Genomic DNA, 111,354 nt, shown 5'->3' with positions numbered 1-111,354 from the left:
GCAAGGCGGCAGCGCCACCGGAACTGGGCAGCCTTCCATGCCGCGGTGGCCGGCTGGCTCGATGGATGGCGTATCGCCGAGAAGGAATTGGTCATCGTCGGCCCGAATGCGGGTTATGCGCTGCCGGGCGGCTTCCTGAGCCGTTTCGATGGCGTCGTCGCGCTGGAACCCGATCCCCTCGCCCGCCACCTGCTGGCCCGCCGCCACGACGCGACGGCGCTGCGCTTCGACCGGCTGGACAGCCTGCGCACGCCGGACGGCCTGGCATGGCTGGCCGCACGCTTCCCGCACGCGGCCTTCCTGTTCTCCAACGTGCTCGGCCAGATCAGCGCGCCAGCGGAGGATTGGTCCGCACTGCTCCAGCGCCACCTGGCCGGACGCACCTGGGCGAGCTACCACGATGTGATCTCGACCCTCACCGCACCGAGCTACCGGGACACGCTGACGATCACGGAAACGGAAAGCCTGGAGACAACGCTGGCGCGCTTCTGGCCGGGCCAGGCCCTCACGGTGACGGACCATGCAACCTTCCGCCTCAGCGGCACCGGCCCCTTCGCCTATGCGCCATGGCCGATAACCGGCACCCGCTGGCACCTCGTCGAATGGGTCGCCCACCGGGCCCAGGATCAGGCCCAGGTATTGACGCGGCTACCCGACGACGCGTGCCCGCCGGCGACGCTCCGGTAGAGGGCGCTGGCCGGGTCGTCGTTGCTGCCGCTGCTCGCCGTGCTATGGGTCTTCTGGGCGGATGCATCCGTCAGTTCAATGCGCGCCTCGGTCGCCATCTGCTCGGCCCGCGCGGCGACGCTGCGGTCCTGCGCCGACGGGTCGGCGGGCGCCAGTGCCGATGCGCGGACCTGCTCAGCCTTGCGCAGGGTGTCCTGCGGAGTTCGCCCCGGCGAGACATCGATGCTGACCTCGCCGCCGCTGGCGTAGCGCTTGCCGTCCGGTCCGGTCTCGTAGGTGTAGCTGGCCCCGCTGGTGACGACGCCGGCCCCGGCGGCGATATGGGCCAGCTCGTGGGCGCGCACGGCTCGATCCTGCTGCTGCAGCTTGGCTACAACACGCTGATCCGACTCGCTGAGCTTGCCATTCGTCGTCGCCCCCGCAGCGGTAGAAGAGGACGCACTAGCCCGCGCCTTGGCTTGGGCAGCCAGGACCTGGCCGAGGACCGCAAAAGAGGACGAACCGATGGACGGAACGGACATGGGTGACACGAATGGAACCCCCGTCTCCAAAGACTAGACGGCAAAGCCCTCCACGTCAGCCCCTATCCATCACTCCCCCAGGTAGGCAGCGCGCACCTTGGGATCAGCCAGCAGCTCGGCACCCGAACCGCTGAGGGTAATACGCCCGGACTCCATCACATAAGCCCGCTGGGAAAACTCCAGCGCCAGATTGGCATTCTGCTCGACCAGCAGGATCGTCACCCCCTCGGCGGCCACCGAGCGGATCACCTCGAAGATCTTCTCCACCACCAGCGGCGCAAGCCCCATCGACGGCTCGTCCAGCAACAGCAGCTTGGGCCGCGACAGCAGCGCACGGCCGATGGCCACCATCTGCTGCTCGCCGCCGGACAGGGTGCCGGCCACCTGGGCCAGGCGCTCCTTGACCCGCGGCAGCATGCCGAAGATGCGCTCCATGTCGGCCTCGACGGCGTCCGTGTCGCGCCGGCAGTAGGCGCCCATGCGCAGGTTCTCCTCGACGGTCAGGCGCGTGAAGATGCCACGCCCTTCCGGCACCAGGGCCAATCCCTTGCGCAGGCGTTTATGGGCCGGCAGCTTGTCGATGGCCTCGCCGGCGTAGCGGATCTCCCCGCCGGCGGTGCCGAGGGTGCCGGCGATGGCGTTCAGCGTGGTGGTCTTGCCGGCGCCGTTGGCCCCGATCAGGGACACCAGTTCGCCCTTCGCCAGTTCCAGGCTGATGCCCTTCACCGCCTCGATGGCGCCGTAGGCGACCTTGGTGTCGCGCAGCTGGAGGATCGGCGTGTTTGCGTCGCTCATGCCGCCGCTCCCGTCTTGTGGGTACCGTGCCCGCCGAGGTAGGCGGAAATCACGGCATCGTTCTTCTGCACCTCAGCGGGCACGTCCTCGGCGATCTTCTTGCCGAAGTCGAGCACCGCGAGGCGATCGCACAGGCCCATCACCAGCTTCACGTCGTGCTCGATGAGCAGCACCGTGACGCCGTCATGGCGGATGGTCTGCACCAGTTCGCGCAGCTTGGCGGTCTCGGTGGCGTTCATGCCCGCCGCGGGCTCGTCGAGGGCCAGCAGTTGCGGCTCGGTGGCCAGCGCGCGGGCGATCTCCAGGCGGCGCTGGTCGCCGTAGGAGAGGTTTTTCGACACCGTGTCGGCGAAACGCTCGATCCCCACGTAGCGCAGCAGCTCGTAAGCGCGCTCGGTGATCAGGCGTTCCTCCTCCTTGGCCTGACGGGTTTGCAGCAGGATCGAGAACGGGTTGGCGCGGGAGCGGATGTGATGGCCGGCCATCACGTTCTCCAGCGCAGTCATGTCACGGAACAGGCGGATGTTCTGGAAGGTGCGGGCGATGCCCGCCTCCACCACCTTATGTGGCTTGCCGGTGGGCAGCTCGGTGCCATTGAAGACCAGCTCGCCGCCGTCCGGCACATAGGCGCCGGTCAGCACATTGAAGAAGGTCGTCTTGCCGGCGCCGTTGGGGCCGATCAGGCCGTACACCTCGCCCTTGCGGATGGTCAGGGATACGTCGGACAGGGCCGTCAGGCCACCGAAGCGCTTGGTAATGCCGCGGGCTTCGAGCAGGGTGATCACTTGCCTGCCTCCTTACCGACCACCAGTTCGGGGCGGGAATAGCGGCTGTAGGCGGGGATCAGCCCGGCCGGACGCAGCAGCATCATGAAGATCATCGCCAGCGACAGCAACAGCATGCGCAGCACTTCGGGATCGAGGATGACCTTGTCGAACAGCGCCTGCTGCACCGGAATCGCCACGTAGCGCAGCACCTCCGGCAGCGCGGTGAGGGCCAGCGCGCCGACGATGACGCCGGCCAGGTTGCCCATGCCGCCGAAGACGATCATCGTCAGCACGGCGATGGACTCCATCAGCGAGAAGCTCTCCGGCGACACGAAGCCCTGGAAGGCGGCGAACAGCCCGCCGGACACGCCGCCAAAGGTAGCGCCCAGCGAGAAGGCCAGCAGCTTCATGTTGCGGGTGTTGATGCCGATCGCCTTGGCCGCCAGTTCGTCGTCGCGGATCGCCGCCCACGCCCGGCCGACCCGCGACACCTGCAGGCGCTGGACGAGCACCACCGACAAAGCGACGAAGGCCAGGAAGATGTAGTAGTACTGGAACAGGGAGTTGATCGTGATCTCCTCGCCGATCTTCAGCGGCTTGGAGACATCCCAGCCGAGCAGCACCAGCGGGTCGATCATGTTGATGCCCTGGGGGCCATTGGTGATGTTGATCGGCTGGTTCAGATTGTTCAGGAAGATCCGCACGATCTCCCCGAAGCCCAGCGTGACGATGGCCAGATAGTCACCGCGCAGACGCAGCGTGGGCAGGCCGAGGATGATGCCGGCCAGCGCCGCGCAGCCGGCCCCCAGCGGCAGCACCAGCCAGAACGGCAGATGCAGCTCGAACTGCGGCGAGGCGAGGAAAGCGAAGGTGTAGGCACCGACCGCATAGAACGCGATGTAACCCAGGTCGAGCAGGCCGGCGAAGCCCACCACCAGGTTGAGGCCGATGGCGAGCATCACGTAGAGCATCGCAAAGTCTAGGATGCGCACCCAGGTCTTGCCGAACAGCATAGCGATCAACGGGGCCGCAAAGGCCAGCAGGATCACCACGCCACGGGCCGCCGCCGGGTTGCGTTTGCCGAGCCAGGGGATGGCGAGAGCGAGTTCGTTCATGTACGGAAGACCTCAGGCTCGATCAGCGACCCGCTCACCCAGCAGGCCGGTGGGCCGGAAGATGAGCACGATGCCGAGGATCATGAAGGCGAAGATGTCCTGGTAGCTGGAGTTGAGGAAGCCGAAGCTCATGTCCTCGATGTAGCCGGCGCCGATGGACTCGACGAGACCCAGCACCAGCCCGCCGAGCATCGCCCCGCCCAGGTTGCCGATGCCGCCCAGCACCGCCGCGGTGAAGGCCTTGAGGCCGGGCATGAAGCCCATCGCGTAGTGGGCGATGCCGTAGTTGGACGAGAACATCACGCCGGCCACCGCCGCCAGTGCGGAACCGATGATGAAGGTGGCGGCGATGATCTTGTTGGTGTCCACGCCCATCAGGCTGGCCACCTTGTGGTTCTCGGCGGTGGCGCGCATCGCGCGGCCGAGGCGGGTTTTATTGACGAGCAGCATCAGCGCCACCATCAGCAGGGCCGACACCACCAGAATGGCGATCTGCACCGGCGTGATGAAGACGCCGGCCACCGGCTCCAGCGGCGTGGTGGACACCAGCTGCGGGAAGGTATGGTAGTTGCGGCCCCAGATGATCATCGCGATCGTCTGCAGCAGGAAGGACACGCCGATGGCGGTGATCAGCGGGGCCAGCCGCGGCGCGTTACGCAGGCGGCGGTAGGCGGTCCGCTCGATGGTGTAGCCGAGCACCATGCACACCAGCACGGAGGCGGCCAGGCCGCCGAGCAGCGTCGGCACCAGGCCGAGCTCGGGCGCGTAGGTCTGGATCAGGCGGATCGCCTCGAGGGCGACCAGCGCGCCGACCATCAGCACGTCGCCGTGGGCGAAATTGATCAGCCCGAGAATGCCATAGACCATCGTGTAGCCGAGAGCGACCAGCGCATACACGCTGCCCACGACGAGGCCATTCACGGTTTGTTGAAGGAGGGTTTCCATTAATTGCGATACACCGCAGAGTGAAGAGAGGGAAAGACCCCGGTTGGGGCGAACTCGATCGCCCCCGGAGATACAACAATGGGCGCCGGTCGCCTGAAAGTCGACTCCGCGCCCATTCGAGCCCCTGAGGGCTGGATGCCTGATTACTGCACGGCCTCCCACTTGCCGGCCTTGAACTGGTAGACGGTGACCGCACCGTCCTTGATGTCACCCTTGGCGTCGAAGGCCACGGTGCCGATCACGCCGGGGAAATGCACCTTCGAGATGAAGGGGCCGTACTTGGCCGGATCGGAACTGTTGGCAGCCTTCATCGCCTCGATGATCGCCGCGGTGGCGTCGTAGGAATACGGCGCGTAGATCTGCACGTCGGTGTTGAAGCGCTTCTTGAAGCGGGCGTTGAAGTCCTTGCCGCCCGGCATCTTGTCCAGCGGCAGGCCAGGCTGGGTGCAGAAGGCGTTGGCGCCGATCGCATCGCCGGCCAGCTTGGCGATCTCGCCGGTGCAACCGCCGTCGCCGGTGATGAACTTGGCGGTAATGCCGAGCTGCTTGATCTGCTTGAGCATCGGACCACCCTGGGTGTCCATGCCGCTATAGACGATCACGTCCGGGTTCTGGGCCTTGATACGGGTCAGGATGGCCAGGAAGTCAGTGGCCTTGTCGCTGGTGAATTCACGCCCGGTCAGCGTGCCGCCGGCGGCCTTGACGGCCTTGTCCACCTCGTCGGCGAGACCCTGGCCGTAGGCCGTGCGGTCATCGATCAGGGCGACCCGTTTGCCCAGCTTGGTGGCGGCGTAGCGGCCGATGGCCTGGCCCTGCTGCACGTCGTTGGCGATGGTACGGAAAGCACCCTTGAAGCCCTGCTGGGTCAGCTTGGGGTTGGTGGAGGCCGGCGACACCTGCGGCAGGCCGGCTTCGTTGTAGATCCGCGAGGCGGGGATGGAGGCGCCGGAATTGAGGTGGCCGATGACGCCCTTCACACCGCTGTCGGCCAGGCGCTGGGCCACCGTGGTGGCGGTCTTCGGATCGGCCTGGTCGTCCTCGGCCTGCACCTCGAATTTCACCTTCTTGCCGCCGAGGGTCACGCCCTTGGCGTTGTACTCCTCGATGGCCAGACGCACGCCGTTCTCGATGTCCTTGCCCAGGTGGGCCTGGGTGCCGGTCAACGGCGCGGCGGTGCCGAGCTTGACGACTTCCTGGGCGTAGGCGCCGGATGCACCAAGACCGAGCACGGCGAGGGCGACAAGGGTGTGTTTCATGCGGTTTTCTCCTCGGATTTGTAAGGTGTGAAGCAGGCAAGCAACTTCGGGGCCGTTCAGTTGCGGGGCTCCCACTGGCCGGCCTTGAACTGGTACAGGGACACGCCGCCTTCGCGGCTGTCGCCGTTGGCATCGAAGGCGATGTTGCCGGTGATGCCCTTGAACGCGACTTTCTGCAGGAAAGGTAGATAACGGGCAGGCTCGGCCGAATTAGCGAGCTTCATGGCTTCAATCAACGCGGTAGTGGCATCGTAACTGTAGGGCGCATAAAGCTGCACCGGCACCTTGAAACGCGCCTTGAAGCGCTCGTTGAACTGCTTGCCGCCAGGCATCTTGTCCATCGGGATACCTGCCTTGGTGCAATACACGTCCTCGCTCATCGACGTACCGGCGATCTTGATCATCTCGGTGGTGCACGCCCCGTCGCCGCCCAGGTACTTGGCGCCGATGCCGAGCTGCTTCATCTGCTTGAGGAGCGGTGCGCCCTGGGCATCCATGCCACCGTAGAAGATCGCATCCGGCTGGGCGGCCTTCAGCTTTGTCAGGATGGACGCAAAATCTGTGGCCTTGTCGGACGTGAACTCCCGCCCGACCGGCGCCAGGCCGCGGCGCTTGAGGCTGTCCACCACGGCATCGGCCAGCCCCTGGCCGTAGGCCGTGCGGTCGTCGATGACGGCGATGCGCTTCGCTTTCAGCACGTCGGCGGCGAAGCCGACCATCGCCGCGCCCTGCTGGGTGTCGTTGGCAATGACGCGGTAGGTCGTACGGTAGCGCTGCTGGGTCAGCTTGGGGCTGGTGGACGATGGGGTGATCGCCGGGATTCCGGCCTGCTCGTAGATGCGCGAGGCGGGAATCGATGCACCGGAAGTGACGTGCCCGACCACCCCCTTCACGCCCGCGTCGGCGAGGCGCTGGGCCACCGTGGTGGCGGTGCGCGGGTCGCTCTGGTCGTCCTCGGAAAGCAGCTCGAAACGCACCTTCTGCCCGCCGAGCAGCACGCCCTTCGCGTTGGCGTCGTCGAGGGCCAGCTGGGCGCCGTACTGCTCGTCCTTGCCCACGTGGGCGATCGGGCCGGTCAGCGGCCCGGCGAAGCCGATCTTCACGACCGTGTCGGCCCGTGCCGCAGCACTACCGAACATCACCAGGCCCGCCAGGGCCAGCCCTCTCATGCCGTGTTTCACTGTCCGTCCTCCGCCAACTGGGTTCGTGCCAGAATCGACCGTGAAAGCCCCGGTCCTGCCGGGGTTGGATTGTAACCAAGCCCGGCCGCTTTGACCGGAAACGGGTAGCTATGGAGCCCCTGATGCGCCAACTGATCGCCCTTTTTCTCGGCGCCCTCGCCGCCCTCGGCCTGGCCGGCTGCGACGCAGCCAACATGAAAGACCTCAAGCCCGGCGTGTCCACCGGCTACGACGTACGCGCCAAACTCGGCCAGCCCGGCATCGAATGGCGCAACGAGGACGGCAGCGTGACCTGGGAATACACCCGCCAACCCGAAGGCACCGAGTGCTTCATGGCCACCATCGGCCCCGACAACATCCTGCGCAGCCTGGAAAACGTGCTGACCCCGGAGAACTTCGCCCGCGTCCAGCCCGGCTGGACCCGCGACCAAGTCCGCCGCCTGCTCGGCAAACCGCGCAGCATCCAGCAATTCGCGCTGAAAAAGGAAGAAGTCTGGGACTGGCGCCTGCCCCCCGAATTCAACGCGGCCCTGTTCTTCAATATTCATTTCGACCAACACGGCGTCGTCACGGGTACCAGTCGCAGCACCGAAATACGCGGATAACGACAAATACATAAAAAACAATGGCGTTGTGGAAAAAATCCGTCCGCATGTTGCGAATAGCCCTTCAGCATTGAGGGTTTAATCCGTTATAAACGCGCACCGACCCTGCCCCGGAGCCCCCCGTGCGCAACAACCAGCCTGTCAGCCAGAACGAATACGTCATTCCCGATGGCGCGGCCATCATCAGCCGCACCGACCGGGACGGGAAGATCACCGACTGCAACAGCGAATTCATCGCCGCCAGCGGCTTCACCCACGATGAACTCATCGGTCAGCCCCACAATATCGTCCGCCACCCCGACATGCCGTCGGAAGCCTACCGGGACATGTGGGACACCCTGTCTCGTGGCCGTCCGTGGAGCGGAACCGTCAAGAACCGCCGCAAGAACGGCGACTTCTACTGGGTAAGAGCCACCGCCACCCCTCTCCCCGACGGTTCCGGCTACATGTCCGTACGCATCAAGGCCTCGCGCAGCGAGATAAGCGGCGCCGAAGCCCTCTATGCACAGATGCAGCGTGATCCGAGCATCCTGTTGCAGGAAGGGCGCCTCGCCCCCCGGGGCATCGCGGCGCTGGCGCAACGGATCGTTCCGGCCCTCAGCATCGGCACCCGCATCTACCTGCTCACGGCCTTCACGACAGTCATCGGAGTCGGCTTCGGCATCGTTGGGCTCAAGGATGCCGCACAAGCCCGCGATGCCCTGAAGCAACACCAGGGCGCACAGGTGGAGATCACGCAACAGTTCACGTCCCTGAGCGCCCAATTGCGGGCCAGCGGTAGTCCCGACGCGAGCGGACTGGACCAACTTGGCGAGACGCTGCGCCGTCAGGGCGATGCGGCCCAGGCCGAATACACCCGCGCCGAAGCCCGCTACCAGGACCTCCTGCAGCTCTTCATCGGGCTCGGCGCTGTCGGCCTGCTGGCGGCCGCACTGGGTGCGGTCGCACTGACCCACCGCCTGCGTCAGTCCGTCGACGCCGGCAAGGGGGTTGCCGAGGCCATCGCCAGCGGCAACCTGCTGCAACCACTGCCCCAGGCCGGAAACGATGAACTGGGTGCGCTGATCATCCACCTGGCGGTCATGCGCAACAACCTGCACGAGCTGATTGCATCGATCCGCAACCAGGTCAATACCCTGCTCACCAACGCCCGCCAGCTCAGCCAGACCGCCGGCGACACCCATCGGCTCGCCGAAGAACAATCCGAATCGGCGTCGGCGATGGCCGCGGCCGTGGAGCAACTGTCGGTCTCCATCGACCACATCGGCGACCACGCCCGTGAATCACGGGAACTCTCGGAAGGCTCGGGCAGCCAGGCCAGCAGCGGTGCCAGCGTCATTACCGCGGCGGCCGGCGAGATGCGCGCCATCGCCGAATCGGTAAACGAATCGGCCAACTCCGTACGCGATCTCGAAAGCCTGTCCGGTGACATCTCGATGATCGTCGCCGTGATCCGAGACATCGCCGACCAGACCAACCTGCTCGCCCTCAACGCCGCCATCGAGGCAGCCCGCGCAGGCGAATCGGGACGTGGCTTTGCCGTCGTCGCCGATGAAGTGCGCAAACTGGCAGAGCGAACCACCAACTCTACCGCCGAGATCACCACGATGATCGAACGCATCCAGAGTGCGACCCGCGGCGCGGCCGACGACATGGAGGCCGGCGTCACGCGGGTGGCCCGCGGCGTCTCGCTGGCCGCCGAGGCCGGCGCCACGGTCGGCAGCATCCAGGACAGTACCCAGCGGGTGCTCGCTTCGGTGGCCGGCATTACGCTGGGTCTCGAGGAACAATCGACCGCCGCCCGGGACATCGCGCAGCGGGTCGAACGCATTGCCGGCACCTCCGAATCCAACGCCGCCAGCGCCGCCACGCTGACCCGCGCGGCCGGAGAACTGGCCGAGCTGTCCCGCCAGCTGGAAGTCGTATCCGGACGCTTCCGGATCGCCTGATGCAACGCCAGGTGCTCCATCGTGCACTTCGCATGGAGCACCTGTATCAAAAATGAACACCCCCTCCACCCACCCATTGCGCTGCACAAAAATTAGACAAGCCTGCCAAGCCACTGATAAACAAGACATTTGAGTCCATAACCAGACCTGATCCCGTACTGGCATGCCCCCTGCTGAATAAGGTTCAGCGCTGTACGAAGCGTTTTCGAACCGACACCAGGAGGAGATACTCATGCTGTACGCATTGCCCGGCACTGCCGACGCCAAAGTCCAATACAAGTCCAAGTACGACAACTTCATCGGCGGCAAGTGGGTCGCTCCTGTCAAGGGCGAGTACTTCGACGTCATCACCCCGATCACCGGCAAGGCCTACACCCAGGCTGCCCGCTCCGGCGCAGAAGACGTCGAACTGGCCCTCGACGCCGCCCACGCCGCCGCCGACAAGTTCGGCCGTACCCCGGCTGCAGAGCGTGCCAACCTGCTGCTGAAGATCGCCGACCGCCTCGAAGCCAACATCGAGAAGCTGGCTTACGCCGAAACCGTTGATAACGGCAAGGCCATCCGCGAAACCTTGAACGCTGACATCCCGCTGGCGGTCGACCACTTCCGCTACTTCGCCGGTTGCCTGCGCGCCCAGGAAGGCGGCATCTCCGAGATCGACGAAAACACCGTCGCCTACCACTTCCATGAGCCCCTGGGCGTCGTCGGCCAGATCATCCCTTGGAACTTCCCGATCCTGATGGCTGCCTGGAAGCTGGCCCCCGCTATCGGCGCCGGCAACTGCGTGGTCCTGAAGCCCGCTGAGTCAACCCCGATCTCCATCCTGATCCTGACCGAACTGATCGCCGACCTGCTGCCGCCGGGCGTGCTGAACATCGTCAATGGCTACGGCCGCGAAGCCGGCATGCCGCTAGCCACCAGCCGCCGCATCGCCAAGATTGCCTTCACCGGCTCTACCGCCACCGGTCGCGTGATCGCCCAGGCCGCCGCTACCAGCCTGATCCCTGCCACCCTGGAACTGGGCGGCAAGTCCCCCAACATCTTCTTCGAAGACATCATGGCGGCCGACGATGCCTTCCTCGACAAAGCGGTCGAAGGCATGGTGCTGTTCGCGTTCAACCAAGGCGAAGTGTGTACCTGCCCGTCCCGCGCGCTGATCCAGGAGTCGATCTACGACCGCTTCATGGAAAAGGTGCTGGCACGCGTCAAGGCTATCAAGCAGCTCAGCCCGCTGGATACCGACAGCATGATGGGTGCTCAGGCCTCCCAGGATCAGCTGAACAAGATCATGTCCTACATGGAAATCGGTCGTCAGGAAGGCGCTGAGTGCCTGGTCGGTGGCGATCGCACCCATATGAACGGCGACCTGGCCGGCGGCTACTACATCCAGCCGACCCTCTTCAAGGGCCACAACAAGATGCGCGTGTTCCAGGAAGAGATCTTCGGACCGGTGCTCGCCGTGACCACCTTCAAGGACGAAGCCGAAGCCCTCGAAATCGCCAACGACACCCCCTACGGCCTCGGTGCCGGCGTGTGGAGCCGTGACGGCAGCCGTGCCTACCGCATGGGCCGCAACATCAAGGCCGGCCGCGTGTGGACCAACTGCTACCACGCCTACCCGGCCCACGCCACCTTCGGCGGCTACAAGGAATCCGGCATCGGCCGCGAAACCCACAAGATGATGCTTGACCACTATCAGCAGACCAAGAACCTGCTGGTCAGCTACAGCCCGAACGCGCTGGGCTTCTTCTGATCCAAGAGCTTTACGAGTAAGGCAAGGTGTTACGGGGCGGGTCTCTCGCCCCGTTTTTTTTCGCCCTCAGGAAAGCACGCACATGACCGAACGCATCGTGGCCACCGAAGCGGCCAATCAGTACATCGACGAACTGCGCGCCGATCACGGCCCGCTGATGTTCCTGCTGTCCGGCGGCTGCTGCGACGGCAGCGTGCCCAACTGCTACAAGGTCGGCGAGGTGCTCCCCGGCCAGACCATGCTCAAGCTGGGCGCGGTCAATGGCGCAGACTTCTATCTGGGGCACCAGGAATTCCAGTACTACGAGAACAGCCAGCTGACCCTCGACGTGAAGCCGGGCAACGGTGGCGACTTCTCCCTCGACTGCGGCCGCGGCAAGGCCTTCTTCACCCACTCCCGCCCGTTCACCGACGACGAGCTGCCCAGCGTGCGCCCCGTCGGCGCCGACTGAAACCGGGACCAAAAAAAGCGCCCCCGCCAGCGGGAGCGCGCAGATCCGCAGATCATTCCGGAACGTAGACCAGCGAGCCGTCCGGCATCCGGTAGGCAATGCCGGCCTTGACGCCCTGGCCGGCCGACGCTGCCGCGGCGCCGTCGCCGCGGAAACGCTCGATCTTCTTCCCGTTCTTGACGACGATCTCCATGTCCGGCGTACCGGCATCGCGGATCACCGTCACCTGCCCGGCATCGAAGACGTTCACCGGGCTGCGGGCCACCGCCAACAGCAGCGCAGCGATCAGCACCAGGAAGACATCCACCAGGTTGACCACCGACAGCAGCGGATCGTCGTCCTCGCCGGCATCGTGCAGACGCCATTTCATCGCGCCACCTCCACGACCGCCGGGCCATTTGCGGGCAGGCCCTTTTCGACGGCCAGCAGATCCGTCGCATACCAGCGCCGCCGTACGCTGTGCGCCCAGAAGGTGAGCGCCGCCGCAATGAGGGCCAGGATCACCGCCGAGAAAGCCACCATCAGGCTGTGCGATACATCGGCCAGCTGCCCGTCGCCAAGCGCCTTGAGGGCCGGCCCCATGGGGATCATCGTCGCCACCAGGCCGAGCATCGGCGCCACCCGCGTGGCGATGCGGGAGACTTCCAGACGCTGGCTGGCCACCGCCTCCAACTCGGCGATATCGAGCGCAGGATTGGCGCGGTGCATTTCGACCAGTTCGAAGCCCGCATCCACGCCCAGCCGCCGCTGCCAGGCCTGCCACAGGAAGGCCCCGCAGGCATGGAAGGCATACAGAAACAGTGCCGCAATGGCGAGCAGCACCGGCGCCAGGAAGAGCTGGCTGGCGTCGTACATCAGGATTTCAAGATTGGCATTCATCGTTTCAGGCCCGGGAAAGGGAAAGTGAGCGACGCGCCATCGGCGCACGCAGAGACTGGCGCAAGGCGCCCGACAGCAGCAGCACGCCGCACAGCGCGGCCAGCCCGCCCGACGCGGAACCCACGGGTTGCACCACCGGTTCGGCCAGCTTCGCCAGATGCTGCCCGGCGACCGGAGCGGATACGGAAGCGTCGGCGGGCGGAGGCGGACTGACGAACGGCGTGCTCGGCGGCGCATCCAACAGGCGCCGTGCGCTGCTCCCACGCACCTCCTGGGCAGGCCGAGCAGCCATCTTTGGTTGCGCCGCCTCGAACAGTTCCCCCGGCAAAGGCGGCGTCGGGCCCGCCAGTACCGGGGGCGGCGGCGTACCCGTACCCCGCGCCTGCCCGTCCCGGTCGCCCACGTGATAACCGGTGCGCAGGAATTCGATGGCGTCCGGATTACCGTCGCGCGCGGCAGCCTCGAACCACTTGCGCGCCTCCACCTCGTCCTTCGGCACGCCGCGTCCCTCCTGCAGGGCGCTCGCATAATGGAGCTTGCCCAAGGTCGCATACGGGGAATCGCCGGCCAGCGCCGCCCGGTGCATCAACTCGGCGGCGGCCGGCAGGTCCGGCGGCACACCGCCCGCCCCGTCCTGCAGCATCAGGGCCTTCCAGATCATCGCGCCGATGTAGCCGGCGGCGATGCACTTGTCGAAGACCTTGCGGGCGTTGTCGTGGTCGCCGCACTTCTCCAGCAGATAACCCTTGCTGCACACCATCAGGCTGGCAGGCTGATCCACGATGTATTCGAGGGTCTGGTCGCCGACCACGTGGGCCAGGTCGGTGGGCTCCCCGGTCTGCGGCACCGGCCCGCCGCAGAAGCGGTTGTCCGCCGTCGCCACCGCGGTGGTGAAAAACAGGGCCAGCATGGCGGCCCCGGTCGATCTACGCATCGGCATCCCCATCGAGTCATGGCGGGAACCCGTGCCCCGCCTCACTCCGACTCTAGGCCTGCGGACACGCCGGGACATCGGCATCCTGCCCGGATGCCGGTGGGCAAATTGCCCGACCGTCAGACGTCATATGCATCGGGAAGATTGCCCGCCGTTTTCCGGGCAGGCTGACCTCACGGCAGCAGGGTCTGCCAGGGTCTACTGGCAGCGGCCATCCGGCCTAGACAATCAGGAGACAAACCCATGCCCCACCACTTCGACGAACGCCTCATCCGCTGGCAGCCCTTCGGCGACTTTCCCCATTTCGTCTATGCGATCCTGCAGGTGGACATGCAGCAGCGCATCGCCGACGTGCTGTTCAAGTTCGCCGCCGGTCAGCAGATCGTCCTGCACCGCCACAAGGCCCTCAACCACACCTTCGTCGTGCAGGGCGAGCATCGCCTCTACGAACTGGACGGCCGCCTGCGGGAAGTGCGCCCGACCGGCAGCTTCACGGTGTCGCCGCCCAGCGAGACACCGCACCGGGAAGGCGGCGGCGCCGAAGACTGCATCGTGCTGTTCAGCATGCGCCCGCAGCCCGGCGAGCTGCTGTACGAGATCCTAGACGACGCCGGCGAGACGATCGCCGAACTGAGCCTGGAAACCCTGCAGGCTCTCTTCGAGGCCGCTGCCGCCGAAGCAGAGGCGGAAACGGCCTGAAGCTCAGATCAGCCCGAGGCGCAGCGCCAGCCGGGTCAGCTCGATGTCACTGCGCACGCCGAGCTTGCTCTTGATCTGGTAGTGGCAGTTCTGCACCGTTTTCGAGGAGATCGACAGCCGCTCGCCGATCTCCTCGGCGCTGCAGCCGTCGAGCAGCAGGCGCAGGATCTCGAACTCCCGCGGCGCCAGCTCGGCGAGCGGCTCCCGCGGGCGGTCGACGAGGGCCAGGGCCAGCTCCGGCGCGATGTCGGGGCTGATCACCTGGCGCCGCGCCGCCACCGTGTAAACCGCCTCCACCAGCACCGCCGGTGGGCTGCTCTTGGTCACGTAGCCGAGGGCGCCGGCACGCAGCGCCTGGGTCGCGAACAACGGCTCCCGGTGCATCGTGAATACCAGGATGCGCACGCGGTCGTCGCGCTGCACGAGGCGGCGGATCAGCTCCACGCCGCCCATGTCGGGCAGCCCGAGGTCGAGGACCAGCACGTCAGGCTCCAGCAAGCGGAATTGCTCCAGCGCATCGCGGGCCGTGCCGGCCTCGCCGACGATACGCAGGTCAGGCCGCATCTCAAGCAGGCGGCGGTAGCCTTCGCGGACGATGGCGTGATCGTCCACCAGCAGCAGGCGAGTGGTGTCAGACATGGGCCGCGCCCTCCTCGTGGCAGGCATCGGGCGGGAAGATCGCGCTCACCCGCATACCCCGCGGCGTAACCGGCTCCAGTGCAAAACGCCCGCCGAGCGCCTCGACCCGCTCGTGCATGCCCAGCACGCCGAGGCCGCTGCCAGCCGTATCTCCGTGGCGCGGCGCACCGTCGTCCTCCACCCACAGGCGGCAGCCGGCCGCGTCCCGCTGCAGGCGCACCGCCACCGTTTCCGGCTCGCCGTGGCGCAACGCATTGGTGAGGCTCTCCTGCACGATGCGATACAAGCTGACCGTCAGGCCGTCGGGCAGGTCGTCCACCATGCCGGCGATGTCCAGCGTGAAGGCGCAATCCGGGCGCCGCCGGCGCCCCCCCGCCAGCAACTGCTCCAACGCTGCCTGCAGGCCGAACTCCTCCAGTCCGATGGGTCGCAGCTGGTGCAGGATGCCCTGCAGGCTCTCCATCATGTGACCGGTGACCGACGCGATAGCCTGGGCGGCCGGCAGCAGATCGGGGCGGGAGTTCTCCGCCGCCGCGCTGACATAGGCGGCCTCGGCGCCGATGGAAGCCAGACACTGGCCGAACTCATCGTGAAGCTCCCGCGCCAGGTGGCGGCGCTCCTCCTCCCGCACCGTCAGCAGGCGCAGGGCCAGCTGGCGCTGGCCGGCCAGCGTTTGCTGCAGGCGCGCCACCAGGTGATCGAAGCCGCTGGCGATGAGGCGCAGCTCCACCAGCCGCGGGCGTGGCATGCGCGCCGCCAGATCGCCGGCCTGCAGGCGCCCGAGCACCGCCAGGATCTCCTGCGCCGGGCCCAGTGCACGGCGCACCGGCAGATAGACCAGCAGGTTCAGCACCAGGATGCCGACCGTCATGCCCAGCACGGTGCGGATCTGGTCCCACACCGCGTTGGCCTCGCTGTCCAGGTTGGGGGTGACAACGAACTCGCCGACCTTCACGCCCGGATACTGGCCGATCACCCCGCGGAACGTGATGTCCGGCCCGGTCAAGGCCGCCAGCAGGCCGCGCAGCAAGGTCGGCGCCTCCGCCCCGTCGCCGAAGCAGCGGTGCACCACCGGCCGTTTGTAGATGTCCTCCACCGCCACGCAGATACCCAGCAGCGGCCCGATGCCGTCGAGAGACGACAGCTCCAGGCCGTCCAGGCTGCGGCGGAACACGTCGCGCGGCTGTGCGGCCTCACTGGCCAGCAGGCGCTCCACGGCGCCACCGGCCCGTTCGATATGGGCCCGCATGCGCGCCTCGGCCCGCTGCAGCACCACCGCGCTGGCCGCGAGCCCGATCGCCACCGCGAACAGACTGACCCACAGCAACAGCGTGCGCTTGAGGTCCACGCTGTGTTCATGCCCCTCGTCCATCGCCCCGGCCGGACGGCTCATGTGCGTCTCCATCCTTCCCCTCAGGCCTGCGCAGCCATACCATAGTGAAACAGTCGGATTTTATAAAACACGCGGCCCGAGCCGCGGTCCCGCAGATTACCCGAACCCCCGTGGGCAAATTGCCCGAACAGAGACCATGCACACCCTCGAAACCCTGCCCTTCGACAACGCCTTCGCGCGGCTGCCCGCAGCCTTCTACACACGCCTGCCGCCGCAGCCGCTGCCCGATCCTTACCTGGTCGCCGCCAGCCCGTCCGCGGCCGCGCTGATCGGCTTGCCTGCGGCCGAACTGGCGCGCCCCGAGTTCGCCGACTTCTTTGCCGGCAACCGCCTGCTGCCCGGCAGTGAGCCCCTCGCCGCGGTGTATTCCGGCCACCAGTTCGGCGTGTGGGCCGGCCAGCTCGGCGACGGCCGTGCCCACCTGCTCGGCGAGGTGGCGATCGGCCTCGACGACCCGGCCACGGGCTGGGAGATCCAGCTCAAGGGCGCCGGCCAGACGCCCTACTCGCGCTTCGCCGACGGGCGCGCGGTGCTGCGTTCGAGCATCCGCGAATTCCTGTGCTCCGAAGCCATGGCCGGCCTCGGTATTCCCACCACCCGCGCGCTGGCGGTGGTCGGCTCGAACGCGCCGGTGCGCCGGGAAAGCATCGAAACCGCCGCCGTGGTGACCCGGTTGGCCCCCAGCTTCATCCGCTTCGGCTCCTTCGAGCACTGGGCCGCCAACCGCAAGCTGGACGAGCTGCGCCAGCTCGCCGACTACGTGATCGACCGCTTCCGCCCCGAATGCCGGGACGCCGCCAATCCCTACGAGGCCCTGCTGCGCGACGTCGGCCGGCGCACCGGCGAGTTGATCGCCCGCTGGCAGGCGGTGGGCTTCATGCACGGGGTCATGAACACCGACAACATGTCCATCCTCGGCCTGACTCTCGACTACGGCCCCTTCGGCTTCATGGACGCCTTCGACGCCAATCACATCTGCAACCATTCCGACGACCACGGCCGCTACAGCTACAAGGCCCAGCCGCAGATCGGCCACTGGAACCTGTACGCCCTCGGCCGCGCGCTGGCCCCGCTGATCGGCGAAGCCGCCGCGGTGCAGGCCGCCATCGAGGAGAGCTATGCGCCGGTCTTCGAGCAGCAGTTCTTCGCGCTGTTCGGCGCCAAGCTCGGCTTTGCCGAAGTCCGCCCGGACGACGAAGACTTCATCGGCGACACCTTCCAGCTGCTCCAGCAGCAGCACCCGGACTTCACGCTGTTCTTCCGCAATCTCGGCCGCCTGCCGGCGCAGGTGGACGAAGCCGGCCGGGCCGCCGCCGACGCGCCGCTGCGCGACCTGCTGATCGACCGGGACGCGGGGGATGCGTGGATCGCCCGCTGGCGTGCCCGCATCGCCGCCGACGGGCGCCCCGACACGGAACGCCAGGCCGCCATGGACGCCGTCAATCCGAAATATGTGCTGCGCAACTGGATCGCCGAAGCCGCGATCCGCGCCGCCCAAGGTGGAGACTTCAGCGAGGTGCGAGCTGTGCTGGCCTGCCTGTCGCGGCCCTTCGACGCCCAACCGGAATACGAACGCTTTGCCGCGCCGCCGCCGGACTGGGCTGAGGGGCTGGCAGTGAGCTGCTCGAGCTGAGCCCGGTCAGGTCGGGAAGACCCAGCCGCCGTGGCTGCCCGCCACGGCGCCGAGCACCACGATCAGGCTCACGCTCAGCAGCACCACATGCACGCGCTGGATGCGTGCCATCGTGCCCAGCGGGTCGCGCCGGGCGCTGGCCTGGAAGGCCTTGTGCAGCACGAAGGGTTCGAGGATGAAGAGCATCGCCGCGAACAGGGTCCACACGATCACCATGCCGTGCATCCACCACCAGCTGGCCGGGTCGGCGAAACGCGAACCGACGCCCAGCCGCCACACCAGCCAGGCCCCCGACGCACCGGCCAGCAGCACGCTCCAGCGGGCGATCCCGGCGAAACGGTGCTCCAGCCGCTCGAACAGTTCAAGCTGGGCCTGCGGCTCGGCCAGCGCCCGGCAGGCCGGCAGCAGCACCAGCGTCACGAAGGCCACGCCGCCGATCCACAGCAGTACCGCCAGCACGTGCAGCGCACGGGCGATGGCGAAATCGTTGAAACCACTCACTGAGTCTTCCTTTCCGGTTTCGGCGCGCTGAAGGCCGCCTCGTTATGCCGTGCCGCCTCGCCGCTGACCCATTGCAGCAAGGGGCCGCGGGGATTGTCCCGCTGGGTCGTCTCGCAGGCGCTGACACACTGGGCACACTGGGTGCAGGTGAACATCGCGCGCTTGATGTTGCGCGGCTTCAGGCGCATCGGGCAGACATGGTCGCAGGCACTGTAGCAGCTCGCACAGTCGGCGGCCCGCTCGCGCTCGAAGCCGACCACCATCGCCGCCCGGTTGCCCATCCAGGCCAGGCTCTGGAACAGGCCCACCGCACAGGCATAGCGGCAGAACAGATGGCGCGCGAACAGGAACTCCGCCGACAGCACCAGCGTGCCGGCGGTGATGAAGATGAATTCGTTGCGGGTCGGCGCCAGCCCCAGCAGGTGCCCATACACCTGGAAGGGCGGCAGCAGGTAGGTGAGCAGCACCACCGCCCACACGAAGGCGAAGCCCACCGCCAGCGGCACGGTGACGAGCCACCACAGGCGGTCGTAGCGCACCGGCGTGCCGTCCGGCTCCCACGGCGGCAGCTCGCGGGCTTCCCATATGCTGGGGCGGCCGATGGCGCGGCGCATGAAGCCGTTGATGGTTTCCACCACTGAAAAGTGCGGGCACAGCCAGCCGCAGTACAACCGCCCCCAGCGCCAGGCCACGCCGATCAGCACGGCGCCGGCCGCGAGGATCGGCAGCAGCACCCGCCCGATGACCCGCAGCACCGCGCCCAGCGCATCGATGTGGCCGGCGGAGAAATCCTCCAGGCCGGCGTGCCACTCGAAACCGAGCAGCCACGCATGGCCCGCCACCAAGTCGTAGCGCAGCAAATTGAACACCGGCGCCAGCACGAACAGCACGAAGAAGCCGCCCTGGGCCCAGCGCCGCAGACGCTGGCGGCCACCGTCGGGCCGCGCCGTGGTGACCGGGCGGATCGGGATCACACGGGGTGTTGCCATCAGCGGGGTCCGATCAAGGGATAACGGAAGGGTTTGCCGGCCAGCGCCTTGGCCAGGCCGATGGCACCGCAGAAGATCAGCGTGGAATGGCAGGTCGTGAAGTAGAGGATCACGATCACCCACGTATATGGCGAAGCGTAGCCGCCAGTGAAGATGATCGCCGCGTTGGCGACCACCAACAGCACGCCAGCCCACAGGCTGGCGGCGACGGTCTGACGCAGGTGCCCACGGGCCAGTTCGGGCGCCCGCCGGTGCTTGCGGAACCACAGCACCAGCAGCGCGATGAAGGCGATGCCCGGCACGATCATCAGATTGGCCAGGTACAGGGCCTCCGCCGCTACGGCGATCTCGCGGCCGGGGATGTTGAAATCGAGCTCGGAACTGGCCATGGCATCCTCAGCTTAGCCATCCCCTGCTGCCGCGTACTTGATGCGGCGCAAGTACGCGATATCGCCTCAGATCACCTCGAGCAGCAACCGGCGCAGCTGTTCGGCCTCCCGCCGGCCGTCGCGGGAGCTGACGATGGCGTAATACCACTCGTCGAACAGCTCGCGCAGCGCCGCCGGACTGGGCGCCGCATCGATGCGGTTCTGCAACGAACTGGTCCCTACCGCCCCGATGAAGGTGTTGAGGGTATTGACCATGAAATTGCGGGCCTTCCTGAAGCGCTGTGGATCATCCCCCGGCGGATGCAGGCGAAAGGCCGTCAGCGGGGGTTGCTGTGGTGGCGGGGCCTGGCGCACACCGTCCGGCCCGGTGGCCTCCACCATACCGATGTAGCCCTCTTCCTCGAGCATGCCGAGGGTGTGCTCCAGATCGTCCGACTGCAATAGGCCGCGCAGGTCCTCGACCGTACGCTTGCCGTCCACAAAGATCAGCACGCGACGCACCCGTGGACTGAAGCCGGCAGCCCGGCGCTCGATCTCCTCGTACCCCTTCAGGGTCTTGGCAAAAATGACGCTCATCCCTATCTCCTCCACATGGCCCGCGTATCCCGGGCCTACATGTCCGATCCGCGCAGCATTGTAACGACATTGGAATGAGCCGGGCAGCCGGCTCTCGGCGGGGACTTCCGCCGAGAGCCCGAACATGCCGGACATACGCCGGGAATACGCGGCTAAGTTCCCACGATGACCTGGACGGCCAGCCGGCGAGCCTGCTCGAGCAGCTCGGTCCCGTTCTCCAGGCCGTCGATGAAGCGCTGGGGAATCCCCGACAAGCCACTCTGAGCGCCGGCCAGTGCTCCGGTGAGGATAGCCCGGGCCTGGTTCTGGCCGCCGCCGTTCACCGCGTGCAGCACCGCCGATTCGAAATCGTCCGGAAAACGGGCCGCCAGGTAGTAGGCGGCGGGAAACTGGTGATACACCGCGCAGGGCAACCCATAGACCAGCGACACCTTCCACGCCGGCTCGATGCGAATGGACGGGTCGCGCGCCGCGCGGGCAGTGTCGGACGGCCCGAGCAGCGCATCCGGCGACGGGAAGCGCCCGGCTACCGGGGCCTCCTCGGCATCCGGATGGGGCGCCTGCAGCGCACCGCGGGTCACCGAGTGGAAGGGCAGCAGCCCGTTCTTCACACGGGCCATCAAGCGGCCCGACAACTGCTCATCCAGCGCATAGCCTTCGACGAGCATGCCGAGCACCGCCCCGAAAGCCACGGTCATCGCCACCACGGTGCCGTCGGTCTGCGTCAGCACGGTGTTACGCGTCACCGCCGAGGCCAGTTCGGCGGGCCGCAGGGCGTAACGCACGGCGATCGCCAGCGTCCGCTCGGCGGCCTCGGTAGTATCCGCGTTGCCGCCGCAATGCCCCCACGCCAGCCCCTGCCCGACGCGCCGGCGCCAGGTCTCGCGGATCGACTGGCTGGTATAGCCGCCGGGGCCGTGCATCGGTGTCCCGTCGATCAGCGGGAAAAAATCCTCGTCCATGCGCCGGCAGAAATCGGCTTCGTCATACCCGCCCCGCTCTACCAGCGAATCCAGCGTCAGCGCCAGCAACACCCCGGCCTGGGATGGCTGGCCGGCCGCGAGCCCGGCGTGATAGCGGCCAGGGCGCGGCGTCGTATAGGTGTCGATCCAGTCACCGTAGTCGGCGCGCAGGGCATCAAGGTCGTAGTACCAGTGGGGGCCGAGAGCCAGTGCATCGCCGATGAAGGCCCCCATCAGGGCTCCAACGGCACGATCCTGCAGGGATTGGGCGGACATGCAAACCTCCGAAAGGATTGACGCAGATCATTCGGGCGCCGGGAAAAACGAACCGCGTGCAATTCGGCGATGGCCGGCGCGCAATGGAGTGATTATGCTAGCGGCAGCGCATGACACAAGGCCCGCCCGATGACTTCGCTGCATCCCCTGCCACCGGATGTTCTCTACACCGCCTGCATTCCGGCCGATCTCCCCTTCGAAACCAGTGCCGAGCTGCCCGACCTGGATGCCGCGCAGATCCACGGCCGGGCCATCGAAGCGATCCATCTCGGACTGGACATCCGTCACGACGGCTACAACCTGTTCCTCCTCGGCGAGACCGGTAGTGGCCGCCACGCCATCATCCGCCAGCTTCTGGAAGCCGAGAGCCACAGTGGCGATACACCGGCCGATTGGTGTTACGTCTTCAACTTCGGTGACGCGGACAGGCCGCGCCTGCTGCGTCTGCCCTGCGGCCGCGGCGCCCGCTTGCGGGACGATATGCAGCACTTTGTCGAGGAACTGATTCCAGCCATCAATGCCGCCTTCCAGAGCGACGACTACCGGGGCCGCCTGGAAGCCATGCAGGAGGAAGAGAAGCTGCGCGAGGAAACCGCGCTACAGACCCTCGGCCGCGATGCGGGGGAACTGGGTGTGGCCCTTTTGCGCACGCCCCATGGCTTTGCCTTCGTGCCAATGAAGAATGGCGAGGCCACGCTGACGCCGGAAGAATTCGCCGAACTGCCGGAAGCCCGCCAGCACGAACTGGAGGAGCACATCAAGGGCTTGCGTGAGCGCCTGCACAAACTGACGAACGACTTCCCGCGCTGGCGCCGAGAACTCCAGAACCGGATCAGGCAGGCCGGCAGCGAAGCTCTGCAACTCACCGTGACCCACCTGGTGGACGATCTCAAACCGGGCTATGCCGACCTGCCGGATGTCGTCGCCCACCTGGACGAGCTTCTGCGCGACATCACGGAGAGCGGCGAATCCCTGCGCGAATCCACGCGCAGCGACGACGACAGCGAAACCACCACCTACTCCGGCATGATCGCCGTGCAGCGCTATCTGGTGAACCTGCTGGTGGAGAACCCCTCCGGCGGCCAGCGGCCGGTGGTGTACGAGGATCATCCAACCCTGCAGAACCTCGTCGGGCGCATCGAACACATGGTCCACATGGGCACGCTGATGAGCAATTTCACGCTGATCCGCGCCGGCGCACTACAACGGGCCAATGGCGGTTTTCTGGTCCTAGACGCACTGCGCGTGCTGAACCAGCCCTATGCCTGGGAAGGCCTCAAGCGCTGCCTGAAGGCCGGTGTGGTACGTATCGAGTCCCTGTCCGACCTGATCGGTCTGGGCAGCACGGTCCAACTGGAACCGGAGCCAATGCCGCTGGACCTGAAAGTGGTACTGGTCGGCGAGCGGCTGGTGTATTACCTGCTGTCCCAGTACGACCCTGAGTTTCCGGCCCTGTTCAAGATCAATGCCGACATGGAAAGCGAGATCGGCCGCACGCCGGAGAACACCGCAACCTATGCCCGCCTGATCGCCACGCTGGCCCGCCAGGCCAAGCTGCGCCCACTGTCCGCCCCAGCTGTGGCGCGCATCATCGAACATGCAGCGCGACTGGCCGGCGATGCCGAACGGCTGAGCACCCACACCCAGCCCATCGACGACCTTCTTCGCCAAGCCGACCATTTCGCAGCCAGAGCGGAGGCCGACACCATCGGCCGCGACCAGGTCGAAGCCGCCCTAGCTGCCCAGAAGTACCGCAACGAGCGCCTGCGCCTGCGCTACCGTGACGAAATGCTGCGCAACCAGCTGCTGATCGCCACCGCCGGTCAGCACACCGGCCAGATCAATGGCCTCGCGGTGATCCAGCTGGGGGAAAGCACGTTCGCGCACCCGGCCCGAATCACTGCAACGGTACGGGTCGGCGACGGAGAGGTCATCGACATCGAACGGGAAGTGAAGCTCGGCGGGCCGATCCACTCAAAAGGCGTACTGATCCTGTCGTCCTTCGTCGGCGCCCGCTTCGGCCTCGGCACGCCACTGTCGCTGAAAGCCAGCCTGGTCTTCGAACAGTCTTACGGCGGCGTGGAGGGCGACAGCGCGTCGCTGGCCGAACTGTGTGCGTTGCTGTCTGCCATCGCCCAACTGCCTCTGCACCAATCGCTGGCCGTCAGTGGGTCGGTGAACCAGTTCGGTATCGTGCAGCCGGTCGGCGGCATCAACGAAAAGATCGAAGGCTTTTTCGAGCTCTGCGCGGCCCGCGGCCTGACCGGCGAACAAGGCGTATTGATCCCGAGCGCCAATGTGTGCCACCTGATGCTCGCCAGCGAGGTGGTCGATGCCGTCCGTAGCGGACGCTTCCACATCTGGGCGATCAATAGCGTAGACGAGGCGCTGGCACTGCTCACCGGACTGCCAGCCGGCCAGGCCGACACCGACGGCAATTGGCTGGATGGTTCGGTCAATTGCCGCATCGCAGCGGGCCTGCAGGAGCTGGCCCGCCTGCGCCAGGCCTTCATCCATCCGAAAAAGGACGACAAGACCCACGACGCGTAAACGACGAAAGGGCCCCGAAGGGCCCTTTCGCAGGACGCTATGAACGCGCGGCGCGAGCCGCGGACGATCAGGCGACCTTCAGAGCGGAAGCGGCAGCCTTGGTGCCCTTGTCGACGCTCTCGACGGCAACCAGAGTGGCCTTCTCGACGCTGGCCTGGGCGGCTGCGGCAACTTGCTTGGCAGCCTTGGTGGCGCCTTCGTAAGCGCTGCTGGCGTTGGCCAGGGCGGTCTTCACGGCCTTGATGGCGGGCTCGGAGCCGGCCGGGGCGTTCTTGAAGAGGCCGTCCAGCGCGACGTCGATGTTCTTGGACAGAACAGCGGCTTCGGCTTCGACCAGCTTGGTCAGCTCTTCCTGGGTGTCGCCGCCGATGTCGGACAGGCTGCGGCCGTAGGCCACGGACTTCTCGACGGCCGGGGTGATGGCGCCCAGTTGCAGGGCAGCCAGGGCTTGCGGATCCTTGGCGGCGAGCACTGCCTTGGAGAAGGCCAGGCTGTCGTCAAAAGCACTGCGGGCGGTGGCCAGATTGAGGCTGGCAACGCGCTCGACGGCGGTGAAGAGGGTGGTGACGAAGCTGGTGGCGGTCTTCAGACCGGCTTCGACGTTGGCCTTGGAAGTGGCCACGAACTGTTCGGGGCTGACGGACATGGTGTTCTCCTCGAATTGGGTTGCGGTCACCGAAAGGATTTCGGTATGGCGTCATGTTGCGCCGCACAAAGAGAGAATGCAAGAGATTTTGTGCAATGCAACAAAAATTTCTGTTTCACGCCCTGGATACCCTGGAAAACTGCCCATGTCATCCCGTCGTGGAAACCTCGAAGACCTCGCCCGTAGCGAAGAACTGCCCACCGGAAACGTAATGGATGGAGCGTCGCTCGTCCGCCGAAAAATGCCAGCGCCCATCGGAGAACTCGGCCGGATCGGCCCACGCGGCCAACACCTCGCCGAGGAACAGATCGTAGGTATGCTGGATCCCCGGCTCGTCGATGACCCGGCACTCGAGCCAGGCGATACAGCCCACCGGAAGCGGCGCCGCCACGCGGCTGGCCGGAAAGGTCTCGAATTCGAGAGCCGCGAACTTGTCGCCGTCGCGGCCGCTCGACCGCCCTGCCGCCAGGGTCTGCTCGGCGATGGCGCGACATGGTACGGCCAGCACGAACTCACCGGACGCATCGACCAGCTCACGGGTCAGCGTTGCCCGGTCGAGCACCACGGCGACCTTTGGCGGATCGAAATCGAGCGGCATGCTCCAGGACGCGGCCATGATGTTACGGCGCGTCCCATGGGCGGAAGACACCAGGACCGTGGGACCGTGGTTGAGCAGTCGATAGGCCTGGGCCAGGGGAACGGACTGGGGAACGGACAAGGCATTCATGATGCGGGACGGTGACACACTCGGCATGCCCCGAGTTTAGCCGCTGCCGTACAGCGCGCCCGTGACCGAATAGCGACTTGGCACCAGATGACAACGGATGGCCCCCAATCCGCACCGGCGACGGTACCGGTCAACGCACGAGCACATTCAGACCCGCTTTGACATCGCCCTTCATGTCGGCCTCATCCACGTATCCGACGGCACCGGGCGTGGCCCCGACTCGCCGGATCATCTCCGCCGTCGTCGGCACCTGGGATGGCGGCACCCCCTTGCCCACATAACGGCGGACGGTCCAGTAGGCTGAATAACGCTCCTCGTCCCGGTCCAGCCAGCGGGCCAGGAAGCGCCCCCGCAGGGGATGGCCCGCTACAAGATCGAGCGGCGTGACGCGCACGCCCCCAACTTCGACGATCTTTCCGGTGTAGATACGCTCGACCATCACGCTGTCCAGACGGGGCACGGAAGGATGGGCGATCACCACCACGTCGCCTGCAAACGCATGGCCGCTCACCATGTTCCCGCATAGGAACAGGATCAGGCCGGCGCGACGGATTCCCATGACGCGCCTCAAAAGGTGAAGTTGTACGACATGGACAGGACATCCACCGCGCGATGCCCGCTGTTCTCCCCGGCCGGTGCATCCAGGAAGTCCGATGCGCTGCCGGTACGGGTGTGCAACCATTCGACCTTCAGCTTCTGCTGGGGAGTCAACGTGTAGGATGTCCCCACTGCGATGGAGCGCTGGTCAACGACGTTGAGGGAATCGACACCCGCTCGCTGGGTGGGATTGATGATCTCCGCTCCGGTGAGCGACGCGGGCAGCAGATTTCCGTTGACTTCGGCATAGAGCCGCCGCGCGGCCGACGACGACAGGATTCTTGCGACATACACATAGGGCGTCCACGACCCAATCCGCCGTTGCAGTGCCGCATAGGCCGCCCATGAGTCGGTACCGAGCGTGGCACGCGTCACCCGCCGACGCACTGCCTCGCTGGTGAAGATGAAATCGTGGGGCAGTGCAAACTCGGCACTGGCGGTGAACGTATAGTTGAGCACCCGGTCGACGGTCGGCACGCCCGGACCCGGCAGGGCATCGGTGACCTGATAGTAGCCGCCGCTCGCCACCGGCACGAAGGGATAGGTCGCCGGAATCGGGCCATCGGAGCGCTTCACATCGCCGCGATGAACGCTCAGGCGCAGCCGGTTATCCCCATCCCGCACTGTCAGCAGCGCGCCGGTCAGCCACATGTCGATATGTTCGAACCATGCCCCGCGTGGGCGGGATCCAGGCACCGCATCACGACGGAAGAAGCGCCAGTAGGAGTCTGCAGAGCCCACGTAGCCCTCCAGGCTCACCTCCCTGTCCTCATCCAGCCAGTTACGCGCCACCGCCAGGCCGGTCACGTCGGCGGTGGGGGCCAGCGAATAGACCTCGACCGGCAGACGGGCGAAATTGAAGGTCGTCCCCACGTCCAGGGTTTCGGAGAAACGCAGCAGCGGCAAGCGCAGCTTGCCGGCCCGCAGCAACCAGTCGTTGTCCGGCCTCCAAGAGACAAAGGCCCAGGGCAGGGTCAGATCCCATTGCCGGTCGCAGTCCGGCGCGGGCGCCAGCGCTGCCTGCACGGTGGCGCTCCACTCCGGCGTCAGGCTGGCGTCGAGTTGTACGCCGAGGCGCGAATCCCGCTGCAAGGTCCCGCCGCTGTCGATGAACCGCTGGTAGCGATAGGAACGGTTGGACTGGGCATACCCCAGCGTACCGAAGCCCGACAGGCTGATCTCCTGAGTCGCAGCCAGCGACGGCGCCAGGAGAGCTGTGCATCCGGCGAGAATCGGCAACAGGTGTTTCATTGAACCAGCTCCGGAGGATTTGCGCCGGCGGCTGACGACGCGGGCGGGGTTTCGTTACTCGTTTCCAGCATGGGCAGGATCTGACCCAGCCCCTTGACGATCGGGCGCAACTGATCTTCCAGCGCCCGGAGCGCCGCCCGCGCGCGTCCGCTGTCACGGGCCCGCGCGGCGGCTTCCAGACGTCCGGCGATGGCAGAAATTTCGATCATGCCCAGCAGCCCGGCCCGGCCCCGGAGGGTATGGGCGAAAGGCACCACCCGCTCCCAGGCCCGGTTTTCCACATCGATGCGCAGGCGTTGCGGACCATCGGCGAACTGATCGTGGAACTTGGCCAGCAAGCGGGGATACAGGGTCGGGCTGACGCCGGTGTCGTTGATCGCACAGCGGGGATCGATACCCGGAATGCCGGCCAGCCCCGTCACTGCCTCCAGACCAGACTGGAGCAGCGGCGTCGGCTCGGGCTGCACCGGCCCGTGATAGTGCTTGCGCAGCACCGCATAGAGCTCTCCGGGCTCATAGGGCTTGGCGAGGCAGCCATTCATGCCAACCGCCAGACAACGCGTCAGCGCGCTGCGCCCGCCATGGGCCGACAAGGCATAGATCGGCAGGCTGTCGAAAGCAGACTGCACACGGATGCGACGCACCGCCTCGTAGCCATCCATCATCGGCATCTGCAGATCCATGAATACCAGGTCGTAGCAGTCGGGAGGCTGGGCAGCGAGCTGGGCCAAGGCATCCCGGCCGTCGGCGGCACTGTCCGTCTCCACCCCCCAGCGCCCCATCAGGGCCACGGCCACGTCGCGGCTGGTGGAGTTGTCCTCGACCAGCAAAACACGCATGCCATCCAGCGCCCCCGCCTCAGGGCTCCGCCCTCCGCGCTCCACCTCCCGGCGACCGAAGATCACGTCACCGAGACGCTTCAATGCGGCGGGCAGCAGGGGCTTCTCACAGACGTGCAGGCCACCGGGAAGAATCTCGTGGATACGCGCATCCAGCGCGCGCGGCGTGGACATCAGCGCGATGTGCCGTGGCACCAGCTCCGTCCGGCTGCGCAGACACTCCAGCAGCGCACCGCCGTCCCGGTCCGGGAGCGTCCAGTCGAGGAACAGCAGATCGTAGGGCAGACAGTCCCGCTGGGCCGCCTGCAGGCATTCGAGCACCTCGGCCGCGCTGGTCGCCGCATCCACCGCCTCGACGCCCTGCTGGTTGAGCAGGTCGATCAAGGACAGCCGCGCCTCCGGATAATCGTCGGCCACCAGCACCCGCAGCCCCTCCCACGGAAGCGGCGCAGCGAGCAGCGCGTCATGGTCATCGCCAAGGACCAGCGGCAGACGTACCTGGAACACGGTACCGCGCCGGGACTCGCTGCTGACCCGCACTTCGCCTTCCATCGCCTCCACCAGGCGCCGCACGATGGCCAGTCCCAGGCCCGTGCCGCCGTACTGGCGAGTGGTGGCACCATCGGCCTGCACGAAGTCCTCGAAGATGTGTTCGATCTGCGCTGCACGCATGCCGATACCGGTGTCCTCGACACTGAAGCTGACCGGCAGAACCCCGGCGCCGGCCGGCCCGGCCCCGACACGCAGGGCAACATGCCCGGCGGAGGTGAACTTGACTGCGTTGGAGAGCAGATTGCCGAGCACTTGGCCAATGCGCAGCGGGTCGCCGAGGAGCGGCGCTTCGAGCGCCTGCGTGCAACCCGGTCCAACCTCGAAGATCAGTTCGATCCCCTTCTCGCGGGCCGCCCCTTCGACCATCTGCAACGCATTGGCCACCACCTGCTCGAGGCGGAACGGAATGTCCTCGAGCTCCAGGCGGCCGGCTTCGATCTTGGAGAAATCCAGAATGTCGTTGAGCATGTCGAGCAGCGACCGGCCGGCACTGCGGATTTTCTCCGCATACTCGCGCTGGCGCGGCAGCAGGCGGCTGTGCAGGATCAGCTCCGCCATGCCGATCACCGCATTGAGCGGCGTGCGGATCTCGTGGCTCATGTTGGCCAGGAACATCGACTTCGCCTGCGTGGCCTGTTCCGCCCTGGCGCGAGCCTGCTGCAGTTCCCGACCGATCGCCTCACGCTCGCGGATGTCGGTCTCGATGGCCCGGGCCATCGAATTGAGGGTCGTGCTCAGCGCCTGCACTTCCTCCACCCCGTCCGCGCAACCCAGCCGCACGTCGTACTGGCCCCGGGCCAGCTGACCGGTCACCGCGCACATGTCGGCGAGCGGCTGCAACACCTTCCGGTGGGTGGTGCGGAAGGCCAGCAGGACCAGCAGGGCCGTAATGCCCATGCCGGCCACCGACGCGACGATCCATGCCCCCAGCCGCTCGCGGGCCTCGGTGACCTCGGTACCGGTACGCTGGTCCACCCGCTGCATCAGCTCGGTGACCGCGGTTGCCACGCGGAGCCGCTGGCGGTCGTAGTCCGGCCCGAAAACCAGCTTCACGGCCACGTCGGGCCGCGGCACGCCCTCCGAAACGATCGTGCGGGTATGGGGGTCGTACAGCCCCTGGGTAGCCGCGAAAGCCACCTGCTCGATGGCCTTCAGCCCTTCCGTCTCCGCCAGCACCCGTTCCAGCGTCGCCAGCTCCGGCCCCTCGAAACCCAGCGCCACCATGCGGGAGCGCATCGATACGCGCGGCCCGGCTCCGCCGGGCACATAGCGGGCCTGCCCGGCGATCACCCGCTCCCAGAAAGTGGCGTCGTCATTGTCCTGGATGGCGGATGCCTCGCCCTCCCGGATGGCCAGAATCGCGTAGTAATAGGTGAGGTAGCGGGTTTCGCCGGTCGCCGCATACGCCCGTACAAGGCGCGACAGGGTATCCGTCTCGCGGCGCAGCTCCTCGACCACCCGGAGGGCGTCCACGCGATGATCCTGGACGGCCTGGACCTTGTCGAAGGCGCGCAGCACAAGCATCGAGATCGAGCCATTGATACCGACGATCAACAGCAGCGCAGCCGAAAACAGGAGGGAAAGCTTGCTGAGCTTCATGCACGGGCGAAAACGGATGACGATCCGGATTATGCCGTACGCAACCGCCGGCGGGAGTATGCGGCGTCACTGAGAAGATCGAGAACGCAATAGAAGGCACCCGCAGCCAGCGGCGGGTTGGCCACCGGCCAGCCCAGGCCTGGAGCAAAGGCCTGCCAGCTCCAGCAGCCCAGCCAGGTTCCCCACAGCTCCATCAGCAAGGACAGGAGGAACATCGTCACGTACAAGTCCGGCGCTGGCCCGCGTCGTACGCACAACAGGAACAGCAGCACCAGCGGCGGCCCCAGCCAGTCGAGGCCGGCCAACGCCAGCGCCGAGACGGCCGCCACGGCCAATCGCGGCCCCCATACCAGCAGCCAGGCCGGCAGCCGTGCCGCCAGGAAAAGGCCCAACCAGTACAGCAGCACATGGCCGGGCGGCACGAACAGCGGCAGGTTGCCGAGGCGGTAGTCGTACAACCCCCACCACAGGGACAGCACCAGCTCCCCGGCCGTGGCAATGCCGAGACAGGCGAGCAGGCGCGGCCGCAGTTCCTGCTCGCGCCATAGCAGCCAGCCGAACAGCCCCCAAACCCACAGACTGACCAGCGGCTGGCCCCAGGCGCCGGCCCGGCTGTCGGCCAGCAGGCCGCCGACGATGGTGACAACGATCAGCCAGGCCAGGCGCGGTGCGGACAACATTCCGGAAACCCCGCACCTGACCGACGACATAGGCTTACTCGATACCCTGGCTGGCCAGGTATTCCTCGTAGGTGCCGCGGTAATCGATGATTTCACCCGGCCCACGGATCTCGAGGATACGGGTGGCGATGGACGACACGAAGGCCCGGTCGTGGGACACGAAGAACAACGTGCCGCCGAAATCCGCGATGCCCGAGTTGAGGGACTCGATGGACTCCATGTCCATGTGGTTGGTCGGCTCGTCGAGGAGCAGCACGTTCTTGCGCTGCAGCATCAGCTTGCCGAACAACATGCGGCCCTGCTCGCCGCCGGAGATCACCTTGACCGACTTCTTCACGTCGTCACCCTTGAACAGCAGACGACCCAGCGTGCCGCGGATCAGGGTCTCGGCATCGTCGCCCTCGTAGCCGCCCTCGCGCACGTAGCCGCTGATCCAGTCGGTGAGGTTCTCGCCGCTGGCAAAGTCATCGGCGTGGTCCTGGGCGTAGTAACCGAGCTTGGCCTTCTCGGCCCACTTGATGGTGCCGAACTGGGGCGTCAGACCGTGCAGCTCGGGGCCGACCAGCAGCTTCAGCAGCGTCGTCTTGCCGATGCCGTTCTCGCCGATGATGGCGATGCGGTCGTTGGCGTCGGCGGTGAAGGTGAAGTTCTTGATGATCGGCTTGGCCGGATCGTAGCCGAAGGTGAGGTTCTCGATCTCGACGGCCTGGCGATGCAGCTTCTCCTTCTCGTCGTAGTCGAAGCGGATCCACGGATACTGGCGGCTGGACGGCTTGAATTCGTCGATCTTGATCTTCTCGATCTGCTTGGCGCGGCTGGTCGCCTGGCGGGCCTTGGACTTGTTGGCCGAGAAGCGGCGCACGAACTCCTGCAGCTCCTGGACCTTCTCCTTGGCCTTCTGGTTGGCCGCCGACTGGCGCTCGCGGGCCTGCGTGGAGGCCTCGATGTAGTCGTCCCACGTGCCGGGCCAGACCTGGATGCGGCCGTAGTCGAGGTCGGCCATGTGCGTACATACCTGGTTCAGGAAGTGCCGGTCGTGGGAGATGATGATCATCGTGGAGTTGCGCTCGTTGAGCACGTTCTCCAGCCAGCGGATGGTGTTGATGTCGAGGTTGTTGGTCGGTTCGTCGAGCAGCAGGATATCCGGGTTGGCGAACAGGGCCTGGGCCAGCAGCACCCGCAGCTTCCAGCCGGGGGCGACTTCGCGCATCGGGCCGTTGTGCTGCTCGGTGGGGATGCCGACGCCGTGCAGCAGTTCGCCGGCACGGGCCTCGGCGGTGTAGCCGTCGTACTCGGCGAAGTGGCCCTCCAGCTCGGCCGCCTTCATGTAGTCCTCTTCGGTGGCTTCCGGGTTGGCGTAGATCGCGTCCTTCTCCTGCATGCAGGCCCACATCTCGGCATGGCCCATCATCACCACGTCGATCACCCGCACATCTTCGTAGGCGAACTGGTCCTGCTTCAGGAAGGCCATGCGTTCACCGCTGTCGATGGCGACGTTGCCGGCGGTCGGCTCGAGCACGCCGGCAAGGATCTTCATGAAGGTGGACTTGCCGGCCCCGTTGGCGCCGATCAGGCCGTAGCGGTTGCCGTCACCGAACTTGACGGAGACGTTCTCGAACAGGGGCTTGGCCCCGAATTGCATCGTGATGTTATTGGCAATGAGCACGGCAGGTATTCCTTGGGTCCGCCGAGGGAGCGGCGCGACAGCAAAACGGAAAAGGAAAACGCCGGCCAGCGGCCGGCGAAGCTGTTGCAAATTTTACCGATGTTTCAAGCACCTGGGCAAATATCTCGCCCCAGCGCTCAGACCAACGAGGGACCGGCTACGATGGCCGCGGCCTCCTGCTCGGAAATACGCACAGAAGCGGAGGCGATCACGTGCACGGTCAGCCAGTCATGCAGCCGCAGGGCGCCATCCTCCTCGAAAGACGTGAAACGGCAGCCCAGTTGCCCACCCTCCGGGCCGGCGAGGAAATTCATCGTCGCAGCCTCTCCGCGGATCTGATCGGGGATGCCATCCAGATGCAGCACGAATGGAAAGCTGCGTGGCTCCGCCGGCGGCGCACTTGCCGGCACACCGAAGCCTTCCAGGGACAGGTCGTTCAGCGGCAGCCGGAGCCCATCGATCGACACCCAGAAACAGGTGCTGCCCCAGCGCCGCGCTACGAAACGCTGGCGCTTACGGCGCTCCGCATGTTGCCCTGCGTCCAATCCATCCTCCGCCATCGCCTCAACCTTTCAATTCTTGCCATCCAGATCTCGATTCTATCCCCATCCCATAGCTTCATCCCATTGCCGTTTGAAAGCGGCATAGCCACGGCCAACCACGGCCCGGGCCCGGCTGCGCCGGCCCGTCCGGTGCGGATGGACAGGCGCAGCTGGCTCGCGTAGCATCGCGGCCGTCATTGGGGAGTAGCCTCCTTTCTCTCGAAAGGGCCTGCGTCAACATACTTGGCTTCGCGGCCATGGCGCAGGCGGTCCCGAACTTGGCAAGACCTTTGACCACCCGCCTCCGGATTTGGCCGGAGAGGCGCGCGTGGTCATTCGTCTGTATCCGGCCAAGGGATTTCACATGGAAGCTTTCCTCGTCTCCACGGGCATCGTCGCCCTCGCCGAAATCGGCGACAAGACCCAGTTGCTGGCCTTCATCCTGGCCGCCAAATTCCGCAAGCCGGTGCCGATCATCATCGGCATCCTCATCGCCACGCTGGTCAATCACGGCTTCGCCGGTGCCGTCGGCACCTGGGTCACGACCCTGCTCGGCCCGACCATGCTGCGCTGGGTGCTCGGTGTGTCCTTCATAGCGATGGCGATCTGGACCCTGATCCCCGACAAGTTCGACGAGGACGACGCCAAGCTGGCCCACTTCGGCGTTTTCGGCACCACGCTGGTAGCCTTCTTCCTCGCCGAGATGGGCGACAAGACCCAGGTGGCAACCATCGCGCTGGCCGCCCAATACCAGAACCTGGCCGTCGTCGTCGCCGGCACCACCCTCGGCATGATGATCGCCAACGTACCGGCAGTATTGCTGGGCGACCGCATCGCCCATGCGATCCCGGTGCGCCTGGTGCATGGCATCGCCGCGGCGATCTTCGCCGTGCTCGGCGTCGCCACTCTGCTCGGTGCCGGCGAGAGCCTGGGTTTCTGAACCCGGCTGCCGGCGTAACACGGCGCCCCTACCCTTCTCCCCCGGCGGGCCGCAACCCGCCGGCCCTTTGGAGATGAGCACATGACCCTGCAAGCGATCGAGAACATCAACCTCGTATCCCTCCTCGACACCCTGCTGAGCCTGGTGACGGCCTTCGTGCTCGGCGGCCTGATCGGTTACGAGCGCCAGTACCGACAGCGTACCGCCGGGCTGCGTACCAATGTGCTGGTGGCGGTGGGGGCGGCGATCTTCGTGGACATGGCCAACCACCTGGGCGGCCACGAAGGCGCCGAACACGTGGTGGCCTACGTGGTGTCGGGCATCGGCTTTCTCGGCGCCGGGGTGATCATGCGCGAGGAGGGCAACGTGCGCGGCCTCAACACCGCCGCAACGCTGTGGGGCTCGGCCGCGGTCGGCGCCTGCGCCGGCGCCGACCTGCTGCCCGAGGCCGCCCTCGGGGCGCTGTTCGTACTGGCCACCAACACGCTGCTGCGGCCGGTGGTGGACCGCATAAACCGCGAACCGATCGACACCCTGGCGGTGGAGGTCACCAACACCGTCTACGTGATCGCCCCGCGCGAACGCCAGAAGGAAGCCCTGCGCCTGCTCGAAGCGGCGCTGGAGGCCGCCGAGCACACGGCCCGCGACCTGGTCGTACATGCCTTCGGCGACGATGCGGTGGAGATCGAGGCGGTGCTGATGGCCACCGCCGTAGACGGCGACGAACTGGACCGGCTGACCCGCCGGCTCGCCGAACAACCCGGCATCAGCCAGGCCTTCTGGAGCCCCAGCACCACCGAATAGGCGCCACGACCTGCCCTTCCCTTACTCCCGCTCCTGCCGTCGCCGCATCTCGTCGAGCATCGCCGAGAACTGCTCGGCGGTTTCGTGGCGGACCAGCGCCGGACCGATCATTGGTGGAAACCAGAAGCCCGGCAGGGCTTCCGCGTGGTAGTTGAGGCGAGTTCCGCCATCCTCCGGCTCGAGCCGCATCAGGCTCTCCATGCGCTGTAGGTTGCCGCCCAGGCCATGGGCGTGGATCTCGCTGTAGGGCATCAGGCGGATTTCCCGCAGGGACTCGAAGTTCGCCGAGAACAAACCGTAGCGCGCCACACCCTGCTGATGCACCTTCAGCACGCCCTCGCTGCGCTCGAGGACGCGACTGCTCTTCAGGTTGGACACAAAGGACGCCATGTGTTCGAAGTCGGTCAGCACCGCCCATGCCTGGGCCGGCCGCACCGGTGTGTGCATCACCACGTCCACCACGAAACCGCCGTAGGCACGCTCCACATGCACATCCTGGTCGCGCACAGCCGGCTCCGCGGCCTGGCCGCCGCAAGGCAAGGCCAGCAATCCGAGGCTGCACAGGGCAAGAAGACGATCGGCGACACGCGGCATGGCATGAACGGTTTGCAGCAACGGACATCAGTCTGCCACACCAGGCTGTCGTGGGGCTTGCCGAACGCATACCCACCGTGCGTACCCTTCAGCGCCCCCGCCCGTAGCGCTCCCACGGTGGCTCGGGGCTCAGCCAGGCCTGAAATTCGCCCAGGAAGGCCCGCACCGCCGGCAGGCGCCCGCGGCTGGGCAGATAACAGGCATACAGATTGCGGCCGAAATCCACCTGTGGCTCGTAGGCGTCGAGCAGTGTCTCCAGTTCGCCGCGCGCCAGCGCGTCACCGCACAGGTAGGTGGGCAGGATCGCGATACCCTGCCCGGCGCGCACCGCATCCAGCGTACTGCCGATGTCGTTGAAGCGCAGGCGGCTGTGGATCGGCACGCTGATCTCGCTGCCCCCGCCATCCCGCAAGCGCCACATCCCACCGTCGCTGAGCAGGTGGCTGAAGCACTGGTGTACCGTCAGATCGGCCGGCAACCGGGGCCTGCCGTGGGCTGCCAGATAGGTCGGTGACGCGCAGATCACGCGCCGCAGCACCAGCAGCAGGCGCGACACCACGTCCTCCGGCGGGGACTTGGTCATGCGCAGCGCCAGATCGATGCTCGCGTCGGCGAAGTCCACCCGCTCGTCGCTGAGGATCAGCTCGCACTCCAGCTCCGGATAGCGCGCCAGCAGGCGCGGCACGAAAGGCGCCACGCATTGGCGCCCGAACACCGCCGAAGCGCCGATGCGCAGCACGCCGCGCGGCACCTCGTCCACGTTGCGCACCGCCAGTTCGGCACCATCCACCGCCTCGAGGGCCTGCAGCGCGTGGCGGTGGAAGATCTCGCCGGACGGCGTCAGCACCAGCTTGCGGGTGGAGCGCTCGAACAGGCGCACGCCGAAGGCCTGCTCCAGTTCGCCGACCTGCTTGCTGACCTGGGCCCGCGTGCAGTCCAGGCGCCGGGCTGCGGCAGCCATGCTGCCTTCCTCGACGACGCGAACGAAACTTTCCCAACTGGCCAGCCAGCGCATTTGTCAATAATCCGTTGACGTATTGGTGACGATTATCATCTTTTTCAGAGCGTATGCGAAACCTATAGTCGATCCATCCCCTGCTCACCCGGATCGGCATCATGTTCCATACCTTGCGCAAACCCGACGTCCTGCTCACCACGCTGGCGGCCGCCGGCATCCTGCTGGTCACCATGGGCGCCCGCCAGTCCATCGGGCTGTTCATCAGCCCCTTGAACACCTCCACCGGCCTGGGTATCGCCACCATCAGCCTGGCGCTGGCCATCGGCCAGTTCAGCTGGGGCGCCATCCAGCCGATCGCCGGCGCCATCGCCGACCGCTACGGGCCGCGCCCGGTACTGATCGGCGGAGTGCTGCTGCTGGCCGTCGGCAGCGCGCTGACGCCCTTCATGGACTCCGCCTTCGGCCTGGTACTGACCCTCGGCCTGTTGTCGGCGATGGGCTCCGGTGCCGGCAGTTTCTCGGTACTGATCGGTGCCGCCGCGCGGCGCATGCCGGCAGAGGCCCGCGGCGCGGCGTCCGGCGTCATCAACGCCGGCGGCTCCTTCGGCCAGTTCGTCTTCGCGCCGGTGCTGCAGGGCCTGATCCAGGCCCTCGGCTGGATGGGCGCGATGTGGTCGCTGGCGGTGATGACCCTCGGTGCGCTGCCACTGGTGAACAAGCTCACCGACCGCCCACTCGCGCCAGTCCATCCCACGGACACGGATGCCGGCAGCGGCGGCGGCCTGCGCCAGGCCATCGCTACGGCCCTGCGCAACCGGGACTACCTGCTGCTACATGCCGGCTTCTTCACCTGCGGCTTCCACATCGCCTTCCTGGTCACCCACCTGCCCGGCGAGGTGAACCTGTGCGGCCTGCCCGCGTCGGTGGCGGGCTGGTCGCTGGCGATCATCGGCCTGTCCAACGTGGTCGGCAGCCTGTACGCCGGTGCCTGCATCTCGCGCTATCGCAGCAAGCACATTCTGGCGGTGATGTACGCATCGCGTGCTTTACTTATCGGCTGGTACCTGCTGGCGCCGCACACCGAGCTGACCTTCTACCTGTTCGCTGCCGGGCTCGGCGTCACTTGGCTGGCCACCGTGCCGCCGACCGCCGGCATCGTCGGCAAGCTGTTCGGCATCCGCTACCTGGCCACGCTGTTCGGGCTGACCCTGCTGTCCCACCAGGTCGGCGGCTTCCTCGGCGCCTGGCTGGGCGGCCTGGCCCTGGCCCGCTTCGGCGACTACAGTTGGATGTGGTATGCCGACATGGCGCTGGCCGTGTTCGCCGCGCTGGTCAACCTGCCGATCCGCGAAGCGCCGGTGGCCCGCAAGCTGGCCACCGCCTGACGGCCGGTTTCAGGGCAGGCGAAAACGGGCGATGTCCTGCTCCAGATGAGCGGCCAGCGCCTTCAACTGGTGGGCCGTCTGCTCCGTCTCGCTGGAATTGAGGCTGTTCCGCTCGGCCATCTGCGCAATGCCCTCGACGCGACGGGCAATCTCGGTACTGGCGGCGCTCTGCTCACGCAGAGCGTCGCTGATCTCGTTGATGGCCTGCACGGTCCGCCCCGAACCGTCACGGATCTCGGCAATCGCACCGCCGGCCTGGCCGGCCCGCTCGACGCCCTCGCCGACCCGGCCGACGCCTTCCTCCATGGCCTGCACCGCGTCCTGCGTGCTGTCCTGGATCGCCTTGACCATCGCGGCGATCTCCTGCGTGGACTGACCGGTGCGCTCCGCCAGCTTGCGCACTTCATCGGCCACCACCGCAAAACCACGCCCCTGCTCGCCGGCACGGGCCGCCTCGATGGCCGCGTTGAGGGCCAGCAGGTTGGTCTGGTCGGCAATCTCCTTGATCGTGCCGACGATCGCCGAGATCTGCGTCGAGCGTTCGCCGAGACCGCCGACGATACCGGCCGTACGCTGCACCACCTCGGAAATCCGGTTGATGTCGTCGATGGTCCGCCGCACCACGTCGCCGCCCTCCACCGCCAGCCTGCCGGCGTGGGTCGCTTCGCCCTGGGCATCCTGGGCATTGGAGGAAATGTGGTTGATACCCACCGTCATCTGCTCGACTGCCGCCGCCATCGCCGATGCCGCGTCGCTCTGGCCGGACGAGCTCTGCGCCACTTCGCCGGAAGCCGCCACCAGACGATCGGCCGCCGTAGACAGATCGTCGGCGGTCTGGCTCGCCCCGCGCAGCAGCGTGGCGATCGACCCGCTCATCCGATTGAAGGCCTGGGCTACCCGCTGCAACTCGTCCCGACAGACCAGATCGACCTTCACCGTGAGGTCGCCGTCGGCGACCCGCTCGGCACTGGCCGCCAGGCTCGCCACCGCCCCGCCGATCGCCGATGACACTGCGGCCAGCAGGTAGACGATCAGCAGCGACACGCCGACAGCAACGGTCACGGTGATCGCAAAAGTCTCCAGCAGACGACTTTCGCGGGTCGCCAGCAGACCTTCCAGTTCCGGCACGAATTGCGTGAAAACATGTCCATACAAGGCGTCGATGGTAGCCGTCGTACGCTGCACCCAATCGGCAGCAGGCGTCTCGTAGCGGCCGGCCAGAATATCGCGCCGGACCACGTCAGTGAGCGCCTTCAACTGCGGGCCGGCCTCGCCCTCCAGGCGTGCCACCGCAGCGGCCAGCCCCGGCCGCTCCACACTGGCCTTCTTCAGTTCCTTGACGACACTTTGATAACGCGCATCGCTGACCGCCAGCAACGTGGCCAGGTCTTCGCGATCCGTATCAGTGGCGCTCTTCTGGGTCAGCAATTGATTACCCATCGCGCGCATCTTGCCGATCCGCTCCATCACGTCGGGCAGACGGACCAGTACGGCATCGACGAGATAGAAACCATCCGCCTCCCGGTCGAGCAGCAGGCCCGACACCGTCACCACATCGTCAAGGTAATCCAGCAGGTGTTCGATCAGCTCGCGGTGCGCCATGCGATTGGCGGTAGCGTCCATGCTGCCGCCAGTGGCGACCAGCCGCGCCCACTCTTCCCGTACGGCCTGCCACTTCGGCTGGGTCGATTGCAGCACCGGTGCCGCTTTCAGCACTTCGTCCACCTGCCCCATCCAGCGCCCAACCTGGGCGGCGGTCTCGTCGGCGCGCCCTTTTGCGTCAGCCTGGCCGGACAGCACGCTGATCATCGCGGCCCTGTGCTTCTGCGCGTCCTGCAAGGCATGCAGGACCGGAGTCAGCAGCCGCACGCCGGCCTGCTCGGCACGGGTCGCCTGCACCTCGCCCCACAGATTGAAGCCCAGCAGGCTCCCGAGGCCCGCCAGAGCGCACACCACGCAGGCGCTGATCACCGCGAACTTGCCGCGAAAACCCAGACGATTAAGGAAGGCCACGGCCGGGGCGAGAAAGACGTTCATGGTGACACCTGCATTCAATGCGTTGACTTCCTGCCCATCATCACTGGCTGGCCTCCCCCTATCATTGATGGGCAACAAGAAACGCTAACGATTGTCAAGCCCTCCGCATGCTGTCCCACGGCGGCCATGTGCAACGAAATGCAGTGAAAAACATAAAAAACTTGCCAACCTCGAAATCGGTTGATACTATGCGCCCGCTTTTTGCAGTTGCTGAAACATTCGCAACCCACCAGATTTCGCAAAGAGTCCAATCGTCCGGTTGGGCTCTTTGTTTTCAGGTAGTACGCGGCAGTAGCTCAGTTGGTAGAGCGCAACCTTGCCAAGGTTGAGGTCGAGAGTTCGAGACTCTTCTGCCGCTCCAGTCAAAAGCGCAGCGCCAGTCACACGGCGTTTCGTTGTCACCGGGCCTTTCTGGCCTGCGACATGCCGGTTCCGGCTCATGTAGCTCAGTGGCAGAGCACTCCCTTGGTAAGGGAGAGGTCGGCAGTTCAATCCTGCCCATGAGCACCAGCACTTGCCACAAAGGCCGACCTCCGGGTCGGCCTTTGTGCTTTCCAGCCCTCCCCCGCGCATCTCCCACCCGCCGCCCCCGTGATCGGGCACGGGTCTTCGTCCGTTAATCCGGCTGACGCGTCAGAGAACTATCCTGTGACCTGAACAGCGACACACCACAACGGCGATTGGCCTTTGATGCATCGCAACAAGAACGCTATTCTGTCTCTATCCTTTCATCCGGCTCCACTCTTTCAAGCGAGACACAGCGTGAGCGACATCGATCTGAAACGGTTTTTCCTGGAACAGGTACGCCTGTTCGAGCATTTCCCGGCCGACAAGGTCGAGGAGATCGTAGCCAGCGGCCGGTTGGCCACTTACGAAGGCAACGAGGCCATCCTGGAAACTGGCGACGAGGGGCAGTACCTCGGCGTGCTGATCACCGGCCACGCGGAGATCTCGGTCACCGACAACACCGGCACCCGCACGGTGCTGACGCAGCTCGGCCCGGGCGACGTGTTCGGCGTGATGTCCACCCTCACCGGCGACCGCGTGACCGCCGACGTGATCGCCGGCAACCGCTGCTACGTGCTGCTGATTCCGCTGGAAACCTTCAACACCCACATCCTCACCAACCCGAAGGCCATCGGCTACCTGTCGCGGATGCTCCTCGAACGCATGCGCAGCATGTCGCTGGACATCGTGTCGGCCAAGTCCTCCGCTGCGTCGGTGCTGTCACTACACTCCGCCCGCGCCGGCAAGGTAATCGCCCTCAACGTGGGCCTCAGCCAGATCCACTTCGGCATCTACGACACCCGCGACCTCGGTTCCGACGTCCACGGCATCATCGACAACACCGACGAGTACGTGTCGCGCATCAGCGTGATGGTCGGCCCGCAGGTCAGAACCATCACCCGTGACCCCTTCCCGCTGTCCGAGCTGTTCCCGGTCATGCAGGACGCCGCCCGCCAGCTCGGCGACGCCTTCGCCTTCGAGCTCGATGAAATCTGCGCCGTCGGCCACCGGGTCGTCCATGGCGGCAACCGCTTCGCCGCTGCGGCCGTCATCACGCCGACCGTCATCACCGACATCGAGGCGCTGTCGGTCTTTGCCCCACTGCACAACCCGGTGAACGTGGCCGGCATCCGCGAAGCCCTCAAGCAGCTGCCCGACGTACCTCACGTGGCGGTCTTCGACACCGCCTTCCACCAGACCCTGCCGCCCTACGCCTACCTGTACGGCCTGCCCTACGACCTCTACAAGCAGGACGGCATCCGCCGCTACGGCTTCCACGGTACCTCCCACCGCTACGTGTCGCTGAAGTCGGCCGAGGTTCTCAAGCGCCCCCTCGGCGAGCTGGAGATCGTCTCCTGCCACCTGGGCATCGGCGCCTCCGTGTGCGCCATCGACCACGGCCGCTCGGTAGACACCTCGATGGGCATGACGCCCACCGACGGGCTGATCATGCCCAGCCGCTCCGGCAGCATCGACCCGGCCGTCATGGTGCACCTGATGGAGCGCCAGCAGATGTCGCCGGAAGCCCTGTCCACGCTGATCAACACCGAGAGCGGCCTGAAGGGCATCTCCGGCATCTCCAGCAACATCCACGACATCGAGACTGCCGCCGGCAACGGCCACCACCGCGCACTACTGGCCCACAAGGCCTTCTGTTACCAGGTGCGCAAGAACATCGGCGCCTACGTGGCGGCAATGGGCGGCATCGACGTAGTAGCCTTCACCGGCGACATCGGCGAGACCAGCGCCGCGGTGCGCAGCCTGGCCTGCCAGGGCCTGGCCTACATGGGCATCAAGCTCGACGAGGAGAAGAACCGCAACCTCGGCAAGGTGGACGACTTCGCGATCATCTCCACCGACGACTCGCCGGTGACCATCCTCGTCATCAACAACGACGACGAGCGCCTGGTAGCCTGGGAAACCCTGCGCGCCATCGAAAGGGACGAACTGATCCGCGAGGCCAAGGCCGAGGAAAAGGCGCCGATGCCGATCCCCGTCGAGATCTCGGCCCACCACGTGCACCTCTCCCAGGCCGATGTGGAAAAGCTGTTCGGCCCCGGCCACCAGCTCACGCCGGAACACGAGCTGTCCCAGCCCGGCCAGTTCGCCTGTGCCGAGAAGGTGCACCTGGTCGGCCCCAAGGGGCGCATCGCCAACGTGCGCGTGCTCGGCCCGACCCGCAAGGAAACGCAAGTCGAGATCGCCATGACCGAGCAGTTCAAGGTCGGTCTGCAGCCGCCGATCCGCGAATCCGGCGACCTCGCCAACACGCCGGGTATCACCCTCGAAGGCCCGGCCGGCAGCACCACCATCGAACGCGGCGTGATCTGCGCCCAGCGCCACATCCACATGACGCCCGAAGACGCGCGCCGCCTGCGGGTGCGCGACAAGTACGTGGTGCGTGTGCGGGTCGAGGGCGAGCGCGAGCTGATCTTCGGCGACGTGATCGTGCGGGTCAGCCCGAGCTACCGGCTGGCGATGCACATCGACACCGACGAAGGCAACGCCGCCAACATCCGCACCGGCATGCTCGGCTACATCGAGGAAATCCAGAGCCGCCATTGAGCACCCCAGGGCCGGGCGCCCAGCCCGGCCCCGAGGAAGCAGGAAAACCTGGGACAAGCCGGCGTTTCCTTGCTTCCCCGCACGCGATGACGCGCTAGTCGTTGCGTTCGAGGAAGCGCCGCGTCGCCAGGCGCAGGAAATCCATCTGCTGGCGGAAGGCCCGGCAGCCGCCGCAGAACAGCAGATGCACCCGCAGGCGCATCCGCTCGCCACGGCCCAGCGGGCGGTCCAGCGCCTCGGACATCAAGTGGGTCGCGTCCTTGCATTTCATCATGATGCCCGGCCCTCCGCGCCGAACCAGCCGTTTGTCAGGCACTGCCGCAGCGCCGCACGGGCCCGGTGCAGGATCACGTTGCAATTGGTGGTGGTGAGCACCAGCGTCGCGCAGATCTCATCGGTCTCGAAACCGAGAAACTCGCGCATCATGAAGACCCGCGCCGTGCGCGCCGGCAGCACCTCCAGGCAGGTCTCAAAGACCTGCCAGAACTGGCGCTGAGCCAACGCCTCTTCCGGATCGCCCCAGGCCTGCGGCCGCCCCTGCGGGCTCCAGTGCTCGTTGTCCTTGAAGAGCCGGTCGAAGGCCTCGTCGAGTTCCTCCTCGTCGCGCTCGAAGCTGGATATCTGCACCGTGCGGCCACGCTCGCGCAGCGTATCGATGATCTTGTGGCGCAGGATCGTGAAGATCCAGGTCTTCAAGGCCGAGCGCCCGGCAAAGCGGTCGATGCCCAGCAGCGCCGACTCGATGGCTTCCTGCACGGCGTCGTCCGCAGCGGCCTCGTCCTGCAGTTGCAGGCGGGCAAACTTCAGCATCTGCGGGCGGAAGCCCGAAATGAGGTCGGCACTGCCGGAGTCGATCATGGCTGGCGAACAATCTACGGGGCGGCGCTCCCATGCGGATCGGCAAGCAGCCGCCGACGGATCCACGCATCCATGCTCAGCCGCCCCGGCCCGAGCAGGATCAGTGGCATCAGCATAGCAAGGAAGAGCAGGGGCAACTTGAAATTGCCATGGCCAGCGTCGGTGATCGCATACCCCTGCCAGAGCTCGCCGAGCCCCATCCAGTCCGCGGGCCAATGCACGGCGGCGATCGCCACCGCCGTCAGCACCGCCAGCGCCACGCCGAAGAAGCGCGTCGCCAACCCGAGCAGCAGGGCTGCGCCGCCGATCAACTCGATCCACGTGGCGAGCTGCCAGCTGACCTCCGGCGGCACCAGGTCGAACGGAAATGGAAACTGGTCCTGAATGTCGGCAAACCAGTTGGGGCCGAACAGCTTCTCCCGCCCCGACTCGAAGAACTCCCAGGCCAGCAGTGTCCGCAGGCCGAGCAGCGCAATCCATTGCCCAAGGCTCTCCAGCTGTCCCAGGCCCGTATCGAACCAGGCCGAAGCCTGGATGCGCAGAGTCGTCATGTCCGTTCTCCCAGTAATACGCCGTGCTGGCACAACTCGGCCAGGCTGTGCCGGCCAAAATCGATGAATGCCGTATCTGCCGGCCGCCCCAGTTCCATGGCCAGCGCTTCGAGGGCTTGCCGCCCGCTGCGCTCGCCGTCGAGCAGCGCCAGCAGACGCGCGCTTGCCGGGCTCAGCGCCATGAAGCGCACCGCGTCGTCCGTATCCCGATACACCACCAGATGGACCGCCTCGGGCTGGCGCGGCCGGAAGTCCGGCCCGATGCACTGCGCCGGCCACGCGAAGGACAGCGACAGCCGCGCCGGGTTGGCCAGCGGCACGCCGTCGAGCAGATCGCCGTCGGGCCGGTGCGGCGGCAGCGCCACATCCATCACGTCCACCGCCAGCTCCGCCCATTCGTAGCGCGCCAGCTCACCGAACCAGCGCGGCAGCGGCTGGCGGCAGGCGCCGCTGTCCAGGTAGGCCAGGAACTCCTGCGGAATCTCGCGGAACCACGGCGTCGCACAGCGCCAGTCGCGCAGGAAGGCGCGGCACAGACGGGTCCACCGGGCCTCGCCGAGCGTCGCCCGGGCCACCGGAAAACAGCGGTCGAGAAAGCCGCGCAGACGCTGGAACACCAGCCCCTCGTACACCGCCATGCGCCGGGCCGGCGCGCCCACCGGACAGGCAACCCGGCGGCCATGGCGCAGGCGCTCGCCAAAGGCGCTCTGCCAGGCCTGCAGCCCGGCGGCAGCCACGTCATCAGGCGCGCTCACGCCGTCACCTCGATGGCCCGCCGTGCCCGGGCCTGGCGGGCGGCGATCTGCGCAACCTCGGCCCCCAGCGCGGCCAGCGGCGGAAAGTTGAAGTCCCGCTCCAGGCAGGTCGGCAGCGGCCCCGTGCGCGCGTAAGCGGCATCGAGCAGCGCCCATACCGGGTCGATCACGTCGGCGCCGTGGGTATCGAGGCGCAATCCGTCCGCCTCCACATCGTGTCCCGCCACGTGGATGTAGCAGCAGCGCTCCAGCGGCAGCGCGTACAGGAATTCGTAAGGGTCGAAACCGAAGTTGGCGGCATTGACCAGGATGTTGTTCACGTCCAGGTGCAGCCGGCAGCCGGCCTCCTCCACCACCGCGCGGATGAAGTCCGCCTCGCCCATCTCGGCGCCGGGCGGCGCCACGTAGTAGGAGGCGTTCTCGATGCCGATGGCCATGCCGAGCACGTCCTGGGCCTGGCGGATGCGCGCGGCAACCCAGCGCACCGCCTCGCCGGTACACGGCAGCGGCAACAGATCGTAGAGCTGGCCGGCATCGCCGCACCAGGACAGGTGTTCGGTGTACAGGCCGATGCCATGCCCGGCCATGAAGGCGCGGATGCGCGCCAGCAGTTCCGTGTCGAGGGGCTGCGGCCCGCCCAGATTCAGCGACAGGCCGTGGCAGACAAAGGGGTAACGCTCCGTGAAGGCGCGCAGCTGGCGCGCCGAACGGCCGCCCATGCCGGCCCAGTTCTCCGGTGCCAGCTCAAAAAAGTCCACCGTGCCGGGTACGCCGGCTTCCATCTCCGCCAGCAACTCGCGGCGAAAGCCGAGCCCGGCCCCGTGGGGCATGCGTACTGGCATGTCGAATCCTCCCGCAGGGGCCGGAAACGGCGTACGCCGTCCCGGCCGTTCCGATCGATTATTTCTTCTTGTCGGCACCGCAGCTGCCGTCGGCCTTCTTGTCGGCGCCACAGGAGCCATCGGCCTTCTTGTCCATGGCCATCTTGTCGTTCATCTTCGTTTCGGCCTTGTGGGCGGACTTCCTGGTGGCCTTCTTGTCGGCACCGCACTTGCCTTCACCGCACTTGCCGTCCTGCATCTTGGTGTCGGCCTGGGCCAGCTGATAGCCCCCGGCCAGCGGCTTGGCGGCAAAGGGGTTGTCGGCAGCATGGGCGGCGCCGAAAGCAACGGAAGCAGCCAGGGCGGCGGTGAGAGCGGTAGCCTTGTTCATTGCGAATCTCCTTGAGGGGTTGAAAGCAGCCCTGCCGGACGCCGGCATGGCGCCCCGGATTATCAGGTGCTGGCGATTGGACGGAAATGCCCCCCACGTTCTTACAGCAACGACAAAAAATTATTCACTGGCCCCGCGAATGCCCAAAAAAACGCCGGCAAGAGCCGGCGATGAAAGGGCCGGACTAGCGGCCGAGAGGGAAAGGAAAAAGCGGCGTCGGGCGCTCAGCTCTTCGGCAGGCGGCCCATCAGGTAGAACTCGTCGTTGGGGCGCAGGGAGATCAGGTTGGCGAGCCGATTGCTCATCGCGAAAAAGGCAGTGATCGCGCCGATGTCCCAGATCGCCTCGTCGTCGAAGCCGTGGGCCTTGAGGGCCGCGATGTCGGCATCGCCGACGGTGGCCGCATCGAGGGACAGCTTCAGCGCGAAATCGAGCATGGCCTGCTGGCGCGGGCTGATCTCGGCCTTGCGGTAATTGGTGGCCAGCTGGTCGGCGACGCGCGGGTTCTTGGCGCGGATGCGCAGGATCGCCCCGTGGGCGACCACACAGTACAGGCACTGGTTGGCGCCGGAGGTGGCGACAACGATCATCTCCCGCTCGGCCTTGCTGAGGCCGACGTCCTTCTCCATCAGCGCATCGTGGTAGGCGAAGAAGGCACGGAACTCCTCCGGGCGGTGGGCCAGCGCGAGGAACACGTTGGGCACGAAGCCGGCCTTCTCCTGTACGGCCAGGATGCGGGCGCGCACGTCCTCCGGCAGGTCGGCGAGTTCGGGAACGGGATAACGGCTGATCGGCAGATCGGACATGGCTTGTCTCCAGGAGTCTTGTTATGTCGTGGCGCGGGGTGCGCACAGCCAGTGTAGCCGGCCCGCCGCAGCCCACCGCGCGGGCCGGCGCAGATCGTCGGAAAGTACAAACGAATTGGCCGAAAGCGCATGACGGCGGCCACCGGGCCGATACCGGCGGTATGCACAGAACTGCCGCCGGCGGCGCTTATCGCCACCGCCCCGCTCCCCTAAGATCAGCCCGACAGCATTGACACAAGGAGCACGGCCATGCGCATCCGGATTGCCTGGGACCACGGGGAAGTCTTCGCCCGCCTCGACGACACGCCGGGCGCCCGCGCGATGCTGGCCGCGCTGCCGCTGCAATCCACTGCGACCAGCCGCGGCGACGAGCTCGTCCTCAGCGTTCCGCTACGCGTCCGCGCTGGCGGCAAGACCCGTGACGACCTGGAGCCGGGCACCGTGTTCTACTGGCCGGCCGGTGCGTCCATCGCCCTGCCCTTCGGCTCGTCGGCGGTCCACCACGACAGCGGCTGCCAGGTGCTCGGCCGCCTGGAGGACGACCCGCGCCTGCTGCGCCAGGTGCGTAGCGGCCACCTGTTGACGGTGACGCTGGCCTGAGGAACGCGCTGCCACGGAGCGGCCCTCAGCGTTCCCAGTAACCCGGCTCGGCATAGATGCGCTTCAGGTAGTCCATGAAGACGCGCACCTTGGCCGGCAGGTAGCGCTGCTGCGGATAGACGGCCTGGATCGCGTAGGCCGGCGCGGCGAAGTCGTCGAGCACGGTGACCAGCTCGCCGCGCTTCAGCTCGCCCTCGATCTCCCAGGTGGACCGCCAGCCGATGCCGAGGCCCTGCTTGACCCAGCTGTAGAGCAGCTCGCCGTCGTTGCAGTCGAGGTTGCCGCTGACCTTCACCGCCACCATCCTGCCGTCCTGCAGGAAGGACCAGCCGCGCTGCTGGCCGCCCTGCAGGTTGAAGGCCAGGCAGTTGTGGTGCGCCAGGTCGTCCAGCGTCTGCGGCACCCCGTGGCGCTCGAAATAGGCCGGCGTGCCGCACACCACGCGCCGGTTGCCGGCCAGCCGCACCGCCACGTAGTTCGGGTCGGTCACCTCGCCGATGCGGATCGACATGTCGTAGCCCTCGCGCACCAGGTCCACCACGCTGTCGGTCAGGTTGAAGGACAGCTTGAGGTCCGGGTACAGGGCCTGGAAGGCCGGCCCGTGGGGCGCCACGTGGCGCCGCCCGAAGGCCGCCGGCGCCGACACCACCAGATGGCCGCGCACCGTGTTGCGGCCGGCGGTGATCGCCGACTCCACGTCGTCGAAGTCCTTCAGCAGCTGGCGCGCCTGTTCGAGAAAGCGCTCGCCCAGCTCGGTAAGGTGCAGGCCGCGCGTCGAGCGGTGCATCAGCTTGACGCCGAGGCGCCCCTCCAGCGCATCGAGGCGCCGCCCCATGACCACCGGCGTGACCTGCTCGACCAGCGCCGCCGCGGCGAAGCTGCCCTTTTCCGCCACCAGCACGAAGCTCCTCAGTTCCGTGTAACGATCCATGCGGACGCCTCCTGCGCAGACTGCAGCCCGCTGGTCATCAGCCCCCCGGCACGCGGGCCACGTGCAGCAGGTTGGTGCTGCCCTGCTGGCCGAAGGGCAGGCCGGCGATGACCACCACCGTGTCGCCCGCCTGGGCCACCGCCTCGCGCAGGGCCGCAGCGGTGGCGTGCTCGATCATCTCGGCCACGTCATGCACCTCGTCGAAGGGCACCGGATGCACGCCCCAGGCGATGGCCAGGCGGCGCGCCGTGGCCAGCCGCGGGGTCAGCGCCAGGATCGGCGTCACCGGACGTTCCCGGCTGGCGCGCAGGGCGCTGAAGCCGGAGGTGGTGAAGGCCACCGTGGCGGCCGGTTCGAGCAGGCTGGCGACGCGGCGCAGCGCGCAGCAGATGGCGTCCGGCGTAGTCGCCGCGGCCGGCGTGTGGCTGGCCTCCAGCTCACCGCGCCAGGCCGGGTCCTGCTCCACCTCGCCGATGATGCGGTCCATGATAGCCACCGCCTCCACCGGGTACTGGCCGGACGCCGATTCGGCGGACAGCATCACCGCGTCGGCACCTTCATACACTGCAGTGGCCACGTCGGAGGCTTCGGCGCGGGTCGGCACCGGGGCGGTGATCATCGACTCGAGCATCTGCGTCGCCACCACCACCGGCCGGCCGGCGGCCCGCGCGGCGCGCACGATGCGCCGCTGCAGCACCGGCACCTGCTGGGGCGGCAGCTCGACGCCCAGGTCGCCACGGGCCACCATCACGCCGTCGGCCAGCGCGACGATCTCGTCCAGGTGCTCGATGGCGGCCGGCTTCTCCAGCTTGGCCATGATCCACGCCTTGTCGCCGATCAGCTCACGGGCCTCGCGGATGTCCTCGGGGCGCTGCACGAAGGACAGCGCAACCCAATCGACACCCATTTCCAGGCCGAAGGCCAGGTCGGCCCGGTCCTTGGTGGTGAGCGGCGAGATCGGCAGCAGCACGCCGGGCACATTGACACCCTTGCGGTCGGACAGCGGGCCGCCGACGAGCACGGTGGTCTCGGCGTGGTCCGGCCCGAAGCTGTCCACCCGCAGGCGCAGCTTGCCGTCGTCGAGCAGCAGCTCGGTGCCGGCTTCCAGCGCGGCGAAGATCTCCGGGTGCGGCAGGCCGGCGCGGGTCACGTCGCCGTCGGCCGGGTCCAGGTCGAGGCGAAAACGCTGACCGGCTTCGAGCAGCACCTTGCCGCCGGCGATGCGGCCGACGCGCAGTTTGGGGCCCTGCAGGTCCATCAGCACGCCGATCGGGCGGCCGCGCTCGGCCTCCACCTGGCGGATCAGCTTGAGGCGCTCGGCGTGGTCGGCATGGCTGCCGTGGCTGAAGTTGAGACGGAAGACATCGGCACCGGCATCGAAAAGTTCGCGGATGCGCTCCAGCGTCGAGCTGGACGGGCCGAGGGTGGCGAGGATGCGGGAACGGCGGGCGCGCTTCATCACTTCACCTCCGCCAGTGCGGCAACCCCGGCACGGGCCACCTGGGCGTCCTCGCCGGCCTTGACGCCGGACACGCCGACGGCACCGACGATCACCCCATCCACGACGATCGGCTCGCCGCCTTCCAGCGGCACCACCGGCATTGCCAGTGCGGCAACGCGGCCGTTGTTCACCATGTCCTCGAAGGCCTTGCTGGGCTTGCCGGTGAGCACGCTGGTGCGGGCCTTTTCCGGCGCCACGGCGGCGCTCATCAGCGGCGCACCGTCCATGCGCTGCAGCCACAGGGCGTGGCCGCCGCCATCGCAGACGGCGATGCTGACAGCCCAGCCCTGGGCCCGCGCCTCGGCCTCGGCAGCCGCGGCAATACGCTTCACGTCGTCGAGCGTGAGTGCCTTGATGTTCTTCATGTGTGTCTCCTCGTTATCGTTTGGTGTGCTGCTGTAGGGGCGAACTCATTCGCCCGCGGATCACGTCACCAGGATCGCCCGGAAGTCGTTCACGTTGGTGAGGGTCGGGCCGGTGATCAGCGAATCGCCGAGGGCCTCGAAGAAGCCGTGGCCGTCGTTGTTGTCGAGACTGTCGCGGGGGCGGATGCCCGCCGCCCAGGCCCGTTCGAGCGTGTCGGGGAAGGCCAGCGCGCCGGCGATCTCCTCCAGGCCGTCCACGCCGTCCGTGTCGCCAGCCACCGCGTGGATGCCGGATGCCCCGTCGAGGGCCACCGCCAGGGACAGCAGGAACTCCACGTTGCGCCCGCCGCGCCCGTTGCCGCGCACGGTGACGGTGGTTTCACCACCGGACAGCAGCACGCAGGGCGCCACGATGGGCTGGCCATGGCGCTTCACCTGCAGCGCGACGGCGGCCATCACCTTGCCCACGTCGCGGGCCTCGCCCTCGATGCTGTCGCCGAGCAGCAGCGGCGTCACGCCGGCAGCGCGGGCCACCTCGGCGGCGGCCTCCAGGGCCATCTGCGGGGTGGCGATCAGGTGCGTGCTCACGCCCGCCAGGCGCGGATCGCCCGGCTTCACGGTCTCGCCGGCACCGCTCTCGAGCAGCGCGCGGGCGCCGGCCGGCAGCTCGATGCCGTAGCGGCGGACGATCTCCAGCGCGCCGGCGCAACTCGTCGGGTCGGCCACCGTGGGCCCGGAGGCGATGTCCATCGGGTTGTCGCCGGGCACGTCGGAGATCAGCAGGTTCACCACCCGCGCCGGATGGCAGGCCGCCGCCAGCCGACCACCCTTGATCGCCGAGAGATGACGGCGCACGCAGTTCATCTCGGAAATGGTGGCGCCGGACTTGAGCAGCGCCCGGTTGATGGCCTGCTTGTCCTCCAGCGTGACGCCATCGCCGGGCAGCGGCAGCAGCGCCGAACCGCCGCCCGAGATCAGGCAGATCACCAGGTCGTCGGCGCTCAGGCCGCGCACCAGTTCGAGCATCCGCGCGGCCGCCTCACGCCCCGCTGCGTCGGGCACCGGGTGGGCCGCCTCGACGATCTCGATGCGCTCGCAGGGCACCGCGTAGCCGTAGCGGGTGACCACCAGGCCGGACAGCGGCCCCGGCCAGTGGCGTTCCAGCGCCTGGGCCATCGCCGCCGACGCCTTGCCGGCGCCGATGACGAGGGTCCGCCCCTTGGGCGGCTCAGGCAGGAAGCGGGGAATGCAGTGCTCGGGCTGGGCGGCGTTGACCGCGGCGGTGAACATTGCGGTGAGGAGATCGCGGGGGGCGCTGTGCATAGGGTTGTCCTTGTCGTTCAGCGGCTGCCCAGGTCGAGGAAGCGCACCCACTGGGAGCCCTTCCACAACACCGTGCGGCCCATGTCCATCAACTGCTCGGCGCCTTCCACGACGGTCAGGAAGTGGTTGCCGGCGAGCTGCCCCATTTTGCTGCCAAAGCGGCAGCTGCCATAGGCAAACAGGATCTCGGTCTCCGAGAAGCCGCCCGGGTAGAGCAGCACGTCGCCGCGCGACGGGTGGCTGGTGTGGTTCTCGAAGTCCAGGCCGGTGTCGAAGTCGGCCAGCGGCACCCACACCGCCTCGCCGCTCCAGCGGGAATGGATGACCTGGTTGGAGAAGGGCAGCATCTTCAGGAAGGCCGCGCAGGTCTTCGGCGCGGCCTCCTCTTCGAGCCGGGCGACAAAGCGGTAGGAACCGACTTCGATGGCGAGATGGCGCACCGGCTCGCTCCTTAGTCGGCGGCCTGCTGGCCGATCTCGAAATTGGCCATCTTCTCGAGGGCACGCACCAGGGCCGAGTGGTCCCAGCCGGCGCCGCCGTGGGCCGCACAGGTGTTGAACAGCTCCTGGGCGATGGCGGTACTGGGCAGCGCGACGCCGAGCTGGCGGCCGGTGGTGAGGGCCAGGTTGAGGTCCTTCTGGTGCAGCGCGATGCGGAAGCCCGGCTCGAAGGTACGCTTGACCATGCGCTCGCCGTGCACTTCCAGGATGCGCGAGTTGGCGAAGCCGCCCATCAGCGCCTGGCGCACCTTGGCGGGGTCGGCGCCGGCCTTGGCGGCCAGCAGCAGGGCCTCGCCCACCGCCTCGATGGTCAGCGCGACGATGATCTGGTTAGCGACCTTGGTGATCTGGCCGTCGCCGTTGCCGCCGACCAGGGTGATGTTCTTGCCCATCAGCTCGAACAGCGGCTTGACCTTGTCGAAGGCCGCCTCGCTACCACCGACCATGATGGTCAGGCTGGCCGCCTTGGCGCCCACTTCGCCACCGGACACCGGCGCGTCCAGGTATTCGCAACCCAGCGCATTGATGCGCTTGGCGAAGTCCTTGGTGGCCACCGGGGAGATGGAGCTCATGTCCACCACCGTCTTGCCGGCGGACAGGCCCGCGGCGACGCCCTCGGGGTTGAACAGCGCGTCCTCCACGTGGGGCGTGTCGGGCACCATGGTGATGACGATGTCGGCGTTGCGGGCGACTTCGGCGCCGCTGGCGCAGGTCCGTGCACCGGCCTCGACGAGTTCCGCCGGCGTGGCGCCGTGGGTGAAGGTGAAGACGGTGTGACCGCCCTTGATGAGGTGGCCGGCCATGGGGGCGCCCATGATGCCGAGACCGATGAAGCCGATGTTTGCCATGATGTCTTGTCTCCTGGTGGTCGTCGTGGGGCCGGCGCTCAAGCGTTCTTCAGCCAGCCGAGGCCTTCCGTGGTGGTGGTGGCGGGCTTGTATTCGCAGCCGATCCAGCCGGCGTAGCCGAGCCCATCGATGTGGCGCAGCAGCCACGGGTAGTTGATCTCGCCGCTGCCCGGCTCGTGGCGGCCGGGGTTGTCGGCCAGCTGGATGTGGGCGATGCGCGGCAGGTTTTTGGCGATGGTCGCCGCCAGTTCGCCTTCCATGCGCTGGGCGTGGTAGATGTCGTACTGCACGAACAGGTTGTCGGAGCCGACCTCGTCGAGGATCTCCAGCGCCTGCGCCGTGCGGTTCAGGTAGAAGCCCGGGATGTCGTAGGTGTTGATCGGCTCGACCAACAGGCGAATGCCGGCCTCCTTCAGCTGCGCCGCGGCAAAGCGCAGGTTGGCGACGAAGGTTTCGCGCAGCACGGCCTCCGGCACACCGGCCGGGGCGATGCCGGCCAGGCAGTTGATCTGCGTGCAGCCGAGGGCGCGGGCGTAGTCGATGGCGGTGGCGACGCCGTCACGGAACTCGGCGACCCGCTCCGGGTGGCAGGCGATGCCGCGCTCGCCGGCTTCCCAGTTGCCGGCCGGCAGGTTGTGCAGCACCTGGACGAGGCCGTGGCGGGCCAGCTCGGCGGCCAGGTCTTCCTTGGCGAAGGCGTAGGGGAAGAGGTACTCGACCCCCTTGAAGCCGGCTGCCGCGGCGGCGCCGAAGCGCTCCAGGAAAGGCAGCTCGGTGAACAGCATGGAAAGGTTGGCGGCGAAACGCGGCATGGTGATGTCCTTTCTGTGGCCCCGGAGGGCGTGAAGCCGTGCGGCGCGTGGCGTCGCCCGCACGGAGTCAGTGTTGCGGTCAGTCCAGCAGGGCCACCGCGGTCGGGGCGTCGGCGCCGCAGGCGGCAAGGTCCTCGAACTCGTTGATGGCGTTGATCTCGGTGCCCATCGAGATGTTGGTGACGCGCTCCAGGATGATCTCGACGACCACCGGCACGCGGAACTCCTCCATCCAGGCATAGGCCTGGGCAAAGGCCGGCTGCACGTCCTCGGCCTTGCGCACGCGGATCGCCTTGCAGCCGAGGCCTTCGACGACACCGATGTGATCGACGCCGTAGCCCTCGGTCTCGGGGGCGTTGATGTTCTCGAAGGCCAGTTGCACGCAGTAGTCCATGTCGAAACCGCGCTGGGACTGGCGGATCAGGCCCAGGTAGGCGTTGTTCACCACCACGTGCAGGTAGGGCAGCTTGAACTGGGCGCCGACTGCCAGCTCTTCGATCATGAACTGGAAGTCGTAGTCGCCCGAGATGGCCACCACCTTGCGGGACGGATCGGCCGCACACACGCCGAGCGCCGCCGGGATGGTCCACCCGAGGGGGCCGGCCTGGCCGCAATTGACCCAGTGGCGCGGCTTGTACACGTGCAGGAACTGGGCGGCGGCGATCTGCGACAAGCCGATGGTGCTGACGTAGGTCGTGTCCTTGCCGAAGGCCTTGTTCATCTCTTCATAGACCCGTTGCGGCTTCATCGGGCTGACTTCGAAGTGGGTCTTGCGCTGCAGCGTGCGCTTGCGCTCCTGGCACTCGGCCACCCAGGCGCTGCGGTCGGCGAGCTGGCCGGCGGCCTTCATGTCGCGGGCCACGGCGATCAGCTGGTCGAGGGCCGCACCGGCATCGGAGACAATCCCGTAGTCGGGCCCGAAGACGCGGCCGATCTGGGTCGGTTCGATGTCGATATGGACGAACTTGCGCCCTTCGGTATAGACCTCGACCGAGCCGGTGTGGCGGTTGGCCCAGCGGTTGCCGATGCCGATCACGAAGTCGGAGGCCAGCATCGTCGCGTTGCCGTAGCGATGGGAGGTCTGCAGGCCGACCATGCCGGCCATCAGCGGATGGTCGTCGGGGATCGTGCCCCAGCCCATCAGCGTCGGGATCACCGGCACGCCGGTCAGCTCGGCAAACTCCTGCAGGCGGGCCGCCGCGTTGGCGTTGATGACGCCACCGCCGGCCACGATCAGCGGACGCTCGGCGGCGTTGAGCATGGCCAGCGCCTTCTCGGCCTGGGCCCGGGTGGCCGCCGGCTTGTGCAGCGGCAGGGATTCGTAGGTCTCGATGTCGAACTCGATCTCGGCCATCTGCACGTCGAAGGGCAGGTCGATCAGCACCGGGCCGGGGCGGCCGGAGCGCATGACGTGGAAGGCCTGCTGGAAGACGCGCGGCACCAAGGCCGGTTCGCGCACGGTGACGGCCCACTTGGTGACCGGCTTGGCGATGGACTCGATGTCCACGGCCTGGAAGTCTTCCTTGTAGAGCCGCGCCCGCGGTGCCTGGCCGGTGATGCACAGGATGGGGATGGAGTCGGCGGAGGCCGAGTAGAGGCCGGTGATCATGTCGGTGCCGGCCGGGCCGGAGGTGCCGATGCACACGCCGACATTGCCGGCGGTGGCACGGGTGAAGCCTTCGGCCATGTGGGACGCACCTTCGACATGGCGGGCCAGCACGTGCTTGAAGCCGCCGTCCTTCTTCATCGCCGAGTAAAGGGGATTGATTGCTGCGCCGGGCACGCCGAAGACGGTCTCCACGCCTTCCTTGCGCATCACCGCCGCGGCGGCATCCACTGCTCTCATTCGGGCCATTTTTTCCTCCTTTGGGGTCTGTCCGATGAATCGATGGGGACAGCTTAGGGATAAAGGCATGCGGCTTGAATTGCCGCCGAGATCGGTTCTTTCGATACTTTTTGTACCGAATAAGGGTGCAAGAAGGCCGCCCTCGATACGCCGCGTGGATTACCGCAGCGCAACGAAGGCGGCCGCAAAGATCAACTCAGATTACCGCTCAGCAACAGATAGCCGGGCACCCAGCCGGTCAGCACGCCCTGCCCGATGGCCACGCAGGCAGTCAGCCGGGTCAGTGGCTTGTTCAGCGCCAGCAACAGGAAGAACAGCAGCCAGAGTATCGACCAGGCCACCCACGACAGCCCCAGCCACCACTCCCCCGGCGAGCTCGCCAGGCGCAGGCAGTCCGCCGCCACCGGCACCGCGGTGAGGGCCACGAACAGGCTGAACCAGCCCAGCCCGCGGCCATCAGCACCGCTGTAGCGGTTGATCGCCACCCACAGGTAGGTGAAGGAGAACAGCAGCGACAGCGCCGCCGCCTTCACCGACGCCAGGTCGGCACCGTCGCCGAAGGCCAGCTTGAGGGCGACCAGCAGGGACAGCCCGCCGGCGAACAGGTTGATCACCGGGATCTCCCGGTCGCCGATGCGGCCAAGCATCCACAGGCCGTTGAGGATCAGCACGGCGCCCACGTAGAGCAGCGCCAGTCCGAGCAACATGGCTACGCCCTCAGCGCCGGGCCAGCGCCGCGCTGCCGGCGAAGCGGGCCGCCGGGCCCAGCTCACGCTCGATGGCGAGCAGCCGGTTGTACTTCTCGACGCGATCCGAACGGCTCGCCGAGCCGGTCTTGATCTGCCCGCAGGCGGTGCCCACCGCCAGGTCGGCGATGGTCGTGTCGCCGGTCTCGCCGGAGCGGTGGGAGACGATCGCCGCGTAACCGTGCTGGCGTGCCAGATCGATGGCGGCGAGGGTCTCGGTGAGGGTGCCGATCTGGTTGGGCTTGATTAGGATCGCGTTGGCGACACCCTTGTGGATGCCCTCGGCCAGCAGGCGGGTATCCGTCACGAAGAGGTCGTCGCCGACCAGCTGGGTGCGCCGGCCGAGGCGGTCGGTAAGCTGGCCCCAGCCGGCCCAGTCGTCCTCGGCCATGCCGTCCTCGATGCTGACGATCGGGTAGTCGGCGACCAGCTTGGCCAGGTAGTCGCAGAACTCGGCCCGCGACAGGTCGAGGGACTCCCCGGCCAGCACGTAGCGCTCGCCCTTGGCGAACTCCGACGAAGCACAATCGAGGGCCAGCGCCACCTGGCTGCCCGGCTCGTAGCCGGCCAGACGGATCGCCTCGAGGATCAGGTCGAGGGCCTGGCGGGTACCTTCCACGTTGGGCGCGAAGCCGCCCTCGTCACCCACCGACGTGGGAAAACCGTAGCGGTCGAGCAGGCCACGCAGCGCGTGGAAGACGCCGACCCCGGCACGCAGCGCGTCGCCGAAGCGCTCGAAGCCATGAGGCACGATCATGCATTCCTGGATGTCGAGGCTGTTGTTGGCGTGGGCGCCGCCGTTGAGCACGTTCATCAGCGGCACCGGCAGCACCGGCTCGCGCCCGTCCGACAGGTGGCGGTACAACGGCTGGCCGGCTGCCTCGGCGGCGGCGCGGGCGCTGGCCAGCGACACGGCGAGGAGCGCATTGGCGCCGAGGCGCGACTTGTCGGCGGTGCCGTCCAGCTCGCACAGGATGCCGTCGATATCCGCCTGGCGGGCCGCATCGTGGCCCTTCAGTGCGGCGGCGATGGGGCCTTCGACGTGGGCCAGGGCCTGCTGCACGCCCTTGCCACCGAAGCGCACAGGGTCGCCATCGCGCAGTTCGAGGGCTTCGCGCTTGCCGGTAGAGGCGCCGGAGGGCACCGCGGCGGTGCCGCGGTGGCCGGACTGCAGCGTGACGGTGGCCTGCAGCGTCGGGTTGCCGCGGGAGTCGAGGATCTCGAGGCCGTCGATGTGGGTGATCTCGGTCTTCATCAGAAGTGCCATTCCAGTTGCAGCGTCGGGGCGCGGGTGTTGATGCCGGGCTTGGTGACGCCGGCGGCGGTGGCGTGGTTGCCGAACTTGTTGAGCCACAGCTCGTAGCCGATGCCGGCCCAGACGGTGTTCTTGCGGCTGCCGGCGAGCTGGCCCAGGTCGGCCATCAGGGAGGTGCGCATCAGGGTTTCCGCCTCGGTCTTCACGCCGGCGTAGTCCTTGCCCTTCTCGCCGATGTAGTTGATGAAGCCCTGGAACTTGAGGGGCAACGGACCGGCCTGGAACGGAATGCCCCACGATGCGCTGAGCATCCACTGGGTGTCGAAGGCGATCTCGGCCTGCGGGCAGGCCGGCGCGCCGAGACCGCAGTGGTTCCATTCGCGGGCGGCCAGCAGGCTGACGTCCAGGAAGCCGGGCACGTCGAACTTGAGGGTCGGGCCGACCACCAGCAGGCGCTTGCGCGGGGCGAAGCGGGTGTCCTTGGTGTTGAGGTCGAAGCCGCCGGTCAGCGCCACCTCTTTCACCGGACCGAAGGACAGGTCCTTGTCGAGGGCCTTGCCCAGGTGCAGCTGGTGGCGGTAGGTCAGGTAGAACTCGGTGGCGCCGGAGCCGCCGCCGTTGACCGGATCGTTCTTGTCGGACTGCAGCACGTCCAGGTTCAGGAAGTTCTGGCCGACCGCGTAACCGCTGCTGTGGGTGAATTGCAGCACGTTCTTGCGGACGTCCTGGGTGTTGCTCGGCTCACGGAACTGGGTCCCGTAGCGATAGCCGAGGAAAGTGTCGGACCAGGTGGCGGCGGAGGCGAGGGGCGCGGCAATCGACAGGCAAAGGGAGGCCGCACCGGCCAACGGCCGGCAAAAAATCTTCTTCATGTTGTGTCTTTCGGTGAGGTGGGGTCCGGGCGCGGATCAGTGGGCTTCGTGGGGGATGGCTTCGCAGGCTTCGCCGCTGGCGTTGCGGCGACCCGTGCCGTTGAGGAACACGTTGAGCACCACCGCCGACAGGGCGGCGAGGAGGATGCCGCTGTGCAGCAGCGGGCCGAGGGCCTTCGGCATGCTGTGGAAGAAGGTCGGGGCGACCAGCGGGATCATGCCCAGGCCGACGCTGACCGCCACCACGTAGAGGTTGTTGCGGTTGCTGCGCAGGTCGGCGCCGACGAGGATCTTGATGCCCGTCGCGGCGACCATGCCGAACATCACGACACCGGCGCCGCCGAGCACGAACTGGGGCACGGAGGCGATCACCACCGCCATCTTGGGGAACAGGCCGAAGGCCATCAGGATCACCCCGCCGACGATGCACACCCAGCGGCTCTTCACGCCGGTGACGCCCACCAAGCCGACGTTCTGCGAGAAGGAGGTGTGCGGAAAGGTGTTCAGCAGACCGCCGATCAGCGTACCGAGGCCGTCGGTGCGCAGGCCGCGGGTCAGGTCGTCACGACTCAGGCGGCGCCCGGTGAGATCGCCGAGGGCCAGGAACATGCCGAGGGATTCGACCATCACCACCACCATCACCAGGCACATGGTCGCCACCGACACCAGATCGAAGGTCGGCATGCCGAACTGCAGCGGGGTGACGAGGGCGATCACCGGTGCTTCGTCGATGCCGGCGAAGCTGACCTTGCCGAGGGCCATCGAGATCAGGAAACCGACCACCATGCCCAACAGCACCGACACGTTGGACAGGAAACCGCGGCCGTACTTGGTGATCAGCAGCACAGAGACCAGCACAATGGCAGCAATGGCGATGTGCTCCGGCGCGCCATAGGCCGGGTTGTCGATCATCTTGCCGGTCACCGCGTCCTTGATCATCGGATTGCCGCCAGCCGCCCAGTTGACCGCCACGCGCATCAGCGAGATGCCGATCACCGAGATGATGGTGCCGGTGACGACAGGTGGAAACAGCGGCAGACAGCGGGATACCAATGGCGCGAAGAAGATGCCGAAGATGCCCGCCGCGATGCCGGCACCGAGGATGGCGTTGATGCCCAGCTCGGGGTTGCCGGCCATCGCCACCATCGGGCCGACGGCGGCGAAGGTGACGCCCATCATCACCGGCAGGCGGATGCCGAACTTGCCGATGCCGAAGGCCTGGATGATGGTCACGAGGCCACAGCACAGCAGATCGGAATTGATCAGCAGCGCGATCTGGTCCTTCGGAAACCGGAGGGCGCCGCCGACGATCAGCGGCACCGCGATGGCGCCGGCGTACATCACCAGCACGTGCTGCAAGCCCAGGGCCAGGAGGCGGCCGGCGGGCAGGCGCTCGTCGACCGCATCGACCGGTTGGGCACTTCTTTCCTGCGAATACTCCGACATGGAGGTCTCCTTCGTTATCAGCATGAGCGCCTCTGCGGGCGCTGGTGGCGAATGCTCCGGACGAGGAATCGACCGGACTCAGGCCCAGTTTAGGCGGCAGCCCGTAGCGCGGCAGAGCCCAGTCTTGATAAGCGGAATAAGCACTTCGATATTGTCGCAGCGCAGCATTTGCCACTCCCTTCAAATACGGGGCAACCCACCCCTCCATCCTGCGGTGCAGCACGGCCTGACGGGCCGCAAGGCATGGCCGGCAACGTCGGCAGCGGCACCTTGTGGGTATTCTGCGGACCAAGCGATACCCACCTCTATTCGAAATCCGATAAGCCGATGAAGCAGTCCCCTTCCTTCCCCCGCCCCGCCGCCGCCGCACTGCTGCTGATGTCGCTGATCTGGGGCTACAACTGGGTGGTGATGAAGCAGGTGATCCGCTACGCCGATCCCTTCGACTTCTCGGCGATCCGCACCCTGCTCGGCGCCCTGTCCCTGTTCGCGCTGCTGCTCCTGTGCCGCCGCCCGCTGAAACTCATCGCCGCCCGCCAGACCATCCTGCTCGGCCTCTTGCAGACCGCCGCCTTCACGGCGCTGATCCAGTGGGCGCTGGTCGCCGGCGGCGCCGGCAAGACCGCGGTGCTGGTCTACACCATGCCCTTCTGGCTGGTGCCGCTGGCGGCCTGGCGCCTCGGCGAGCACATCAGCCCGCTGCAGCAGGCCGGCACCGCAGTGGCCGCCGGCGGCCTGCTGCTGATCCTCGAGCCCTGGGCCGGCCACGGCAGCCTGGCCAGCAACCTGCTGGCGCTGGCCGGCAGCCTTGCCTGGGCGCTGGCCACCATCGTCGCCAAGCGCCTGCGCCAGCAGCACGCAGTGGACGTACTGACGCTGACCGCCTGGCAGATGCTGTTCGGCGCGCTGGCCCTGTGCGTCGTCGCCGCGCTGCATCCGTCGCGCCCCATCGAGCCGACGCCCTACTTCTTCGGCGCCCTCGCCTTCAACGCGCTGCTCGCCACCGGCCTCGCCTGGCTGCTGTGGCTCTACGTGCTGGAGCACCTGCCCGCCGCCATCGCCGGCCTGTCGGCCCTCGGCATCCCGGCCATCGGCGTGCTCGCCGGCTGGCTGGAGCTGGGCGAACGCCCCAGCAACGCCGAACTCGGCGGCATGCTGCTGATCGCCGCCGCGCTGCTCCTCGTCAATCTCGTCCCGGTCCTCCGCCGCGGCGGCCCACCCCGTTCCTGAACAGGTTTGCCATGACCACGCCCCGCCCCGCCATCCACTGCATCGACGACGCCCCGGCAACCCGCCGCGCCCTCGCCGCCTGCGCCCACAGTCTGAATCTTCCGTTGCACGTCTGGAACAGCCCGGACGAATTGCGCGCCGCCCTCGACGGCGACGCCTGCGGCGTGATCCTGGTGGACATCCGCCACACCGACGGCGACTGCGCCGACTTCATCGCCGGACTCAGCGCCGACGGCATCGACCTGCCGGTGATCGTGCTGGCCGCCGACGCGGACACCGCCCAATGCCGGCAGGCCTTCCGCGCCGGCGCCGCCGACTTCCTGGAAAAGCCGCTGCAGCGCGCCGAACTGCGCCAGGCCCTGCGCCACGCCATCGGCCAGCACGTGCTGCAGCACGCCCGCCTCGACGCGGAACGCCAGGCCCGCCGGCGCTACGCGCAGCTGTCGGAACGGGAGCGGGAAGTCCTGGCGATGATCGTCGCCGGCCTCACCAACAAGGAAGTCGCCCGTGCGCTGGAAGTCTCGCCACGGACCGTCGAAGTCCACCGGTCGCGCCTGGGGCGCAAGCTCGGGACGGATTCGTTTGCGCAGATGGTGCGGTGTTATGCGGGGTTGGTGGAGGGGGAAGGTGTGGCGGACACGGCCGGTGTCGTGCGGGCTAGCGGGCGCGTGCCCATCCCTGGTGCGAGTTCACTGGACTTGCGGATGTAATTGCTTGGTGGTCCTTACTGGGCGGCTTTCCTTCTTATTGGCTTGCATTGGCCGGGACGCGCCCCGGCGGGCGCCCTACTTTCTTGCGTCGCCAAGAAAGTAGGCAAAGAAGGCGACCCGAACCTCACCGGTCGTCCGCTGTGCGGACGACTTCCCTGCGCTGCTCGCGGCAGGCGGCCGGCGCGGAACTCGCCGGCGATGCCGGCTCAAACAGCCGCGCCGGACTTCCCCGCCTGCCGCTGTGCTGCTCGGCGGTTCGGAACGGGCTTTGGGGAGACACCGAGCCTTTCCTGAAATTGAGGTTTGTTGCTGGACATAGCGGCGCAGCCCTTGTCCGCCCGTCCCACCCTCCACTCGGCGCGGCAGAGGGGGAAAGGAAAGGCAGGTGCTCGACGGACAGTGCCGCCCAAAGCGGCTATGGCAGGCGGCCCCTAGAAAAGCGCGGCGAACTGCCGCGCCGGAGAGAACGGGTTCATCTCGGACGGAAGCGGGTCCAGTACAAAGGTAAGCGAGCCTCCCTCGGACTTGAACCGGTTCAGCTCCCAGCCGAGCTCTTTCAGCGCCGAGGGCAGTGGTCTCACCGCCGGACAGAGCTGGCTCATCTCGGACGGAAGCGGGTCCAGTACAAAGGCAAGCGAGCCTCCCTCGGACTCGAGCCAGCTCAGCGCCCAGCCGAACTCTTTCAGCTCCGAGGACAGTAGTCTCACCACCGGAGGGAGCGGGTTCATCCCGGACGGAAGCTGGCTCAGCACAAAGGCAAGCGAGCCTCCCTCGAACTTGAACCGATTCAGCCCCCGCCCCAGCCTCAGCAAAGGCTCGGTGCCCACAAAAAGCCCGTCCTGAACCGCCGAGCAGCGCAGCAGCAGGCGGGGATGTCCGGCGCGGCTGTTTGAGGAGGCGCAGCCGACGAGTTCCGCGCCGGCCGCCTGCTGCGAGCAGCGCAGGGCAGTCGTCCACACAGCGGACGACCGGTGAGGCACGGGTCGCCTTCTTTGCCTTCTTTCTTGGCGACGCAAGAAAGAAGGTCGCCCGCCGGGGCGAGTCCCGGCCAATTCAAGCCAATAAAACGGAAAGCCGCCCAGAAAAGAGCACCCAAAACCGAAAAGGCAAAAACACAAAAAAACGGCCCACCACCGAACAAGGGGAGAATCGGCAGCGGGCCCAGGGCAAAAAAAAAGCCCGGCGCTCAGCCCACCCTCTCCGACCACAACACCCCGCCGGTCGCCCAGTTCTCCCGCTTCACATCCACCAACAGGATATCCACCGCCGACGGCTCGCAGCCGAGCACCCGGCAGGTTTCACGGGTCAGCGCCTCGACGAGCTCGCGCTTTTCGACCGCCGTGCGGCCTTCAAAGAGTTCGATGTGCAGGGTCGGCATGGAAATGCCCTTTCAGGTCTGGATTGCGGGATTGCTTATGGGGGGCATCTCTGTGGGGCTCACCACTGGATGCTGCGCCCCACCAGGGTGTTACACCTTCACGCCGCAAACGACGGCTCGTCCCGCATCAGCCGACGCAGCAGCATCGGCCATTCGAGCGCGCCTTCCGGCGCTGGGTCGGCGGTGAGCTGGCGGTGGCTGCGGGCCAGCACGTCATCCGGCGGCATCACCCGCCGGGAAGCATCGGGCGCGGCGGCTAGCGCAGCAAGCTGGATCTCGCAGGCCTGCTCCAGGGTGTGCATCAGCACATAGGCCTCGGCCACCGTGCGGCCACAGGTCAGGGTGCCGTGGTTGCGCAGCAGCAGCGCCGGGTGCGGCCCGAGGGCGGCGACCAGGCGGGCCAGTTCGGGGGTGTCGAAGACGAGGCCCCCGTAGTCGTGGATGCCGATGTCGCGCCAGAAACGCAGCGCCGGCTGGGACAACGGCAGCAGGCCGTCGGCCAGCGTGGACACGGCGATGCCGGCGCGGGTGTGGAGGTGCAACACGCAATGGGCGTCCGGCCGGGCGCGGTGCACGGCGGAGTGGATCGCGAAGCCCGCCGGGCTGGCGATGCCCTCCCCGGCCAGCACCTGGCCGGCGAAATCCACCACCAGCAGGTTGGAGGCGGTGACCTCCTCGAAACCCAGCCCGAAGCGGTTGATCAGGAAGGCGTCGTCACGCCCGGGCAGGCGCCGGGAGATGTGCGTGTAGACCAGGTCGTCCCAGCCGTTACGGGCCACCAGGCGGTAGCAGGCGGCCACGTCCACCCGCGCCCGCCACTCCGCCTCACCGAAGGCCGGGGGCCGCCGGGCATAGGCTTCGCCGACATCGTCGCTGGACATGGCCGTCTCCTCACAGGGCCGGGATCACTGCGCCGAGATCGAGGATCACCTCGTCGCAGTTGGGGGTGCTGCCGCTACGATCCACGACGAGAAAATCGCACACCGTCTCCAGCGCCAGCAGCGGGTGGTGCCACACGCCGGTGGCGTAGTTGACGCCTTGGTCACCGCGGGCCAGGAAGACGCGCAGGTCTTCGGCCTTCGGCGCCGCGCCGGCCGGCGCCACCACCACCAGGTAGGGCTTGCCGGACATCGGGATGAAGGCCTGGCTGGCCAGCGGGTGGCGCTCCATCATCTCGACGCTGAAGGGCAGCGTGCGCGGCTGGCCGCGGAAGATGGAGACGATCACCTTGCCGTCCGGGCCCGCCTCGATCTGGGCGAGGTCGTGGTAGCGCTCGGTGTTGCCGGCGTTGATGGTGAAATGGCGCACCGCGTCGCTCGCCTCGATGACTTCGCCGAAGGAGGCGAAGGCCTCGCGGGTGAGCGGCTGCGGGGTCAGGCTGAGGCTGTTCATGGCCGCTCCTTATTTGGCCACCTTTCCCCACAGGCGCAGGCGCGACACGCCGCCGTCGGGGAAGATGTTGAAGCGCACGTGGGTGATCGGCCCGAGCTTGGCAATCTGTTCGGTGAAGGTATGCACCGCGTCCATCGACAGCTTCTGCTCGGGCAGCAGGGTCTGCCAGAACAGGCTCTGGGTGGTGATGGAACGGTCGGTGCCGCCGCTCACGAAGGCCGCCTGGATCGAGCAGCGGTCCGGGAAGTTGCCCTTGAAGAAGGCGGTGTCCACTTCGATCTTGTCGACCGTGCCGGCGGCGCCCAGTTCGAGCACGCACCAGTCGTTGCCGGGTTCGCGGCGGCGGCGGGTTTCCCAGCCGTCGCCCATGTTCTGGCCACGGCCGGGCAGCAGCAGCGCGGCGACGGTGGAGCCGAAACTGGCGTCGTTCCACGACACCGCGCGGCCGCCGTTCTCCATCGCGACGAGGTCGATGGTCTCGTCGCCGGTCAGGCTTTCCAGCGCGCCGACCGGGCGGCCATAGACGCGCAGGCGGGCGATGCCGCCGTCCGGGTAGATGTTGACGCGCAGATGGGTCCACGCCGCGTCGCTGGCGCATTCGAGGATGTGATGGCTGTTGGGGCCGAGGGGCGTGGCGGGCAGGATCTCGGTCCAGCTGGCGGCCTTCAGGCTCTCCATGTCGTCGCTGCCCGATACGGTGGCCTCGATGGACACCGCCGGCGGGTAGTTGCCGGTGAAGTGGCTGGTGTCCACGTCGAAGCCGCGGATCACGCCCTTCACGCCGAGCTTGAGCAGCGCCCAGTCGTGGCCGGCGACGCGCTTGCGGCGGGACTCCCAGCCGTCCATCCACTTACCGTTGGTGTCGAACTTGCCCGGCACGAACTGGGCCGGTTCGGGGTTGAGCATGCGCGACACTTCGGCGAAGAAGTCGTCGGAGGCGTACAGCGCCTGCGCGCCCAGGCGCGGGTTGGCGAGATCCACCGAACGCAGCGCCCAGTCGGGCAGTTCGGCGGGGGCGGCGAAAACGGGGGCGCCGGGGGTGTGGCTGGCCATGGATGAGTCTCCTTGTATGTTCTCTGTCAGGCTTGGGGGCGGTAGGGGTGCTTGGCGATCCAGTGGCGGGCAATATCCACCCGCCGGCAGACCCACACCCGATCATGTTTCTCAATATGGTCGAGGAAGCGCTGCAGCGCGCGAAAACGCCCGGGGCGGCCGAGCAGGCGGCAGTGCATGCCGACACTCAGCATGGCCGGGCGCTCGTCCCCTTCTTCGTACATCACGTCGAAGGCGTCGCGCAGGTATTCGAAGAACTCATCCCCGTGGGAGAAGCCCTGCGGCAGCGAGAAGCGCATGTCGTTGGTGTCGAGGGTGTAGGGCACGATCAGGTGCGGCGCGGTGCTGCCGTCACTCTTGTGCACCTCGGACCAGAACGGCAGGTCGTCGCCGTAGTAGTCCGAGTCGTACAGGAAGCCACCATCGTCGGCGACCAGGCGCCGCGTGTTGGGGGAGTCCCGCCCGGTGTACCAGCCCAACGGCCGCTCGCCGGTGAGCTGTTCGATGATCTGCATGCCGATCCGCATGTGCTCGCGCTCGGTGGCCTCGTCCACGTTCTGGTAGTGGATCCAGCGCCAGCCGTGGCAGGCGATCTCGTGGCCGAGCTCCTTGAAGGCAGCGGTGAGTTCGGGGTGGCGCTGCAGCGCCATAGCCACCCCGAAGATGGTCATCGGCAGGCCGCGCCGTTCGAACTCGCGCAGGAAACGCCACACGCCGACGCGGGAGCCGTATTCATAGACGCCCTCCATCGACAGGTGGCGGTCCGGAAAGGCCGGCGGGTTGAACAGTTCGGACAGGAATTGCTCGCTGCCGGGGTCGCCGTGCAGCACGCAGTTCTCGCCGCCCTCCTCGTAGTTGAGGACGAACTGGACGGCCACCCGGGCCTGGCCCGGCCAGTCGGCAAAGGGCGGCTTGCGGCCGTAGCCGATCAGGTCGCGGGGATAGGCAGGATCGATCTTGGTCATGACGGGACTCCTTGCGCTCAGCCGAGCAGCGCGTCGAGGCGGAAACGGGCGATGCGGCCGATCTGCTCGAGGCAGGTGCGGAACTCGGTGGCCGCGTCGTTGGCGAGGCGGGCCTCCACCGCGTCCAGGATCTGGTAGCGAGACAGGCCCTTCACCGCGATGACGAAGGGGAAGCCGAAACGTTCCCGGTAGGCGGCATTCAGGTTACGCAGGCGAGTCAGTTCGTCGGCGCTGCACTGGTCGAGGCCGGCGCCGCGCTGCTCGCCGGTGGAGGCCACGGTCAGCGTGCCGGCGGCGGCTTCCTTGCCGGCCAGTTCCGGGTGGGCGCGGATCAGGCCGAGCTTCTCGTCTTCGCCAGCGGCGTCGAGCACCACCAGCATCGCGGTGTGCAGCGCCTCGACGTCGGCGAAAGGACGGGCCGCCCAGGCCCGCTCGGGGATCCACGGGGAATGTTCGAAGATATCGGCCAGGCGGGCGACGAACTCGTCCCGCGGCAGCGCCGACAGGGCGGCGACGGAGGTGAGCGCATTCATTTTTTCAAGTCCTCAAGGTCGTGCTGGGGTCGGGGGCTGAATCTCAGTCGGCGAGCCGGGCGCCCTGGGCATACCAGCGGGCGATCAGCTGGCGCTCGGCGTCGGTGATGCCGGTCAGGTTGCCGAGGGGCATGTAGCCGCTGGCCACCGTCTCGGCCATCTTGGCGGCGTGCTGGCCGATGCCTTCGGCGCTCTGCAGCACCACACCCTTGGGCGGCTGGGCGAAGCCGGCCTGGGTCGGATGCTCGGCGTGGCAGGCGATGCAGCGGGTATCGATCACGTGCTTGACGGCAGCGAAGCTCACCTTCTCACCATCGCTCTTCACCGGGGCCGGGGCCATCAGCACCATCAGCAGGGCCAGCAGCGCGACGCCGGCGGCGGGCAGCCACCACTTCACCTGGCCACGATGGCGCAGCACGAAGAACTGACGGATCAGCACGCCGGCCAGCATCATGACCACCAGCACCAGCCAGCCGTTGGGGTGGGAATAGGTCATCGGGTAGTGGTTGCTGATCATCACGAACAACACCGGCAGCGTGAAGTAGGTGTTGTGCACCGAGCGCTGCTTGCCGATCTGGCCGGGACGCGGATCCACCGGCTCGCCGGCGCGGATCTGCTCGACCATGCGCTTCTGGCCGGGGATGATGTGGATGAACACGTTGGCCACCATCATCGTGCCGAGCATCGCACCCACATGCATGTAGGCGCCGCGGGCCGAGAACAGGTGGTGCAGCAGCCAGTCGGCCAGCACCACGAAACCGAACAGCAGCACCGCCAGCAGGCCGTCGCGGCCCATCAGCTTGCGGCACAGCAGGTCATACACCACCCAGCCGGCGGCCAGGAAGGCGATGGAGATGCCGACCGCGGCCGGCGGCGTCAGCGCCATCACCTTGGCGTCGATGAGGTAGCTGGAGGCACCGATCCAGTACACCACGGCGAGCAGGCTCATACCCGACAGCCACGTGGTGTAGGCCTCCCACTTGGACCAGTGGAGGTCGTGGGTCAGCGGCTCACCCTGCGGGCCGGTGAGGAATTTCTGGCTGCAGTAGAAGCCGCCGCCATGCACCGCCCACAGCTCGCCGAACACGCCGCGCTTGGCGTCCTCGGGCTTCTTCGGCGGACGCAGGGAGTTGTCTAGCATCACGAAGTAGAACGACGCGCCGATCCAGGCGATGCCGGTGATCAGGTGGAGCCAGCGCAGCAGCAGGTTGGCCCAGTCGAGGAGATAGGTTTCCATGTTTCTTCAGTCTCTCGTGCGAAACGGTGCGCGGATTCGGGCTCAGCTGCCGCGGTAGGTGGAGTAGCTCCAAGGGGACACCAGCAGCGGCACGTGGTAGTGCTGGGCCGGGTCGGCGATGCCGAAGCGCAGCACCACTTCATCCACGAACAGGGGTTCCGGCAGGGCCTGGCCCTGGGCGCGGAAGTAGTCGCCGGCGGCGAAGACGATCTCGTAGCTGCCGCGCTCGAAGGCCTCGCCGTCGAGCAGCGGACCGTCGCAGCGACCGTCATGGTTGGTGACGGCGCGGCGGATCTCGCGGCGGCCGCCGTCCAGGCGGTAGAGGGTCACGGCAATGCCGGTACCCGGCTTGCCGTTGGCGGTGTCCAGCACGTGGGTGGTAAGGCGTCCCATGCTTGTGTCTCCGGTTGTTGGTGTGGGGATGTGCTGTGCAGTTTAGAGCGGGCTTGGATTAAGGAAATGGATATGAGCTTATAAGCTATATATACTTTTCAATATCTTCCTGCCCCCGTCCCCATGAGCACCCGACGAAGCGACGACCAGCTCGACACCTACCTGTTGCGGATCTTCTGCCTGCTGATCACCGAGCGCAGCGTGTCGCGCACGGCGCTGCGCCTGAACCAGTCCCAGCCGGCGGTGAGCCTGGCGCTCAAGCGCCTCCGCACGATCCTCGGCGACCCGCTGCTGGTGCGGGAAAAGAGCGGCATGGTGCCCACCGAGCGGGCGCTGGCGCTGCTGTCCCATGCCAAGGGTGCGCTGGCGGAAATCGACCGGATGACCTTTGCGCCGGAGTCCTTCGAGCCGCAGACCAGCCGCTACGAGTTCCGCGTCGGCGCACCGGACTACCTGGCGCCGATGTTCATTTCAAGCGTGGTGGAACGGATCCGCAAGGAAGCCCCGCACCTGCGCCTGAGCCTGCAGTCGCTGGGGCCGAACTTCGATTTCGAGCGTTCCCTCGCCGAGGGGGATCTGGACGTGGTGATCGGCAACTGGCCGGAGCCGCCGCACCGCATGCATCTGTCGATGCTGCTGGAGGATGAGATCGTGTGCCTGGTGGGGGCGGGCCATCCGCTGGCCCGCAAGGGATTCACCGCCGACGACTACCAGCGGGCGGTGCATGTGGTGCCGATGCCCTATTCGATGAGCCAGCGCGGCGTGATCGACACGGTGCTGGCAACGCACCGCCTGAACCGGGACGAACGGGTGGTGGTGCAATCGTTCACGATGGCGCCCTACCTGCTGCAGCACAGCGACCTGGTGTTCACCACCACGCGGCATTTCGCGCAGTTCTATGCCGACCTGCTGCCGCTGGTGATCCTGCCGTCGCCGATCCCCTTTCCGGCGATGCGCTTCTACCAGCTATGGCACGAGCGCAACCACCTGTCGCCGGCCCACCGCTGGATCCGCCGGCTGCTCGCCGACTGCGGCAAGCAGATCAAGCCGGGCAGTTGAGGCGCCGCCCGGCGGGCGGCGTCAGGCCATTTGGGAGACCGGCATGGCCAGGTGGAAGCCCTGGGCGTAATCCACGCCCATGCCGCGCAGCTCTTCGAGGATCTCCTCCGATTCGACGAACTCGGCGATGGTGAGGATGCCGAGTTCCTGACACAGGCGCGTGAGATTGCGGACCAGCGTGCGATCCACCTTCGACTTGACGATGTTCTTCACGAAAGCGCCATCGATCTTCACGTAGTCGAAGGTCAGCTCGCGCAGGTAGTGGAAGGAATTGTAACCGCTGCCAAAGTCGTCCAGCGCGAACAGGAAGCCCTTCTTGCGCAGGTCGCTGAGGAATTTGCGCATGTGGGTCATGTCGCCGATGGCGTCGCGCTCGAGGATCTCGAAGACGATCACATTGGGCGGAATGTTCATCTGCGCGCACAGCATCTCGGCGTAGCCGAGAATGCCGCGGCCCTGGATCTCCTGCGCCGACAGGTTGATGAACAGGCGGAACGGCGGCGTACCCGGGGTGTCCAGGCGCACCCTCGCAGCGGCGAAGGCCTGCTCGATGATGGCCCGGTCGAGGTCACGGCCGAGGCCGTACTTCTCGATGGTCTCGATGAAGGCGCCGGCCGACAGCGTGGTGCCGTTGGGCTCGATGATGCGCGCCAGCGTCTCGTAGGCGAAGGGCTGGCCGGTGCGGCAGTCGAAGATGGTCTGGAAGTACGGCACCACCCGCTTCTCGCGCAGGGAGATGCGCAGCTTCTCGGCATAGTCGCGGGTCACACGGCTGGCATGGACCCGGTCCTTCACCGACTCGAAGGTGCCGATGGTGTCCTTGCCGAGCTCCTTGGCGCGGTATAGGCCGATGTCCACGCCGGCCATCAGGTCGGTCATGCTCTTCGCGTCGTTCGGGTAGGACACGATGCCGATCGACGTGGTGACGTGGAAGATCTTGCCATCGTCGCCCTCGAAGCTCATCTGGCGCAGCTCGGTGCGCAGCTTCTCGGCCACCACCACCGCGCCCTCCAGGCCGGTTTCGACGAGGATGATCGCGAACTCGTCGCCGCCGATACGGGTCGCCAGGTCGCCGCGCCGCATCACCGTGCGCATCTTCTCGGCGACCTGCTGCAGCACCGTGTCGCCACGCGGGTGGCCGTAGGTGTCGTTGACGTCCTTGAAATCGTCCAGGTCGAGCATCAGGATCGAGAACTGGTGCGCGTGACGTTCCGAACGGCCGAGCTCGTAGCCGAGCATCTCGTTGAAGTAGCGCCGGTTGTGCAGGCCCGTCAGCGGATCGTGGGTCGAATAGTATTCGAGCTCGGACAGCGTGCGGCTGAGGGCCTTGCTGGACCCGACCACCATCACCATCACGGCGAGGATGGAGTGGATCACGCTGCTTTCCTGCGGCGTCAGCTTGTCGAGGGACGCATACGCAATGCCGAGCAGGCCGGACAGATTGGACGAATCCATGTCCGGCACCGGCACGGTGATCATGCGAATGTTGTTGGCGTCGACGGCCTTGCGGTTGCGGTTGCGGACGACCTGGAATTCCTCGATGTCCAGCGGCACGTCGGCCGGCAGTCGGAGGTGCTCGATCATGTCCCGCGACAGCTTGTGGCGGGCCGAGGTCTTCACCTCCTCCGGGTACTCGCCCATGTAGTAGATGTACAGGGACAGCGCGTTGTCTTCGGAGAAGGCGATGAAGAAGACATCGAAGGGGAAGAAGGCGTGGAAACCGAGCAGTACCTCCTGCACGAAGGCCTTCCACTGGGTGACCTTCTCGTGGGACAGCACGATGGTTTCGAGCACCCGGCTCTGGCGTTCGAGCAGGTCCTTCTCGATCAGCGTGCCGGCCAGATCCTTGGAGACCCGATTGAACTCCAGCATGACCTGCTGCAGGTCGCGGGAGTTGTTGCCGAGCTGCCGACGCCGCTCGCCGACCAGCAGTTCGAGGGTCTTGTCGAGGCGCTCGCAGCGGGCCACCGCCCGGTCCAGGCCACGGGTCAGGTCGTTCCGCTGGGCCTCGCTCATCGGCAGGCCTTCGATCTGCCCAAGAGAGGTCTGCAGCCCCTGCAGGATCTCCGCCCGCACGCTCTGCGTCAGTTCGGTGATGCTGGCGGCAAACAGGCTGCTGCGCGTCTGGCTCTCGAACAGGGCCGCAAAGCTTTCCAGCACCCGCTGGCGCATGCCCTCCTGGCGCTGCGGGACAACCAGCAATGGATTGGGTCTCAGATTCACGTGACTCTCCGGAAACGCCCGGCCTCCACCATCAGGTCCACGCCGCACTCCAGCTCCCGGAACCAGTCGAGGAAAGCGGGCACCGCAGCCCCCCGGTAGATCGGGCCGTGCTGGGGCGCAATGAAGTCGATGTCGAGCTTCGACACCGCATCCACCCACAGGCGCGCCGCCTTGTTGGACGCCATGTAGCGGCGGTGGAAGCCATCGATGTACTGCACATGGGTGGCGAAGTCGTCCACATAGGGCTCATCTTCGCCGTCGGGCATCATCGCTGCGCCGATATCACCTGTGAACAGCACTTTCGAGATTGGGTCGTAGACGTTGATCTGCCCTTCCGAGTGCAGGAAGTGCGCCGGCACCAGCTCCAGCCGGAAACCGTCGGCCAGCTCGACCGGCATGCCCTCGTCGGGTACCCCGATGAAGCGGCGCATCGACGAGATCCCGTAGTGCGGCAGGAAGCGCATCCAGATGCTCGATACGTACACCGGCGCTTCGGAGATTTCCAGCCAGGTGGCCAGGCCGCCGACGATGTCCGGATCCTGGTGGGACAGCATGATCGCCTTCAGCCGGTCCGGGCTCACATAACGCAACAGCTCGGACAGCACGCGCGGCATCACGCCGAAACCGCCCGGATCGAGCAGCACGCCGTCGTCACCATGGACGACCAGGTACTGGTTGGAACGGACGCCGTCCTCTTCGCCCGGCTCGCTCTCATTCAGGAGGATGAATTTGTGATCGTCAGTATTGAACAAGGGGATGTTGCGCATGCTGCTTCCTAAGATCCTTCTGTACTTGTCGCAGGCGGAGTATGGCGAGGGATTCGCCGTCTTCACGCCTTGTGAATTCTGAACTCGCCAATCATGGCCTTGAGGTTTCCCGACGTGGCGAGGAGTTCGCCCGCCGCCCGCTTGGCGTCGCGGGACGCCTGCAGGTTGTCGTCGACGAGTTGGGTGATGCGTTCCATGTTGCGGGCTACCTCCTCGCTGGCCTGGGTCTGCTCCACGGTGGCGGCGGAAATGCTGCGGGACATGCCGGTCACCTCGTCGGCAGCCCGGGTTACACCACCCAGGCTGGCGGCCCCGTCGTCGAGGGACGCGATGGTGGCCTCGACCTCGGCGCGGGCGACGACCATCGCCTCCACGGCCTCGGCGGTGACGGACTGGATTGCCGCCACAGTAGCAGCGATGTCGCGGGAACTGGAGGCAGTCCGTTCAGCCAGCGTACGCACCTCGTCGGCCACCACCGCGAAACCGCGGCCCTGCTCGCCGGCCCGCGCCGCCTCGATGGCCGCATTGAGGGCCAGCAGGTTAGTCTGGCCGGCCACGTCGCCGATGACCTGGGTGATACTGCCGATCTTGCGGATGGCGTCGGACAGCGTGTGGATCGTGTCGCCCGAGCGGCCCACCGCCTCGACCACGCGGCGCGTCATATGCACCGTCTCGCCGATCCGCGCGTTGCCGTCGGCGATCAGTTGCTGGGCACGCTGGGCGGCGTCGGAGGTATCCCCGGCGCTGCCAGCCACCTCGCGCACCGACACGCTGAGCTCCTCGGTAGCCGCGGCCACACTCTTGGCGCTGTCGTACTGCTGGACCGACTTGTCGCCGACCTGGCCCATCTGCCGGTCGAGTTGCAGGCAACTCACCTCGATGGCGCCGGCCGCGGTGGCGATGTCGTCGAGCATCGCCAGCAGGTGTGCCTGCATACCTCCCAACTGGCAGAACAGCAGGCCCGTTTCGTCGCGGCGGCGGACATCCACGTCGTTGGTCAGGTTGCCTTCGGCGATCTGGTCGAAGAAGCGGGCCGCCCTCGCCAGCGGACGATCGACGCGTAGCGAGAAATAGATCCCGACGAATATCGAAATGAGGGCGGACAGCGCCGCTGACGTACCGACGAAGACGGTACGCGCCGGCGTCAGCTCGCCGCTTGCACTCGCCACCAGAATCCCTGCCGATAACATGGACATGGAGCCCATTATGGCCCACAAGCGGGTCTTGAAGGAAAAGCGCCCCAACAAGCCGGGATTGACGCTTGGAAAGCGTGCCTTGCTGTCCCGGACCTGGGCATACAGTTGCTCGGCAGCGCGTACCTCGTCACGGGCGGGTTCCGTGCGCACCGACATGTAGCCCACGGTCTGGCCGTTCTTGCGGACCGGCACGACGAAGGCCCGGACCCAGTAGTAATCACCGTTCTTGCAGCGGTTCTTGACCACCCCATGCCACGGCAGCCCCTCCTGCACCGTGCGCCACAGGTCGGCAAAGGCCTCCGGCGGCATGTCCGGATGACGGACCAGATTGTGGGAACGTCCAAGCAGTTCGTCACGTTGAAAGCCGCTGATGTGGACGAATGCATCGTTGGCATGGGTGATGATGCCTTTCAGATCGGTTTTTGAGACCAGGTAGCGCCCCGTCGGAAACGGCACTTCGGTCTGTGAAACAGGCAGATTGACCTTCACGGGTTGTCTTTGGTGTGTGTGCCCTCCGACCGATCTGGCGGCTCGGCAACCGGGGAGGCGCGTGCTGTTGTCTAGGATGCACGGGCTATGTTTTTTGTATGGCGCTCGGCATTCACGTCAGCCATGAATTCGATGGCCTCGCGCCCGACGATAACAATCTTTCATAGGGGTGTATGTCAGATTTTCCTGAAACGCGCCCAGAAACCCCTGATTTGTGAATGGTCTCCCCGATGCCCCCGGAAGGCGGCCCTTCCACCCGCCTCAAACGACGGTCAGGCCGTGGCGGATCACATAGCGGATCAGGTCGGCGTTGTTGTCCACCTGCAGCTTTTCCATCAGACGCATCTTGTGGGTGCTGACGGTCTTCGGGCTGAGGTGCAACTGGTCGGCAATCTCGCCGAGGGGGAGGCCGCTGGCGATGCCTTCAAGCACTTGGCGCTCCCGCTCGGACAACGTCTCGTGGGCCAGGGAATGGGCGGGGCCGCGATCGAAGATCATCAGATCCACCAGGGCCGGGTCGATGAAACGGCCGCCACGGGCGACCTTGCGGATCCCTTCCAGCAACACCTCGGGCTCACTGTCCTTCGTGATGTAGCCACTGGCGCCGGCGCGCAACGTGCGGGCCACGATCTGCCCCTCGTTGTGCATCGACAGGACAAGCAGGGGCAGCCGCGGATAGTCGATCTGCAGGCGGCCGATGAGGTCCAGCCCAGCCAGGCCGGGCATCGACATGTCGAGCAGCAGCAGGTCCACCGACAGGCGCTGCAACTGCTCGAAAATGTCCTCGCCGCGGGTCGCCTCGGCCACCACCGCGATGTCGATGGTCGTCGCGATGATCTGCTTGAGGCCACTGCGCACAATGGCGTGGTCGTCGGCGATCATCAGCCTGATCATGAGCCTCCCCCGGCCACCAGCGGCAGCTCGATGGACACCGTCGTGCCCCGCCCCGGGCTGCTGTCGATGACCAGCGTTCCCTCGAGGGCCAGCACCCGCTCGCGCATACCGAGCAGGCCGAAGCTGCGCAGCTTGTCGGCGGCCTGCGGATCGAAGCCGCAGCCGTCATCGGAGATATGCAGGCGCAAGCGTCCGCTCTCCCGCTTCAGCGACACTTGCACGTGGCGGGCACGGGCATGGCGGGCGATATTGGTCAGGGATTCCTGCACGAGGCGGAACACCACCGTCGCGCGGACCTCGTCCATCGCCAGCTCGTCGTCGCCCACATAAAGGCGGCAGCAGATCTCGGAGCGCCGCTGCAGGTCGTCGAGCAGCCATTCGATGGCCGGCACCAGGCCCAGGTCGAGGGCGGCCGGGCGCAGATTGCTGGCGATCTGGCGCACCACCTCGATGGTGCCCTCAGCCAACTCGCGCATGCGCCCGGCCATGCGGAACAGCTCGGGGTTGTGACCGAAACCGATGCGCAGCAGGGAAACATCCATCTTCAACGCGGTCAGGCGCTGGCCCAGTTCGTCGTGGATCTCGCGGGCGATATGCTTGCGCTCCTGCTCCAGCAGGGTCTTCTGGTGGTGGGACAACTCACGCAATTGCCGCCGGGATTCGAGCAGCGCCTGCTCGGCCTGCTTCTGGGTGTCGATGTCGAGCATCTGCCCCACCGACGCAATCATCCGGCCGTTCTTGTCGAGGATCTCGGACACCACCATCAGCGCCCACACCACGCGGCCGTCCTTGCGCACGTAGCGCTTTTCCATCTGGAACTTGGGCAGCTTGCCGTCGAGCATCAGAGCCCGCGCGCTGATGTTGTCCGCCAGGTCGTCGGGATGGGTGATGTCGTGGTAGGACATGCCCAGCAGTTCGCCCTCGGAATAACCGACGAACTCGCACATGGCCTGGTTGACCTTCATGTAGCGCCCGTCGAAGTCGGCCACCGCCATGCCGACCGCCGCCGCATCGAAGGTGCTCTGGAAGAACTCCTTGCTGAGGCGCATCTCCTCTTTGGCGCGGCGGACTTTGGCGATGACGGAGCAAGCGCCACCCACCGTCGACAGGCTCAGCACGGTCATCGCCACGGCGATGGAGAGGTTGATGTTCGCGAGTACGTCCATGCGCTTCGTAAAAGGTCCGGCTGCCCGGGCTCGACGGTCATCCACCCGAGCCACCAGACCGGACCGTTCATCCCACGCGGCCAGGCCTCAGCGGCAGGCCGGGCATCCATTGTTTCGACGCAGGTTAACACATGCCCCCGAACGCCTTGCGGTACTCCACCACGGTCCGGCGTACATTGGTGGAGAAGGCCGCCGGCCGTGGCTCTCCGGCCGATTCCCCGTCAGTCGGCAGCGGCGTATTCCGGCCGCGCCGCGAGGCGCTGGCGCAGGCGCTCGACGACGATGCGTACCTTTGGCGAAAGGTTGCGCCGCGGCGGGATCAGCGCCCACACGCCGTGGGCCGGGCTGTGCAGCTGATGATCTGGCAGCAGCGCCACCAGCGCGCCGCTATGCAGATGCGGTAGCACGTAGTAGTCGGGCAGCTGGCACACGCCGATGCCACACAGCGCCGCGTCGAGCACCGCCAGGCCGCTGTTGCAGCGCCAGTTGCCGGCCACCCGCTGGGACAGCTCGCGGCCGTCCACCTGAAACAGCCAGCTGTCGGAGATACCGAGCAGGCAGTTGTGGCGCTCCAGGTCGGCCAGGCTGGTCGGTGTGCCGTGACGGGCCAGATAGTCGGGCGTCGCGCACACGTACATCACCCGCGGCGCCAGGCGTACCGCCACCAGCCGGGTGTCGCTCAGGCGGCCGAGGCGGATCGCGATGTCGTAGCCTTCCTGCACCAGGTCGCGGGGCGTGTTGTCGAGTTCGATCTCGACCTGCAGTTGCGGATGCTCGGCCACCAGCTCGTTGATCAGCGGCACGATGTAGCGCTCGCCGTACACCGCCGAGCTGGTGATGCGCAGCAGGCCCTTGGGGCTCTGCTCCAGGTCGAGCACCGAGCGGAAAGCCTCGTCGAAGCCGTCCTGCAGCTGGCGGCAGTGCTGGAAGAAAGCCTGCCCGGCCTCGGTGAGGCGCACCAGCCGCGTGCTGCGGTGGAACAGGCGGGTCTGCATGCGCTCCTCGAGGCGCTGCACCTGGCGGCTCACGTGGGACGCCGACAGGCCCAGGCGGCGCGCCGCCGCCGAAAAGCCGCCGGTCTCGGCGACGGCCACGAATTCTTCCAGCCCTTCCCAACGGCTCATGACGGTACGCTACGATCTATTATTGCCAGACAGCAACAATGTTTTGACGAAGCACCGGATTATCCGCCAGCAGTCCATAAATTACACTGCCGGCTTTCCTTCAGCCTTCCACCGGAGACACCGATGATCAAATCCCGCGCCGCCGTCGCCTGGGCCGCCAAGCAGCCCCTCGAAATCACCGAAGTGGACGTGGCCCCGCCGAAAGCCGGCGAGGTGCTGGTGCGCATCGTGGCCACCGGCGTCTGCCACACCGACGCCTTCACGCTGTCCGGCGCCGATCCGGAAGGCATCTTCCCGACCATCCTCGGCCATGAAGGCGGCGGCATCGTCGAAGCGATCGGCGAAGGCGTCACCTCCGTCGCCGTCGGCGACCACGTGATCCCGCTCTACACGCCCGAATGCGGCAAGTGCAAGTTCTGCCTGTCCGGCAAGACCAACCTGTGCCAGGCCATCCGCGCCACCCAGGGCAAGGGCCTGATGCCCGACGGCACCACCCGCTTCAGCAAGGACGGCAAGCCCATCTACCACTACATGGGCACCTCGACCTTCTCCGAATACACCGTGCTGCCGGAAATCTCCGTAGCCAAGATCAGCAAGGACGCTCCGCTGGAGAAGGTGTGCCTGCTCGGCTGCGGCGTGACCACCGGCATCGGCGCGGTGATGAACACCGCCAAGGTCGAACCGGGTGCCACCGTGGCGATCTTCGGCCTCGGCGGCATCGGCCTGTCGGCGGTGATCGGCGCGGTGATGGCCAAGGCCTCGCGCATCGTCGCGGTGGACGTGAACCCGGCCAAGTTCGAGATCGCCAGGCAGCTCGGCGCCACCGACTGCATCAACCCGCTCGACTACGACAAGCCGATCCAGGAAGTCATCGTCGATCTCACCGACGGCGGCGTCGATTACTCCTTCGAGTGCATCGGCAACACCAAGGTCATGCGCTCGGCGCTGGAGTGCTGCCACAAGGGCTGGGGCGAATCGATCATCATCGGCGTCGCCGGTGCCGGTGAAGAGATCTCCACCCGCCCCTTCCAGCTGGTCACCGGCCGCGTGTGGCGCGGCTCCGCCTTCGGCGGCGTTCGCGGCCGCAGCGAGCTGCCCGGATATGTTGAGAAGGCCCAGCGCGGCGAGATCCCGCTGGACACCTTCATCACCCACACGATGGGCCTCGAGGACATCAACAAGGCCTTCGACCTGATGCACGAAGGCAAGAGCATCCGCACCGTCATCCACTTCGACAAGTAAGCGGCGCAGCCCGACGGGCGGGTTCATCCGGGCCCGGCCGCCGGGCACGCCCGGAGCCCGCCCCATGACTTCTCCCCTCACCCTCGTTTCCGAGAACCGCAGCTTCGGCGGCTGGCACCGCCGTTACCGGCATGCCGCCACCAGCACCGGCTGCGCCATGACCTTCGCCGTATTCCTGCCGCCGCAGGCGGCGGACGGCCCGGTGCCGGTGCTGTACTGGCTGTCCGGCCTCACCTGCACCGACGAGAACTTCATGCAGAAGGCCGGCGCCCACCGGGTTGCCGCCGAGTTGGGCATCGCCATCGTCGCCCCGGATACCAGCCCGCGCGGCGCCGACGTGCCCGGCGACCCGGACGGCGCGTGGGATTTCGGCCACGGCGCCGGCTTCTACGTGAACGCCACCCAGGCCCCGTGGAAAGACCACTACCGCATGCACGACTACGTGGTGCACGAGCTGCCGGCCCTCGTCGAGGCGAACCTGCCGGTGAGCCCGCGCCGCGCCATCTCGGGCCATTCGATGGGCGGCCACGGTGCGCTGGTGTGCGCGCTGCGCAACCCCGGCCGCTACCTGTCGGTGTCGGCCTTCGCGCCGATCAGCAACCCGATGGACTGCCCGTGGGGCCACAAGGCCTTGTCCCGCTACCTCGGCGAAGACCGGGAGGCCTGGCGTGCGTGGGACGCCTGCGAGCTGATCGCTGGCGCCAGCGAACGCCTGCCGCTGCTGGTGGACCAGGGCGAAGCCGACAGCTTCCTCGCCGAACAGCTCAAGCCGGACGCCCTCACCCGCGCCTGCGCCGCCGCCGGCCACCCGCTGAACCTGCGCCTTCAGCCGGGCTACGACCACAGCTACTACTTCATCGCCAGCTTCATCGAGGACCACCTGCGCCACCACGCGGCGGCACTGCGCGGCTGAGGCCGGCGGTGGGCGACCGAGTGCGCCCCCATGACTTGAAGCACCTCGGCCGCGCCACCCGCCAGGAGCGAATGACTTCGCCCCTGGCGGGTCATGCACCTCCTGGCCCGCTCAACCGCGGGCGATCTCCTTCACTGCCGTCACCAGCCGGTCCAGGTCAGCCGGCCGCGTGAAGATGGCCGGCGTGACGCGCACCACAGCGCCCGACGCCAGGCCGCCGCGGGCCACCGTGAAGATGCCGTACTGCTCGCGCAGGCGGCGTGCCAGGGCCTGGCTGTCGGCCAGGCTGCTGCGGCCACCGATGCGCAGCGCGCTGATCGCCCCATGCAGGCGCGGCGCGTCCGGCGTCAGGATCTGCACGCCTTTCACGTCGCGCACCCGCTCCACCCAGTAGTCGCGCAGGTAGCGCAGGCGTGCCTCCTTGTTGGGCACGCCGATGGCGGCCTGGAAGTCCAGCGCGGTCGGCACCGTCATCACGTTGGCGGTGGCCGTGGTGCCGGAATGGACCCGCGAACGGATGTCGCCGGTGCCCTCCCCGGCTGCGCTGAGGTGCGGCGCGATGTCGTCGAGACGGCTCTTGCGGATGTACAGGAAGCCCACGCCCAGCGGCGCACCGACCCACTTGTGCAGGTTGAAGGCCGCGAAATCGACGCCGCCCAGCTCCGGCAGGCGGAAGTCGATGTGGCCCCACGAGTGGGCCGCATCGAGGATCACATCCACCCCGCGGGCCTTGGCCAGCCGGGTGATCTCGGCCACCGGCAGGATCAGCCCGGTCTTGTGGTTGATGTGGGTCAGCAGCAGCAGGCGCGTGCCCGGGTTGGCGGCCAGCCCCTTCGCGTAGGCGTCGAGGATGCCGGCCTCGGTGGCCGGTTCCGGCAGCACGATGCGCGCCACCTTCACGCCGCGCCGATCCGGCAGGTAGTCGAAGACGCTCTGCGCGCTGTCGTAGTCCAGGTCGGCGTACATCACCGTGTCGCCGGGCTTGAGGCCGCGGTAGTTGGTGATCAGGTTCTGCAGCGCCTCGGTGGCGCCGCGGGTCAGCGCGATCTCGTCGGCCTGCACACCCAGCAGCGTGGCGATGCGTCCGCGCACGGCGTCGGTCTCGCGGCTGTACTCCTGGCGCAGAAAATAGGAATTGCGCTCGTTGAGGCGCTCGATGTTGTGCTGCAGTTCCACCAGCACCGGGCGCGCCATGATGCCGTAGAAGCCGTGCTCCAGATTGACGAAATCCGGCGACTGCCGATACAGCGCGGCGATCTGCGCCCAGTAGGCCTCGTTGCGGGCCAGCGTCAGCGCATCGCCGCCCGGCAGCGCGGGCACTGCGATGGCCGGGGCGGCCGCCGTTTGTGCCAGGGCCGAGGCGCCGCGCAGGGTGGAGGCGGCGGCCACGGCCAGGCCAAGGGAGCCCTTCAGCAGGGCCCGGCGGGAAAGTTGGGGATTCATGTGGGAGTCTCCGTGGATCGGCACGCGCTCAGAAGCGGTAGTTGGCCTTGAAGTAGTAGTAGCCGCCGTTGATGCCGATCGGCGAGAAGGACGCGTACTGGGCCACGTTCTGCCGGCCAAGGGCATTGAGGGCCTGGCGGTAGTCGCTGTTGAGCTTGTCCGGATAGACGTTGAAGAGGTTGTTGGCGCCCACCGTCACCGCCCATGCCTTGGTGATCTGCCGGGTCACGTCCAGGTCGGTGATGAACTTGGTGCCCGTACGGTTCTCGTAGTAGGTGACGTTGTTCACCGAGGTGTAATAGGACGACGGGCCGAAGACGTTCTCGCGCAGGTTCACCGTCCAGTCGTTCTTGCGCCACAGGGCGCCCAGGTTGACGCGGAAGGCCGGCGACGAATCCTCGATGTAGCTGATCGCCGTCTTGTCGAGGAACTGCTGGCCGTTGAGCTGGCTCGGCGCACCCTTCACCTTGGTGACCTTCACCTGGTTGATGTTGGCACCCAGGCTCCAGTCCACGCGGCCGAAGCCGCCATACTCGTCGGCGTAGGTGAGCACCGCGTCGGCGCCGGTGTTGCGCGTGTCGCCGGCGTTCGAGAAGACCACCACGCCGGTGGACGACAGGCCGGCCGGGATGCTGTTGCCGTTGGCGACGATGGCGGCGTTGACCGCGTCGGCGCGCACCGCGCCGTTGAGGATGCCGTACAGCGTGCCGCTCTGCAGGATGCGGTCCTTGATGTTGATCTGGTACACATCCAGCGTGGCGGTCACCTTCGCGGCCGGCTTGGCGACGATGCCGATGCTGAAGTTGCGCGACTTCTCGGCCTTCAGCTCATCGATGCCGAGCAAGCGCGCCGCGGCCGCCGAGGTCGGCAGGATCACCGAGGCGGTGGTCGGCGACACCGAGGTGGCGGAATAGCTCTGCTCGGCCAGCGTCGGCGCGCGGAAGCCATTGCTGACGGTGCCGCGAACCGCAAAATTCGGCGCCACGTCGTAGCGGCCGGTCAGCTTGCCGACGGTGGCGCTGCCGAAGTCGCTGTAGCGCTCGGTGCGCAGTGCGGCGTCGAGCTTCAGCTTGTCGATCGGCGAACCGGCCACGTCCACGTACAACGCGTTGCTGCGCCGCTTGTGGTTGCCGGCGTCGGATGCGGTGTAACCGGGAAAGGCCGCCGCGCCGCCGCGGTAGATGGAGGCCGGCTCGCCGGCGCCGATGGCGTATTCGTCCACCCTGTGCTCGGCGCCGAAGGCCACGTTCAGCGGCGAGGCCCAGCCCACGTTGAAGTCGCGGCTGAAATCCAGGTTGGTGGTGGTCTGGTTGGCCTTCAGATAGCCCTCGTAGAAGCGGTTCTGGGTGCTGCCGGTGTCCTTCCACAGCTGCACGTTGAGGGAGTCGATGTTGCCCACCGACGCGTAGTCACGCCCGTAGGTGGTGGCCAGGTCGTAGCGCCAGCCGGCCAGCGCCTCGCCCTTCACGCCGACGGTAAAGGCGAAATCCTCTTCGTCGTGGACTTCGACCGGGCTGAAGCCGAGAGGATAGACACCCGGCGCGGTGGAGGTGCCGCGGTAGTTCTGGATCGCCTCGGCATGCTTGGCGCCATAGGTGGCGAAGCCGTACAGCTCGGTGCCGCCGGACAGGTCGATGCCGCCGTTGGCGGACAGGATGGTCTGGCGCACGGCCGCGTCGCCGAAGGTGCGGTTCACGTAGGGATAGCCCGATGCGCTCTTCACGTTGGCGTTGGCGGCGGTCAGGTAGGGCGGCACGAAGCGCGCGTCGTAGTCGCTGCGGTCGCTGTGGCCGTGGTACTTGGTCTCGACACTGAGGTTCAGGAAGGCGTCCTCATGGGGCTTCAAGCCGACGTTGGCGGACAGGTTGCCGCTGGTGCCGTCACCGTCGTAATACTGGCCGCCGCCGAAGCTGACGGTGCCGCCCTGGTCGTTGCGCTTGAGGATGATGTTGATGACGCCGGCAATCGCATCGGAGCCGTACTGGGCGGCGGCACCGTCCTGCAGCACCTCGATGTGGTCGATGGCGGACAGGGGGATCAGGCTCAGGTCCGCCGACGCGCCGCCGGAGAAGGCGCCGCCGGTGACATTGACGTTGGAGGTGCCGTGGCGGCGCTTGCCGTTGATGAGGATCAGCGTGTGGTTGGGGTTGAGGCCGCGCAGGCGGGCGGCGGTGGTCAGCGCCGCCGCATCGCCGCCCTTGGCGTCGGACGTGAAGGCCGGCACGTTCTGGGTGAGGGCCTGGATCAGGTCGGGCTGGCCGCCGCGCTTCAGCGTGGCGGCGTCGAGGATCTGTATCGGCGCCGGACTGTCGGCGGCCTTCAGGCCGGCCTGGCGGGTCCCGGTGATGATGACGGTGTCGAATGACTGGGCCGGATCGGCCGTGCCGGGGTCGGCGGCCGGGGTCTGGGCCAGCGCGTAGCCGGATGACAACAGGGTCAGCAGGGCGGTCGTGGGACGGAGGCTGGGGCTCATTGGTTCCTCTTGGAGTGCTGACGGATATCCGGTCGGGATTGACGAGAACGAGTCGAAATTATCCCTGGCAGGATTCCTGCATGGCATTGGAGGAACGGACAATCAACCTCAACATTGCGCCATTGCCTTGCTCATATCCATATGAAAATAAAAGATAAAAACAAGCTCGTCGTCTCCGTCGCCTATGATCGGCTGGGCGCGTTCGAATTCGGCTGCGTGACCGAGATATTCGATCTGCAACGCCCTGAGCTGGACGTGGACTGGTATCGCTTCGCGGTCTGCTCGGCAGAGGGCGGCACCCTGCGCGCCAGCGGCGGAATCCGCTTCGAAGCGCCCAACGGGCTGGAGATCCTCGATCAGGCCCATACCATCATCATTCCCGGCTGGCGCGACCCGGACGAACCGCCCCCCGGCGCACTGCAGGACCGGCTGCGCGCCGCCTATGCACGGGGCACGCGCATCTGCTCGATCTGCTCGGGGGCTTTCGTGCTGGCCTGGTCGGGCCTGCTGGACGGCAAGCGGGCCACCACCCACTGGCGCTTCACGGACAAGATGAAACAGCGCTTCCCGACCGTCCAGGTCGAGGCTGACTCCCTGTATGTGGATGCCGGACAGATCCTCACCTCGGCGGGCTCGGCGGCCGGACTGGACATGATGCTGTACCTCGTCGCGCGGGATTACGGCAGCCGCGTGGCCAACCGGGTCGCCCAGCGCCTGATCGTGCCGCCGCACCGGGAAGGCGGCCAGGCCCAGTTCGTGTCGCGGCCGATGCCGGCCGACGAATCCGGCCGCCTGTCGCGCCTGATCGAGTGGGTCCGCCAGCACCTGGAGCGCCCGCACACGGTGGCCTCGCTGGCAGACCGGGCGGCCATGAGCCCGCGTACGCTGCAGCGCCAGTTCCGCGAATCCACCGGCCTGTCGCCCTACGAGTGGCTGCTGCAGGAAAGGGTGGCGCTGGCCAAGCAGTTGCTCGAAACGCCCCATGTGCCGATCGCGGCGATCTGCGAGCGGGCCGGTTTCGGCTCCGAGGAGTCCTTCCGCCACCATTTCCGACGCGTCGCGCGGGTCAGCCCGTCGAGCTACCGGCGGGCCTTCCTGCAGACCCAGGGCGACGAGGCGGAGGGCGCCGCCGCCTGAAATTCCTTCAAAGCCGCCCGCTGCTGCGGGCCGGGCAGCGCCGCCACAACGCTGCTGCCCGGCCCGCACGGGAAGCGGGCAGCAGCCGGGGCTTCAGGACCCCGGCACGCAGTCCTTCATGCAGCGCGTGCCGACCACATCCGGCCGGTCGTCCACCTTGAAGCCGTCCCGGTTGGGCATCACGATGCGCAGCAGACTGGCCGCGTCGAGGCGCCCGTCGGCCGGCAGCAGGCCATTGAGGTGCAGCACGTAGGCGCTCACCGCATAGACCTCGTCCGGCGCCAGGGACTGTGGGCTGTCGAAGGGCATCGCCCGCCGCACGTAGTCGAACAGCGTGGTGGCGTAGGGCCAGAAGCTGCCGACGGTGCGCACCGGGGTCTTGGTGGCGAGACTGCCCTGCCCGCCGGCCAGGCGGTCGGCGATGCCGTTCTGGCCGCCGGCCCCATGGCAGGCGATGCAGCGGGTCTCGTAGATGCGCTGGCCGGCGGCCACCGTGCCGCTGCCGGGCGGCAGGCCGCGGCCGTCCGCGTCGATGTCGATGTCCCAGGCCGCCAGCTGGGCGGCAGCCACCGGTGTACCGAGGCCGAGGGGCTGACCACTCCGCACGGGCTGGCTGTGGCAGGCGGACAGCACAGCCGACAAGGCCAGCGCGCCGACCAGGGCCGCCAGCGGCTTACGTTCAAACATGGACATTGTGCACCTCCCCGCTCGGCAGCACCTGCCAGCTCTGAATGCCGTTGTAATGGTAGGCGGACTCGGTGCCGCGAGCGGCGATGAGCTGGCTGCGGGTCGGCTGCACGTTGCCGTGGCTGTCCACCGCGCAGCTCTGCAGCACCGCCGGACCGCCGTCCCACAACCAGGGCAGGCTGAAGCGGGTCAGCGCGCGGTCGAGCACCGGCATCTGCAACACCGCCTCCTCCCAGTTGCGCCCGCCGTCGATGGACACGTCCACGCGGCGGATGCGCCCGTGACCGGACCAGGCCAGCCCGGTGATCTGCTGGCGGCCGCGGTTCTTCAGGGTCTGCCCGCCGGACGGCCCCGTGATCACCGACTTCACGTCGAGCACGAAGGAGAACTGGCGCGAGCTGCCGTCCGGCAGCAGGTCGGTGTACTTGGAGGTCTCCTGGCGGCTCTGCCACGGCGCGGTGCCGAGCTTGAGGCGGCGCAGCCACTTGACGCTGATATTGCCCTCCCAGCCGGGCAGCAGCAGGCGCAGCGGGTAGCCCTGCTCCGGGCGCAGCATCTCGCCGTTCTGGGCGTATACGATCAGCGCGTCGTCGAGGGCCTTGTCCAGCGGCACGCTGCGAGTCATCGCCGCCGCGTCGGCCCCTTCGGCGAGCAGCCATTTGGCCTCCGGCGCCACGCCGACCTCCTGCAGCAACGTGCCGAGGGACACGCCGGTCCATTCGCAGCAGCTCAACAGGCCGTGCAATGACTGTACGGTGAGCTTGCGCGCCGGCCGCCATTCGCTGCCGCTGTTGCCGGCGCATTCGAGGAAATGCACGCGGGACACCGCCGGAAAGCGCAACAGGTCGTTGAGGCTGAAGGACAGAGGCCGCTCCACCAGGCCGTGGATGACCAGCCGGTGCTGCTCCGGGTCGATGTCCGGAATGCCGGCGTGATGGCGTTCGAAGACCAGCCCGTTGGGGGTGATGGTGCCGAAGATGTCGGCCAGCGGCGTCAGGCTCGACGCCGCGGTGGGAAAGGTTGGCTGGGCGCCCTCGCGGACGCGGCGGATCACCCGCCCCTCGAAGCCCGACGGCTGGCCGTAGGGACCGGCCGCCGGCCGCCCCTGGCTGCGCGTCCACGCCGGCACCGGCAGCGCTTCGCCGGCGGCGCGGGCCGGGCCGGCCAGCGTGGCGGCGGCTCCGGCCAGCACCGCGCCACCCTGAAGGAAGCGGCGGCGGCCGGGGGGTTTGGCGCTCTTGTCAGCAACCAGATCGGTACCGGCGTCGAGGCCGGGCGGAGGCAGATAGGGGGGCATGGATCCTCGCAGGGGAGTCGTCGGAAGAAAGGCTTACACGCAGTCGTCGGTGGCCAGCGGCACCTTGCCGGCCCGCGTCGGGGCCATCGCCACCAGCTCGCCGGCCTGGAAGCACCACAGGCTGCCGGCCGGCATCGCCACCCAGTGCTCGTTGGCGGTGAGCGGCACGGTGGCGACGATGACGGTACGGCTCGCCGGGTCGAGGCGGCGGCCGAGGTCGACGCTGAGCTCGGCATCCACCAGTTGCACGTCGCCGAACGGCGCCTGGCGCGTCACGTGGCTGAGGCGGGTAGAGCTGTGGGCGAACAGCAGCTCGCCGTCGGACAGCAGGAAGTTGATGACGCCGAAGCGGGTCAGCGCGATGGCCGCCCCGCGCAACCATTCGAAGAGAGCCAGGCGCTCCGGCCGGCTGTCGCCGAAGCGACGCTGCAGGCCCTCCACCAGCCAGCAGAAGGCCAGCTCGCTGTCGGTGGTGCCGGCTGGCCGGAAGCGGCCTTCGATGACCGGCGCGAAGTCGAGCAGCGTGCCGTTGTGGGCGAACACCCACTGCCGCCCCCACAGCTCCCGCGAGAAGGGATGAGTGTTCTCCAGGCGGACCGCCCCGATGGTGGCCTTGCGGATGTGGGCGATGACGGTGGTGGCGTGCAACGGGTGATCCGCCACCAGCGCCGCCAGCCGCGACGAGCAGGCCGGCTGCGGGTCGTGCAGCACGCGCACGCCGCCCTCCTCGAAGAAGGCGATGCCCCAGCCGTCGGCATGCTTGTCCGTCTCTCCGCCGCGGGCCCGGAAGCCGGTGAAGGAGAAGCAGATGTCGGTGGGCAGGTTGCTGTTGAGGCCAAGCAGTTGGCACATGCGATCGGTTCCGGCGCGGCTAAGCCTGGCGTTCAAGGCGCGTCGTGACGCGGGAGCGGGGCCACTCGGGCATGCTGCGCAGGCCTCGTTGGGCAAGAAGGCGGCGTGAAAGGCGGTAGGCGCGGAACATCATGGGCGGGAATCTGGCGTGGTTCTGGCTGACGGAATACAGCCCGTCCTCAGCGCAAAAACCACGCCAGGGCGCCCTGCCCCCGGCCGCGCCCTGGCCTTCCCCGCCCCAGTCCGCGCGATGCGGCGGACTGGGCTCTCAGCGCCGCCGCGGAATGCATCCGGCCGCTCCCGGAGCGCCCGGTCGGATGCTGCAATCGGAGCAGCCCGGCCGGCAGCGCTGCTGGAATCGGGACAGCCGCATCCGCCCTTGCCGGCCCGCCGGCCGGCAACTAGGCTGAGAGTCCGGCCTTCCCCCGCCCCGGCGGGCGGCCTTTTGCGGAGCGCACATCATGGGCGAACCCAGCAGCCACACCGTCATGCTCGACGACGCCACCCGGCGGCGCCTGGCGGAACGGCAGGCCACCTGCCCCTTCGTCGGCAGCCTCGTCGCCGAGGGCGTGCTGCCCGTCTGCAACGGGGCCGACGCCCCGCTGGCACGTCTGGAGGACCTGCGCGTCCTCGGCAACAGCGGCGGCGGCAACCTGGGCGACCTGCTGGTGCTGTTCGCCGCCGGCAACCATGCCAGCATGGACGACGGCACCGGGCACATCGAACGGCCGGTGCCCGCCGGGCTGTTCTTCCTGGGCTTCCCCGGCTCCCAGGGCGCCCATCCGGGCCATAGCGGCATCCTGATGGGCGACCCGGCCACGCCCGGCTCGGGCCGCTTCGACCCCGACGCCTTCGCACGCCTCGCCGCCCTGGCGCGGGACGGCTGGATCCGCCGCACGGACGTGGGGCACTTCATCGCCGCCAACCTGGCCCGCGACCCGGCCGCCAAGGTGCTCGGCAGCCACGTGGCCCGGCTGCTCGCCTCCGACCTGCTGGACCTCGCGGAAAGTGCCGGCAGCCGGCTGTGGCACACGCTGTTCGGCGGCGCGGACGATCAGGAAGCCGCCCATCGGCAGATGGAAGAGAAGCTGACCCGCCTGCTCGGCGAAGACAACCTGATCGGCGCGGCAGGCGAGTTCGGGCTGCTGTTCGCCTTCCTGGCCAACCAGCCCGGCCGCCGTGAAATAGACGGAGACCCGGCCGTGGACCTGGACGATCTCGTCGCCATGTTCCGGGACAAGCGCCTGCCCGACGGCTGGCGGAACTGGAAGAAGACCCGCGGGGACTGGGTGGTCCACACCACCGCGCTGCTGCTCGCCGCCGCCCGCGAGTACCTCAGCCTGCGACGCGCCCGGCGGCCGGCCGTCTGACGGCCGCAGAACGCACGACTAAGCCGGCGCCTGCCGGACCCGGATCGTGAACCAGAAGGTACTGCCGCGGCCTTCCTCGCTCGAACAGCCGGCGCTGCCGCCCATCGCTTCGGCGAGTTTCTTCACCGTGACGAGACCGATGCCGGTGCCGCCGAAGCGGCGGGTCGAGGAATTGTCCACCTGTTCGAAGATGCTGAACAGGCGGGGCACGGCCTCTGACGGAATGCCGATACCCGTGTCGCGCACTTCGAAGTGCAGCATAAGTCCGGCCGACTCGTCCGCACCATCCCGGGCTCCCATCTCCCGCGTCGCGACGACGCAGACCGAGCCCCTTTCGGTGAAGGTGATGGCGTTGCCGAGATAGCACTGCAGCGCCAGGCGCAAGTTGCCGGCATCGCCAATCACCGTGAGATCGCGCAAGGCATCCGCGTCGGCAACGAGCTGCAGCTGCTTGGCCACGGCCCGCTCCTGGTTGTCCGCGACGACCTCCTCCACCACGGTGCGGACATCCAGCAATTCTTCCCGCAGCACAATGGTCCGCGACTCCAGCTCGGTCAGCTTGAGGATGCCGTCCACCAGATCGATGAGCCGCTTGTGGATCGGCACCATCTTGTCTGCCAGGTTCTTCTGCTTGTCCGACAGCTCGGTACGCTGCAACAGATGGATCATCGCCGACAGCTGATGCAGCGGCGTGCGCAGCTCGTGAGACATGTTGCCGAGGAAGTGGGTCTTGGCGACGCTGGCCGCCTCGGCCGCCAGTTGGGCCTTGCGGAGCGCCAGCGTGCGCTCGGCGACGAGTTCCTCCAGCTTGTCGTTGTACAGCCGCAAGGCCACTTCCTTGGCACGCAGGGCCAGTTGCACATCCACCCGCGCCCGCACCACGTCCGGATTGATCGGTTTGTGGATGAAGTCCATCGCGCCGGCGGCGAGGGCAGCGGATTCGCTGGCCGAATCGTTCATCGCCGTCACGAAGATGACCGGGATATCGCGGGTGGCCGGGTCACCCTTCAGCTGGCGCAGGACTTCGTAGCCGTCCATGCCGGGCATCTGCACGTCGAGGAGCACCAGCTCCGGCGGGGTGCGGGCGACGAAATCCAGCGCCTGTTCGCCGGACAGCGCGAAACTGACCTTGCAGCGGTCGGACAGGATGTGGGCCAGCACCTGCACATTGCTCGGCGCGTCATCAACGATCAGGATCAGCGGCTTGGTGCTCATGTCGGCAGGTCTTTCTCCCGGGTCCCGTAAGGCTCAAGCAACTGGCGGGAGCCCTTGAAGTCCAGCTCCGTCATGCGGACGGCCAGTTCGTTAAACAGTGTAACGCCGATTCAGGCATGCAATGCCGGCGCCAACACCTCGAAGCACCGGCCGACCTCGAAATCCTGCGCATCGAAGCCGCACGCAGCCACCACAGGGAGCCTGCCCGGCCTGCGGACATCTGTGGAGTACGCTGGACACTAGGCCGCCTGTTCATCCTCCCGCGCATCGCCTTCCCTTATCAGCTTTCCCAGGCGCCGCACGGCATCTTCGATCTCCGGGGTGTGGGGGTTGCCGCAGTTGAGGCGCAGGCAGTTGCGGTACATGCCGCTGGCGGAGAACAGCTCTCCGGGAACGAAGGCCACGCCCTCGGCCAGCGCCTTTGCATGGAGGGCGCTCGCATCCACCTCCTCCGGCAGCTCCACCCACAGGACGAAGCCGCCCTGGGGTTGGGTCAGCCGGGTGCTGGCCGGGAAATGGCGGGTCACCGCCGCCCGCATGGCCTCGACCTGCTGTTCGTAGGCACGGCGCAGGGTCCGCAGGTGGCGGTCGTACCCCCCTGATTCCAGATATTCGCCCAGGACATGCTGGGTGATGGGATTGGTGGCACCACTGGAGAGGGTCTTGTGGAGCGCCACCTGGGACCGGTAGCGCCCCGCCGCCACGAAACCGATGCGCAGCGCCGGGGTCAGGCTCTTGGAGAACGACGAGCACAGCATGACGTTGCCGGTCTGGTCGAAAGCCTTGATCGGCCAGGGCCGCTGCGCGCCAAAGAAAAGGTCGCCGTAGAGGTCGTCCTCGATCACCGCCACGCCCCGCTCCGCCGCCAGGCGGGCCAGGCGCCGCTTGTGCTCGTCCGGCATGATGCAGCCGAGGGGATTGCTGGCGTTGGGCACCAGCAAGCAGGCGGCGACCTTGCCCTGCCGGGTGGCCAGGTCGAAGGCCTCGATGGACAAGCCGGTGCGCGGGTCGGTGGGGATTTCCAGCGCCTTCAGGCCCAGGCTCTCCAGCAGTTGCAGCATGAGGTAGTAGGCCGGCGACTCGACGGCCACCGTATCCCCGGGCTGGGTCGACACCCGCAGACAGAGCCCCAGGGCCTCGGTGCAGGAATTGGTGATGACGATCTCGGCGGCGTCCAGCGGGCCGCCCCAGGCCAGGGACCGACGCACCAGCTGGCGCACCAGGGCCGGCGCGTCCATGAAGGCATGGCTGCTGCCGGCCAGCAGATCCGGATGGCGGCGGGCAACCCCGCTGTAGAGCCGGTGCAGGGCCGCGATGGGCAGCAGCGACGGCGCCGGCAAGGCCGCCGCCAGGGGTGCCACCCCGGGCTGCATGCTGGCCTGGAGCACCCGCCCCAGGCGCTGGGTGACGTCCACCGCCACCGCCGAATCCGGCGTGCTGCGCGCACTGGGCTCGGAACAGGGCAGGCCCCGGTGGCGCACGAAGAAGCCCGACTGGGGCCGGGCCTCCACCAGCCCCCGGTCCTCCAGCCGGCGCAGCGCCTGGACCACCGTGGAGACCGACAGCCGCTGTTCTTCGGAGAGACGCCGCACCGACGGCAGCCGGTCCCCCGGACGCAGGGTACCGGTGGCAATGAGGCCCCCCAGCTCCTCGGCCAGTTGTTCGTAACGCAGCGCTTCTTTGCTCATGGAATATCCGACGGCACAGTTGATGGGCTCCAACACCAGTACAGTTGCCGATGCGAGCATCTGTATCGGTGTCAATTTAACCACTTTGTGACTGTATCGCCACGCTGCTCGCGCCTAGACTTTCCCCACATAAAGCCGGGGACCGCGAGCCATGCGTCTAAACCTAGAAAACACCAAACTGCTGCTTCAGGAAAACCAGCCGCTGCGGCTGATCAACGGCAAGGGCGCCGTGATCCGCTGCCTGTCCGGCACCGCCTGGCTGACGGTGGCCGGTGAAGCCACCGACTGCGTGCTGGAACCCGGCCAGGAGCGCCGCCTGGAAAACGACGGCCTGGCCCTCATCGAACCCATGGGCAAGCAGGCGACCATCTGCCTTCAATACGTGGAATTCAGCCTGGCGGGCTTGATCGATCGCGTCGTCAAAAACCTGGCTTGGCCCGCCCTCTCCGTGCTGCCGAATACCGGCCGGGCCACGGCTCGGCCCGAGGGTTGCGGGGTCCGTGGCGGAATGAGGAGGCTCACGCTGCGAGGGCTTTACGCCACCCAACCCAGGGGTGGGCGGTCAGACTGACGGAAAGCGCGTCCATCAGCCCTGCATTTAACCGAAGTCCAGCGACCGCATCGACCGATTCAGTGTTTCCCTAGCGGTTCTGGCACGAAATTCTGCAAGAAATTGTTGAGCGACCTTGATGCCTAATGCACGTCCTATTCATCGAGGTCGTCCATGCGAGGTCGAAAGCCACGCGGCATTGAGCTTGCCGCCCATGGCGGCATGCACAGCCTCCTTGATCGAGTGAGCAATTTCGTCTTCGCTGCGCCCTCCATTGATTGCAAGGCGGTTCTCGAAAACGAAGTGCGGAACCGAACGAACGCCTGCCGCAGCGGAGTTCGCCGCCTCTCGCTCAATCCGCTTGTGTTGGGAAGAATCGAGCGCGATGGCGAGGGCCTCGTCCCTGCTGAATCCATGGGCTGCAGCAACATCAGCCAACACGTCCGCATCGGCGATGTTTCTCGCCGCAATGAAATAGGCGTCCGTGATGGCCACGGCAAGTTGGTGCTGCGTGCCGCGTTCTCTGGCTGCCAGGATAATGGCGTGCGCGGCTTGTGTGGGGTAGGCGTAGAGCTGGCGACCGAGGTCCAGGTCGAAGCCGGATGCGCGGGCCTCAGCTTCAGGGCGAGCAAACGCCGACTTCGGAACTGTTACACCATATCGCGCGCGTAGCAGGTCGGGGTAGCGTTCTTGAAGTACCTTGTCGAGCCGGTGCAGGCCAACGAAACACCAGGGGCAGGTGATTTCGGTATAGAGGTCGATTTGCAACATGATCCCATGTCTCCGACTTTAGCGATTAGCGATACCCGGCGCGGCGCGCACGAACGTCTTATCCGTGACCTGGTCCACAAGAAACTTGGCCAAATCGCCTCTAGACAGCTTCATGCCGAGCTTGCTCCGCCCGTACCAGCCCACGTCGACCTTGCCATTTGCAGGGCCGTCCTTGAGGTTCGGAATCCTCACCAATGTCCAGTCGAGATCGGAATTGGCGATGAGTTCGCCTGTCGCCTTGATGTCTTCATAAGCCTTGCGCACGATCACCTTGAACAGCAACACAAACGCATGTGCCTTGAGCGTGACCCCATCCTTGGGATCGCGATATGCGGCTGTGGAAATCTGGATGAGGCGATGTACGCCCGCTTGCTTCATCGCGGAGATGATGTTGGACAGACCGTGCATGACCGGTCTGTCCCCCCGGACCTTCAGGCTGTTGGGGCCAAGTGCACTGATGACTGCATCGGCGCCGCGAACGCACTTCGCGATCGCTTCACGGTCCTGCAGGTCACCAACGACGATTTCCACTTTTCCCGCGAACGCTTCAAGTTTCTTGGCGTCGCGCGTATAGACCGACAGGCTGTAGCCCTGCTTCAAGGCTTCCTCGATGATGTGTTTTCCGGTCGGACCGGTCGCACCAAATAGAGAGAGTTTCATTTTTAATCCCGGGTAAATAGAAGTTCTCTGCTATTTCATGCAGAGGGCGCTGCCCATACCCGCGCCGAAAAAACGACGGTCTTCTTCGTGGTCATGCCACCTTCGCCAACAAGGTTTGCACAGCCGTCTCGGCATTGGCGAGGGCAGCCTTTGCCGCGTCCGGGCCGTGCACAGTGCCTTCGACGCGCACCCGTTCAACGTCGGTCAGACCAATGAAACCGAGCATGTGCAGGAGGTAGTTGGTCTGGAAATCGAACGGAGCCCAGACGCCTTCCGAGAACACACCGCCGGCGGCGGTGACGAGATAGACCTTCTTGCCGGTCAGCAAGCCCTTCGGCCCGGTGTCGCCGTAGCCGAAAGTGACTGCAGGCCAGGTGACGTGGTCAAACCAAGCCTTGAGTTGCGAGGACGGTCCGAAGTTGATCATTCCCGAGCTAAGCACGACGACGTCAGCGGCCTTCAACTCATCAACCAGTTTTTGGGCGATCCCCACTGCCTCGGCCTGCTCGGGCGTCCGGACATCTGGCGCCGTGACGCGGCCATGGATGTAGGCCGAAGTGATGTGGGGAAGCGGGTTGGCTACGAGATCACGCACCGTCAGCGTACCGCCGGAGCGAGCCTTGATGCCTTCGGCAATCTCGGTTGCGAAGCGTGAAGAAAGGCTGTCGGCCCCGCGGGGGCTTGAGGTGATCAGCAGGATGTGGCTCATGATGACTCCTAGGGATAAAATGAGAACCAAATAACTAATAAATTTTGAATTACCAAACCATACGAAGGATGGTATGGTTCCCATTGCTAATCCACAAGAAGGCACATGTATGTCACCAAGTCACATTGATCTACCTAAAGACATGCCAGAGCCCGATGCCGATGGCTGCCGGGCCACCCGCGAAATCCTGGATCGCATCGGTGACAAGTGGAGCCTTTACATCATCGCCACGCTGGCAAACGGAGCGCGGCGTTTCAATGAGTTGAAGCGGGGCATAGACGGTATTTCGCAACGCATGCTGACGCTGACGCTGCGCGGTCTGGAGCGTGATGGGCTGATTACCCGAACGATGTATCCAACAATTCCGCCGCGAGTCGACTACGAACTCACTGCATTGGGAATGACGCTGCTAGGACCAGTAATGTCGCTGGTCGACTGGGCGAATACCAACAAGCTAGCTATCTCCGAAGCGCATAGGCGCTTCGATGAAGAGTCCGAACCAGAGCGCATCTCCGTACAGGGCGTTATCTATCAACGGCGGTGAGTTCGCTGACCGAACTTTCCGTGGCGTTTCTCCGGGTGGAGTGCTTCTGTCGGAGACATGAGGGCCGGCGGGCGATAGTGGTCTTGCTCCTGTCCAAAATGGCCACGACCATCAGGAATTGCTGTTCCGACAGGGGAGGCTCGTTGCCGTTCACGGAGCTTGGGGCGGGGAAAGGCCCCTTTTCCTGTGGGGACTGCACCTTAAGGGCGAATTAGAAGTAGTGTTGGAGCACTATCGATGGCAAGGGTGAAAAATGCCAAATCCCTAACGCGCCTGCCCAGTTGAAAGCAAAGTACAAATCTTTAGGGTTGCCCTCGACGGTCCGGATAACCTCGAGCAGCAGACATATACTTTGGGAGTCGAACTTCGGCTTTGCGTCGTACCCGACCGTAGCCTCAGGCTGAGAGCGATCTTTGAAGGTCATCGGCGGCGAACGGCCAGTGACCGACAGACTGCGGCCTATCCCTGCTCATCAGCCGACGGACTGCAATGGCCGATTACCTGCCCTTGCCCCCAGCACTAAACCAACCAGCCCTCCCCCACTCACCTCGCCTTGTAATACTCCGCAACCAGCACCCGTGCCTTGAGCCGCATGATGTCCTTCAGCATGCGTATTTTCCGGCCGTGCTCCTGGTGGGCCAGGTCGTAGATCTGCTTCTTGAGCGTTTCATCGCAGCCCTCCGGCAAGCTCAATGACCATTGGGTGAAATAGGTGTCGTAGCTGTCGATCGTCCTGATCAGTTCGAAACGGAGCTTTTCCCGGTGCTTCGCCGGGATGGAGGCCAGGATTTCTTCGATATCGGCGTCGTAGTCATGGTTGTGCTGCTTGTTCGGGACGGGAAATTCGATGATCTGGGTCATGGGGGCATTCACCTGTTGATCGTTTCGAGCAGGGCCGCGCGGGCTTTCGTGATGCGTACGAAGTGTTCGTGGCTGCCGCCGGCGTCCGGGTGGGCCTTCTGGGCGAGCTTTCTGAAGGCGGTATTGACCTGGCGGTGGTCGAGCTTTCCGTCGGCCGGCAGGTTCAGTGCCTCGCGGTGTGCCCGCTCGTCCGCGGGCTGGCGCATGGCCGGGTGGCGGCTGTGCCGGCCGGAGATGCGTGCGAATTCCTCGTTCATGCGCTGCTCGGCGGCGCGGCGCAGGTGGATCGATTCATGGCGCAATTCCGCCTGATCGTCCTGCCAGCGCTGGCGCGACATGACGACGCAGGCCGCAAAGGCGATGCGGCCGTGGGTCTCGAGTTCGTCGAGGCTGAACGGCCCGACCATGTCGAAGGGGTCGTCCAGCCATGCCTGGCGGCCGCTGCCGCCCTGCTCGACGCGGCCGAGTGTGGCGGTGGTGACAAGGCCGAGCCCGCCGTTCCAGATCACCCATTCCTCGTCGCCGGTGGCGGAATGCGCGTCATGCATGGCGCGCCTCACCCGCCTGGCCATCGGGCCATCGACAGGGCCGCAGGCCGCCGCGGGGGTCGCGTACGTCCGGCGTGATGCCGGAAGTCGCCCGGTAAGTGGCTTGAATTGAAGGAAACACGACAAGAATCGCCCGTTTGAACGCTGTTCCCAACGGGGTTGCAAATTGCGCACCAAGCAAGCGCACCCGGCACTGCCGACGCCGGCCGGCCTACGCGGTGGTCTCGATCTGCTGGCGAACCAGCCGGTGGAATTCGGCCGGCGGCAATGGGCGTCCGAACAGGAAGCCCTGCCCGATATCGACGCCCAGGGCGGTCAGGCTGGCGGCCTGGGCCTCGGTCTCGACGCCTTCGGCGATCGTTTCCAGGCCCAGCCCACGGGCCAGCGCGACAATCGCCTGGGCAACGCTGACGGCGGTCCGGTTGTCCGGCAGATCGCGCACGAAGGCGATGTCGATCTTCAGCGCGTCGACGGCGAAGTGGCGCAGGTAGGCCAGCGCGGTGTGGCCGGTGCCGAAGTCGTCCAGCGAGACGCCGACGCCCAGCGCGCGCAGCGCCTGCAGCCGGGCATTGACCGAGGGCACGTCCTGCACGGCGGCCGACTCGGTCAGTTCGATGACCAGCCGGCCCGGCGCCAGTTCAGCCTGTGCCAGCGTGCCGCACAGGCGGGCGACGAAGTTGGGGTGATAGAAGTCCAGCGCCGAGAAATTGACGGCGACGCTGATCGCCGGGTCGGGACACATGGCGATCTCGGCCAGGCTGCGCTGCAGCACCCAGTCGGTGATCTCGCCCACCAGCCCGAGCCTTTCGGCCAGCGGGATGAATTCGGCGGGCGGGACCGGGCCCAGCTGCGGGTCGTCCCAACGGACCAGCGCCTCGGCGCCGACGATCCGCCGGTCGGCCAGACGGCATTTGGGCTGCAGCACCAACGTCAGGCGGTCGTGGCGCACCGCCTCGCGCAGGCGGGATTCGATGCAGAACTCGCGCACCGTCGATTGCTGCTGGCCGTCGGAAAACGCGTTGATGCCGCCGCGGCCGGTGGCACCGGCGCGGTCGCAGGCCCACTGGGCGGTGCGCAGCAGATCGGCATAGCCGCCGCCGGGGCATGACAGGCCGAAGGTGACGGTCAGCAGGAACTGCGTCGTGTCCAGCGTATAGGGCTGGCGCAGGATGGCGGCCAGCGTGTCCACCCGCGCCTCGGCATCGTCGCCCAGCCACAGCGCAAAGCTGTCCTCGCGCACGCGCCCGACGGTTTCGTGGGGCGCCAGCGCGGCCCCGAGGCGAGCGGCGATTTCCTGCACGGTGGCGATGCTCCAGCGCTCGCCATAGGCCACAGAGAAGCGCCGGAACTCTTCGAGCCGGAACACCGCGATGCGCCGCCGGCCCTCCGCCGGAGCGGCGCAGTGTTCGGCCAGGCCCCGCTGGTTGAGCAGCCCGCTCTCGGCGTCGTGCAGCGCGAAATAGCGCATGCAGTCCTCGCTGCGCTGCCGTTCGCTCATGTCGCGGACGAAGCCGGTGAAGTAGCGCCGCCCGTCCCGCTCGAAGGCGGAAATGCCAACCTCGACCGGAAAATGCGAGCCGTCCTTGCGCAGGCCGTCGAGCCGCTGGCCGCTGCCGAGCACATGCTTGACGCCCCGGTCCGGGCGGAAGGCGCGCAGGAAGCCGTCGTGCTGCTCCTTGAGCGGCGACGGCACGATCAGCGCGATGTTGGCCCCCAGGAACTCCTCGCGCAGCCAGCCGAACATCCGCGTGGCGGCCGGGTTCACATCGACGATCAGGCCATGGGCATCGATGGTGAACGCCGCATCGAGGCTGGTGCCGAGAATGCCGGCAATGGCTTCGGGGCCGTAGTCGAACATGCCGCTCTCCCGAATCTGCAGCCCGTCAGTAGCCGTAGAAGCCTTCGCTGCGGATATCGTCCTCATCGGCGCCGTGGCGGCACAGGTCGGCCTGCATGGCTTCGACGAAGGCCGGCGGCCCGGCCAGGTAGTAGATCGGCGCCGTGGCGGCGAGGCCGACCAGCAGCGCGCCGTCCACCCGGCCACTGCGCCCCGTCCAGCCCGGCGGCACGGCGTCGGCCTGGGTCAGCGTCGGGATCACGCGCAGGCCGGGGGTGTCATGCGCCAGAGCCAGCAGCTCGTCCAGAAAAGCGGCATCCTCGGCATGCCGGTTCGAATAGACCAGCACCAGTTGCCGCGCCACGCGCTGCTGCGCCGCCTGGCGCAGGATGCTGACGAAGGGCGTGATCCCGATCCCGCCGGCCACCATCACCGCGTCGCGGGCGGCGTCCTTGTGCAGGGTCAGGCTGCCGAACGGACCGTCGATGTCCACCGCGGCGCCCGGCGCCAGCGCGCGCAGGTCCTCCTTGTAGGCGCTGCCCCGCAGGCGGGTGGCGATGCTCAGGCGGGCTTCGTGGGGGGCGCTGACCAGCGAGAAGGCATGGCGGGCGGCCTGCCCGTCCTCCTCCACGGTCGGCAAGGCGAGGTCGATCGCCTGCCCGGCGCGGAATACGAAGTCCGCGGGCTTTTCGAAATGGAAGGCCATCGTCCGCTCCGCGACCAATTCAGAGCCGATCAGCCGTGTGGTGTAGGTGCTCATCTCCGTGTCCTCCTTCTACGGAAGGCGCCCGGCGCCCGCCGTCCGGTTTTGACAGCGGGCCGAGCGGCGGGGTTCGACCGCCAGGAGGGGAGTGTCAGGAGCAGGACAAAGCCACCACCCTGGCCCGCGCCGTGTGCAGCTTTTTGTAGCTGTCGATCAGGCGCTGGTGGCGGTCGAGCCCTTCCAGTTTCATGCTCGTCGGCGTCAGGCCGAAGAAGCGCACGCTGCCATCCACCGAGCCCATCGCCGCGTCCATGCGCGGGTTGCCGAACATGCGGCGGAAATTGGCCTCGTAATCGTCCAGTTCCAGTTCGTCGTCCAGCACCACTTCCAGCACCACGTTCAGGGCCTGGTAGAACAAGCCGCGCTCGACCGTGTTCTCGTTGTATTGCAGGAAGGCTTCCACCAGTTCCTTCGCCGCTTCGAATTGCTGCAGGGCGAGATTGATCAGCAGTTTCAATTCCAGAATGGTCAGCTGGCCCCATTCCGTATTCTCGTCGAACTCGACGCCGATCAAGGTGATGATGTCGGTGTAATCGTCGAGCTGGCTGTCTTCCAGCCGGTCGAGCAGCGCCTGCAGGCGGACATTGTCGAGGCGATGCAGGTTCAGGATGTCTTCGCGGAACAGCAGTGCCTTGTTGGTGTTGTCCCAGACCAGGTCTTCCACCGGATAGACTTCCGAATAATCCGGCACCAGGATGCGGCAGGCCGTGGCGCCGAGTTGGTCATATACGGCCATATACACTTCCTTGCCCATCTCTTCGAGAATGCCGAACAAGGTCGCGGCCTCCATGGCATTGGAGTTTTCGCCATGGCCGGAGAAGTCCCATTCGACGAATTCGTAATCGGCCCTGGCGCTGAAGAAGCGCCACGACACCACGCCGCTGGAATCGATGAAGTGTTCGACGAAGTTGTTCGGCTCGGTGACGGCGTTGCTTTCGAAAGTCGGCCGCGGCAGATCGTTGAGGCCTTCAAAACTGCGGCCCTGCAGCAATTCGGTCAGGCTGCGTTCCAGCGCCACCTCCAGGCTGGGATGCGCGCCGAAGGACGCAAATACGCCGCCGGTACGCGGGTTCATCAGCGTGACGCACATCACCGGGAATTCGCCGCCCAGCGACGCATCCTTCACCAGCACCGGAAAACCCTGATCTTCCAGACCCTTGATGCCGGCCACGATGCCCGGGTATTTCGCCAGCACGTCCTGCGGCACATCCGGCAGTGCAATTTCGCCTTCGAGGATTTCACGCTTGACCGCCCGCTCGAAGATTTCCGACAGGCATTGCACCTGCGCCTCGACCAGCGTATTGCCGGCGCTCATGCCATTGCTGAGGAACAGGTTGTCGATCAGATTGGTCGGGAAATAGACGACCTCACCGTCCGACTGGCGCACATAAGGCAGCGTGCAGATGCCGCGCTGCACATTGCCGGAGTTGGTGTCGTAGAGGTGCGACGCGCGCAGCTCGCCATCCGGGTTGTAAATCTCGAGGCAGTAATCGTCGAGCAGGCCCTTGGGTAACGCGTCCTTCTTGCCCGGATTGAACCAGCGCTCGTCCGGGTAATGCACGAAGGCCGCATTGGCGATGTCTTCGCCCCAGAACTGGTCGTTGTAGAAATGATTGCAATTGAGGCGCTCGATATATTCGCCCAGCGCCGACGCCAGCGCGCTTTCTTTGGTTGCGCCCTTGCCGTTGGTAAAGCACATCGGCGAATGCGCGTCGCGGATATGCAGCGACCACACATTGGGCACCAGATTGCGCCACGAGGCGATTTCGATCTTGATGCCCAGGCCGGCCAAAAAGCCGGACATATTGGCGATGGTCTGCTCCAGCGGCAAATCCTTGCCCAAGATATAGGTGCTGGTTTCCGCGTCCGCTTTCAGCGTCAGCAGGGCCTGCGCGTCGGCATCCAGGTTTTCCACTTCCTCGATGACGAACTCCGGCCCGGTCTGGACGACCTTCTTGACGGTACACCGGTCGATGGAACGCAGGATGCCCAGCCGGTCCTTGGCGGAGATATCCGCCGGCAATTCGACCTGGATCTTGAAGATCTGCTGGTAGCGGTTTTCCGGATCGACGATGTTGTTCTGCGACAGGCGGATGTTCTCGGTGGGGATGTTGCGGGTCTCGCAGTACAGCTTCACGAAATAAGCCGCACACAGGGCCGAGGACGCCAGAAAGTAATCGAACGGCCCCGGTGCCGAGCCATCGCCCTTATAGCGGATGGGCTGGTCGGCGATTACCGTGAAGTCATCGAACTTGGCCTCGAGACGAAGCTTGTCGAGAAAATTGACCTTGATTTCCATGGGGGAATTCCGAAATGGCGTTCAAAACGAATTGGCCGCCATTATCGCGGTTTTCCCGGTGGGACACCCGTGTGGTCGAGATTGGCCTGAATCTCCAGCCGTAAGGCATCAAATGCATAGGCCAGCTGCCCGGCCAGTTGCCGGCACTCGGGGCTAGCCTCTCTGGCGGCGTGCTCCAAACGCATCGCCAGTTCCTGGCAGGAGGTGGCGGACAGATTGCCGCTGACTCCGTTCAGGCGGTGGGCAATAAACTGGAGTTCGGCAAAGTTCGCCTCGGCACCCAAGCGGCGTAGCGCAGCCGGCATCTCGCCAAAATCGTCCACCGCCCGGCGCAACAGCTTGTCAATCAGGGCCGGCCGGCCGGCGAAGCGCTGTCGCAGGGCGGCCCAGTCGAGCACGCCGGCGCCGGCAGCGCCCGACAGGCGGGCCTGCGCCACTACCGGCTCCGGCCTACCGGCCAGGCTGCCCTGCGGCGGGGCCGTGCGCGGGTCGATCAGACGGAAATCGACCACCTGCCGGACCGCCGCCACCAGGCGGTCCGGCTCGATCGGCTTGGCCACATGGGCCACCATGCCCGCCGCCAGACAGCGCTCCTGCTCCCGCTGCACCACGTGGGCGGTCAGGCCGATCACCGGCAGGCCGGGGGCCAGCGCACGGATCATGCGGGTCGCCTCGTAGCCATCCATCTCCGGCATCTGGATGTCCATCAGCACCACGTCGTAGGCGGCGGGCTGCTGCTTGACGCAATCGACGGCCTGGCGGCCGTTCTCGGCAAAGCGGCAGTACGCGCCTTCATGCAGCAGCAGATCCTCCAGCACCACGCGATTGAGCTCGACGTCCTCGGCAGCCAGCACCCGCAGGCCCGCCAGCCGCTTCGCTGCGGGCAGGGCCTGATCCGGGCAGTCGGAGCGGGATGGAGGTGCCGTGGCCTCGACCAGGGGCAGACGCAGGCTGAAGCGGCTGCCCTGCCCGACCGTGCTCTGCACCTCGATTCCGCCCCCCATCAGGTGCGCCAGGCGCATCGAAATCGCCAACCCCAGCCCGGTTCCGCCAAAGTTGCGGGTGGTCTGGTTGTTGGCCTGCTCAAAAGGCAGAAAGATGCGCTCGAGCACCTCTGCGCTCATGCCGATGCCTTCATCCGCGACCTCGAACAGCAAGTCGCCCTCCTCGACCCGCACCGCCAGTGACACATGCCCCCTGGCGGTGAACTTGACCGCATTGGAAAGCAGGTTCACCAGGATCTGCCGTATCCGCAGTGCATCGCCCTGAATCCAGGCGGGCAGGTTCTGTGCGGTATCGAGGGCGAGATGGAGCCCCTTTTCCTGGCAACGGGGGCGCACGAGTTCGCTCGTCTCGGCGATCAAGGCGGACAGGCAGATCGGCGCCGCGTCGATGTCGAGCTTGCCGGCCTCGATGCGCGAAAAATCCAGGATATCGTTGAGTACGCCCAGCAGGTGCTCCCCCGCCGTCAGGATGCGCTTGAAATGATCCCGTCCGTGCGCCTCCTGGCTGTCCCGCGCCCCGATGCGGGCCAGCCCGAGCACGGCGTTCATCGGCGTCCGGATCTCATGACTCATGTTGGCCAGGAAGACGCCTTTGGCTTCCGAAGCCGCCTCCGCCAGCTGGCGCGCCCGCTCCGACTCATCCATGGCGTCGGCCAGCCGATCCGACAAGGCATTGATGGCCCCCACCAACTGGCCCAGTTCGGTGCCCGCATGCCCCCGCGGCACCGACAGGTGCTTGCGGTCCCCAGGCGTCTTGCGCTTCAGATCCGAGGAAATCCGGAGCATCGGGCGAATGAAGAAATGCCCGAAAGCCGCCACGATGACCAGCAGCACGAATAACAATTGCAGCGCCAGTTGCTGCAGCGCCAAGCGAATATCGGAGTCACGCAGTGCGGCAACGACCTGCCCGTCCGCCAGCAAGGTGATTTCACCGATCGTCTTGTCCTTGCTGAAGGGCGATCCGATACGCCGGGTAATGGGTTTGACATGACTGGCCGCTGGGCGGCGACTGCCCTCCCGCTCGAGTTGCGCCAGGACCTCGGCATCGCTGCGGATGGCCACGCCGAGCACTTCCGGATTGCTCATCAAGCCCAGGGCAACCTCCTTGGCCAATTCACGGTCCTGCACGTAGCACACCACTTTCAGCGCGCTTTCCACTGTCCCCAGCAGACTTTCGAGGCGGGCCTCGATGGTGCGGGTCGCCCGCTCCCCGGTCACATGCGCGGTATAGGTCATCGAGACAATGGCGGCGACGAGGAAGGCGACGACCGTCACTCCCGCTGCATGCACGGCAATACCGTGGTTCCTGAAGCCCGACATCACGGCTTGCGGCGCATCCTGTTCCACGATGTCGGGGGCGCTCATGGATTCCCCAGGGGCAAGACGATCCGCACCCGCTCATCGACCTGACTGCGTTCGACATAGCCAATCGCACCCTCGACCGTCGCCACGGCCTTGATCAGCTCCTGTACGGAGGCGCTCACTTCGGGTGGCTTCGTCTTGCCCGAGAAATAGAGTCGCGCCCAATAGGCGCTTATTTCCGCCGGATTCTTGTCCACCAGCTTGCGGTAGAACGCCGTGCGCAGCTCATCGCCAGCGGGAAGGTCATAAGGCCTGGCGAGGACGCCCGACGGCAGTTTTCGGTAGCGGCCGAGGAAGATGTTGATGACTTCGTCCTGCTTCAGAGCCTTGATGCCACTGCCGGCCCCCACCACGACGACCACCTCCGCCAACACGGACGTGGATGCCAGCAGGGCCAGCAGCGCGAATAGGAGCGTACGCAGCTTCGCCATGGCGGATCAATAGGCAAAATCCAGCGCGGCACTGAATACATTCATGCGCCCATCCCATTGGACATTGGGACCGCGGAACAGGAATGTCGAATTGGTGCTGCCACGAATGGCATCCGCCTGGAACTTCAAGGCCCAGTTTGGCCGGAAGTCCCAGCGTATCCCCAGTGTCGCCGTATGCTGATCCAGATGGGTTGCCGCGACGATCTGCTTCCCAAACGCATTCAACGCGGGGCCAAACGGACCCGCCGGGACTGTCGTGACATTGCCCGGGGAACTCCTCACCCAGGAATAGCCCATGTAGGGCGTGAGCACACCGATCCGATATGCCCCGAGCACGAAGCCGGCCCGGCTATCCTCATAGGACTCGGATTGATGCTTGATTCGTCCGATCATCCCCTGGAGCTGCAAGGCACCCTTGTCGTACACCACACCGATGGAATCGAAGCGGGAGCGGGTATTGACGGTGCTGAGTTCGGGAAGCTGGCCCGTGATATCGACAGGCGCAATCGACCTGAACGGCGCCAGCGCCGGGATCGAGCCAATCCAGAGATTGGCCAGATAATTCAATGGCAGTTCGGAAGCCGAGAATTTCACCTCCATGTGAGTGGCCCTGAATTGCCATGGCCCCTTCAGGTAATCCAGATAGCCACCGAACAGCCGCGACCCCCTGATGTCCCAAGTCACCGGGTCGTAGAATCCCGTTCTTTCCGGGGACCGCCCTCCATATAGCTTTCCACGCAGCACCCCATCCCCAACGGCAGAGCTCACCATGACATCGGCGCCATCGAAATAGGCGAAGACCAGGGAGCCATAGAAATCCGCCGGGGGGCGAATGGCGATGTTCGAGTAACCGACCAGCCGTGAATCGGCCAGCATATAGATTTCCGGCGCCAGCCGGCCGACGCGGACCTGCAGGTCGGGAGAGAATTCGTGACGCAGAAAGGCCCAGGACACTTCCGGCGTGTGGGTCCCCTCGGGGCGGTAGCGGCTGATCACCTGCAAAACGCCTTCGGTCTGCGGCCCGAGGTGCGCATTCATCTGCAGGCCCAGCACGGAATCATTGCGGGTGGTCCAGTGCTTCGTTATCCCCCGTGGCTGGGACAGATCGCGCACGAACTCGGCATCATTGCTGTCCGAGCGCGCCACTCCCAGGGTACCAAAGCCCTTGAACTCCACGGCGGAAGCCACAGACTGGAATGCGGAGTCCTCGGCATGGGCAGGGAGAGACGGCAAAACACCTGCCATCACGGCAAAGAGCCTGGCTAGCGCGCGACGCATGATGAACGACCAAGCACCATAAGAGGACACCAGATGAAGCAGGGGAACAGGCGCTCATAGTGAAAACCGTCGCCCCTGAGCAAGTCCATCTTAGCCAGACAAGGCTTGCCCGGACAATGCAAGCCGATTCATTTCGTGTAATCACCCAAAATTTAACAGTTTGAACGGCGACGCCTGCTCCGCGCCCACATCCGCTCTCGCCCCCGCCAGGAAAAAATGAAAAAATCATTCCGGACAATGTACTAGCGCTGCCGAAAATAAAAATATGGAACTCATCGCGGGCCTGCAAGGCCATTGCCTGACAATTCGGTGATGGCGCAACAGATTGTCTGCTCCTTATGAAAAAAGGGATCCGTCAAATGACAGATCCCTTTTTTCATAAGGACAACTTCTCTTTTCACATCACGGAAACTACGGGAAACATGAAAGAGCTTTGACGGTGCGACAAAACGATCCGGCGGAATGACTGAATCACTTCCCCATATGGAGAATATGATTCAGCCATTCCGCCGATACCCTCCTGCATGTGAAAGACCGCCCATCATATGAAGGCAAACGTCTTTCACGGAGCAAAAGTTTCTTGCCGTGTGAAGAAGGAGGCGCCCCTTATTATTCCACCGTCACCGACTTGGCCAGATTGCGCGGCTTGTCCACGTCGGTGCCCTTCACCAGCGCGGCGTGGTAGCTGAGCAGTTGCAGCGGCACGACATGGAGGATGGGGGACAACAGACCGTAGTGTTCGGGCAGGTGCAGGATGTGCACGCCTTCCGATTCGGCGATCTCGCAGCCGACGTCGGCAAACACGTAGAGCTCGCCGCCGCGGGCACGGACTTCCTGCAGGTTGGACTTGAGCTTTTCGAGCAGGCTGTCGTTGGGGGCTACGGCGATGACCGGCATCTCCTTGTCCACCAGGGCCAGCGGGCCGTGCTTGAGTTCGCCGGCCGGGTAGGCCTCGGCGTGGATGTAGGAGATTTCCTTGAGCTTGAGGGCACCTTCCAGGGCGATCGGGTAGTGCATGCCGCGGCCGAGGAACAGCGCGTGGTTCTTGCCGGCGAAGCGCTGGGCCCAGCGCTCGATCTCGGGCTCCAGTTCGACGACCTTGGCGACGGCCACCGGCAGGTGGCGCAGCAGGGCCAGGTGGCTGGCTTCGTCGGCGTCGGAGAGGCGATCGTTCACCTTGGCGAGGGCCAGCGTGAGCAGGGCCAGAGCAGCCAACTGGGTGGTGAAGGCCTTGGTGGAGGCAACGCCGATCTCCGGGCCGGCACGGGTGATGAAACGCAGTGCGGCTTCGCGCACGATGGCGGACTCGGGCACGTTGCAGATCGCCAGGGTCTTGGTCATGCCCAGGCCCTTGGCAAACTTGAGGGCGGCCAGGGTGTCAGCGGTCTCGCCGGACTGGGAGATGACGACCACCAGGGTTTCAGGGTCGGGCACCGATTCGCGGTAGCGGTATTCGCTGGCGATCTCGACTGAGCACGGCAACTTGGCGATAGCCTCAAGCCAGTAGCGGGCCACCAGGCCGGCGTGATAGCTGGTGCCGCAGGCGAGGATCAACACCCGGCGGGTGGCCGCGAAGACGTCCACCGCGTCGCTGCCGAACAGCTGCGGCGACACGCTGCCGCCGCCGGCGATGATCTCCAGCGTGTTGGCGAGGGCCTGGGGCTGCTCGAAGATTTCCTTCTGCATGTAGTGGCGGTATTTGCCGAGCTCGACCGCATCGGCGGACAGGCTGGAGAGATGTACCGGGCGGTCCACCGGGGTGCCGTCCTGGCGCGTGACGCGGTAGCCGTCAAGACGCAGCTCGGCGACGTCGCCGTCCTCGAGGTACACCACCTTGCGGGTGACCTGCAGCAGCGCAGCGGTGTCGGAAGCGGCGTAGTGGCCGTCCTCGCCGATGCCCAGCAGCAGCGGCGAGCCCTTGCGGGCGACGATGGCGCGGCCCTGGTCGATCTCGCTGATCACGCCGATGGCGTAGGCGCCAACCAGCTCGGCCAGCGTGGCGCGCACCGCGTCAAACAGGTCGGGAATGGTCTTCAGCTTGTCGTGCAGCAGGTGGGCGATGGCTTCGGTGTCGGTCTCGGATGTGAAGGCGTAGCCCTTGGCGCGCAGGCCGTCGCGCAGCTCTTCGAAGTTCTCGATGATCCCGTTATGCACCACGGCGAGGCCGCCGGAGATGTGCGGGTGGGCATTGCGCTCGCAGGGCACGCCATGGGTGGCCCAGCGGGTGTGGGCGATGCCGATTTCTGCAGTCAGGCCGGTGGCGTCGGCCTGAGCCGCCAGTTCGGCGACACGGCCGACCGCGCGCAGGCGCTGCAGCGTGGGCGTGCCGTTCTGCTTGAGGACGGCCAGGCCGGCGGAGTCGTAGCCGCGGTATTCGAGCTTGCGCAGGCCTTCGAGCAGGACGGGAACAATGTTGCGACGGGCGATGGCGGTGACGATGCCACACATGATCGGAAACCTTTCAGAGTTGCCCGGCCTGCACGGCCGGACCGGAAATGAGGGATGGCATCAGGCCTTCTTGATCTTGACCGGGCGCTTCCAGCCGGGGATCGACAGTTGCCTGGCCCGCGACACGGTGAGCTGCTCGGCCGGCGCATCCTTCGATAGCGTGGTACCGGCGCCGAGGGTGGCACCGCGCCCGACCCGGACCGGCGCAACCAGCTGGGTATCGGAACCGATGAAGACGTCGTCCTCGATGATGGTGCGGAACTTGTTGGCGCCATCGTAATTGCAGGTGATGGTACCGGCGCCGACGTTGACCCGCTGGCCGATGTCGGCGTCGCCGACATAGGCCAGGTGGTTGGCCTTGGAGTGGTCGGCGATCACGCTGTTCTTGACCTCGACGAAGTTGCCCAGGTGCACGTCCTTGCCGAGCACGGTGCCGGGGCGGGTGCGCGCGTAGGGGCCGATGATGCAGGCCTCGCCCATTTCGGTATCCTCGATCTGGGAGAAGGCGGCGATCCGGGTGCCGGCGCCGATCTTCGCGTTCCGGACGATACAGTTGGCGCCGATGCGCACGCCATCACCAAGCTCGACACGACCTTCGAAGATACAGTTGATGTCGATCTCCACGTCGCGGCCGCAGATCAACTCCCCCCGCACGTCGAGGCGGGTCGGGTCGATGACGGTGACGCCGTCATCGGTGAGACGGCGGGCGATGCCGCGCTGGTAGATCCGCTCGAGCTCGGCGAGCTGGGTCTTGTTATTGACGCCGAGGGTTTCCTCGAAGGCGTCGGGCTGAGTGGAGACGACCTCCAGACCATCGGCGACAGCCATCGCGATGATGTCGGTGAGGTAGTACTCGCCCTGAGCGTTGTCATTCGTGAGAGCCGCCAGCCAGTGGCGCAGGCGCGCGACGGGAGCAACGAGGATGCCGGTGTTCACTTCGCGGACAGCGCGCTCGTCGGGCGTGGCGTCCTTCTCTTCCACGATGCGGGTGACCTGCCCGGCTGCGTTGCGCAGGATGCGGCCGTAGCCGGTGGGATCGTCCATCGTGACCGTGAGCAGGGCCAGGCGCTCGGCACCGGCGGCCTGCATCAGGCGCTGCAGCGTCGGCACGCCGATCAGCGGCACGTCGCCGTAGAGAATCAGCGCAACGTCGCCGTCCTCGACCAGCGGCATGGCCTGCTGCACCGCGTGGCCAGTGCCCTGGGGCGGATCCTGCCGGGCCCAGGCCAGATCGGGTGCGTCGAGCGCCTCACGCACCACCTCGCCACCGTGGCCGTATACCACGACGATGCGCCGCGCCTCCAGCGCCCGCGCGGTATCCAGCACATGGGCCAGCATCGGTTTGGCGGCCAGCGGCTGCAGTACCTTGGGCAACACCGAACGCATGCGCTTGCCTTGTCCGGCGGCGAGAACGATCACTTCCATGGATATCCCTGAATGCAGTTTGAATGGGGTTTAGGCGGATTCTAGCATGCTCGATTTTGCCGCTTCGAGGCGCAGTTCTCGCGTGCCGGACTGGATCGAGACATCATGCTGACGCAACGCAACATTCCTTTGATCTAATACTAAAGTTCCTTGATCGCCATTCGATAGAATCACAGTGCTGCAACGCAAAACAGGATATCGCCATGATCGACGCTCGTGATTTCATCCAGAACCGGACGTTTGACGAAATTGCCGTGGGCGACTCCGCCCAGTTGGTACGCACGTTGCGCCCGGAAGACATCCATCTCTTCGCCGTGATGTCGGGAGACGTGAATCCGACCCATGTGGACCCGGAGTTCGCCCGCTCCAGCCAGTTCCGCGAGGTGGTCGGGCATTCCATGTGGGGCAGCGTGCTGATCTCATCCATCCTCGGCACCGAATTCCCCGGCCCCGGCACCGTGTACGTCGGCCAGACCCTCAAGTTCTGGCGACCGATCACCATCGGCGACACGCTGACCGTCACCATCACCTGCACCCAGCGCTTCGAACACAACCACCACCTGCTGCTCGACTGCCAGTGCATGAACCAGGACGGGCTGAAGGTCATCGACGGCACCGCCGAGGTGATGGCGCCCACCGAAAAAATCAAGCGCCTGCGTGTCGCGATGCCGGAAATCACCATTTCCGACCGCCAGCAGCGCTACCTGCATGCACTGGCGCTGACCAAGGGCCTGGAGCCGATCCCCATCGCCGTGGCCCACCCCTGCGACACCGAATCCCTGCGCGGCCCGCTGCAGGCGCGGGACGCCGGCCTGGTGATCCCGGTGCTGGTCGGCCCGGAAGGCAAGATCCGCGAAGTGGCCGAGCAGGAGGGCCTCGACCTGCGCGGCGTGCGTATCGTCGATGCGCCGCACAGCCACGCCTCCGCCGAGATCGCCGTGCGCCTCGCGCGCTGCGGCGAGGTCGAGGCACTGATGAAGGGCTCGCTGCACACCGACGAACTGATGAGCGAAGTCGTCGCCAAGGATACTGGCCTACGTACGTCGCGGCGCATTTCCCACGTCTTCATGGCCGACGTGCCGACCTACCCGCGCCCGCTGCTGATCACCGACGCGGCGATCAACATCGAGCCGACCCTCGACGACAAGGTGCACATCATCCAGAACGCCATCGAACT

Annotated in this window: 105 protein-coding genes, 2 tRNA genes and 1 riboswitch (2 of these 108 running past the window's edge); of the genes, 25 read left to right on the top strand and 82 right to left on the bottom strand. The window is 66.6% G+C overall.

Features of this window, described 5'->3' with window-relative positions:
* Positions 1-687: the 3' portion of a hypothetical protein gene (locus AC1PQG_RS01850; RefSeq protein WP_481120981.1), read on the top strand. It extends 72 nt beyond the left edge of the window; the window shows 687 of its 759 coding nt (coding positions 73-759); its start codon lies beyond the left edge, outside the window; it ends in the stop codon at positions 685-687.
* On the opposite strand, the gene AC1PQG_RS01845 is transcribed toward AC1PQG_RS01850, so the two are convergent.
* The 7 genes from AC1PQG_RS01845 to AC1PQG_RS01815 all read right to left on the bottom strand — a co-directional run bounded on the left by AC1PQG_RS01845 (position 627) and on the right by AC1PQG_RS01815 (position 7,255).
* Positions 627-1,208 (bottom strand): putative metalloprotease CJM1_0395 family protein, encoded by a 582-nt coding sequence (locus AC1PQG_RS01845; protein WP_481120980.1) that lies wholly within the window; start codon positions 1,206-1,208, stop codon positions 627-629. The genes AC1PQG_RS01850 and AC1PQG_RS01845 overlap by 61 nt on opposite strands.
* A 69-nt stretch (positions 1,209-1,277) precedes the next feature.
* On the bottom strand, positions 1,278-2,003 hold the full coding sequence (locus tag AC1PQG_RS01840) for an ABC transporter ATP-binding protein (RefSeq protein WP_374482262.1): 726 nt from the start codon (positions 2,001-2,003) through the stop codon (positions 1,278-1,280).
* Positions 2,000-2,788: an ABC transporter ATP-binding protein gene (locus AC1PQG_RS01835; RefSeq protein ID WP_374482264.1), complete on the bottom strand. Its 789-nt coding sequence runs from the start codon at positions 2,786-2,788 to the stop codon at positions 2,000-2,002. The genes AC1PQG_RS01840 and AC1PQG_RS01835 overlap by 4 nt, the downstream gene beginning before the upstream one ends.
* Positions 2,785-3,885: an ABC transporter permease subunit gene (locus AC1PQG_RS01830; RefSeq protein WP_481120979.1), complete on the bottom strand. Its 1,101-nt coding sequence runs from the start codon at positions 3,883-3,885 to the stop codon at positions 2,785-2,787. Before AC1PQG_RS01830 ends, AC1PQG_RS01835 begins: the two co-directional genes overlap by 4 nt.
* Before the next feature lie 12 nt (positions 3,886-3,897).
* A complete protein-coding gene (locus AC1PQG_RS01825) occupies positions 3,898-4,830 on the bottom strand; it encodes a branched-chain amino acid ABC transporter permease (RefSeq protein WP_481120978.1) in 933 nt (310 codons plus the stop codon).
* A gap of 143 nt (positions 4,831-4,973) precedes the next feature.
* The gene (locus AC1PQG_RS01820; RefSeq protein WP_481120977.1) at positions 4,974-6,086 is read right to left on the bottom strand and encodes a branched-chain amino acid ABC transporter substrate-binding protein; all 1,113 of its coding nucleotides are present in this window, start codon (positions 6,084-6,086) and stop codon (positions 4,974-4,976) included.
* Between the two features lie 56 nt (positions 6,087-6,142).
* The gene (locus AC1PQG_RS01815; RefSeq protein WP_481122954.1) at positions 6,143-7,255 is read right to left on the bottom strand and encodes a branched-chain amino acid ABC transporter substrate-binding protein; all 1,113 of its coding nucleotides are present in this window, start codon (positions 7,253-7,255) and stop codon (positions 6,143-6,145) included.
* A 134-nt stretch (positions 7,256-7,389) separates the two neighbouring features.
* Here AC1PQG_RS01815 and bamE point away from each other — a divergent pair, with 134 nt between their 5' ends.
* The 4 genes from bamE (at position 7,390) to AC1PQG_RS01795 (ending at position 12,025) form a co-directional block, all read left to right on the top strand.
* On the top strand, positions 7,390-7,872 hold the full coding sequence (gene bamE / locus AC1PQG_RS01810) for an outer membrane protein assembly factor BamE domain-containing protein (RefSeq protein ID WP_481120976.1): 483 nt from the start codon (positions 7,390-7,392) through the stop codon (positions 7,870-7,872).
* Between the two features lie 122 nt (positions 7,873-7,994).
* Positions 7,995-9,821: a methyl-accepting chemotaxis protein gene (locus AC1PQG_RS01805; protein ID WP_481120975.1), complete on the top strand. Its 1,827-nt coding sequence runs from the start codon at positions 7,995-7,997 to the stop codon at positions 9,819-9,821.
* Between the two features lie 232 nt (positions 9,822-10,053).
* Positions 10,054-11,574: an acetaldehyde dehydrogenase ExaC gene (exaC, locus tag AC1PQG_RS01800; protein ID WP_481120974.1), complete on the top strand. Its 1,521-nt coding sequence runs from the start codon at positions 10,054-10,056 to the stop codon at positions 11,572-11,574.
* 82 nt (positions 11,575-11,656) lie between these two features.
* Positions 11,657-12,025: a DUF779 domain-containing protein gene (locus AC1PQG_RS01795; RefSeq protein WP_481120973.1), complete on the top strand. Its 369-nt coding sequence runs from the start codon at positions 11,657-11,659 to the stop codon at positions 12,023-12,025.
* 52 nt (positions 12,026-12,077) lie between these two features.
* Here the strand turns inward: AC1PQG_RS01795 and AC1PQG_RS01790 are convergent, their stop codons facing one another.
* From AC1PQG_RS01790 to AC1PQG_RS01780, 3 genes are read right to left on the bottom strand one after another with little or no spacing between them, the layout of a single operon-like run.
* Positions 12,078-12,395, bottom strand: coding sequence for a DUF2149 domain-containing protein (locus AC1PQG_RS01790; RefSeq protein WP_481120972.1), 318 nt, complete (start codon positions 12,393-12,395; stop codon positions 12,078-12,080).
* Positions 12,392-12,904: a MotA/TolQ/ExbB proton channel family protein gene (locus tag AC1PQG_RS01785; protein ID WP_481120971.1), complete on the bottom strand. Its 513-nt coding sequence runs from the start codon at positions 12,902-12,904 to the stop codon at positions 12,392-12,394. Before AC1PQG_RS01785 ends, AC1PQG_RS01790 begins: the two co-directional genes overlap by 4 nt.
* 4 nt (positions 12,905-12,908) lie before the next feature.
* Positions 12,909-13,838, bottom strand: coding sequence for a tetratricopeptide repeat protein (locus AC1PQG_RS01780; RefSeq protein WP_481120970.1), 930 nt, complete (start codon positions 13,836-13,838; stop codon positions 12,909-12,911).
* 243 nt (positions 13,839-14,081) lie between these two features.
* Between AC1PQG_RS01780 and AC1PQG_RS01775 the strand changes: the two genes are divergently transcribed.
* Positions 14,082-14,537: a cupin domain-containing protein gene (locus AC1PQG_RS01775; protein WP_481120969.1), complete on the top strand. Its 456-nt coding sequence runs from the start codon at positions 14,082-14,084 to the stop codon at positions 14,535-14,537.
* A gap of 3 nt (positions 14,538-14,540) precedes the next feature.
* On the opposite strand, the gene AC1PQG_RS01770 is transcribed toward AC1PQG_RS01775, so the two are convergent.
* Positions 14,541-15,176: a response regulator gene (locus AC1PQG_RS01770; RefSeq protein ID WP_481120968.1), complete on the bottom strand. Its 636-nt coding sequence runs from the start codon at positions 15,174-15,176 to the stop codon at positions 14,541-14,543.
* Positions 15,169-16,569, bottom strand: coding sequence for a histidine kinase (locus AC1PQG_RS01765; RefSeq protein WP_481120967.1), 1,401 nt, complete (start codon positions 16,567-16,569; stop codon positions 15,169-15,171). Before AC1PQG_RS01765 ends, AC1PQG_RS01770 begins: the two co-directional genes overlap by 8 nt.
* A gap of 136 nt (positions 16,570-16,705) precedes the next feature.
* On the opposite strand from AC1PQG_RS01765, the gene AC1PQG_RS01760 reads away from it, so the two are divergent.
* Entirely contained in the window at positions 16,706-18,202 is a 1,497-nt protein-coding gene (locus tag AC1PQG_RS01760; protein WP_481120966.1) for a protein adenylyltransferase SelO, read from the top strand.
* Positions 18,203-18,208: 6 nt separating this feature from the next.
* Here AC1PQG_RS01760 and AC1PQG_RS01755 read toward each other — a convergent pair whose 3' ends face one another.
* From AC1PQG_RS01755 to AC1PQG_RS01735, 5 genes are all read right to left on the bottom strand, one after another.
* On the bottom strand, positions 18,209-18,703 hold the full coding sequence (locus AC1PQG_RS01755; protein WP_481120965.1) for a hypothetical protein: 495 nt from the start codon (positions 18,701-18,703) through the stop codon (positions 18,209-18,211).
* Complete coding sequence (locus AC1PQG_RS01750; RefSeq protein ID WP_481120964.1) at positions 18,700-19,692, bottom strand: 4Fe-4S binding protein; 993 nt, start codon at positions 19,690-19,692, stop codon at positions 18,700-18,702. Before AC1PQG_RS01750 ends, AC1PQG_RS01755 begins: the two co-directional genes overlap by 4 nt.
* Positions 19,692-20,081 (bottom strand): magnetosome magnetite crystal formation protein family, encoded by a 390-nt coding sequence (locus AC1PQG_RS01745; protein ID WP_481120963.1) that lies wholly within the window; start codon positions 20,079-20,081, stop codon positions 19,692-19,694. The genes AC1PQG_RS01750 and AC1PQG_RS01745 overlap by 1 nt, the downstream gene beginning before the upstream one ends.
* Positions 20,082-20,147: 66 nt before the next feature.
* On the bottom strand, positions 20,148-20,657 hold the full coding sequence (locus tag AC1PQG_RS01740) for a hypothetical protein (protein ID WP_481120962.1): 510 nt from the start codon (positions 20,655-20,657) through the stop codon (positions 20,148-20,150).
* Positions 20,658-20,809: 152 nt separating this feature from the next.
* Positions 20,810-21,895 (bottom strand): ADP-ribosylglycohydrolase family protein, encoded by a 1,086-nt coding sequence (locus tag AC1PQG_RS01735; RefSeq protein WP_481120961.1) that lies wholly within the window; start codon positions 21,893-21,895, stop codon positions 20,810-20,812.
* 129 nt (positions 21,896-22,024) lie between these two features.
* Between AC1PQG_RS01735 and AC1PQG_RS01730 the strand changes: the two genes are divergently transcribed.
* Positions 22,025-24,445 carry a Lon protease family protein gene (locus AC1PQG_RS01730; RefSeq protein ID WP_481120960.1) on the top strand — a complete coding sequence of 807 codons (2,421 nt, stop codon included), beginning with the start codon at positions 22,025-22,027 and terminating at the stop codon, positions 24,443-24,445.
* A gap of 67 nt (positions 24,446-24,512) precedes the next feature.
* On the opposite strand, the gene AC1PQG_RS01725 is transcribed toward AC1PQG_RS01730, so the two are convergent.
* The 8 genes from AC1PQG_RS01725 to AC1PQG_RS01690 form a co-directional block, all read right to left on the bottom strand.
* Positions 24,513-25,091 (bottom strand): phasin family protein, encoded by a 579-nt coding sequence (locus AC1PQG_RS01725; RefSeq protein ID WP_481120959.1) that lies wholly within the window; start codon positions 25,089-25,091, stop codon positions 24,513-24,515.
* A 148-nt stretch (positions 25,092-25,239) separates the two neighbouring features.
* On the bottom strand, positions 25,240-25,818 hold the full coding sequence (locus AC1PQG_RS01720; RefSeq protein WP_481120958.1) for a flavin reductase family protein: 579 nt from the start codon (positions 25,816-25,818) through the stop codon (positions 25,240-25,242).
* A 130-nt stretch (positions 25,819-25,948) separates the two neighbouring features.
* Positions 25,949-26,377 (bottom strand): type 2 periplasmic-binding domain-containing protein, encoded by a 429-nt coding sequence (locus tag AC1PQG_RS01715; RefSeq protein WP_481117167.1) that lies wholly within the window; start codon positions 26,375-26,377, stop codon positions 25,949-25,951.
* Positions 26,378-26,385: 8 nt separating this feature from the next.
* Entirely contained in the window at positions 26,386-27,666 is a 1,281-nt protein-coding gene (locus AC1PQG_RS01710) for a hypothetical protein (RefSeq protein ID WP_481120957.1), read from the bottom strand.
* A complete protein-coding gene (locus tag AC1PQG_RS01705; RefSeq protein ID WP_481120956.1) occupies positions 27,663-30,656 on the bottom strand; it encodes a hybrid sensor histidine kinase/response regulator in 2,994 nt (997 codons plus the stop codon). The genes AC1PQG_RS01710 and AC1PQG_RS01705 overlap by 4 nt, the downstream gene beginning before the upstream one ends.
* 29 nt (positions 30,657-30,685) lie before the next feature.
* A complete protein-coding gene (locus AC1PQG_RS01700; RefSeq protein WP_481120955.1) occupies positions 30,686-31,336 on the bottom strand; it encodes a hypothetical protein in 651 nt (216 codons plus the stop codon).
* 34 nt (positions 31,337-31,370) lie between these two features.
* A complete protein-coding gene (locus tag AC1PQG_RS01695; RefSeq protein ID WP_481120954.1) occupies positions 31,371-33,002 on the bottom strand; it encodes an ABC-F family ATPase in 1,632 nt (543 codons plus the stop codon).
* A 137-nt stretch (positions 33,003-33,139) separates the two neighbouring features.
* On the bottom strand, positions 33,140-33,547 hold the full coding sequence (locus tag AC1PQG_RS01690; protein WP_481120953.1) for a PilZ domain-containing protein: 408 nt from the start codon (positions 33,545-33,547) through the stop codon (positions 33,140-33,142).
* Between the two features lie 184 nt (positions 33,548-33,731).
* Positions 33,732-33,905, top strand: a riboswitch (yybP-ykoY riboswitch).
* 3 nt (positions 33,906-33,908) lie between these two features.
* On the opposite strand from AC1PQG_RS01690, the gene AC1PQG_RS01685 reads away from it, so the two are divergent.
* Together AC1PQG_RS01685 and AC1PQG_RS01680 are read left to right on the top strand one after the other, a co-directional pair.
* On the top strand, positions 33,909-34,484 hold the full coding sequence (locus AC1PQG_RS01685; protein ID WP_481122953.1) for a TMEM165/GDT1 family protein: 576 nt from the start codon (positions 33,909-33,911) through the stop codon (positions 34,482-34,484).
* Between the two features lie 81 nt (positions 34,485-34,565).
* Positions 34,566-35,288: an MgtC/SapB family protein gene (locus tag AC1PQG_RS01680; protein ID WP_481120952.1), complete on the top strand. Its 723-nt coding sequence runs from the start codon at positions 34,566-34,568 to the stop codon at positions 35,286-35,288.
* Between the two features lie 21 nt (positions 35,289-35,309).
* On the opposite strand, the gene AC1PQG_RS01675 is transcribed toward AC1PQG_RS01680, so the two are convergent.
* Both AC1PQG_RS01675 and AC1PQG_RS01670 read right to left on the bottom strand, forming a co-directional pair.
* Complete coding sequence (locus AC1PQG_RS01675; RefSeq protein WP_481120951.1) at positions 35,310-35,882, bottom strand: SRPBCC family protein; 573 nt, start codon at positions 35,880-35,882, stop codon at positions 35,310-35,312.
* Between the two features lie 88 nt (positions 35,883-35,970).
* On the bottom strand, positions 35,971-36,897 hold the full coding sequence (locus AC1PQG_RS01670; protein WP_481120950.1) for a LysR family transcriptional regulator: 927 nt from the start codon (positions 36,895-36,897) through the stop codon (positions 35,971-35,973).
* A 101-nt stretch (positions 36,898-36,998) separates the two neighbouring features.
* On the opposite strand from AC1PQG_RS01670, the gene AC1PQG_RS01665 reads away from it, so the two are divergent.
* Entirely contained in the window at positions 36,999-38,225 is a 1,227-nt protein-coding gene (locus AC1PQG_RS01665; protein ID WP_481120949.1) for an MFS transporter, read from the top strand.
* 9 nt (positions 38,226-38,234) lie between these two features.
* Here AC1PQG_RS01665 and AC1PQG_RS01660 read toward each other — a convergent pair whose 3' ends face one another.
* Positions 38,235-40,262, bottom strand: coding sequence for a methyl-accepting chemotaxis protein (locus tag AC1PQG_RS01660; RefSeq protein WP_481120948.1), 2,028 nt, complete (start codon positions 40,260-40,262; stop codon positions 38,235-38,237).
* A gap of 285 nt (positions 40,263-40,547) precedes the next feature.
* Here AC1PQG_RS01660 and AC1PQG_RS01655 point away from each other — a divergent pair.
* The 3 genes from AC1PQG_RS01655 (at position 40,548) to AC1PQG_RS01645 (ending at position 43,334) form a co-directional block, all read left to right on the top strand.
* Positions 40,548-40,623 (top strand) — tRNA-Gly (locus tag AC1PQG_RS01655).
* 74 nt (positions 40,624-40,697) lie between these two features.
* Positions 40,698-40,772, top strand: a tRNA-Thr gene (locus AC1PQG_RS01650).
* A 252-nt stretch (positions 40,773-41,024) separates the two neighbouring features.
* Positions 41,025-43,334, top strand: coding sequence for an acetate/propionate family kinase (locus tag AC1PQG_RS01645; protein ID WP_481120947.1), 2,310 nt, complete (start codon positions 41,025-41,027; stop codon positions 43,332-43,334).
* 94 nt (positions 43,335-43,428) lie between these two features.
* Here AC1PQG_RS01645 and AC1PQG_RS01640 read toward each other — a convergent pair whose 3' ends face one another.
* The 7 genes from AC1PQG_RS01640 to AC1PQG_RS01610 all read right to left on the bottom strand — a co-directional run bounded on the left by AC1PQG_RS01640 (position 43,429) and on the right by AC1PQG_RS01610 (position 47,516).
* A complete protein-coding gene (locus AC1PQG_RS01640; protein ID WP_481120946.1) occupies positions 43,429-43,608 on the bottom strand; it encodes a zf-HC2 domain-containing protein in 180 nt (59 codons plus the stop codon).
* Entirely contained in the window at positions 43,605-44,192 is a 588-nt protein-coding gene (locus tag AC1PQG_RS01635) for a sigma-70 family RNA polymerase sigma factor (RefSeq protein ID WP_481120945.1), read from the bottom strand. The genes AC1PQG_RS01640 and AC1PQG_RS01635 overlap by 4 nt, the downstream gene beginning before the upstream one ends.
* 14 nt (positions 44,193-44,206) lie before the next feature.
* Positions 44,207-44,743: an HvfX family Cu-binding RiPP maturation protein gene (locus AC1PQG_RS01630; RefSeq protein ID WP_481120944.1), complete on the bottom strand. Its 537-nt coding sequence runs from the start codon at positions 44,741-44,743 to the stop codon at positions 44,207-44,209.
* Entirely contained in the window at positions 44,740-45,498 is a 759-nt protein-coding gene (locus AC1PQG_RS01625; protein WP_481120943.1) for an HvfC family RiPP maturation protein, read from the bottom strand. The genes AC1PQG_RS01630 and AC1PQG_RS01625 overlap by 4 nt, the downstream gene beginning before the upstream one ends.
* Positions 45,495-46,340 (bottom strand): HvfB family MNIO-type RiPP peptide maturase, encoded by an 846-nt coding sequence (locus tag AC1PQG_RS01620; protein ID WP_481120942.1) that lies wholly within the window; start codon positions 46,338-46,340, stop codon positions 45,495-45,497. The genes AC1PQG_RS01625 and AC1PQG_RS01620 overlap by 4 nt, the downstream gene beginning before the upstream one ends.
* A 58-nt stretch (positions 46,341-46,398) precedes the next feature.
* A complete protein-coding gene (locus AC1PQG_RS01615) occupies positions 46,399-46,710 on the bottom strand; it encodes an HvfA family oxazolone/thioamide-modified RiPP metallophore (protein WP_481120941.1) in 312 nt (103 codons plus the stop codon).
* A gap of 224 nt (positions 46,711-46,934) precedes the next feature.
* Complete coding sequence (locus tag AC1PQG_RS01610) at positions 46,935-47,516, bottom strand: peroxidase-related enzyme (protein ID WP_481120940.1); 582 nt, start codon at positions 47,514-47,516, stop codon at positions 46,935-46,937.
* Between the two features lie 249 nt (positions 47,517-47,765).
* On the opposite strand from AC1PQG_RS01610, the gene AC1PQG_RS01605 reads away from it, so the two are divergent.
* On the top strand, positions 47,766-48,116 hold the full coding sequence (locus AC1PQG_RS01605) for a cyclophilin-like fold protein (protein WP_481120939.1): 351 nt from the start codon (positions 47,766-47,768) through the stop codon (positions 48,114-48,116).
* Between the two features lie 25 nt (positions 48,117-48,141).
* Here AC1PQG_RS01605 and AC1PQG_RS01600 read toward each other — a convergent pair whose 3' ends face one another.
* The 12 genes from AC1PQG_RS01600 to AC1PQG_RS01545 form a co-directional block, all read right to left on the bottom strand.
* Positions 48,142-49,047 carry a LysR family transcriptional regulator gene (locus tag AC1PQG_RS01600; protein ID WP_481120938.1) on the bottom strand — a complete coding sequence of 302 codons (906 nt, stop codon included), beginning with the start codon at positions 49,045-49,047 and terminating at the stop codon, positions 48,142-48,144.
* A 37-nt stretch (positions 49,048-49,084) separates the two neighbouring features.
* Entirely contained in the window at positions 49,085-50,506 is a 1,422-nt protein-coding gene (gene pyk / locus AC1PQG_RS01595; RefSeq protein WP_481120937.1) for a pyruvate kinase, read from the bottom strand.
* Positions 50,506-50,913 (bottom strand): GlcG/HbpS family heme-binding protein, encoded by a 408-nt coding sequence (locus tag AC1PQG_RS01590; protein ID WP_481120936.1) that lies wholly within the window; start codon positions 50,911-50,913, stop codon positions 50,506-50,508. The genes pyk and AC1PQG_RS01590 overlap by 1 nt, the downstream gene beginning before the upstream one ends.
* 60 nt (positions 50,914-50,973) lie before the next feature.
* Positions 50,974-52,236 carry a glycerate kinase type-2 family protein gene (locus AC1PQG_RS01585; protein ID WP_481120935.1) on the bottom strand — a complete coding sequence of 421 codons (1,263 nt, stop codon included), beginning with the start codon at positions 52,234-52,236 and terminating at the stop codon, positions 50,974-50,976.
* Positions 52,237-52,253: 17 nt separating this feature from the next.
* Positions 52,254-52,676 (bottom strand): DUF3830 family protein, encoded by a 423-nt coding sequence (locus AC1PQG_RS01580; RefSeq protein ID WP_374487157.1) that lies wholly within the window; start codon positions 52,674-52,676, stop codon positions 52,254-52,256.
* Positions 52,677-52,687: 11 nt separating this feature from the next.
* On the bottom strand, positions 52,688-53,584 hold the full coding sequence (locus tag AC1PQG_RS01575; RefSeq protein WP_374487158.1) for a 2-hydroxy-3-oxopropionate reductase: 897 nt from the start codon (positions 53,582-53,584) through the stop codon (positions 52,688-52,690).
* 38 nt (positions 53,585-53,622) lie between these two features.
* Positions 53,623-54,396, bottom strand: coding sequence for a hydroxypyruvate isomerase (gene hyi, locus AC1PQG_RS01570; protein ID WP_481120934.1), 774 nt, complete (start codon positions 54,394-54,396; stop codon positions 53,623-53,625).
* 79 nt (positions 54,397-54,475) lie between these two features.
* Complete coding sequence (gcl, locus tag AC1PQG_RS01565) at positions 54,476-56,251, bottom strand: glyoxylate carboligase (RefSeq protein ID WP_481120933.1); 1,776 nt, start codon at positions 56,249-56,251, stop codon at positions 54,476-54,478.
* Between the two features lie 182 nt (positions 56,252-56,433).
* Positions 56,434-56,949 carry an AmiS/UreI family transporter gene (locus AC1PQG_RS01560; RefSeq protein WP_481120932.1) on the bottom strand — a complete coding sequence of 172 codons (516 nt, stop codon included), beginning with the start codon at positions 56,947-56,949 and terminating at the stop codon, positions 56,434-56,436.
* A 10-nt stretch (positions 56,950-56,959) separates the two neighbouring features.
* Positions 56,960-58,243: a phosphopyruvate hydratase gene (eno, locus tag AC1PQG_RS01555; protein ID WP_481120931.1), complete on the bottom strand. Its 1,284-nt coding sequence runs from the start codon at positions 58,241-58,243 to the stop codon at positions 56,960-56,962.
* Positions 58,243-59,115, bottom strand: coding sequence for a hypothetical protein (locus AC1PQG_RS01550; protein WP_481120930.1), 873 nt, complete (start codon positions 59,113-59,115; stop codon positions 58,243-58,245). Before AC1PQG_RS01550 ends, eno begins: the two co-directional genes overlap by 1 nt.
* Before the next feature lie 36 nt (positions 59,116-59,151).
* The gene (locus AC1PQG_RS01545; RefSeq protein WP_481120929.1) at positions 59,152-60,585 is read right to left on the bottom strand and encodes a nucleobase:cation symporter-2 family protein; all 1,434 of its coding nucleotides are present in this window, start codon (positions 60,583-60,585) and stop codon (positions 59,152-59,154) included.
* A 303-nt stretch (positions 60,586-60,888) separates the two neighbouring features.
* Here AC1PQG_RS01545 and AC1PQG_RS01540 point away from each other — a divergent pair, with 303 nt between their 5' ends.
* Together AC1PQG_RS01540 and AC1PQG_RS01535 are read left to right on the top strand one after the other, a co-directional pair.
* On the top strand, positions 60,889-61,791 hold the full coding sequence (locus AC1PQG_RS01540) for a DMT family transporter (RefSeq protein ID WP_481120928.1): 903 nt from the start codon (positions 60,889-60,891) through the stop codon (positions 61,789-61,791).
* 11 nt (positions 61,792-61,802) lie between these two features.
* A complete protein-coding gene (locus tag AC1PQG_RS01535; RefSeq protein ID WP_481120927.1) occupies positions 61,803-62,501 on the top strand; it encodes a response regulator transcription factor in 699 nt (232 codons plus the stop codon).
* 431 nt (positions 62,502-62,932) lie between these two features.
* On the opposite strand, the gene AC1PQG_RS01530 is transcribed toward AC1PQG_RS01535, so the two are convergent.
* The 9 genes from AC1PQG_RS01530 to uraH form a co-directional block, all read right to left on the bottom strand.
* Positions 62,933-63,460, bottom strand: a complete 528-nt coding sequence (locus tag AC1PQG_RS01530; RefSeq protein ID WP_481120926.1) for a hypothetical protein — start codon at positions 63,458-63,460, stop codon at positions 62,933-62,935.
* A 227-nt stretch (positions 63,461-63,687) separates the two neighbouring features.
* A complete protein-coding gene (locus AC1PQG_RS01525; RefSeq protein ID WP_481120925.1) occupies positions 63,688-63,879 on the bottom strand; it encodes a 4-oxalocrotonate tautomerase in 192 nt (63 codons plus the stop codon).
* Positions 63,880-63,977: 98 nt separating this feature from the next.
* A complete protein-coding gene (locus tag AC1PQG_RS01520; protein ID WP_481120924.1) occupies positions 63,978-64,760 on the bottom strand; it encodes a class II aldolase/adducin family protein in 783 nt (260 codons plus the stop codon).
* Between the two features lie 10 nt (positions 64,761-64,770).
* On the bottom strand, positions 64,771-65,271 hold the full coding sequence (locus AC1PQG_RS01515) for an ureidoglycolate lyase (RefSeq protein WP_481120923.1): 501 nt from the start codon (positions 65,269-65,271) through the stop codon (positions 64,771-64,773).
* Between the two features lie 9 nt (positions 65,272-65,280).
* The gene (alc, locus tag AC1PQG_RS01510) at positions 65,281-66,324 is read right to left on the bottom strand and encodes an allantoicase (protein WP_481120922.1); all 1,044 of its coding nucleotides are present in this window, start codon (positions 66,322-66,324) and stop codon (positions 65,281-65,283) included.
* Between the two features lie 26 nt (positions 66,325-66,350).
* Positions 66,351-67,289 carry an allantoinase PuuE gene (gene puuE, locus AC1PQG_RS01505; RefSeq protein ID WP_481120921.1) on the bottom strand — a complete coding sequence of 313 codons (939 nt, stop codon included), beginning with the start codon at positions 67,287-67,289 and terminating at the stop codon, positions 66,351-66,353.
* Positions 67,290-67,306: 17 nt separating this feature from the next.
* Positions 67,307-67,822 (bottom strand): 2-oxo-4-hydroxy-4-carboxy-5-ureidoimidazoline decarboxylase, encoded by a 516-nt coding sequence (gene uraD, locus AC1PQG_RS01500; protein ID WP_481120920.1) that lies wholly within the window; start codon positions 67,820-67,822, stop codon positions 67,307-67,309.
* 43 nt (positions 67,823-67,865) lie between these two features.
* On the bottom strand, positions 67,866-69,059 hold the full coding sequence (locus AC1PQG_RS01495; protein ID WP_481120919.1) for a urate hydroxylase PuuD: 1,194 nt from the start codon (positions 69,057-69,059) through the stop codon (positions 67,866-67,868).
* Between the two features lie 42 nt (positions 69,060-69,101).
* Entirely contained in the window at positions 69,102-69,452 is a 351-nt protein-coding gene (gene uraH, locus AC1PQG_RS01490) for a hydroxyisourate hydrolase (RefSeq protein WP_481120918.1), read from the bottom strand.
* A 123-nt stretch (positions 69,453-69,575) separates the two neighbouring features.
* Between uraH and AC1PQG_RS01485 the strand changes: the two genes are divergently transcribed.
* Positions 69,576-70,511 carry a LysR family transcriptional regulator gene (locus AC1PQG_RS01485; protein WP_481120917.1) on the top strand — a complete coding sequence of 312 codons (936 nt, stop codon included), beginning with the start codon at positions 69,576-69,578 and terminating at the stop codon, positions 70,509-70,511.
* 21 nt (positions 70,512-70,532) lie between these two features.
* On the opposite strand, the gene AC1PQG_RS01480 is transcribed toward AC1PQG_RS01485, so the two are convergent.
* From AC1PQG_RS01480 to AC1PQG_RS01455, 6 genes are all read right to left on the bottom strand, one after another.
* Positions 70,533-72,734 carry a putative bifunctional diguanylate cyclase/phosphodiesterase gene (locus AC1PQG_RS01480; protein WP_481120916.1) on the bottom strand — a complete coding sequence of 734 codons (2,202 nt, stop codon included), beginning with the start codon at positions 72,732-72,734 and terminating at the stop codon, positions 70,533-70,535.
* A complete protein-coding gene (locus tag AC1PQG_RS01475; protein WP_481120915.1) occupies positions 72,731-73,501 on the bottom strand; it encodes an oxygen-binding di-iron domain-containing protein in 771 nt (256 codons plus the stop codon). Before AC1PQG_RS01475 ends, AC1PQG_RS01480 begins: the two co-directional genes overlap by 4 nt.
* Before the next feature lie 62 nt (positions 73,502-73,563).
* Positions 73,564-75,186 carry a methyl-accepting chemotaxis protein gene (locus AC1PQG_RS01470; RefSeq protein WP_481120914.1) on the bottom strand — a complete coding sequence of 541 codons (1,623 nt, stop codon included), beginning with the start codon at positions 75,184-75,186 and terminating at the stop codon, positions 73,564-73,566.
* A 261-nt stretch (positions 75,187-75,447) separates the two neighbouring features.
* Positions 75,448-76,080, bottom strand: coding sequence for a response regulator (locus tag AC1PQG_RS01465; protein WP_481120913.1), 633 nt, complete (start codon positions 76,078-76,080; stop codon positions 75,448-75,450).
* Complete coding sequence (locus tag AC1PQG_RS01460) at positions 76,077-77,246, bottom strand: sensor histidine kinase (protein WP_481120912.1); 1,170 nt, start codon at positions 77,244-77,246, stop codon at positions 76,077-76,079. The genes AC1PQG_RS01465 and AC1PQG_RS01460 overlap by 4 nt, the downstream gene beginning before the upstream one ends.
* 221 nt (positions 77,247-77,467) lie before the next feature.
* Positions 77,468-78,370: a LysR family transcriptional regulator gene (locus tag AC1PQG_RS01455; protein WP_481120911.1), complete on the bottom strand. Its 903-nt coding sequence runs from the start codon at positions 78,368-78,370 to the stop codon at positions 77,468-77,470.
* A gap of 123 nt (positions 78,371-78,493) precedes the next feature.
* Here AC1PQG_RS01455 and AC1PQG_RS01450 point away from each other — a divergent pair, with 123 nt between their 5' ends.
* Positions 78,494-79,612 carry an S-(hydroxymethyl)glutathione dehydrogenase/class III alcohol dehydrogenase gene (locus AC1PQG_RS01450; RefSeq protein WP_481120910.1) on the top strand — a complete coding sequence of 373 codons (1,119 nt, stop codon included), beginning with the start codon at positions 78,494-78,496 and terminating at the stop codon, positions 79,610-79,612.
* 64 nt (positions 79,613-79,676) lie between these two features.
* Entirely contained in the window at positions 79,677-80,525 is an 849-nt protein-coding gene (gene fghA, locus AC1PQG_RS01445) for an S-formylglutathione hydrolase (RefSeq protein WP_481120909.1), read from the top strand.
* A gap of 111 nt (positions 80,526-80,636) precedes the next feature.
* Here fghA and AC1PQG_RS01440 read toward each other — a convergent pair whose 3' ends face one another.
* Together AC1PQG_RS01440 and AC1PQG_RS01435 are read right to left on the bottom strand one after the other, a co-directional pair.
* On the bottom strand, positions 80,637-81,968 hold the full coding sequence (locus tag AC1PQG_RS01440; protein ID WP_481120908.1) for an aminotransferase class V-fold PLP-dependent enzyme: 1,332 nt from the start codon (positions 81,966-81,968) through the stop codon (positions 80,637-80,639).
* Positions 81,969-81,996: 28 nt separating this feature from the next.
* Positions 81,997-84,441: a TonB-dependent receptor plug domain-containing protein gene (locus AC1PQG_RS01435; protein WP_481120907.1), complete on the bottom strand. Its 2,445-nt coding sequence runs from the start codon at positions 84,439-84,441 to the stop codon at positions 81,997-81,999.
* A gap of 141 nt (positions 84,442-84,582) precedes the next feature.
* Here AC1PQG_RS01435 and ftrA point away from each other — a divergent pair, with 141 nt between their 5' ends.
* Positions 84,583-85,578: a transcriptional regulator FtrA gene (gene ftrA / locus AC1PQG_RS01430; RefSeq protein ID WP_481120906.1), complete on the top strand. Its 996-nt coding sequence runs from the start codon at positions 84,583-84,585 to the stop codon at positions 85,576-85,578.
* A 93-nt stretch (positions 85,579-85,671) separates the two neighbouring features.
* Here ftrA and AC1PQG_RS01425 read toward each other — a convergent pair whose 3' ends face one another.
* Genes AC1PQG_RS01425 through AC1PQG_RS01415 form a run of 3 tightly spaced genes read right to left on the bottom strand, consistent with a single transcriptional unit; the run spans position 85,672 to position 88,414 of the window.
* A complete protein-coding gene (locus AC1PQG_RS01425) occupies positions 85,672-86,265 on the bottom strand; it encodes a c-type cytochrome (RefSeq protein WP_481120905.1) in 594 nt (197 codons plus the stop codon).
* Positions 86,258-87,562, bottom strand: coding sequence for a sulfite dehydrogenase (gene soxC, locus AC1PQG_RS01420; RefSeq protein ID WP_481120904.1), 1,305 nt, complete (start codon positions 87,560-87,562; stop codon positions 86,258-86,260). Before soxC ends, AC1PQG_RS01425 begins: the two co-directional genes overlap by 8 nt.
* A 33-nt stretch (positions 87,563-87,595) precedes the next feature.
* Complete coding sequence (locus tag AC1PQG_RS01415; RefSeq protein WP_481120903.1) at positions 87,596-88,414, bottom strand: class II glutamine amidotransferase; 819 nt, start codon at positions 88,412-88,414, stop codon at positions 87,596-87,598.
* Between the two features lie 461 nt (positions 88,415-88,875).
* On the opposite strand from AC1PQG_RS01415, the gene AC1PQG_RS01410 reads away from it, so the two are divergent.
* On the top strand, positions 88,876-89,784 hold the full coding sequence (locus AC1PQG_RS01410) for a hypothetical protein (protein ID WP_481120902.1): 909 nt from the start codon (positions 88,876-88,878) through the stop codon (positions 89,782-89,784).
* An 18-nt stretch (positions 89,785-89,802) separates the two neighbouring features.
* On the opposite strand, the gene AC1PQG_RS01405 is transcribed toward AC1PQG_RS01410, so the two are convergent.
* Both AC1PQG_RS01405 and AC1PQG_RS01400 read right to left on the bottom strand, forming a co-directional pair.
* Positions 89,803-90,999 carry an ATP-binding response regulator gene (locus AC1PQG_RS01405; RefSeq protein ID WP_481120901.1) on the bottom strand — a complete coding sequence of 399 codons (1,197 nt, stop codon included), beginning with the start codon at positions 90,997-90,999 and terminating at the stop codon, positions 89,803-89,805.
* Between the two features lie 239 nt (positions 91,000-91,238).
* Positions 91,239-92,687 (bottom strand): aminotransferase-like domain-containing protein, encoded by a 1,449-nt coding sequence (locus AC1PQG_RS01400; protein WP_481120900.1) that lies wholly within the window; start codon positions 92,685-92,687, stop codon positions 91,239-91,241.
* 151 nt (positions 92,688-92,838) lie between these two features.
* Here AC1PQG_RS01400 and AC1PQG_RS01395 point away from each other — a divergent pair, with 151 nt between their 5' ends.
* Positions 92,839-93,258, top strand: a complete 420-nt coding sequence (locus tag AC1PQG_RS01395; RefSeq protein WP_481120899.1) for a DUF2917 domain-containing protein — start codon at positions 92,839-92,841, stop codon at positions 93,256-93,258.
* A gap of 138 nt (positions 93,259-93,396) precedes the next feature.
* On the opposite strand, the gene AC1PQG_RS01390 is transcribed toward AC1PQG_RS01395, so the two are convergent.
* The 3 genes from AC1PQG_RS01390 to AC1PQG_RS01380 form a co-directional block, all read right to left on the bottom strand.
* Positions 93,397-94,008, bottom strand: coding sequence for a DsbA family protein (locus AC1PQG_RS01390; RefSeq protein WP_481120898.1), 612 nt, complete (start codon positions 94,006-94,008; stop codon positions 93,397-93,399).
* A gap of 18 nt (positions 94,009-94,026) precedes the next feature.
* The gene (locus AC1PQG_RS01385; RefSeq protein WP_481120897.1) at positions 94,027-94,668 is read right to left on the bottom strand and encodes an NAD(P)-dependent oxidoreductase; all 642 of its coding nucleotides are present in this window, start codon (positions 94,666-94,668) and stop codon (positions 94,027-94,029) included.
* 91 nt (positions 94,669-94,759) lie between these two features.
* On the bottom strand, positions 94,760-95,377 hold the full coding sequence (locus AC1PQG_RS01380) for an FMN-dependent NADH-azoreductase (protein ID WP_481120896.1): 618 nt from the start codon (positions 95,375-95,377) through the stop codon (positions 94,760-94,762).
* Between the two features lie 73 nt (positions 95,378-95,450).
* On the opposite strand from AC1PQG_RS01380, the gene AC1PQG_RS01375 reads away from it, so the two are divergent.
* Positions 95,451-95,921 (top strand): winged helix-turn-helix transcriptional regulator, encoded by a 471-nt coding sequence (locus tag AC1PQG_RS01375; RefSeq protein WP_481120895.1) that lies wholly within the window; start codon positions 95,451-95,453, stop codon positions 95,919-95,921.
* A gap of 543 nt (positions 95,922-96,464) precedes the next feature.
* On the opposite strand, the gene AC1PQG_RS01370 is transcribed toward AC1PQG_RS01375, so the two are convergent.
* From AC1PQG_RS01370 to glmU, 10 genes are all read right to left on the bottom strand, one after another.
* Positions 96,465-96,782 (bottom strand): hypothetical protein, encoded by a 318-nt coding sequence (locus tag AC1PQG_RS01370; RefSeq protein WP_481120894.1) that lies wholly within the window; start codon positions 96,780-96,782, stop codon positions 96,465-96,467.
* 8 nt (positions 96,783-96,790) lie between these two features.
* Positions 96,791-97,330: a J domain-containing protein gene (locus AC1PQG_RS01365; protein ID WP_481120893.1), complete on the bottom strand. Its 540-nt coding sequence runs from the start codon at positions 97,328-97,330 to the stop codon at positions 96,791-96,793.
* Between the two features lie 211 nt (positions 97,331-97,541).
* Positions 97,542-99,188, bottom strand: coding sequence for a putative bifunctional diguanylate cyclase/phosphodiesterase (locus AC1PQG_RS01360; protein ID WP_481120892.1), 1,647 nt, complete (start codon positions 99,186-99,188; stop codon positions 97,542-97,544).
* Between the two features lie 25 nt (positions 99,189-99,213).
* A complete protein-coding gene (locus AC1PQG_RS01355; protein ID WP_481120891.1) occupies positions 99,214-99,927 on the bottom strand; it encodes a ferredoxin--NADP reductase in 714 nt (237 codons plus the stop codon).
* Between the two features lie 94 nt (positions 99,928-100,021).
* Entirely contained in the window at positions 100,022-102,229 is a 2,208-nt protein-coding gene (locus AC1PQG_RS01350) for an OsmC domain/YcaO domain-containing protein (protein ID WP_481120890.1), read from the bottom strand.
* A gap of 41 nt (positions 102,230-102,270) precedes the next feature.
* Entirely contained in the window at positions 102,271-104,598 is a 2,328-nt protein-coding gene (locus tag AC1PQG_RS01345; RefSeq protein ID WP_481120889.1) for an ATP-binding protein, read from the bottom strand.
* Positions 104,595-105,026, bottom strand: a complete 432-nt coding sequence (locus AC1PQG_RS01340; RefSeq protein ID WP_481120888.1) for a hypothetical protein — start codon at positions 105,024-105,026, stop codon at positions 104,595-104,597. Before AC1PQG_RS01340 ends, AC1PQG_RS01345 begins: the two co-directional genes overlap by 4 nt.
* 6 nt (positions 105,027-105,032) lie before the next feature.
* Complete coding sequence (locus AC1PQG_RS01335) at positions 105,033-106,304, bottom strand: hypothetical protein (RefSeq protein WP_481120887.1); 1,272 nt, start codon at positions 106,302-106,304, stop codon at positions 105,033-105,035.
* A gap of 609 nt (positions 106,305-106,913) precedes the next feature.
* Positions 106,914-108,752 carry a glutamine--fructose-6-phosphate transaminase (isomerizing) gene (glmS, locus tag AC1PQG_RS01330; RefSeq protein ID WP_481120886.1) on the bottom strand — a complete coding sequence of 613 codons (1,839 nt, stop codon included), beginning with the start codon at positions 108,750-108,752 and terminating at the stop codon, positions 106,914-106,916.
* A gap of 60 nt (positions 108,753-108,812) precedes the next feature.
* On the bottom strand, positions 108,813-110,177 hold the full coding sequence (glmU, locus tag AC1PQG_RS01325; protein ID WP_481120885.1) for a bifunctional UDP-N-acetylglucosamine diphosphorylase/glucosamine-1-phosphate N-acetyltransferase GlmU: 1,365 nt from the start codon (positions 110,175-110,177) through the stop codon (positions 108,813-108,815).
* A gap of 203 nt (positions 110,178-110,380) precedes the next feature.
* Between glmU and AC1PQG_RS01320 the strand changes: the two genes are divergently transcribed.
* Positions 110,381-111,354 carry the 5' portion of a bifunctional enoyl-CoA hydratase/phosphate acetyltransferase gene (locus AC1PQG_RS01320; RefSeq protein WP_481120884.1) on the top strand. The gene runs 436 nt beyond the window's last position, so only the first 974 of its 1,410 coding nucleotides appear in the window; its start codon is at positions 110,381-110,383; the stop codon falls past the right edge of the window.

It is taken from the genome of Zoogloea sp. GDB6, assembly GCF_056724105.1.
The sequence above is the reverse complement of the archived record's forward strand: the minus strand, read 5'-3'. Positions and strand labels throughout refer to the sequence as shown.

What these genes read in the sequence shown, in the direction of transcription:
- AC1PQG_RS01845 (WP_481120980.1), bottom strand. Translation starts at nt 1,208, where the DNA reads ATGTCCGTTCCGTCCATCGGTTCGTCCTCTTTTGCGGTCCTCGGCCAG.
- AC1PQG_RS01840 (WP_374482262.1), bottom strand. Translation starts at nt 2,003, where the DNA reads ATGAGCGACGCAAACACGCCGATCCTCCAGCTGCGCGACACCAAGGTC.
- AC1PQG_RS01830 (WP_481120979.1), bottom strand. Translation starts at nt 3,885, where the DNA reads ATGAACGAACTCGCTCTCGCCATCCCCTGGCTCGGCAAACGCAACCCG.
- AC1PQG_RS01825 (WP_481120978.1), bottom strand. Translation starts at nt 4,830, where the DNA reads ATGGAAACCCTCCTTCAACAAACCGTGAATGGCCTCGTCGTGGGCAGC.
- AC1PQG_RS01820 (WP_481120977.1), bottom strand. Translation starts at nt 6,086, where the DNA reads ATGAAACACACCCTTGTCGCCCTCGCCGTGCTCGGTCTTGGTGCATCC.
- AC1PQG_RS01815 (WP_481122954.1), bottom strand. Translation starts at nt 7,255, where the DNA reads ATGAGAGGGCTGGCCCTGGCGGGCCTGGTGATGTTCGGTAGTGCTGCG.
- bamE (WP_481120976.1), top strand. Translation starts at nt 7,390, where the DNA reads ATGCGCCAACTGATCGCCCTTTTTCTCGGCGCCCTCGCCGCCCTCGGC.
- exaC (WP_481120974.1), top strand. Translation starts at nt 10,054, where the DNA reads ATGCTGTACGCATTGCCCGGCACTGCCGACGCCAAAGTCCAATACAAG.
- AC1PQG_RS01795 (WP_481120973.1), top strand. Translation starts at nt 11,657, where the DNA reads ATGACCGAACGCATCGTGGCCACCGAAGCGGCCAATCAGTACATCGAC.
- AC1PQG_RS01790 (WP_481120972.1), bottom strand. Translation starts at nt 12,395, where the DNA reads ATGAAATGGCGTCTGCACGATGCCGGCGAGGACGACGATCCGCTGCTG.
- AC1PQG_RS01785 (WP_481120971.1), bottom strand. Translation starts at nt 12,904, where the DNA reads ATGAATGCCAATCTTGAAATCCTGATGTACGACGCCAGCCAGCTCTTC.
- AC1PQG_RS01780 (WP_481120970.1), bottom strand. Translation starts at nt 13,838, where the DNA reads ATGCGTAGATCGACCGGGGCCGCCATGCTGGCCCTGTTTTTCACCACC.
- AC1PQG_RS01775 (WP_481120969.1), top strand. Translation starts at nt 14,082, where the DNA reads ATGCCCCACCACTTCGACGAACGCCTCATCCGCTGGCAGCCCTTCGGC.
- AC1PQG_RS01770 (WP_481120968.1), bottom strand. Translation starts at nt 15,176, where the DNA reads ATGTCTGACACCACTCGCCTGCTGCTGGTGGACGATCACGCCATCGTC.
- AC1PQG_RS01765 (WP_481120967.1), bottom strand. Translation starts at nt 16,569, where the DNA reads ATGAGCCGTCCGGCCGGGGCGATGGACGAGGGGCATGAACACAGCGTG.
- AC1PQG_RS01760 (WP_481120966.1), top strand. Translation starts at nt 16,706, where the DNA reads ATGCACACCCTCGAAACCCTGCCCTTCGACAACGCCTTCGCGCGGCTG.
- AC1PQG_RS01750 (WP_481120964.1), bottom strand. Translation starts at nt 19,692, where the DNA reads ATGGCAACACCCCGTGTGATCCCGATCCGCCCGGTCACCACGGCGCGG.
- AC1PQG_RS01745 (WP_481120963.1), bottom strand. Translation starts at nt 20,081, where the DNA reads ATGGCCAGTTCCGAGCTCGATTTCAACATCCCCGGCCGCGAGATCGCC.
- AC1PQG_RS01740 (WP_481120962.1), bottom strand. Translation starts at nt 20,657, where the DNA reads ATGAGCGTCATTTTTGCCAAGACCCTGAAGGGGTACGAGGAGATCGAG.
- AC1PQG_RS01735 (WP_481120961.1), bottom strand. Translation starts at nt 21,895, where the DNA reads ATGTCCGCCCAATCCCTGCAGGATCGTGCCGTTGGAGCCCTGATGGGG.
- AC1PQG_RS01730 (WP_481120960.1), top strand. Translation starts at nt 22,025, where the DNA reads ATGACTTCGCTGCATCCCCTGCCACCGGATGTTCTCTACACCGCCTGC.
- AC1PQG_RS01725 (WP_481120959.1), bottom strand. Translation starts at nt 25,091, where the DNA reads ATGTCCGTCAGCCCCGAACAGTTCGTGGCCACTTCCAAGGCCAACGTC.
- AC1PQG_RS01720 (WP_481120958.1), bottom strand. Translation starts at nt 25,818, where the DNA reads ATGAATGCCTTGTCCGTTCCCCAGTCCGTTCCCCTGGCCCAGGCCTAT.
- AC1PQG_RS01715 (WP_481117167.1), bottom strand. Translation starts at nt 26,377, where the DNA reads ATGGGAATCCGTCGCGCCGGCCTGATCCTGTTCCTATGCGGGAACATG.
- AC1PQG_RS01710 (WP_481120957.1), bottom strand. Translation starts at nt 27,666, where the DNA reads ATGAAACACCTGTTGCCGATTCTCGCCGGATGCACAGCTCTCCTGGCG.
- AC1PQG_RS01705 (WP_481120956.1), bottom strand. Translation starts at nt 30,656, where the DNA reads ATGAAGCTCAGCAAGCTTTCCCTCCTGTTTTCGGCTGCGCTGCTGTTG.
- AC1PQG_RS01700 (WP_481120955.1), bottom strand. Translation starts at nt 31,336, where the DNA reads ATGTTGTCCGCACCGCGCCTGGCCTGGCTGATCGTTGTCACCATCGTC.
- AC1PQG_RS01685 (WP_481122953.1), top strand. Translation starts at nt 33,909, where the DNA reads ATGGAAGCTTTCCTCGTCTCCACGGGCATCGTCGCCCTCGCCGAAATC.
- AC1PQG_RS01680 (WP_481120952.1), top strand. Translation starts at nt 34,566, where the DNA reads ATGACCCTGCAAGCGATCGAGAACATCAACCTCGTATCCCTCCTCGAC.
- AC1PQG_RS01675 (WP_481120951.1), bottom strand. Translation starts at nt 35,882, where the DNA reads ATGCCGCGTGTCGCCGATCGTCTTCTTGCCCTGTGCAGCCTCGGATTG.
- AC1PQG_RS01670 (WP_481120950.1), bottom strand. Translation starts at nt 36,897, where the DNA reads ATGCGCTGGCTGGCCAGTTGGGAAAGTTTCGTTCGCGTCGTCGAGGAA.
- AC1PQG_RS01665 (WP_481120949.1), top strand. Translation starts at nt 36,999, where the DNA reads ATGTTCCATACCTTGCGCAAACCCGACGTCCTGCTCACCACGCTGGCG.
- AC1PQG_RS01660 (WP_481120948.1), bottom strand. Translation starts at nt 40,262, where the DNA reads ATGAACGTCTTTCTCGCCCCGGCCGTGGCCTTCCTTAATCGTCTGGGT.
- AC1PQG_RS01640 (WP_481120946.1), bottom strand. Translation starts at nt 43,608, where the DNA reads ATGATGAAATGCAAGGACGCGACCCACTTGATGTCCGAGGCGCTGGAC.
- AC1PQG_RS01635 (WP_481120945.1), bottom strand. Translation starts at nt 44,192, where the DNA reads ATGATCGACTCCGGCAGTGCCGACCTCATTTCGGGCTTCCGCCCGCAG.
- AC1PQG_RS01630 (WP_481120944.1), bottom strand. Translation starts at nt 44,743, where the DNA reads ATGACGACTCTGCGCATCCAGGCTTCGGCCTGGTTCGATACGGGCCTG.
- AC1PQG_RS01620 (WP_481120942.1), bottom strand. Translation starts at nt 46,340, where the DNA reads ATGCCAGTACGCATGCCCCACGGGGCCGGGCTCGGCTTTCGCCGCGAG.
- AC1PQG_RS01615 (WP_481120941.1), bottom strand. Translation starts at nt 46,710, where the DNA reads ATGAACAAGGCTACCGCTCTCACCGCCGCCCTGGCTGCTTCCGTTGCT.
- AC1PQG_RS01610 (WP_481120940.1), bottom strand. Translation starts at nt 47,516, where the DNA reads ATGTCCGATCTGCCGATCAGCCGTTATCCCGTTCCCGAACTCGCCGAC.
- AC1PQG_RS01605 (WP_481120939.1), top strand. Translation starts at nt 47,766, where the DNA reads ATGCGCATCCGGATTGCCTGGGACCACGGGGAAGTCTTCGCCCGCCTC.
- AC1PQG_RS01600 (WP_481120938.1), bottom strand. Translation starts at nt 49,047, where the DNA reads ATGGATCGTTACACGGAACTGAGGAGCTTCGTGCTGGTGGCGGAAAAG.
- pyk (WP_481120937.1), bottom strand. Translation starts at nt 50,506, where the DNA reads ATGAAGCGCGCCCGCCGTTCCCGCATCCTCGCCACCCTCGGCCCGTCC.
- AC1PQG_RS01590 (WP_481120936.1), bottom strand. Translation starts at nt 50,913, where the DNA reads ATGAAGAACATCAAGGCACTCACGCTCGACGACGTGAAGCGTATTGCC.
- AC1PQG_RS01585 (WP_481120935.1), bottom strand. Translation starts at nt 52,236, where the DNA reads ATGCACAGCGCCCCCCGCGATCTCCTCACCGCAATGTTCACCGCCGCG.
- AC1PQG_RS01575 (WP_374487158.1), bottom strand. Translation starts at nt 53,584, where the DNA reads ATGGCAAACATCGGCTTCATCGGTCTCGGCATCATGGGCGCCCCCATG.
- hyi (WP_481120934.1), bottom strand. Translation starts at nt 54,396, where the DNA reads ATGCCGCGTTTCGCCGCCAACCTTTCCATGCTGTTCACCGAGCTGCCT.
- gcl (WP_481120933.1), bottom strand. Translation starts at nt 56,251, where the DNA reads ATGGCCCGAATGAGAGCAGTGGATGCCGCCGCGGCGGTGATGCGCAAG.
- AC1PQG_RS01560 (WP_481120932.1), bottom strand. Translation starts at nt 56,949, where the DNA reads ATGTTGCTCGGACTGGCGCTGCTCTACGTGGGCGCCGTGCTGATCCTC.
- eno (WP_481120931.1), bottom strand. Translation starts at nt 58,243, where the DNA reads ATGAAGACCGAGATCACCCACATCGACGGCCTCGAGATCCTCGACTCC.
- AC1PQG_RS01550 (WP_481120930.1), bottom strand. Translation starts at nt 59,115, where the DNA reads ATGAAGAAGATTTTTTGCCGGCCGTTGGCCGGTGCGGCCTCCCTTTGC.
- AC1PQG_RS01545 (WP_481120929.1), bottom strand. Translation starts at nt 60,585, where the DNA reads ATGCTGATAACGAAGGAGACCTCCATGTCGGAGTATTCGCAGGAAAGA.
- AC1PQG_RS01540 (WP_481120928.1), top strand. Translation starts at nt 60,889, where the DNA reads ATGAAGCAGTCCCCTTCCTTCCCCCGCCCCGCCGCCGCCGCACTGCTG.
- AC1PQG_RS01535 (WP_481120927.1), top strand. Translation starts at nt 61,803, where the DNA reads ATGACCACGCCCCGCCCCGCCATCCACTGCATCGACGACGCCCCGGCA.
- AC1PQG_RS01525 (WP_481120925.1), bottom strand. Translation starts at nt 63,879, where the DNA reads ATGCCGACCCTGCACATCGAACTCTTTGAAGGCCGCACGGCGGTCGAA.
- AC1PQG_RS01520 (WP_481120924.1), bottom strand. Translation starts at nt 64,760, where the DNA reads ATGTCCAGCGACGATGTCGGCGAAGCCTATGCCCGGCGGCCCCCGGCC.
- AC1PQG_RS01515 (WP_481120923.1), bottom strand. Translation starts at nt 65,271, where the DNA reads ATGAACAGCCTCAGCCTGACCCCGCAGCCGCTCACCCGCGAGGCCTTC.
- alc (WP_481120922.1), bottom strand. Translation starts at nt 66,324, where the DNA reads ATGGCCAGCCACACCCCCGGCGCCCCCGTTTTCGCCGCCCCCGCCGAA.
- puuE (WP_481120921.1), bottom strand. Translation starts at nt 67,289, where the DNA reads ATGACCAAGATCGATCCTGCCTATCCCCGCGACCTGATCGGCTACGGC.
- uraD (WP_481120920.1), bottom strand. Translation starts at nt 67,822, where the DNA reads ATGAATGCGCTCACCTCCGTCGCCGCCCTGTCGGCGCTGCCGCGGGAC.
- AC1PQG_RS01495 (WP_481120919.1), bottom strand. Translation starts at nt 69,059, where the DNA reads ATGGAAACCTATCTCCTCGACTGGGCCAACCTGCTGCTGCGCTGGCTC.
- uraH (WP_481120918.1), bottom strand. Translation starts at nt 69,452, where the DNA reads ATGGGACGCCTTACCACCCACGTGCTGGACACCGCCAACGGCAAGCCG.
- AC1PQG_RS01485 (WP_481120917.1), top strand. Translation starts at nt 69,576, where the DNA reads ATGAGCACCCGACGAAGCGACGACCAGCTCGACACCTACCTGTTGCGG.
- AC1PQG_RS01475 (WP_481120915.1), bottom strand. Translation starts at nt 73,501, where the DNA reads ATGCGCAACATCCCCTTGTTCAATACTGACGATCACAAATTCATCCTC.
- AC1PQG_RS01465 (WP_481120913.1), bottom strand. Translation starts at nt 76,080, where the DNA reads ATGATCAGGCTGATGATCGCCGACGACCACGCCATTGTGCGCAGTGGC.
- AC1PQG_RS01460 (WP_481120912.1), bottom strand. Translation starts at nt 77,246, where the DNA reads ATGGACGTACTCGCGAACATCAACCTCTCCATCGCCGTGGCGATGACC.
- AC1PQG_RS01455 (WP_481120911.1), bottom strand. Translation starts at nt 78,370, where the DNA reads ATGAGCCGTTGGGAAGGGCTGGAAGAATTCGTGGCCGTCGCCGAGACC.
- AC1PQG_RS01450 (WP_481120910.1), top strand. Translation starts at nt 78,494, where the DNA reads ATGATCAAATCCCGCGCCGCCGTCGCCTGGGCCGCCAAGCAGCCCCTC.
- fghA (WP_481120909.1), top strand. Translation starts at nt 79,677, where the DNA reads ATGACTTCTCCCCTCACCCTCGTTTCCGAGAACCGCAGCTTCGGCGGC.
- AC1PQG_RS01440 (WP_481120908.1), bottom strand. Translation starts at nt 81,968, where the DNA reads ATGAATCCCCAACTTTCCCGCCGGGCCCTGCTGAAGGGCTCCCTTGGC.
- AC1PQG_RS01435 (WP_481120907.1), bottom strand. Translation starts at nt 84,441, where the DNA reads ATGAGCCCCAGCCTCCGTCCCACGACCGCCCTGCTGACCCTGTTGTCA.
- ftrA (WP_481120906.1), top strand. Translation starts at nt 84,583, where the DNA reads ATGAAAATAAAAGATAAAAACAAGCTCGTCGTCTCCGTCGCCTATGAT.
- AC1PQG_RS01425 (WP_481120905.1), bottom strand. Translation starts at nt 86,265, where the DNA reads ATGTTTGAACGTAAGCCGCTGGCGGCCCTGGTCGGCGCGCTGGCCTTG.
- soxC (WP_481120904.1), bottom strand. Translation starts at nt 87,562, where the DNA reads ATGCCCCCCTATCTGCCTCCGCCCGGCCTCGACGCCGGTACCGATCTG.
- AC1PQG_RS01415 (WP_481120903.1), bottom strand. Translation starts at nt 88,414, where the DNA reads ATGTGCCAACTGCTTGGCCTCAACAGCAACCTGCCCACCGACATCTGC.
- AC1PQG_RS01410 (WP_481120902.1), top strand. Translation starts at nt 88,876, where the DNA reads ATGGGCGAACCCAGCAGCCACACCGTCATGCTCGACGACGCCACCCGG.
- AC1PQG_RS01405 (WP_481120901.1), bottom strand. Translation starts at nt 90,999, where the DNA reads ATGAGCACCAAGCCGCTGATCCTGATCGTTGATGACGCGCCGAGCAAT.
- AC1PQG_RS01400 (WP_481120900.1), bottom strand. Translation starts at nt 92,687, where the DNA reads ATGAGCAAAGAAGCGCTGCGTTACGAACAACTGGCCGAGGAGCTGGGG.
- AC1PQG_RS01395 (WP_481120899.1), top strand. Translation starts at nt 92,839, where the DNA reads ATGCGTCTAAACCTAGAAAACACCAAACTGCTGCTTCAGGAAAACCAG.
- AC1PQG_RS01390 (WP_481120898.1), bottom strand. Translation starts at nt 94,008, where the DNA reads ATGTTGCAAATCGACCTCTATACCGAAATCACCTGCCCCTGGTGTTTC.
- AC1PQG_RS01385 (WP_481120897.1), bottom strand. Translation starts at nt 94,668, where the DNA reads ATGAAACTCTCTCTATTTGGTGCGACCGGTCCGACCGGAAAACACATC.
- AC1PQG_RS01380 (WP_481120896.1), bottom strand. Translation starts at nt 95,377, where the DNA reads ATGAGCCACATCCTGCTGATCACCTCAAGCCCCCGCGGGGCCGACAGC.
- AC1PQG_RS01375 (WP_481120895.1), top strand. Translation starts at nt 95,451, where the DNA reads ATGGTTCCCATTGCTAATCCACAAGAAGGCACATGTATGTCACCAAGT.
- AC1PQG_RS01370 (WP_481120894.1), bottom strand. Translation starts at nt 96,782, where the DNA reads ATGACCCAGATCATCGAATTTCCCGTCCCGAACAAGCAGCACAACCAT.
- AC1PQG_RS01365 (WP_481120893.1), bottom strand. Translation starts at nt 97,330, where the DNA reads ATGCATGACGCGCATTCCGCCACCGGCGACGAGGAATGGGTGATCTGG.
- AC1PQG_RS01360 (WP_481120892.1), bottom strand. Translation starts at nt 99,188, where the DNA reads ATGTTCGACTACGGCCCCGAAGCCATTGCCGGCATTCTCGGCACCAGC.
- AC1PQG_RS01355 (WP_481120891.1), bottom strand. Translation starts at nt 99,927, where the DNA reads ATGAGCACCTACACCACACGGCTGATCGGCTCTGAATTGGTCGCGGAG.
- AC1PQG_RS01350 (WP_481120890.1), bottom strand. Translation starts at nt 102,229, where the DNA reads ATGGAAATCAAGGTCAATTTTCTCGACAAGCTTCGTCTCGAGGCCAAG.
- AC1PQG_RS01345 (WP_481120889.1), bottom strand. Translation starts at nt 104,598, where the DNA reads ATGAGCGCCCCCGACATCGTGGAACAGGATGCGCCGCAAGCCGTGATG.
- AC1PQG_RS01340 (WP_481120888.1), bottom strand. Translation starts at nt 105,026, where the DNA reads ATGGCGAAGCTGCGTACGCTCCTATTCGCGCTGCTGGCCCTGCTGGCA.
- AC1PQG_RS01335 (WP_481120887.1), bottom strand. Translation starts at nt 106,304, where the DNA reads ATGCGTCGCGCGCTAGCCAGGCTCTTTGCCGTGATGGCAGGTGTTTTG.
- glmS (WP_481120886.1), bottom strand. Translation starts at nt 108,752, where the DNA reads ATGTGTGGCATCGTCACCGCCATCGCCCGTCGCAACATTGTTCCCGTC.
- glmU (WP_481120885.1), bottom strand. Translation starts at nt 110,177, where the DNA reads ATGGAAGTGATCGTTCTCGCCGCCGGACAAGGCAAGCGCATGCGTTCG.